The 112,670-nt window shown below is 69.8% G+C and carries 100 protein-coding genes, 3 tRNA genes, 3 pseudogenes and 3 riboswitches; of the genes and pseudogenes, 37 read left to right on the top strand and 69 right to left on the bottom strand.

Annotated elements, in window-relative coordinates:
* Positions 1 to 191 precede the first annotated feature (191 nt).
* Positions 192 to 1,034, top strand: coding sequence for a DUF2470 domain-containing protein (locus SALPAC3_RS0115370; RefSeq protein ID WP_018222104.1), 843 nt, complete (start codon positions 192 to 194; stop codon positions 1,032 to 1,034).
* A gap of 71 nt (positions 1,035 to 1,105) precedes the next feature.
* Here SALPAC3_RS0115370 and SALPAC3_RS0115365 read toward each other — a convergent pair whose 3' ends face one another.
* A complete protein-coding gene (locus SALPAC3_RS0115365; RefSeq protein ID WP_018222103.1) occupies positions 1,106 to 1,816 on the bottom strand; it encodes a DUF2470 domain-containing protein in 711 nt (236 codons plus the stop codon).
* Positions 1,817 to 1,864: 48 nt separating this feature from the next.
* Between SALPAC3_RS0115365 and rpsD the strand changes: the two genes are divergently transcribed.
* Positions 1,865 to 2,473, top strand: coding sequence for a 30S ribosomal protein S4 (rpsD, locus tag SALPAC3_RS0115360; RefSeq protein WP_018222102.1), 609 nt, complete (start codon positions 1,865 to 1,867; stop codon positions 2,471 to 2,473).
* Positions 2,474 to 2,773: 300 nt separating this feature from the next.
* Here the strand turns inward: rpsD and SALPAC3_RS0115350 are convergent, their stop codons facing one another.
* Positions 2,774 to 3,565 (bottom strand): class I SAM-dependent methyltransferase, encoded by a 792-nt coding sequence (locus SALPAC3_RS0115350; RefSeq protein ID WP_026185610.1) that lies wholly within the window; start codon positions 3,563 to 3,565, stop codon positions 2,774 to 2,776.
* A 326-nt stretch (positions 3,566 to 3,891) separates the two neighbouring features.
* On the bottom strand, positions 3,892 to 4,170 hold the full coding sequence (locus tag SALPAC3_RS29225; protein WP_018829409.1) for a hypothetical protein: 279 nt from the start codon (positions 4,168 to 4,170) through the stop codon (positions 3,892 to 3,894).
* Position 4,171: 1 nt separating this feature from the next.
* Here SALPAC3_RS29225 and SALPAC3_RS0115340 point away from each other — a divergent pair, with 1 nt between their 5' ends.
* The 4 genes and pseudogenes from SALPAC3_RS0115340 (at position 4,172) to SALPAC3_RS0115330 (ending at position 8,263) form a co-directional block, all read left to right on the top strand.
* Positions 4,172 to 4,480, top strand: coding sequence for a hypothetical protein (locus tag SALPAC3_RS0115340; RefSeq protein ID WP_026185609.1), 309 nt, complete (start codon positions 4,172 to 4,174; stop codon positions 4,478 to 4,480).
* A gap of 359 nt (positions 4,481 to 4,839) precedes the next feature.
* A pseudogene (locus tag SALPAC3_RS29220) lies at positions 4,840 to 5,099 on the top strand (DUF2975 domain-containing protein); the annotation flags it as partial.
* Positions 5,100 to 5,315: 216 nt separating this feature from the next.
* Positions 5,316 to 6,893, top strand: a complete 1,578-nt coding sequence (gene gadC, locus SALPAC3_RS0115335) for a glutamine/gamma-aminobutyrate antiporter GadC (protein WP_332308171.1) — start codon at positions 5,316 to 5,318, stop codon at positions 6,891 to 6,893.
* Positions 6,894 to 7,207: 314 nt separating this feature from the next.
* Positions 7,208 to 8,263 carry a S1 family peptidase gene (locus tag SALPAC3_RS0115330; RefSeq protein WP_018222097.1) on the top strand — a complete coding sequence of 352 codons (1,056 nt, stop codon included), beginning with the start codon at positions 7,208 to 7,210 and terminating at the stop codon, positions 8,261 to 8,263.
* Between the two features lie 45 nt (positions 8,264 to 8,308).
* Here SALPAC3_RS0115330 and SALPAC3_RS0115325 read toward each other — a convergent pair whose 3' ends face one another.
* Complete coding sequence (locus tag SALPAC3_RS0115325) at positions 8,309 to 9,004, bottom strand: pentapeptide repeat-containing protein (protein WP_018222096.1); 696 nt, start codon at positions 9,002 to 9,004, stop codon at positions 8,309 to 8,311.
* 102 nt (positions 9,005 to 9,106) lie between these two features.
* Here SALPAC3_RS0115325 and SALPAC3_RS0115320 point away from each other — a divergent pair, with 102 nt between their 5' ends.
* The gene (locus tag SALPAC3_RS0115320; protein WP_018222095.1) at positions 9,107 to 9,304 is read left to right on the top strand and encodes a hypothetical protein; all 198 of its coding nucleotides are present in this window, start codon (positions 9,107 to 9,109) and stop codon (positions 9,302 to 9,304) included.
* A 36-nt stretch (positions 9,305 to 9,340) separates the two neighbouring features.
* On the opposite strand, the gene SALPAC3_RS28805 is transcribed toward SALPAC3_RS0115320, so the two are convergent.
* Positions 9,341 to 9,679: a hypothetical protein gene (locus SALPAC3_RS28805; protein WP_026185607.1), complete on the bottom strand. Its 339-nt coding sequence runs from the start codon at positions 9,677 to 9,679 to the stop codon at positions 9,341 to 9,343.
* A gap of 490 nt (positions 9,680 to 10,169) precedes the next feature.
* On the opposite strand from SALPAC3_RS28805, the pseudogene SALPAC3_RS25835 reads away from it, so the two are divergent.
* Both SALPAC3_RS25835 and SALPAC3_RS27220 read left to right on the top strand, forming a co-directional pair.
* Positions 10,170 to 10,978, top strand: a pseudogene (locus SALPAC3_RS25835) (helix-turn-helix domain-containing protein).
* On the top strand, positions 10,975 to 11,157 hold the full coding sequence (locus SALPAC3_RS27220; RefSeq protein WP_026184770.1) for a DUF397 domain-containing protein: 183 nt from the start codon (positions 10,975 to 10,977) through the stop codon (positions 11,155 to 11,157). The pseudogene SALPAC3_RS25835 and the gene SALPAC3_RS27220 overlap by 4 nt, the downstream one beginning before the upstream one ends.
* Before the next feature lie 90 nt (positions 11,158 to 11,247).
* Here SALPAC3_RS27220 and SALPAC3_RS0115300 read toward each other — a convergent pair whose 3' ends face one another.
* From SALPAC3_RS0115300 to SALPAC3_RS27215, 11 genes and pseudogenes are all read right to left on the bottom strand, one after another.
* Positions 11,248 to 11,769 carry a hypothetical protein gene (locus tag SALPAC3_RS0115300; protein ID WP_026185606.1) on the bottom strand — a complete coding sequence of 174 codons (522 nt, stop codon included), beginning with the start codon at positions 11,767 to 11,769 and terminating at the stop codon, positions 11,248 to 11,250.
* Position 11,770: 1 nt separating this feature from the next.
* Positions 11,771 to 13,438 carry an alpha/beta hydrolase gene (locus SALPAC3_RS0115295; protein ID WP_018222093.1) on the bottom strand — a complete coding sequence of 556 codons (1,668 nt, stop codon included), beginning with the start codon at positions 13,436 to 13,438 and terminating at the stop codon, positions 11,771 to 11,773.
* Complete coding sequence (locus SALPAC3_RS0115290) at positions 13,435 to 13,749, bottom strand: type VII secretion target (protein ID WP_018222092.1); 315 nt, start codon at positions 13,747 to 13,749, stop codon at positions 13,435 to 13,437. Before SALPAC3_RS0115290 ends, SALPAC3_RS0115295 begins: the two co-directional genes overlap by 4 nt.
* Positions 13,750 to 13,862: 113 nt before the next feature.
* A complete protein-coding gene (locus SALPAC3_RS0115285; protein WP_018222091.1) occupies positions 13,863 to 14,633 on the bottom strand; it encodes a MerR family transcriptional regulator in 771 nt (256 codons plus the stop codon).
* Positions 14,634 to 14,658: 25 nt separating this feature from the next.
* Positions 14,659 to 15,420 carry an ABC transporter permease gene (locus SALPAC3_RS0115280; RefSeq protein WP_018222090.1) on the bottom strand — a complete coding sequence of 254 codons (762 nt, stop codon included), beginning with the start codon at positions 15,418 to 15,420 and terminating at the stop codon, positions 14,659 to 14,661.
* Positions 15,417 to 16,259 (bottom strand): ABC transporter ATP-binding protein, encoded by an 843-nt coding sequence (locus SALPAC3_RS0115275; RefSeq protein WP_018222089.1) that lies wholly within the window; start codon positions 16,257 to 16,259, stop codon positions 15,417 to 15,419. The genes SALPAC3_RS0115280 and SALPAC3_RS0115275 overlap by 4 nt, the downstream gene beginning before the upstream one ends.
* Before the next feature lie 223 nt (positions 16,260 to 16,482).
* Entirely contained in the window at positions 16,483 to 17,004 is a 522-nt protein-coding gene (locus tag SALPAC3_RS28000; RefSeq protein WP_157632327.1) for a hypothetical protein, read from the bottom strand.
* 345 nt (positions 17,005 to 17,349) lie between these two features.
* A complete protein-coding gene (locus SALPAC3_RS0115270) occupies positions 17,350 to 18,423 on the bottom strand; it encodes a ribonucleotide-diphosphate reductase subunit beta (protein WP_018222088.1) in 1,074 nt (357 codons plus the stop codon).
* Positions 18,420 to 20,852: a ribonucleoside-diphosphate reductase subunit alpha gene (locus SALPAC3_RS0115265; RefSeq protein WP_018222087.1), complete on the bottom strand. Its 2,433-nt coding sequence runs from the start codon at positions 20,850 to 20,852 to the stop codon at positions 18,420 to 18,422. The genes SALPAC3_RS0115270 and SALPAC3_RS0115265 overlap by 4 nt, the downstream gene beginning before the upstream one ends.
* A gap of 131 nt (positions 20,853 to 20,983) precedes the next feature.
* Positions 20,984 to 21,200, bottom strand: a riboswitch (cobalamin riboswitch).
* A 48-nt stretch (positions 21,201 to 21,248) separates the two neighbouring features.
* On the bottom strand, positions 21,249 to 22,046 hold the full coding sequence (locus SALPAC3_RS0115260) for an alpha/beta fold hydrolase (protein ID WP_026185605.1): 798 nt from the start codon (positions 22,044 to 22,046) through the stop codon (positions 21,249 to 21,251).
* Positions 22,047 to 22,135: 89 nt separating this feature from the next.
* Positions 22,136 to 22,394, bottom strand: a pseudogene (locus SALPAC3_RS27215) (inositol monophosphatase family protein); the annotation flags it as partial.
* A gap of 172 nt (positions 22,395 to 22,566) precedes the next feature.
* On the opposite strand from SALPAC3_RS27215, the gene SALPAC3_RS0115255 reads away from it, so the two are divergent.
* Positions 22,567 to 23,457, top strand: a complete 891-nt coding sequence (locus SALPAC3_RS0115255) for a polysaccharide deacetylase family protein (protein WP_026185604.1) — start codon at positions 22,567 to 22,569, stop codon at positions 23,455 to 23,457.
* 87 nt (positions 23,458 to 23,544) lie between these two features.
* Here the strand turns inward: SALPAC3_RS0115255 and SALPAC3_RS0115250 are convergent, their stop codons facing one another.
* Both SALPAC3_RS0115250 and SALPAC3_RS0115245 read right to left on the bottom strand, forming a co-directional pair.
* Positions 23,545 to 23,973 (bottom strand): GNAT family N-acetyltransferase, encoded by a 429-nt coding sequence (locus SALPAC3_RS0115250; protein WP_018222084.1) that lies wholly within the window; start codon positions 23,971 to 23,973, stop codon positions 23,545 to 23,547.
* A 283-nt stretch (positions 23,974 to 24,256) separates the two neighbouring features.
* Entirely contained in the window at positions 24,257 to 25,432 is a 1,176-nt protein-coding gene (locus SALPAC3_RS0115245) for a serine hydrolase domain-containing protein (RefSeq protein WP_026185603.1), read from the bottom strand.
* A 106-nt stretch (positions 25,433 to 25,538) separates the two neighbouring features.
* Between SALPAC3_RS0115245 and SALPAC3_RS0115240 the strand changes: the two genes are divergently transcribed.
* Positions 25,539 to 26,015 (top strand): hypothetical protein, encoded by a 477-nt coding sequence (locus SALPAC3_RS0115240; RefSeq protein WP_018222082.1) that lies wholly within the window; start codon positions 25,539 to 25,541, stop codon positions 26,013 to 26,015.
* A gap of 372 nt (positions 26,016 to 26,387) precedes the next feature.
* Here the strand turns inward: SALPAC3_RS0115240 and SALPAC3_RS0115235 are convergent, their stop codons facing one another.
* Positions 26,388 to 26,855 carry a hypothetical protein gene (locus SALPAC3_RS0115235; protein WP_232430507.1) on the bottom strand — a complete coding sequence of 156 codons (468 nt, stop codon included), beginning with the start codon at positions 26,853 to 26,855 and terminating at the stop codon, positions 26,388 to 26,390.
* Between the two features lie 936 nt (positions 26,856 to 27,791).
* Positions 27,792 to 28,184, bottom strand: coding sequence for an SCO5389 family protein (locus SALPAC3_RS0115230; RefSeq protein ID WP_018222080.1), 393 nt, complete (start codon positions 28,182 to 28,184; stop codon positions 27,792 to 27,794).
* Positions 28,185 to 28,398: 214 nt separating this feature from the next.
* Positions 28,399 to 28,478: riboswitch (cobalamin riboswitch) on the top strand.
* Between the two features lie 117 nt (positions 28,479 to 28,595).
* Here SALPAC3_RS0115230 and SALPAC3_RS0115225 point away from each other — a divergent pair.
* The 6 genes from SALPAC3_RS0115225 (at position 28,596) to SALPAC3_RS25830 (ending at position 35,492) form a co-directional block, all read left to right on the top strand.
* Positions 28,596 to 29,087 (top strand): hypothetical protein, encoded by a 492-nt coding sequence (locus SALPAC3_RS0115225; protein ID WP_018222079.1) that lies wholly within the window; start codon positions 28,596 to 28,598, stop codon positions 29,085 to 29,087.
* 132 nt (positions 29,088 to 29,219) lie between these two features.
* A riboswitch (cobalamin riboswitch) is annotated at positions 29,220 to 29,293 on the top strand.
* Positions 29,294 to 29,446: 153 nt separating this feature from the next.
* Entirely contained in the window at positions 29,447 to 30,892 is a 1,446-nt protein-coding gene (locus SALPAC3_RS0115220; protein WP_018222078.1) for a prenyltransferase/squalene oxidase repeat-containing protein, read from the top strand.
* On the top strand, positions 30,889 to 31,779 hold the full coding sequence (locus SALPAC3_RS0115215; protein WP_033774856.1) for a hypothetical protein: 891 nt from the start codon (positions 30,889 to 30,891) through the stop codon (positions 31,777 to 31,779). The genes SALPAC3_RS0115220 and SALPAC3_RS0115215 overlap by 4 nt, the downstream gene beginning before the upstream one ends.
* Positions 31,772 to 32,920 carry a CbiQ family ECF transporter T component gene (locus SALPAC3_RS0115210; RefSeq protein ID WP_026185602.1) on the top strand — a complete coding sequence of 383 codons (1,149 nt, stop codon included), beginning with the start codon at positions 31,772 to 31,774 and terminating at the stop codon, positions 32,918 to 32,920. Before SALPAC3_RS0115215 ends, SALPAC3_RS0115210 begins: the two co-directional genes overlap by 8 nt.
* Positions 32,917 to 34,548: an ABC transporter ATP-binding protein gene (locus SALPAC3_RS0115205; RefSeq protein WP_018222075.1), complete on the top strand. Its 1,632-nt coding sequence runs from the start codon at positions 32,917 to 32,919 to the stop codon at positions 34,546 to 34,548. The genes SALPAC3_RS0115210 and SALPAC3_RS0115205 overlap by 4 nt, the downstream gene beginning before the upstream one ends.
* Complete coding sequence (locus SALPAC3_RS25830; RefSeq protein ID WP_018222074.1) at positions 34,545 to 35,492, top strand: ECF transporter S component; 948 nt, start codon at positions 34,545 to 34,547, stop codon at positions 35,490 to 35,492. The genes SALPAC3_RS0115205 and SALPAC3_RS25830 overlap by 4 nt, the downstream gene beginning before the upstream one ends.
* A gap of 44 nt (positions 35,493 to 35,536) precedes the next feature.
* On the opposite strand, the gene SALPAC3_RS0115190 is transcribed toward SALPAC3_RS25830, so the two are convergent.
* Positions 35,537 to 36,259 carry an ABC transporter ATP-binding protein gene (locus SALPAC3_RS0115190; RefSeq protein WP_018222073.1) on the bottom strand — a complete coding sequence of 241 codons (723 nt, stop codon included), beginning with the start codon at positions 36,257 to 36,259 and terminating at the stop codon, positions 35,537 to 35,539.
* Positions 36,256 to 36,864: a PadR family transcriptional regulator gene (locus SALPAC3_RS0115185; RefSeq protein ID WP_018222072.1), complete on the bottom strand. Its 609-nt coding sequence runs from the start codon at positions 36,862 to 36,864 to the stop codon at positions 36,256 to 36,258. The genes SALPAC3_RS0115190 and SALPAC3_RS0115185 overlap by 4 nt, the downstream gene beginning before the upstream one ends.
* Before the next feature lie 178 nt (positions 36,865 to 37,042).
* On the opposite strand from SALPAC3_RS0115185, the gene SALPAC3_RS0115180 reads away from it, so the two are divergent.
* The gene (locus SALPAC3_RS0115180; protein WP_018222071.1) at positions 37,043 to 37,450 is read left to right on the top strand and encodes a RidA family protein; all 408 of its coding nucleotides are present in this window, start codon (positions 37,043 to 37,045) and stop codon (positions 37,448 to 37,450) included.
* On the opposite strand, the gene SALPAC3_RS0115175 is transcribed toward SALPAC3_RS0115180, so the two are convergent.
* Positions 37,451 to 37,843 (bottom strand): winged helix-turn-helix transcriptional regulator, encoded by a 393-nt coding sequence (locus SALPAC3_RS0115175; protein ID WP_026185599.1) that lies wholly within the window; start codon positions 37,841 to 37,843, stop codon positions 37,451 to 37,453.
* A 359-nt stretch (positions 37,844 to 38,202) separates the two neighbouring features.
* Here SALPAC3_RS0115175 and SALPAC3_RS0115170 point away from each other — a divergent pair, with 359 nt between their 5' ends.
* Both SALPAC3_RS0115170 and SALPAC3_RS0115165 read left to right on the top strand, forming a co-directional pair.
* The gene (locus SALPAC3_RS0115170) at positions 38,203 to 39,036 is read left to right on the top strand and encodes an alpha/beta fold hydrolase (protein ID WP_018222069.1); all 834 of its coding nucleotides are present in this window, start codon (positions 38,203 to 38,205) and stop codon (positions 39,034 to 39,036) included.
* 56 nt (positions 39,037 to 39,092) lie between these two features.
* Positions 39,093 to 39,563 carry a Dps family protein gene (locus tag SALPAC3_RS0115165; RefSeq protein ID WP_018222068.1) on the top strand — a complete coding sequence of 157 codons (471 nt, stop codon included), beginning with the start codon at positions 39,093 to 39,095 and terminating at the stop codon, positions 39,561 to 39,563.
* A gap of 15 nt (positions 39,564 to 39,578) precedes the next feature.
* Here the strand turns inward: SALPAC3_RS0115165 and SALPAC3_RS0115160 are convergent, their stop codons facing one another.
* Positions 39,579 to 40,724, bottom strand: a complete 1,146-nt coding sequence (locus SALPAC3_RS0115160) for an RNA polymerase sigma factor (protein WP_018222067.1) — start codon at positions 40,722 to 40,724, stop codon at positions 39,579 to 39,581.
* A complete protein-coding gene (locus SALPAC3_RS0115155) occupies positions 40,721 to 41,131 on the bottom strand; it encodes a YciI family protein (protein ID WP_018222066.1) in 411 nt (136 codons plus the stop codon). Before SALPAC3_RS0115155 ends, SALPAC3_RS0115160 begins: the two co-directional genes overlap by 4 nt.
* A 432-nt stretch (positions 41,132 to 41,563) precedes the next feature.
* Here SALPAC3_RS0115155 and SALPAC3_RS0115145 point away from each other — a divergent pair, with 432 nt between their 5' ends.
* The gene (locus SALPAC3_RS0115145; RefSeq protein WP_026185598.1) at positions 41,564 to 42,322 is read left to right on the top strand and encodes an SAM-dependent methyltransferase; all 759 of its coding nucleotides are present in this window, start codon (positions 41,564 to 41,566) and stop codon (positions 42,320 to 42,322) included.
* A 95-nt stretch (positions 42,323 to 42,417) separates the two neighbouring features.
* Positions 42,418 to 43,635 (top strand): cytochrome P450, encoded by a 1,218-nt coding sequence (locus SALPAC3_RS0115140; RefSeq protein WP_018222064.1) that lies wholly within the window; start codon positions 42,418 to 42,420, stop codon positions 43,633 to 43,635.
* A gap of 82 nt (positions 43,636 to 43,717) precedes the next feature.
* Here the strand turns inward: SALPAC3_RS0115140 and SALPAC3_RS0115135 are convergent, their stop codons facing one another.
* Positions 43,718 to 46,471 (bottom strand): penicillin acylase family protein, encoded by a 2,754-nt coding sequence (locus tag SALPAC3_RS0115135; RefSeq protein ID WP_026185597.1) that lies wholly within the window; start codon positions 46,469 to 46,471, stop codon positions 43,718 to 43,720.
* Positions 46,472 to 46,570: 99 nt separating this feature from the next.
* On the opposite strand from SALPAC3_RS0115135, the gene SALPAC3_RS0115130 reads away from it, so the two are divergent.
* The gene (locus SALPAC3_RS0115130; protein WP_018222062.1) at positions 46,571 to 47,236 is read left to right on the top strand and encodes a hypothetical protein; all 666 of its coding nucleotides are present in this window, start codon (positions 46,571 to 46,573) and stop codon (positions 47,234 to 47,236) included.
* A 21-nt stretch (positions 47,237 to 47,257) separates the two neighbouring features.
* Here the strand turns inward: SALPAC3_RS0115130 and SALPAC3_RS0115125 are convergent, their stop codons facing one another.
* A complete protein-coding gene (locus SALPAC3_RS0115125) occupies positions 47,258 to 49,297 on the bottom strand; it encodes an ATP-binding cassette domain-containing protein (RefSeq protein ID WP_018222061.1) in 2,040 nt (679 codons plus the stop codon).
* Positions 49,298 to 49,473: 176 nt separating this feature from the next.
* Here SALPAC3_RS0115125 and SALPAC3_RS0115120 point away from each other — a divergent pair, with 176 nt between their 5' ends.
* Positions 49,474 to 49,977, top strand: a complete 504-nt coding sequence (locus SALPAC3_RS0115120) for a helix-turn-helix domain-containing protein (RefSeq protein WP_026185595.1) — start codon at positions 49,474 to 49,476, stop codon at positions 49,975 to 49,977.
* Here SALPAC3_RS0115120 and SALPAC3_RS0115115 read toward each other — a convergent pair.
* From SALPAC3_RS0115115 to SALPAC3_RS0115075, 9 genes are all read right to left on the bottom strand, one after another.
* Positions 49,899 to 51,650: a galactose-binding domain-containing protein gene (locus SALPAC3_RS0115115; RefSeq protein ID WP_026185594.1), complete on the bottom strand. Its 1,752-nt coding sequence runs from the start codon at positions 51,648 to 51,650 to the stop codon at positions 49,899 to 49,901. The two genes, SALPAC3_RS0115120 and SALPAC3_RS0115115, sit on opposite strands and share 79 nt — an antisense overlap.
* A gap of 62 nt (positions 51,651 to 51,712) precedes the next feature.
* Complete coding sequence (locus tag SALPAC3_RS0115110; RefSeq protein ID WP_018222059.1) at positions 51,713 to 52,777, bottom strand: methyltransferase; 1,065 nt, start codon at positions 52,775 to 52,777, stop codon at positions 51,713 to 51,715.
* 12 nt (positions 52,778 to 52,789) lie between these two features.
* On the bottom strand, positions 52,790 to 54,196 hold the full coding sequence (locus SALPAC3_RS0115105) for an MFS transporter (RefSeq protein ID WP_018222058.1): 1,407 nt from the start codon (positions 54,194 to 54,196) through the stop codon (positions 52,790 to 52,792).
* Positions 54,189 to 58,724, bottom strand: a complete 4,536-nt coding sequence (locus tag SALPAC3_RS0115100; protein WP_018222057.1) for a non-ribosomal peptide synthetase — start codon at positions 58,722 to 58,724, stop codon at positions 54,189 to 54,191. The genes SALPAC3_RS0115105 and SALPAC3_RS0115100 overlap by 8 nt, the downstream gene beginning before the upstream one ends.
* Positions 58,721 to 62,035: a non-ribosomal peptide synthetase gene (locus SALPAC3_RS0115095; protein WP_018222056.1), complete on the bottom strand. Its 3,315-nt coding sequence runs from the start codon at positions 62,033 to 62,035 to the stop codon at positions 58,721 to 58,723. The genes SALPAC3_RS0115100 and SALPAC3_RS0115095 overlap by 4 nt, the downstream gene beginning before the upstream one ends.
* Positions 62,032 to 62,766 (bottom strand): DUF6875 domain-containing protein, encoded by a 735-nt coding sequence (locus SALPAC3_RS0115090; protein ID WP_018222055.1) that lies wholly within the window; start codon positions 62,764 to 62,766, stop codon positions 62,032 to 62,034. Before SALPAC3_RS0115090 ends, SALPAC3_RS0115095 begins: the two co-directional genes overlap by 4 nt.
* A gap of 5 nt (positions 62,767 to 62,771) precedes the next feature.
* Entirely contained in the window at positions 62,772 to 64,136 is a 1,365-nt protein-coding gene (locus tag SALPAC3_RS0115085; RefSeq protein ID WP_026185593.1) for an FAD-dependent oxidoreductase, read from the bottom strand.
* Positions 64,133 to 69,307 (bottom strand): non-ribosomal peptide synthetase, encoded by a 5,175-nt coding sequence (locus SALPAC3_RS0115080; protein ID WP_018222053.1) that lies wholly within the window; start codon positions 69,305 to 69,307, stop codon positions 64,133 to 64,135. The genes SALPAC3_RS0115085 and SALPAC3_RS0115080 overlap by 4 nt, the downstream gene beginning before the upstream one ends.
* Before the next feature lie 385 nt (positions 69,308 to 69,692).
* On the bottom strand, positions 69,693 to 69,902 hold the full coding sequence (locus tag SALPAC3_RS0115075; RefSeq protein WP_018222052.1) for an MbtH family protein: 210 nt from the start codon (positions 69,900 to 69,902) through the stop codon (positions 69,693 to 69,695).
* Between the two features lie 487 nt (positions 69,903 to 70,389).
* Here SALPAC3_RS0115075 and SALPAC3_RS0115070 point away from each other — a divergent pair, with 487 nt between their 5' ends.
* Complete coding sequence (locus SALPAC3_RS0115070; protein ID WP_018222051.1) at positions 70,390 to 71,631, top strand: phosphodiester glycosidase family protein; 1,242 nt, start codon at positions 70,390 to 70,392, stop codon at positions 71,629 to 71,631.
* Positions 71,632 to 71,849: 218 nt separating this feature from the next.
* On the opposite strand, the gene SALPAC3_RS0115065 is transcribed toward SALPAC3_RS0115070, so the two are convergent.
* Both SALPAC3_RS0115065 and SALPAC3_RS0115060 read right to left on the bottom strand, forming a co-directional pair.
* Positions 71,850 to 73,382 carry a DUF6297 family protein gene (locus tag SALPAC3_RS0115065; RefSeq protein ID WP_018222050.1) on the bottom strand — a complete coding sequence of 511 codons (1,533 nt, stop codon included), beginning with the start codon at positions 73,380 to 73,382 and terminating at the stop codon, positions 71,850 to 71,852.
* Positions 73,379 to 74,014 carry an ABC transporter ATP-binding protein gene (locus SALPAC3_RS0115060; RefSeq protein ID WP_018222049.1) on the bottom strand — a complete coding sequence of 212 codons (636 nt, stop codon included), beginning with the start codon at positions 74,012 to 74,014 and terminating at the stop codon, positions 73,379 to 73,381. The genes SALPAC3_RS0115065 and SALPAC3_RS0115060 overlap by 4 nt, the downstream gene beginning before the upstream one ends.
* A gap of 239 nt (positions 74,015 to 74,253) precedes the next feature.
* Between SALPAC3_RS0115060 and SALPAC3_RS29420 the strand changes: the two genes are divergently transcribed.
* Positions 74,254 to 76,395, top strand: coding sequence for a GH12 family glycosyl hydrolase domain-containing protein (locus SALPAC3_RS29420; RefSeq protein ID WP_026185592.1), 2,142 nt, complete (start codon positions 74,254 to 74,256; stop codon positions 76,393 to 76,395).
* A gap of 86 nt (positions 76,396 to 76,481) precedes the next feature.
* On the opposite strand, the gene SALPAC3_RS0115050 is transcribed toward SALPAC3_RS29420, so the two are convergent.
* The 6 genes from SALPAC3_RS0115050 to SALPAC3_RS0115025 form a co-directional block, all read right to left on the bottom strand.
* Positions 76,482 to 77,390, bottom strand: a complete 909-nt coding sequence (locus tag SALPAC3_RS0115050; RefSeq protein ID WP_026185591.1) for an alpha/beta fold hydrolase — start codon at positions 77,388 to 77,390, stop codon at positions 76,482 to 76,484.
* 444 nt (positions 77,391 to 77,834) lie between these two features.
* Positions 77,835 to 78,665 carry a helix-turn-helix domain-containing protein gene (locus SALPAC3_RS0115045; RefSeq protein WP_018222045.1) on the bottom strand — a complete coding sequence of 277 codons (831 nt, stop codon included), beginning with the start codon at positions 78,663 to 78,665 and terminating at the stop codon, positions 77,835 to 77,837.
* A 42-nt stretch (positions 78,666 to 78,707) separates the two neighbouring features.
* The gene (locus SALPAC3_RS0115040; RefSeq protein ID WP_018222044.1) at positions 78,708 to 79,856 is read right to left on the bottom strand and encodes a cytochrome P450 family protein; all 1,149 of its coding nucleotides are present in this window, start codon (positions 79,854 to 79,856) and stop codon (positions 78,708 to 78,710) included.
* Between the two features lie 158 nt (positions 79,857 to 80,014).
* On the bottom strand, positions 80,015 to 80,446 hold the full coding sequence (locus SALPAC3_RS0115035) for an RNHCP domain-containing protein (RefSeq protein WP_026185590.1): 432 nt from the start codon (positions 80,444 to 80,446) through the stop codon (positions 80,015 to 80,017).
* Positions 80,447 to 80,466: 20 nt separating this feature from the next.
* The gene (locus tag SALPAC3_RS0115030; protein ID WP_018222042.1) at positions 80,467 to 80,850 is read right to left on the bottom strand and encodes an RNHCP domain-containing protein; all 384 of its coding nucleotides are present in this window, start codon (positions 80,848 to 80,850) and stop codon (positions 80,467 to 80,469) included.
* A gap of 355 nt (positions 80,851 to 81,205) precedes the next feature.
* Positions 81,206 to 81,964 (bottom strand): DeoR/GlpR family DNA-binding transcription regulator, encoded by a 759-nt coding sequence (locus tag SALPAC3_RS0115025; RefSeq protein ID WP_018222041.1) that lies wholly within the window; start codon positions 81,962 to 81,964, stop codon positions 81,206 to 81,208.
* Between the two features lie 60 nt (positions 81,965 to 82,024).
* Here SALPAC3_RS0115025 and SALPAC3_RS0115020 point away from each other — a divergent pair, with 60 nt between their 5' ends.
* Both SALPAC3_RS0115020 and SALPAC3_RS0115015 read left to right on the top strand, forming a co-directional pair.
* A complete protein-coding gene (locus SALPAC3_RS0115020) occupies positions 82,025 to 83,275 on the top strand; it encodes an MFS transporter (protein WP_026185589.1) in 1,251 nt (416 codons plus the stop codon).
* Positions 83,276 to 83,421: 146 nt separating this feature from the next.
* Positions 83,422 to 83,880, top strand: coding sequence for an ArsI/CadI family heavy metal resistance metalloenzyme (locus tag SALPAC3_RS0115015; protein ID WP_018222039.1), 459 nt, complete (start codon positions 83,422 to 83,424; stop codon positions 83,878 to 83,880).
* 87 nt (positions 83,881 to 83,967) lie between these two features.
* Here the strand turns inward: SALPAC3_RS0115015 and SALPAC3_RS0115010 are convergent, their stop codons facing one another.
* Positions 83,968 to 84,513, bottom strand: a complete 546-nt coding sequence (locus tag SALPAC3_RS0115010) for a GNAT family N-acetyltransferase (protein ID WP_018222038.1) — start codon at positions 84,511 to 84,513, stop codon at positions 83,968 to 83,970.
* A gap of 254 nt (positions 84,514 to 84,767) precedes the next feature.
* Between SALPAC3_RS0115010 and SALPAC3_RS0115005 the strand changes: the two genes are divergently transcribed.
* On the top strand, positions 84,768 to 86,153 hold the full coding sequence (locus SALPAC3_RS0115005) for a right-handed parallel beta-helix repeat-containing protein (protein WP_026185587.1): 1,386 nt from the start codon (positions 84,768 to 84,770) through the stop codon (positions 86,151 to 86,153).
* Positions 86,154 to 86,662: 509 nt separating this feature from the next.
* Positions 86,663 to 87,454, top strand: coding sequence for a hypothetical protein (locus tag SALPAC3_RS27210; protein WP_232430506.1), 792 nt, complete (start codon positions 86,663 to 86,665; stop codon positions 87,452 to 87,454).
* Positions 87,455 to 87,654: 200 nt separating this feature from the next.
* On the opposite strand, the gene SALPAC3_RS0114995 is transcribed toward SALPAC3_RS27210, so the two are convergent.
* The 7 genes from SALPAC3_RS0114995 to SALPAC3_RS0114965 all read right to left on the bottom strand — a co-directional run bounded on the left by SALPAC3_RS0114995 (position 87,655) and on the right by SALPAC3_RS0114965 (position 92,413).
* A tRNA-Phe gene (locus tag SALPAC3_RS0114995) sits at positions 87,655 to 87,728 on the bottom strand.
* Positions 87,729 to 87,830: 102 nt separating this feature from the next.
* A tRNA-Asp gene (locus tag SALPAC3_RS0114990) sits at positions 87,831 to 87,904 on the bottom strand.
* A gap of 26 nt (positions 87,905 to 87,930) precedes the next feature.
* Positions 87,931 to 88,003, bottom strand: a tRNA-Glu gene (locus SALPAC3_RS0114985).
* A gap of 220 nt (positions 88,004 to 88,223) precedes the next feature.
* Positions 88,224 to 89,168, bottom strand: coding sequence for a MerR family transcriptional regulator (locus SALPAC3_RS0114980; protein WP_018222036.1), 945 nt, complete (start codon positions 89,166 to 89,168; stop codon positions 88,224 to 88,226).
* On the bottom strand, positions 89,158 to 89,757 hold the full coding sequence (gene idi, locus SALPAC3_RS0114975; RefSeq protein WP_018222035.1) for an isopentenyl-diphosphate Delta-isomerase: 600 nt from the start codon (positions 89,755 to 89,757) through the stop codon (positions 89,158 to 89,160). The genes SALPAC3_RS0114980 and idi overlap by 11 nt, the downstream gene beginning before the upstream one ends.
* On the bottom strand, positions 89,754 to 91,232 hold the full coding sequence (gene crtI, locus SALPAC3_RS0114970) for a phytoene desaturase family protein (RefSeq protein ID WP_018222034.1): 1,479 nt from the start codon (positions 91,230 to 91,232) through the stop codon (positions 89,754 to 89,756). The genes idi and crtI overlap by 4 nt, the downstream gene beginning before the upstream one ends.
* Before the next feature lie 29 nt (positions 91,233 to 91,261).
* Positions 91,262 to 92,413: a polyprenyl synthetase family protein gene (locus SALPAC3_RS0114965; protein ID WP_026185585.1), complete on the bottom strand. Its 1,152-nt coding sequence runs from the start codon at positions 92,411 to 92,413 to the stop codon at positions 91,262 to 91,264.
* Between the two features lie 64 nt (positions 92,414 to 92,477).
* Here SALPAC3_RS0114965 and SALPAC3_RS0114960 point away from each other — a divergent pair, with 64 nt between their 5' ends.
* The 3 genes from SALPAC3_RS0114960 to SALPAC3_RS0114950 are packed head-to-tail and all read left to right on the top strand — an operon-like array spanning position 92,478 to position 96,264.
* Positions 92,478 to 93,410: a phytoene/squalene synthase family protein gene (locus SALPAC3_RS0114960; RefSeq protein ID WP_018222032.1), complete on the top strand. Its 933-nt coding sequence runs from the start codon at positions 92,478 to 92,480 to the stop codon at positions 93,408 to 93,410.
* Positions 93,411 to 93,419: 9 nt separating this feature from the next.
* Positions 93,420 to 94,817, top strand: a complete 1,398-nt coding sequence (locus tag SALPAC3_RS0114955) for a dihydrolipoyl dehydrogenase family protein (protein WP_018222031.1) — start codon at positions 93,420 to 93,422, stop codon at positions 94,815 to 94,817.
* A 28-nt stretch (positions 94,818 to 94,845) separates the two neighbouring features.
* Entirely contained in the window at positions 94,846 to 96,264 is a 1,419-nt protein-coding gene (locus SALPAC3_RS0114950) for an MmgE/PrpD family protein (RefSeq protein ID WP_018222030.1), read from the top strand.
* Positions 96,265 to 96,269: 5 nt separating this feature from the next.
* Here SALPAC3_RS0114950 and SALPAC3_RS0114945 read toward each other — a convergent pair whose 3' ends face one another.
* A complete protein-coding gene (locus SALPAC3_RS0114945; protein ID WP_018222029.1) occupies positions 96,270 to 97,031 on the bottom strand; it encodes a crotonase/enoyl-CoA hydratase family protein in 762 nt (253 codons plus the stop codon).
* Positions 97,032 to 97,157: 126 nt separating this feature from the next.
* Here SALPAC3_RS0114945 and bluB point away from each other — a divergent pair, with 126 nt between their 5' ends.
* Entirely contained in the window at positions 97,158 to 97,787 is a 630-nt protein-coding gene (gene bluB, locus SALPAC3_RS0114940; RefSeq protein WP_018222028.1) for a 5,6-dimethylbenzimidazole synthase, read from the top strand.
* A gap of 8 nt (positions 97,788 to 97,795) precedes the next feature.
* Here bluB and SALPAC3_RS0114935 read toward each other — a convergent pair whose 3' ends face one another.
* The 12 genes from SALPAC3_RS0114935 to SALPAC3_RS0114880 are packed head-to-tail and all read right to left on the bottom strand — an operon-like array spanning position 97,796 to position 106,909.
* A complete protein-coding gene (locus SALPAC3_RS0114935) occupies positions 97,796 to 98,959 on the bottom strand; it encodes a LysM peptidoglycan-binding domain-containing protein (RefSeq protein ID WP_018222027.1) in 1,164 nt (387 codons plus the stop codon).
* Between the two features lie 14 nt (positions 98,960 to 98,973).
* Positions 98,974 to 99,453 (bottom strand): pilus assembly protein TadG-related protein, encoded by a 480-nt coding sequence (locus SALPAC3_RS0114930; RefSeq protein ID WP_018222026.1) that lies wholly within the window; start codon positions 99,451 to 99,453, stop codon positions 98,974 to 98,976.
* Positions 99,450 to 99,953, bottom strand: a complete 504-nt coding sequence (locus tag SALPAC3_RS0114925; RefSeq protein WP_018222025.1) for a TadE/TadG family type IV pilus assembly protein — start codon at positions 99,951 to 99,953, stop codon at positions 99,450 to 99,452. Before SALPAC3_RS0114925 ends, SALPAC3_RS0114930 begins: the two co-directional genes overlap by 4 nt.
* Positions 99,938 to 100,357, bottom strand: coding sequence for a TadE family protein (locus SALPAC3_RS0114920; RefSeq protein WP_018222024.1), 420 nt, complete (start codon positions 100,355 to 100,357; stop codon positions 99,938 to 99,940). The genes SALPAC3_RS0114925 and SALPAC3_RS0114920 overlap by 16 nt, the downstream gene beginning before the upstream one ends.
* Before the next feature lie 4 nt (positions 100,358 to 100,361).
* The gene (locus SALPAC3_RS0114915; protein ID WP_018222023.1) at positions 100,362 to 100,556 is read right to left on the bottom strand and encodes a hypothetical protein; all 195 of its coding nucleotides are present in this window, start codon (positions 100,554 to 100,556) and stop codon (positions 100,362 to 100,364) included.
* 24 nt (positions 100,557 to 100,580) lie between these two features.
* Positions 100,581 to 101,450 (bottom strand): type II secretion system F family protein, encoded by an 870-nt coding sequence (locus SALPAC3_RS0114910; protein ID WP_018222022.1) that lies wholly within the window; start codon positions 101,448 to 101,450, stop codon positions 100,581 to 100,583.
* Complete coding sequence (locus tag SALPAC3_RS0114905; protein ID WP_018222021.1) at positions 101,447 to 102,349, bottom strand: type II secretion system F family protein; 903 nt, start codon at positions 102,347 to 102,349, stop codon at positions 101,447 to 101,449. The genes SALPAC3_RS0114910 and SALPAC3_RS0114905 overlap by 4 nt, the downstream gene beginning before the upstream one ends.
* Entirely contained in the window at positions 102,346 to 103,872 is a 1,527-nt protein-coding gene (locus SALPAC3_RS0114900) for a TadA family conjugal transfer-associated ATPase (protein WP_018222020.1), read from the bottom strand. The genes SALPAC3_RS0114905 and SALPAC3_RS0114900 overlap by 4 nt, the downstream gene beginning before the upstream one ends.
* The gene (locus SALPAC3_RS0114895; protein WP_018222019.1) at positions 103,862 to 104,689 is read right to left on the bottom strand and encodes a CpaE/TadZ family protein; all 828 of its coding nucleotides are present in this window, start codon (positions 104,687 to 104,689) and stop codon (positions 103,862 to 103,864) included. Before SALPAC3_RS0114895 ends, SALPAC3_RS0114900 begins: the two co-directional genes overlap by 11 nt.
* Before the next feature lie 2 nt (positions 104,690 to 104,691).
* The gene (locus SALPAC3_RS0114890; protein WP_018222018.1) at positions 104,692 to 105,351 is read right to left on the bottom strand and encodes an SAF domain-containing protein; all 660 of its coding nucleotides are present in this window, start codon (positions 105,349 to 105,351) and stop codon (positions 104,692 to 104,694) included.
* On the bottom strand, positions 105,348 to 106,373 hold the full coding sequence (locus tag SALPAC3_RS0114885) for a hypothetical protein (RefSeq protein WP_018222017.1): 1,026 nt from the start codon (positions 106,371 to 106,373) through the stop codon (positions 105,348 to 105,350). Before SALPAC3_RS0114885 ends, SALPAC3_RS0114890 begins: the two co-directional genes overlap by 4 nt.
* Complete coding sequence (locus tag SALPAC3_RS0114880; protein ID WP_018222016.1) at positions 106,367 to 106,909, bottom strand: hypothetical protein; 543 nt, start codon at positions 106,907 to 106,909, stop codon at positions 106,367 to 106,369. The genes SALPAC3_RS0114885 and SALPAC3_RS0114880 overlap by 7 nt, the downstream gene beginning before the upstream one ends.
* 369 nt (positions 106,910 to 107,278) lie before the next feature.
* Between SALPAC3_RS0114880 and SALPAC3_RS0114875 the strand changes: the two genes are divergently transcribed.
* Complete coding sequence (locus SALPAC3_RS0114875; RefSeq protein WP_018222015.1) at positions 107,279 to 108,040, top strand: prepilin peptidase; 762 nt, start codon at positions 107,279 to 107,281, stop codon at positions 108,038 to 108,040.
* A gap of 110 nt (positions 108,041 to 108,150) precedes the next feature.
* Here the strand turns inward: SALPAC3_RS0114875 and SALPAC3_RS0114870 are convergent, their stop codons facing one another.
* Together SALPAC3_RS0114870 and SALPAC3_RS0114865 are read right to left on the bottom strand one after the other, a co-directional pair.
* Positions 108,151 to 108,342 (bottom strand): DUF397 domain-containing protein, encoded by a 192-nt coding sequence (locus SALPAC3_RS0114870; protein ID WP_018222014.1) that lies wholly within the window; start codon positions 108,340 to 108,342, stop codon positions 108,151 to 108,153.
* On the bottom strand, positions 108,329 to 109,126 hold the full coding sequence (locus SALPAC3_RS0114865; protein ID WP_018222013.1) for a helix-turn-helix domain-containing protein: 798 nt from the start codon (positions 109,124 to 109,126) through the stop codon (positions 108,329 to 108,331). Before SALPAC3_RS0114865 ends, SALPAC3_RS0114870 begins: the two co-directional genes overlap by 14 nt.
* A 653-nt stretch (positions 109,127 to 109,779) precedes the next feature.
* On the opposite strand from SALPAC3_RS0114865, the gene SALPAC3_RS28790 reads away from it, so the two are divergent.
* Complete coding sequence (locus SALPAC3_RS28790; RefSeq protein ID WP_033775023.1) at positions 109,780 to 110,118, top strand: hypothetical protein; 339 nt, start codon at positions 109,780 to 109,782, stop codon at positions 110,116 to 110,118.
* 56 nt (positions 110,119 to 110,174) lie between these two features.
* Here SALPAC3_RS28790 and SALPAC3_RS0114855 read toward each other — a convergent pair whose 3' ends face one another.
* Positions 110,175 to 110,621 carry an NUDIX domain-containing protein gene (locus tag SALPAC3_RS0114855; protein ID WP_018812863.1) on the bottom strand — a complete coding sequence of 149 codons (447 nt, stop codon included), beginning with the start codon at positions 110,619 to 110,621 and terminating at the stop codon, positions 110,175 to 110,177.
* Between the two features lie 586 nt (positions 110,622 to 111,207).
* On the opposite strand from SALPAC3_RS0114855, the gene SALPAC3_RS0114845 reads away from it, so the two are divergent.
* Positions 111,208 to 111,525, top strand: coding sequence for a hypothetical protein (locus tag SALPAC3_RS0114845; RefSeq protein ID WP_018222009.1), 318 nt, complete (start codon positions 111,208 to 111,210; stop codon positions 111,523 to 111,525).
* 301 nt (positions 111,526 to 111,826) lie between these two features.
* Here SALPAC3_RS0114845 and SALPAC3_RS0114840 read toward each other — a convergent pair whose 3' ends face one another.
* Positions 111,827 to 112,651, bottom strand: a complete 825-nt coding sequence (locus SALPAC3_RS0114840) for a MerR family transcriptional regulator (protein ID WP_018222008.1) — start codon at positions 112,649 to 112,651, stop codon at positions 111,827 to 111,829.
* Positions 112,652 to 112,670: the final 19 nt, after the last annotated feature.

Raw genomic sequence — 112,670 nt, 5'->3', positions numbered from 1 at the left:
CGGCCCACGGTGAACTGCCTCACCCGCGACATCGGCAGCCGAGCACTGCGCTTGGCAAGGTTAGGCTTACCTATTAGAGTCGAAGTCCGAGGCCGAGCTCACTTCACTTCCATGGCCGAGGGGACTACATGGCGTTCCATCCAGGCGACTGGCCAGCGAGTCTGACCAGTTCAGGGCCCGCTCGTGGGGCGATGTCGGAGACGGCGCTCGCGGGTACCCGCGTCCTGCCGACCGACCACCACGCGGTGGTCTCGCGCTCCGCCCTCTCCACCGCCACGTCCCTGCGGCTGTGTCTCGGCGACACCGCCATTGACCTGATCCAGTCGCACGCCGTGCTGCCCGACGGCACGGTGATCCTGGCGGTCGATGCGATGAGCCCGACCGGCGGTCTGCTGGTGGCGGCCCGTGGGCGACGCGGCGAGGTGCAACTCGACGTGACCCAGCTCGTCCCGGTCGCCGTCCGCTCCCGGGTGCGGGCCAGAGTGCGAGTAACGGGCACCGCGCACCGATTCGACCCGGCGAACCTGGAGTCCTGCGACGCCGACACGGTGATGTCCCTGCTCAACCTGCCCCCCGTCGCGCTCTGGACGGTCGAACCGGTCGAGGTCACCGTCAGCAGCGGCGACGATGAAGCCCTGGTGGGCGCCAGCACCTACCGGGCGACCTGCCCGGATCCGCTCGCCACTGTCGAAGCCACCCAGCTGCAGCATCTGATCCGGCACCATCGGGACGCGGTGGACCAGCTCACGACGCTGGTAAACCCGGAGCTGACGGCGAAGGCGACGCGAGTCGTGCCGGTTGCGGTTGACGCCGACGGCGTGGTGCTCCGCGCCGAGGCGCCAGACGGCGACCTCGATGTCCGGCTGCCGTTCACCCGCCGGGTCACCTCCAGCGCCGACCTCACGGCGGGGCTGCGGGACCTGCTGGCCAAGGCCGCACCGCACCGGTCCGGCGCCTCGCCCCACGGCACGGCCGCCGCGACTGCCAGCCCCTGCGGCCTGCCAGCGCCGGAGTGCGGGATTCCATCCGTCTGATCGTCAACTCAGCCTGGCCCGCCTGATCGCCAGCTCAGCAGCTTGGCGGGTGAGGTGACGGTGGCTGCCGATCACCAGGTCCGGGAACGCCGGCTGCAGGCGGCACCTCGCTCCACCAGCGTGGCCATCCGCTCGCGGAGCTCGTCCGGGTGGCGCAACGCCGGGGTGAACCCGAGCCGGACGTCGCGGTGGCCGCTCATCCGCTCCAGCCGGAGCACCAGTCCGTGCCGGTCCAGGCGAAGCGGAACGACCCGCCGTACGCCGTGCCGGTGCCGTGGTGCGACCAGCCGGCAGAGCGATTCGACCGTACGCGGGTGGTGGCGGTCGAGGTGGCAGAGGAGTTCCGCCTCTTCGGCGGCGAGCGGGTCCGGCTCGGCGGCGGCGAAGTCGGCCGGGTCCACCGCCGTGGTGGCGCCGTCGACGCTGAGCTCGACGGCGGCGAGGTCGAACTCGACGGTCAGGTCCTCATGGTCGCCGGTGGCGCCGGGGGTGACCGGGGTGAGCCAACCACTGAAGGTGCCACGGCCGCGGACGCGCTCCCGGACCGGCGTCGGGGCCACATCGGTGATCTCAACGACCGCCGTGACCTCGCGCTGGCGGGTGATGTCGGTGGCCAACCGGCTGTTGACCGGGAGGTCCAGCCGGATCCGGCCGCTCGAATCGAGCGTGTGCCGGTTGACCAGGTCGGCCCGATGCCCGGGTGTCCGCAGTTCCAGCGAGGTGGCCGCAGCGACGATCGTCCGCAGCCGCTGCGCGGAAGCCTCGGGGTCGGTGTTGCTCAACCTGGCACCTCCTATTAGGTTAGGCTTACCTTACTAGAGAGGTGCAGAATGAACCAGTCCCGCCCCAAGGTCAAGCGCTCCCGCGCCCTCGGCATCCCACTGACCCCGAAGTGCGTGCGCTACTTCGAGCGCCGTCCCTTCCCGCCCGGCCAGCACGGCCGAGCTCGCCGGAGCACCAGCGACTACAAGATCCGACTCCTGGAGAAGCAGCGACTGAAGGCGCAGTACCACGTCAACGAAGGGCAGCTACGGCAGGCATTCACAAGGGCCGCCCGGCTCGAAAGCAAGACCGGCGAGGCCCTCATCGTCGACCTGGAGACCAGACTGGACGCACTGGTCCTGCGCTCCGGGCTGGCGCGGACGATCTACCAGGCCCGACAGGCGGTCACCCACCGGCACATCACGGTGAACGGACGCCGGGTCGACCGCCCGTCGGCCCGGCTGCGCCCGGGTGACGTCATCGCGGTCGCGGCCGGCAGCCGCACCAAGACGCCCTTCGTCGTCGCGGCGGCCGGGGCGCACGCTACGGAAGAGTCCGCGCCCTACCTGGCGGCCAACCTCGCCGACCTGACCGTACGACTACTCCGGCTGCCGCTACGGTCCGAGGTGCCGGTGACCTGCCAGGAACAACTCGTCGTCGAGTACTACTCACGCTGAGCCTCCATACCGGCGCATTGCCGTGGAGGCCAGCCGGGCGTCAACCGCCACGGAAGAACTAACTTGATCTTTAGCCTGCGCGGCCTGACCTCGGGTTAGTCGAGGTCTTCGTTTTCTTCGTGCTGCCTTTCGGTCTTGTGCTGGTGGTGGCGGTGACGATGTGGACGTCGTGGCGGGTTACTGGATGGCGGTTGGGTAGTCCGGGCGGGCGTCCAACGGAGCGGTCCACGAGGTGCGCCCGGCCTGCAGGGCGGTGCCGAACGAGTACGGCCAGCCCGTCCGCCACGCCACATCGGAGCTTCAGGAACGGCAGACAATCTCGCCATGCAGAACGGCGAACCAGGCATCCGCTGCCGCAGCCCACTCCCGCCACCCGTCAGCGATACGGCGCAGGTCCCCAGCCGTGGCGGTGCCCGAGGTCAGCAGCTGTCGGGCCAGATCCGAACTCCGGATCCGCTCGGCCCACATCTCACCCCACCATCGCGTGTCCGCCGGCGTGGCGAAACACCACGTGCTCGCCGACGCTCGGACGTCAGTGAACCCGGCGGCCTGGGCCCAGGAAAGGAGGCGTCGGCCGGCGTCCGGCTGGCCCGCGTTGGCGCGGGCGGCCTGCTGGTACAGGCCAAGCCACTCATCCAGCGCAGGAACACGAGGAAACCAGGTGAACGCCGCATAGTCACTGTCCCGCACGGCGACGATTCCGCCGGGACGGGAAACCCGGCGCATCTCACGCAGCGCCCGGATCGGATCAGCGACATGCTGAAGCACCTGGTGGGCGTGGACGACGTCGAACGCATTGTCGGGGAAGTCGAGTGCGTGGACGTCGGACACCGCGAAGTCGATGTTGCGTTGACCCCGTGAGTCGGCCTCCGCGCGGGCGAGTTGGAGTGCAGCACCGCTGATCTCCACGGCGGTGACGTGTCCGGGTGCGACGCGGGTCGCCAGGTCGGCGGTGATGGTGCCCGGCCCGCAGCCGATGTCGAGCACCGACATACCCGGCACGAGATGCGGAAGTAGGTAGGCCGCCGAATTCTCGGCAGTACGCCACCGGTGCGAGCGCAGCACCGACTCGTGATGCCCGTGGGTGTACACGTTCGGTGCTGCTGGCATGCGCGAATCTCCTCGACCGGGTGCGCCCACCATAGCCACGCGGTCCCTCGGTCCGACGGCGAATCTTGCCATTCGAGCGGTTGTGGTGGGGACATGAGTTCGCCACCAGCAGCACTGTGGCTATGCAGCCGCCTACGGTAGCCAACGACACGATCCCGGGGCGCGGCCGAATGTCGGCAGTACCCCGGGGATCCTGTTTTTTGGATGTGCAGTGCAGGGCCAACACGTCGTCGGCAACGGTGGTGGCCGCGCCGTGAGGGCCGGTTACGGCGCGCTGGGGAGGGAGTCACTGTCGGCGGTCAGGACGGCTAGGGGCATGTCACCGATTTCGTCTCTATCGTCAGCTCATCGCGCCCGATGAGGCTGCTCCACATGGTCGTGAATTTGCCACAGGCGGTCGTCCAGGACGAGTTACCTGCCCGGAGATGGTCCAAGTGAACGAGTTCGTCGGTCGGCTCGCCGCCATCACCCTCGACGCCTGTGCTGTAAACCCACGTTCCGGTCAGGGCACGGGGCGAGTAGACGGACGTTTCCAGCTTGAACGGCCCCGACCCGATGATGCGCGAGCACAGCTTGACTTCTTGCACGGTGCTGCACTTCTGGGTCGAGCCGGCGCTGGGCTTGGCCGGCGATGACGGTGCCGACACGGTTCGGGTCGGCGCACTGGAGGGGGCGGGCGCATCGGTCGCGGCCACCCCTGCCGGCGCTTGGGGCGGAGATGCGGATTCGGACGGGGACGAAGAGGGGGACGGCACGAGTGCGGCGGTGGTCGGCGCGGATTCGGTGCCGGGGGGCGTAACGCCGGTAGGCGAAGGCTCCACCGCTGCGTCCGGTAGCACGCTAAACGCGACCGCGGACAACGTGACCGCCAAGGAAACCACAACGACCAGGTGTTGACGCCGCAGTCGGGTCGGGAGTAGCTGGATGGCGTGCTCACGCCACCCGGTGTGACGCTGGACCCGTACCGCGTGGACCGTCTGCCGGCCCCCGTCGCTTTCCGATGGCAACGAGGGGGCGCTGGCAGCGAGCCCCTCCGCAGCAGGGTCGCCGGACTTGGGCGAATCAGTCATGGGGCTCCGATCCCGGGTGTCGAGTGATCGCTGGCGGGCGACGCGAGATCGATTGTGGGTCGAAGGTGAGATCCGGTCAATTCGCCACTGTTCGCTGCTTTACGGGTTAACAGGCCATTGCCGAGCCGCTGTCGTGACTGAGCCCTGGAGGCTGGACCAGGGGAGCGGGAGGTTACGGGGAACGCGATGACGACGGCGAGGTACGCGCCTGCTGACCGGTCTACTCGGCGTGGCCGCCGCGGCCGTGCTGGCGTTGGGCAGGTGGCCGACCGCGGTCGGCCCGTCCGGCCTGGACCTGGGCTACATCTTGTCGTGGGTGGCTGGGCCGCAGCCGGTGCCGTCGGTGGAGGTACAGCCGGGAGTTGGGTTCCCTGGCCGGGCCACGGCTCGCCGCCCAGGGGCTGGCCTTGTGGGTGCTCTGGCTGCTGTGGCGCGTCGTGCGAACAAGGAGTGCGGCTACGAGCGGACCCGACGCGTTGGCGTCGAGGTCCGGGTAGCGGCGCGCGCTGTTGCCGAGCGCGGCAATCCTCGGCTACAGAGCTCACAGTTGGCGTTGCGGCGGCGGACGTGCCGCGACCGCGGCTTCGGCGAAACCTCGGTGTCGAATTACGGGAACCACGTAGGGTGATCCGGACGGAGCTTGGTTACCGCCGGGGGTCGTGATGGCTTCCTCAGACGTAATGCCATCTGCCAAAAGCCCGGCGAAAATCACTGTGGTCGGGCTGGCGATGCTCAACATCGTCGCGGTACTCAGCCTGGACGGCCCGCCGACCGAGGCCGAGTATGGACTCAGCGCAGCTTTCTTCTACTTTTTTGCGGCAGCCTTCTTCCTCATTCCGGTCTCGCTCGTCGCCGCCGAACTCACCACCGGATGGCCCGAGAAGGGCGGCGTGTTCAGGTGGGCCGGAGAGGCGTTCGGGGCCCGCTGGGGGTTCCTGGCCATATTCCTGCTTATCGCGCAGGTGACGATCTGGTTCCCTCTGGTCCTCACCTTTGCCGCGATCTCTCTGGCCTACACCGGCCCACAGGCCACCGTGGACGCGAAGCTCTCCGGCAACCAGCTCTACGTCCTGCTCTCCGTGCTTGCGGTCTACTGGCTGGCGACCGCCATCGCCGCCCGCGGGGTAGCCGCCTTCACCCGTATCGCGAAGTGGGGTGGAATTGTCGGAACGATCATCCCCGCCGCCGCCCTCGTCACCCTCGGCGTCGCCTACCTGATCTCCGGCGGTACGCCACAGATCCAACTGGACTGGGGTGCTGCGATTCCCGACCTGAGCAGCCTCAACAACCTGGCGCTCGCCGCCAGCATTTTCCTCTTCTACTCCGGCATGGAAATGAATGCGGTCCACGTCCAAGATGTGAAAAATCCCGATCGAGGCTACCCGGTGGCGATACTGATCGCGGCGGTGGGAACCGCGTCCATTCTCATCCTGGGAACACTCACGATTGCATTCGTCGTACCAAGAAGTGAGACCGGCAACACCCAATCCCTGCTCATCACATTTATCAACGCGTTCCACTGGCTGGACTTGTCCTGGGCGACGCCGATTCTCGCGCTCGCGCTCGCGATCGGTGTCCTGGCCGGCATCGTCACCTGGGTGGCCGGGCCATCCACCGCCCTACAGGCGGTGGCGAAAGCCGGCTACCTTCCCCCCTTCTATCAGTCCACCAACAAAAACGGGATGCCCATCCGAATCATGCTGGTTCAGGCAGCGGCGGTCAGCTCCGTGGCGGTGGTGTTCGTCTTCATGCCATCGATGGAGGCGGCCTTTCAGATCCTCAGCCAACTCGCCGGGCTCCTCTACCTGGTCGTCTACCTGATCATGTTCGCCTCGGCGATCTATCTCCGCTATCGCCAACCCGACCGACCACGGCCATACCGGGTGCCGGGCGGACTGGTCGGCATGTGGATCATCGGGGGAGCCGGCTTCGTCGCCTCGGCACTCGCCCTCGCCTCCAGCCTCGTGCCGCCGAGCCAGATCGGCATCGGCATCGGCAGCCCCACCCTCTACCTGGGTCTGCTGATCGGGCTGGCTGTCCTGATCATCACAACCCCACTGCTGCTGTACGCGCGTCGAAAGCCGCACTGGCGCGACCCAGCCAGCGAAGTCGCACCGTTTGCCGGTGCGCCCCGCGGCGACCGCCCCAGCGGAACTCCCACGCGGCGGCTTCGCCCCACCGCCACAGAAGCAGCAGCCGACACCGACGCAGAAGCAGCCGACGCCGACGCCGACGAGTGACCATGTCACGCAGCAGGTTCATGAGTCCCAGCACTGCGCCGACGAAACACGCGTGACCTGAAAACGGTTCTGAAACGACGCCTCATTCACGTTCAATGAACGCGATCAACACCCGGGAAAGTCGCAATCTCCAGGCGCGTCACACTCAAGGGCGTCCGTTGCCAGTCACCGAGATCGACCTTTACTCGCCCATCATCGACATTGTCAAGCATCGAAATCGCTGATAAATTATATCAACTAATCACTCAGGCCGGATAAGCCTCATGGGCCAGAGCTCGTGCGGATAACGGCCGCCGTCCCTCCGGGGAGGTTCAATGAAATCCACCCTGCCCTCGCTCCGTCGGGTTGGTGCTGTCGCCGTGGCCGGCACACTGGTCGCCAGCGGTCTTCTGGGAGCACCCACCCAAGCCACACCCGCCGCCTCCGCCTCCCCCGAAGCCGCCACCAGCCTCGCCGAACGCCTCGGCGACCGCACCGCCGGCGTCTACGCCGACCACAACGGCACGATGATCATCACCGTCACCGACGAAACCACCGCCCGCCAGATACGCACCGAAGGCGCCACCCCCAAACTCGTCACCCGCAGCGCCGCCCAACTCCGCGCCGCCACCGCCGAACTAGAACAGTCCGCAAAAATCCCCGGCACCGCCTGGTGGACCGACCCCGCCACCAACCAGGTCGTCCTCTCCATCGACAGCACCATCACCGGCGACAAACTCACCCAGGTCCAGAAAGCAGCCGCCCGCACCAACGGCGCCGTTCGCATCGAAGCCCGCGCCGGAGCTCTCAGCACCGACGTCATCGGCGGCGAAGGTATCTGGAACCACAGGTACCGTTGCAGCCTGGGCTTCAATGTGAAGACCTCCCCCAACAGCTACTACTTTCTCACCGCCGGGCACTGCATCACCGGGACCGAAAGCTGGTACGGGAACTCCAGCAGGACAGAACTGATCGGGCCCGCGCTCCACAAGAGCTTCCCGGGCGACGACTACGGCATCGTCTACTCCCAGAACGGAAAGCAGGATTACGGCCACGTCAAGGTCGGCAACAGCTGGCGGGACATCACCGCCAGCGGTGATGCCTATGTCGGTCAGGACGTCACTCGCACCGGCTCCACCACCGGCACGCAGAGCGGCACGGTGGTCGCCATCAACGCCACGGCCAACTACGCGGTGGGGCCGGTCTACGGGCTGGTCGTCACCACCATCTGCTCCGCCGGCGGTGACAGTGGCGGCCCGATCTTCGCCGGCAACACCGCACTCGCCATCCACTCCGGCAGCCAGGGCGGCGGCTGCCCCAATGACAACGCCCGCGGCTTCCACCAACCAGTCGGGGAAGCCCTGGCCGCGTACGGCGTCTACGCCTACTGACCGACAGCGCGACAGCGGGCTGCCACCGCTGCCGGCGGCCCGCCGTCAGCCCTCAACGCGGATCCCGGCCGCCTGGGCGAGGCCGTACGAGAGACTGATCAGATCCTCGTGGTCCACCACCGCGCCGCGCCAACTGGAGAAGTCACCGACACCAGCCAGGGTGCAGCCCCGAAACCGGGTGCCCTCCATCGACGCGTGGTGGAACACCGCCCCGGTCAGGTCGCAGCTCCGAAACGTCGCACCCCGCAGGTCCGCATTGGTGAAGTCGGCGCCCTGAAGGTTGCAGTCCTCGAACCACACCGCGTCGAAGGTCGTCATCCGCCACGCCGACAGGTCCACGCGGCACCCCGCCAGGGTGACATCCCGCAGTACGCCGTCCGCCACCGTCACGCCTGTCATCCTGCACTGCTCCAGCCGCACCCGGGCCAGCTCTCCGCCGTCGGCGCGCAGATTGGCCCAGCTGGAATCCGTCACCAGGCAGTCGGTCAACACCACATGATCCAGCCGGCACTCGGAGAGGTCCGCCCCACGGAACCGGCACTGCCGGAAGGTCACCGTGACGGCATCCTGGCCGGCCAACCGCACCCGGTAGAGCGCCTGGCGTTCCAGCGTTGACTCCGGCTCCAGCGCCGTCGCCTCGCAGAGGCTGACCTCGGCCGGCGGGACCGGGCTACGGGGTTCTCGCCGCTTCCGGGTGCCGGTGGCACGTCGCGGCGCAGAGGATCGGGCAGGCACACCCACACCCTAGGACCTGGCTGTGACCGTACGGCCGACGTGTCGCGCACCGGCGCGGGGCGCCGGCGCGACTAAACTCGGCGATCGAACAAACGTGCCAACCCGGGGGTGCAGGTGTCGAACAATCCCGTAAACCTGAACTGGGTCTTCCGGCCCGATCGCGCCGACCAGGACCGGATCGCCGAGCATGCCGGTAAGCCGATTCACGCCGTGCAGCGGCGCGCCGACGATGGGAGCCGAGTGGAGGTCGTCCTCATCGACGGCGCCCGGATACAGGCGTACCGACATGAGGTCGTGCTCGGCTGACCCACGATCAGGGCTCGCGGTCTGGCACCGCGGGCCTCACCCCGGGGCCGTTCCGGCCGACCGCCGGAACGGCCCCCAGGCGACGAAGCGTTCGAATAGGTCGCGGGGGTGTGGTGCGTCGTGGGGGTTGAGGTGGTAGAGGTCGTGCATGGCTTCGTAGCAGAGTCCGGCGAGGTAGATCGATAGGTTTGACTGTCGGGTGTCGTATTGGGCGGTGAGGAGGAGGCGGGCTTCGGCGCAGGGCCAGGGGTGGCCGCAGGCGCGGCAGGTCCAGGTGGGTCGTAGGGGTGTGTGGGGTGGTTGGTTTCTGGTGTGGTGGTGTGGGTGTTGGGGGTGGGGGCCGAGTCGTGGTTGGGGGAGGTGGTGGGGGTTCACCAGCGGCCTCCGTTGGCGCGCCATTGTTGGGCGGGGGTGAGCCGGCCGACGCGTCCGGGTTGGGGTTCGGCGAGGGTGGGTTGGGTCATCCACGCCGGCAGGTTGACCGGCAGATTCGCTGGCCGGGTTGGTGGCCGGTTCACTGGCCGGTTTGGTGGTGGTGCTGCGGGGCGGTACGGGGCGTTCGGTCGGTGCGCCCCGGTTGGCGGCTTGTTCCTCCGGTGCCGGCTGAACCAACGGATCTTCACTACTACCTCCTGGTGTCCTTGGACAGGGCCCCACCCACACCTGTCGGATGCGGGCGGGGCCCTGGGCAGGACCCATCCCAGCTACGCTCGGCGAAGAACAGGTCCGCATGAGTGACAGTCTCGATAGGACCGGCCTGGTTTCGATACCTGCTCACGCTGATCGAGCAGATCTTGGGCCTGATTGGGCAGCGTTGGGCAGTCGTGAGGAGACGCGCGGAAAACCGAGCAGAAAGTGGGCAGCGATGGGCAGTGTCATGGACTACGTGCTGATGGAGCTTCGCTTACTTCGCCAAACCCTGGCCCTCAGCCAGGAGGACTTCGGCCGCAGCATCGGCTACTCGGCGTCGCACGTGAGCGCCGTCGAGACCGGCGGGCGTCCACTCACGCCGGACTACGCGGTCGCGGTCGACCGGGCCCACGACCCCGCGTTCCGCGAGGGCCAGGACGGCCGATTCAGCCGGATGCTCCGAGAACTCGCCAAGGCCGACCCGGACTGGCTACGCGAGTGGATCGAGTGCGAGCAGGAGGCGACACTACTCCGCTGGTACGAGCCGGCCTGGGTACCCGGCTTGCTGCAGACGGAGGCATACGCGCGGGCAACTCTGTCGCACAACCTGCTCTACACCGATGACCTTGAGCAGCGGGTGTTTTCCCGACTCGGGCGGCAAGCGATTCTCTCCGGTGACCAGTCCGTCCAACTCGTGGCGGTCATCGACGTGATGGTGCTCCGCCGGCCGGTGGTCGGCCAGCCGGGCGTGATGGCCGAGCAGATCGCTCACCTGGTGAAGATGGGGGAGCTACCGCACGTGCAGATCCTCGTGGTGCCCGACGAGGCCGGGATCTACCCTGGTTTGCAGGGCGGCTTCATCCTGGCCACTCTCGGCGACGGCTCGATGGTGACCCACCTGGACCACCAAGTGCGCGCGCAGGTGGTGAACGGAGCCGATGACCTTGCTACCCTCCAGCGCACGTGGGAGGCGGTCCGGGGTGAGGCCCTCCCCCGCAGGCAGTCCCTCGACCTGATCAAAAGGCGGCGCAGACATGGACATGACTGGTGCCCGATGGCACAAATCAACGCGGTCCGGATCCAACGGCGGGTCGTGCGTCGAGGTGGCCGACAACCTGCCCAGCGTCGTGCTCGTGCGCGACACCAAGGACCGGGATGGCGGCACCCTCCAGTTCCACCCGACGGTGTGGCAGACCTTCGTCGACTTCGCCAAGCGACACTGACCAGCACCACGGAAGGCCCGGCTCCCCACGGAGACCGGGCCTTCTTCCTGCGGCTGCTGGCGAGCGTGCCCGCTGCCTAAGCCGCAGCCACTACTGCGGGTCAGGCGTCCCGAACTCCCATACACAGGGAGAGCTGACCGTAAGGTAGACGTCGTAGCGCTCACCTCGGTCAAAGGTTCTGAGTAAGAGCCGGTAGCCGTCAGCGGCCTGAACTCCGAAACGATACAAATCCCCGTTTCGATTGTCGTCGGTGATGACCTTGTAGTCATTCTGCAGCCAGAACTCGGAAAGAATCGGCAGTGCCTCGGTCACCGACCAGGCCCCAGAGGCGGGTGCGACAAGCTGGGCTCGCCGCTCTACGAATATTCGACCGGCAGGACCTCCGTCAGTCGGGGCGTCGCACGGGACAGAGTCCAGGGTGACGTCTCGCTCGGCGGCGACCCCGGAGGGCAATTGTGCGATCGCCTCATCCCAGAGTGCGTCAACGTGTTGGGCGGCTTGTGCGCTCGTCTCAGTGGGCTGCAACGCCTTGTCCTTTCCCAGACAGCCAGCCAGCGCCAGCATGAGAATAACGGCCATGGGCAGAACGACACCTACTCGCCGATACGCCATGTCACTGCACCTTCGAAAGTTGACCGGTGGCGATCAGCGCGATGTTCTCACGCGCGATGTTGTGAGCATCCCAGTAGGCAGAATGGGTGGCCGCTTCGTCGTCGGGGTCTCCGGGGTCGCTGGCGAAGACTCGCGCTCCGAAGTCGCGGTGGCTGGGGTCGTTGCCGTGCACGACATCCCAATCGGGGATCCGACGGATGATGTCGTGTTCCGCCGTGGTGGCCCAGACCTGATCGGGGCGCACGCCGGTCAGTTCGGAGGCATGGTTGACGTCAACGCCGGGCGAACCGACGAACACCAGAGCGTCGGCATTGAAGCTGCCGTCCTTAGCTGCATGGCCAATAACGGTCGAGCCATAACTGTGGCCGAGCACGGTGTTGCGCGATGGGCCCTCCCCATCGTAGGTGGCGCGCAGCCCGGTCTGGAACGTGCCGAGGACAGGCCCCCCACCCTCGGCATAGGAATCCCGGCCAGCATCAGGAATCGAGTCCGGCGCGTCGTAGCCATACCAGTAAACGACCGAGGTTCTCTTGTCTGGGGCGAAATCCGCAGCGTCCTGTGCCATCTCATCGACGCGATCGATGCCGCCACCGGCACTGGACAGTTGCTCGCCGGTGCCGGGTACGTAGGTGAGCACGTTGTCTGCGGTGTCCGGGTTGCCGACCGAGACGATCGCCCGGCCGTCCCCATCACTGGAGAACCCGACCAGGTATGCCGCCGGCAGGTCCGGGTCTTGCAGCCGGGTGGTAATCGCGTCGATGCCCCGCAGTTTGCCGGGTAACTCAGCACGCTCGGACGCAAGTCTCCTCAACTCGTCTTCCAGCGCAGCCCTCGGATCCTCGGCTTCCGGATAGACATCTAAAACCTGACCCTGTTGAAGAGCTTTCCACAGAAATTCTTCTCTGGCCTCAATCTCGCTCAACTGCCGCTGGAGCAGACCGCGTTCGCGCTCCAACACCGTACGGTTGGCCACATCCCGATCAGAGATCGGAATGCCGTCCATCCACCCGACCAGGTCCGGGAACTCCCGCAACGCCTGCTCCTGCTGCAACGGAGTCAACGACTCCCACCACGCATGAACCTCCGCCGGACTCCGCCCCGCCTGCGCCTCCAACACCCCACGAGAAACCCCACCAAGCTGGCCCGACCCGAACCCCACCCGCGGCGACGGCACATTAACCGCGATGGCATTAGCAGTCGCATCATCCTGCGCCCGCGCATACTCCACCACCGTCGGCAAATACCGAAGCACCGACTCGGTAGCCCGACTGGAACGATCCAAGCCACCAGCCATGTCCGCCGACGGCGGCGGCGCCGTCGCCCCAGTCACCATGTCCACCTGATAACCAGCTACCCGCGCCGCAGCGACAATCTCCTCCGCCTGCCGCCGCAACCCCACCATCGCGTATGCATGCTGCTCCAGCGCATCCGCGACCCGCCTCGCCGGGTTGTACGCGTTACTCACCTCAGCCCGCAACGTCTCGCCCTTGCCTACCGCAGCCGCCGAAGCCCGACCGTCCGGCCACACATGAACAAGATCCCGGCTCCCCCGGATCAGCTGCTCAGCGGCATCGTCGATCCCCTGCGCAAGCCGACCCCACACCTGCGCCGACTCATGCCACGGATCCGGCCGAAAATCGAGCACATCCCGCAACGTCAGACCACTCACCGCGGTAGCACCCCCATCCGCCGCAGCCCGTCAGCGTTCACCTCATCCGCGGCCCGATACTCCCGCGCCGAAGCGCTCAAATCCGCACCGAAGCCCTCCAACTCCTCCACCAACCGACGCAGCTCCACCAGCCACGCCTTCTCCGCACCCCGCGCCGCGACCACCGCAGCCGAACCCGGCGGCGACGACGGCGCCAACCCGGCACCAGCCACCCGCACCGACTCCCGCAACATCGCCGCCGTCGCCTCTACCTGCGCCCCCACACTCTCCAGGGCGTCCACATCAACCGCGAATCCCGGATGCATCAGCACCTCCCCCCTCGTGCGACCCGCACAATACCGAAGCTTCACCACCTTGGATGTAACAGCACACGTCGTGATGGATCATCCAGAGTGACCATGAGTGCAAGAGTTCGGCCCCCAGCTCAGGGCTTGCGCTTTTCCGCCCGGGTCCATCCGGTCCAGCCACGTTCGGCGAGCAGCTCCCCCAGCCGGGCGACGACGGGGTGGGCAGCAAAGGAGAACGCATCCAGCAACCGGACGAATGCCTGGTCCGGAATGACCTCGTCCTGCTGGTCCAGCACCCCGTTCGCCGCCGCCTCCTCGTACAAGTCGCTCAGCAGGTCGGCGATTGCGCGCAGCAGATCGTCGTCTTCCGGCTCCACCGTGAGCCGGCCGAGGAGCTGGTAGAGCCGGCGGATCCGCGGGTCGGCGAGCTGGGCCACCTTGTCGGCGATGATCGCCGAGATCGTCTCCGGGAAGCGCGCCGCCAGCAGGATCCACGCGTCCCGCTCCGCCTCGACGAGCATCCGCGGTACTCCGATGCCCCGGAGCCGCTCCAGGTAGTCGGCCACCTCCTCGGGGACCGCCAGCGACTCGACGGAGCCCAGCTGCGCGACCCGCCGCCGGTGCTCCTGGAGGGTGCGGATCCGCGCCCGCAGCTCCCGGTCGACCTCGATCGTCGCGGCGGCGAACGTCTCCGGGTCGGCGTCGAGCAGCTCCCGGACCCGGGCCAGCGGGACGCCGGCCTCGGCGAGGGTCCGGATCCGGATCAGGCGCAGCACCGCGGCGGCGTCGTAGCTCCGGTAGCCGGAGGCGTCGCGTTCCGGCTCCGACAGGAGCCCGATCTGGTGGTAGTGCCGCACCGCGCGGATGGAAACCCCAGCGTAGGAGGCCAGCCGCCCGATCGTCAGCATGGCTACCTCCACGCCGGGCACAACGTCACCTGACCTTGCGATGGTAGACGGACCTGGCTACGACGTACGCGACGGTGAGCAGCCCGACGCACCAGGCGAGAGCGATCCACAGGTCGGCGCCGACCTGCTGCTGCGCCAACAGACCGCGGACCGTGTCGACGATGGAGGTGGCCGGCTGGTTTTCGGCGAAGGCGCGTACCGGGCCGGGCATGCTCTCGGTGGGCACGAACGCCGAGCTGATGAACGGCAGGAAGATGAGCGGATAGGCGAAGGCGCTCGCCCCCTCCACGGACGTCGCGGTCAGCCCGGGGATGACGGCGAGCCAGGTCAGAGCCAGGGTGAAGAGCAGCATGATCCCAGCTACCGCCAACCAGGCCAGCACGCCCGCCCCGGAGCGGAATCCCATCGCGAGGGCGACCAACACCACCACCACCAGCGAGATCAGGTTGGCGACCAGCGAGGTCAGCACGTGCGCCCACAGTACGGCCGAGCGGGCGATCGGCATGGACTGGAACCGTTCGAAGATGCCGCCCTTCATGTCCAGGAAGAGCCGGTACGCGGTGTAGGAGATGCCCGACGCCACGGTGATCAGCAGGATGCCGGGAAGCAGGTAGTTCACATAGTTATCCGACCCGGCCTCGACCGCACCGCCGAAGACGTAGACGAAGAGCAGCATGAGGGCGATCGGCGTGATCGCGGTCGTGATGATGGTGTCCGGGCTGCGGCCGATGTGGCGCAGGGAACGCTGGGTCAGGGCGGTGGTGTCGCTGAGGAAGTTGCCGGTCATCGGGGGTCCTTAGCTGCTCGTACCGGTGCGGTGGATGCGGTCGGCACGGCGGTGTCCCCGCCGCCGACGATGGCCAGGAAGATGTCCTCCAGGGACGGCTGCTTCTCGACGTACTCCACGGTCGCGGGCGGGAACAGCCGCCGGAGCTCAGCGAGCGTGCCGTTGGCGATGATGCGCCCCTCGTGCAGGACCGCGATCCGGTCCGCGAGCTGCTCGGCCTCGTCCAGATACTGGGTGGTGAGCAGCACCGTCGTACCCTGGCCGGCGAGTTCCCGGACGGCCTGCCACACCTCCAGCCGCGCCTGCGGGTCCAGCCCGGTCGTCGGCTCGTCGAGGAAGATCACCGGTGGCTTCCCCACCAGACTCATCGCGAGGTCAAGGCGACGACGCATCCCACCCGAGTACGTCGCCACCCTACGGTTCGCCGCGTCGGTGAGGGCGAAGCGGGCCAGCAGGTCATCCGCGATCCGACCCGGCTCCCGCTGCCGCCGCAACCGGGCGACCAGCACCAGGTTTTCCCGCCCGCTGAGGACCTCGTCGACCGCGGCGAACTGCCCGGTCAGGCTGATCGACGCACGCACCTTTCCCGCCTGCGCGGCAACGTAGAAGCCGTTCACGGTGGCCGCGCCGGCATCCGAGCGCAGCAGCGTGGAGAGGATGCGTACCACCGTGGTCTTGCCCGCCCCGTTCGAGCCGAGCAGGGCGAAGACGCTGCCCGGTGCGACGTCGAAGTCGACGCCGCGTAGCACCTGCAGCTCCTGGAAGGACTTGTGCAGGCCGCGTACCTGGATCGCCGGCTCCCGACCTTGCCCCGGCGTCCGCTGAAGATCTATCGACATGACCCCAGCGTGCAGGGTTGACGCTGCGTCAAGGTCAAGCCCGAAACCGGCCGCGTTTCGCCACCCGCCGCACCACCTCGCCGATCAACTGAGCCTTCCAAGCTGATCTTGCAGTTCAGGAGGGGTGCGGTGGGCCCGGTAATCGATGGGTGCGAGGCTCCAGGTAGGACAGGCTGCCGGCCAAGACTCGACGCCCGACCGGGATTGTGTCGATGGATGGAGGCTAAGGAAGGCGAACCAAAGAAGGGATTATCAATGCAAACGTTACCCAGAAAGCCATGATAAAACTTATATGACGACGCCAGGGCACTACTGAATCCACATCAGGCCCCCCGCCACTGCTTACCCCCTTAGCACGAACCTTTTCTATCTTGCGCACGGCCCGACGGGCTCCGGGGTAGCCCAGAAATCGCCCAATCATTGAGGCTTGGAAAGCAAAACTAAATATTTTCTCCCCGTCGGTCAGTTCAACGAACAGACCGTGACCAGCGGAAAGCTCTCTGATATTACGCCAAGGAATACGGAAAATCTTATCGGGATTGGCTACGACCAGCCCGGACGAGGTGGCCCGAACATAAGGAAACAGGGTAAAAATTGAGGCCAGGTAACAGATAGGTGTAAAGAATGTCGCGATACCCAGCAACTCGCCCCAACTATTCGCTGAATTGAGGCTAAACATCACTACCATGAATCCAAACAGCAGGCAGGCCAAGAATCCACCAGTCCAAGTAATCCAGCCCCTCACACGAAATCACCTTCACCAGTTATCAGCGCCATTGGCGGCGCCCGCACATACCTGCGTTACTCCAGAGCCCTTGAGGGTAGCAAACGGGTCGAAGGCGTTGATCTCATCTTTCACGTCAATGCCGGTTTCGTCCGGAAGGACGGCAATACCCCCCAACTTTTCTCATTGGATACTTGTCCGATCTTCGCGCGCCGCACGAAATCATCGAATTCTAGACGTTTCATGCACTCGAAATCTCGATCAGGTTGTGCCAGAAGAACCCGGGATGCTCCCGCCAGCGCACCCCGGCCACGGCCGCATCTCCGCCCGTCCTCCCCGGCGCTCACGTCCGCGCCCAGCTTCGGATCAGAAGTCGTCGTCGAAGGTGACGCTCCCGCTGACGCCCATCTGGTACGCCGACACCCGCCGCTCGAAGAAGTTCGACAGCTCCTGTACGTCCTGCAACTCCATGAAGGCGAACGGGTTCTGGCTGCCGTACATCGGGGCGATTCCCAGCGTGACCAGCCGCCGGTCCGCGACGTGCTGGAGGTATTCCCGCATGTCGGTCAGGGAGAGCCCGGACACTCCCTGCTCAAGCAGGTCCGCGGCGAACTGGACCTCGCAGTCGACCGCCTCCGCCATCATCTCCCTGACCTGCTGCTCCAGGTCGGCGTCGAAGAGGTCCGGCTCCTCGGTGCGGGCGGTCTCCACCACGTCGAAGGCGAAGGCCATGTGCATGGACTCGTCGCGGAACACCCAGTTGGTGCCGGACGCGAGACCGTTGAGCAGACCCCGGGAGCGGAGGAAGTAGACGTAGGCGAAGGCGCCGTAGAAGAACAGGCCCTCGATGCAGGCGGCGAAGCAGATCAGATTGAGCAGAAACGCCCGCCGGTCCGCCCGGGTCCGCAGCTCCCGCAGCTCGAAGATCGAGTCGATCCACCGGAAGCAGAACTCGGCCTTGCGGGCGATCGAGGGGATGTTCTCCACCGCCGCGAACGCCGCGAACCGCTCCTTTTCCTCCGGCACGTAGGTGTCCAGCAGGTTCAGGTAGAACTGGACGTGCACCGCCTCCTCGAAGAGCTGCCGGGACAGGTAGAGCCGGCCCTCCGGAGAGTTGACGTGCTGGTAGAGGTTGAGCACCAGGTTGTTGGCGACGATCGTGTCGCCGGTGGCGAAGAACGCGACCAGCCGGGACACCAGGTGCCGCTCGGCCGGGGAGAGCTTCGCCAGGTCGGCGAGGTCGGAGTGCAGGTCCACCTCCTCAACCGTCCAGGTGTTCTTGATCGCCTCCTTGAACCGGTCGAAGAAGTGCGGGTACCGCATCGGGCGCAGGGTCAGGTCCATACCGGGGTCGAGCAGCAGCTGCCGCTCGCCAACGGTCCCGGCGGTCGCGGTACGGGTCTCGACGGTCGCGGTACGGGTCTCGGCATCGGTGGTCATTGGCAGGCCTCGCAGCTTTCGGGGTTTTCCAGGGAGCAAGCCAGCGCCTCGGCATCAGCCCCGGCGGAACTCGACGGGGTGACGGCGACGGTGGCCTGCTGGATCCGCGTCGCGGGACGGGACCGCAGGTAGTAGGTGGTCTTCAGCCCGGACTTCCAGGCGTACAGGTACATCGAGGAGAGCTTGCCGATCGTCGGCGCGGCCAGAAACAGGTTCAGCGACTGGGACTGGTCGATGTACGGGGCGCGGGCCGCGGCCAGGTCGATCAGTGCCCGCTGCGGCAGCTCCCACGCCGTACGGAACAGTTCCCGCACCTCGGCGGGGAGCTCGGCGATGCCCTGCACCGACCCCTCCGCCCGCTTGATCTCGTCCCGGATCGGGGCCGTCCACAACCCGCGCGCCTTCAGCTCACCAACCAGGTAGGTGTTGACCTGGAGGAACTCACCGGACATGGTTTCGCGCTTGAACAGGTTGGACACCTGCGGCTCGATGCACTCGTAGCAGCCGGCGATCGAGGCGATCGTCGCGGTCGGGGCGATCGCCACCAGCAGCGAGTTCCGCAGGCCGTGCTCCGCGACCCGCGCCTTCAGCTCGGCCCACCGCGTCGGCTGCGTCGGCTCGGCCCCCCACAGCTCCGGGTGCAGCTCGCCCCGGGCCGCGCGGGTCTCGGCGTACGCGGGATGTGGGCCAAACCGCTCGGCGAGCCCGGCGGAGGTCTCCAACGCGGTCAGGAAGATCTCCTCCTGCACCCGGGTGGACAGCTCCCGCGCCTCGGCCGAGTCGAACGGCAGCCGCAGCGTGAAGAAGGCGTCCTGCAGCCCCATCAGCCCGAGCCCGACCGGCCGCCAACGCGGGTTGGAGGCGGCCGCCTGCTCGGCCGGGTAGTAGTTGATGTCGATCACGCGGTCGAGGAAGACCATCGCGGTACGGACGGTCTCCCGCAGCTTCGCCCAGTCCACCCCGTCGGCGCTGACGTGGGCGCCCAGGTTGACCGAGCCCAGGTTGCACACCGCGGTCTCGGCGTCGTTGTTGACCTCAAGGATCTCGGTGCAGAGATTCGACAGGTGAATCGTGTTACCGGGCTCCCCGGTCTGGTTGGACAGCGCGTTCGCGCGGTCCTTGAAGGTCATCCACCCGTTGCCGGTCTGCGCCAGGGTGCGCATCATCCGCCCATACAGGTCCCGCGCCTTGACCGTACGGACCGCCCTCTTCTCCGCGACCCGGTAGGCGGCGTCGAACTCCGCGCCGTACAGGTCGGGCAGCTCCGGGGCGTCGGACGGGTCAACCAGCGACCAGTCCCCGTCCGCCTCGACCCGGCGCATGAACTCGTCCGGGAGCCAGTTGGCCAGGTTGAGGTTGTGCGTACGCCGGGCGTCCTCGCCGGTGTTGTCCCGCAGCTCCAGGAACTCCTCGATGTCGGGGTGCCAGGGCTCCAGGTAGACGCAGGCCGCGCCCTTACGCCGGCCGCCCTGGTTGACCGCGGCGACCCCGGCGTCGAGGGTCTTCAGGAACGGCACGATGCCGTTCGACCGGCCGTTCGTTCCCCGGATCAGCGCGCCCCGGCCCCGCACCCGCGACCAGGCGATGCCGATGCCGCCGGAGAACTTCGACAGCTTCGCGACCTGGTGGTACCGCTGGTAGATGGAGTCCAGTTCGTCGCGGGGCGAGTCGACCAGGAAACACGACGACATCTGGGTGTGCCGGGTGCCGGAGTTGAACAGCGTCGGCGAGCTGGGCAGGTACGCCAGCGACGACATCAGCCGGTAGAACCCGATCGCCTCGGCCGGCGTCCGCGACAGCCCGCAGGCCACCCGCAGCAGCCAGTACTGCGGGGTCTCCACCACCAGCCGCGACTGCGGGTGCCGCAGCAGGTAGCGGTCCGCGACCGTACGCAGCCCGAAGTACTCGAACCGCAGGTCTCCGGCGGGGTCCACCGCATCGTCCAGCTTGCGGGCGTTGCGGGACACGAAGGCGGCGGTGTCGTCGCTGATCAGCCCGAGGCCGTGGGCGTACCGGATGGACTGGCTGAAGCTCGCGACCTGCTGCCCCCGGACCTCCTTGTCCACGTACGCGGCCAGCAGCCGCGCCGCCAGCCTCGAATACTGCGGCTCCTCGCCGATCAGCTCCGCCGCCGTCTGGATCGACAGCCGGTCCAGCTCGGCCGTTGTCGCCCCGTCGTACAGGCCACTGATCGTCTTGGTCGCCACCCGCAGCGGGTCCACCTCGTTCAGGTCGCCGACCCACCGCTCCACCGCACGGACAATCTTGTTTACGTCCACCGGCTCGGTGTCGCCGTTGCGCTTACGGACCTCCATCACCTGCCGCCGCTGCTGCTGAGCCGCACCGCCCGGACCGTCCGTGGCGCCCTGCCGCGTCGCCGTCGTATGCCCGGCCGGACCGTCCGTGGCGCGTTCCCGCGTCGCCGTCATCTCCCCCTCCTCCGCCTGCCGACAAGGTCGCCGAACACGCGGAGGGACACCACAATCAGTCGCCCGGTGGGTAACCACACCGGGCGGCTGCGGGTGTCGGCCGTCCCGCGCGGCCGCCAACCGCCGCACGCGTCGCGTGCGGCGCGCTGGCAGGTCTTCGGACTCGCGGGCACGCCCGGGGTCCCGGTCGCCTACTGGCCGTCGCTTCCCAGGCTTCGATCAGCCCAGTGCGTGATGACGGCGGTCGTTCCCACTCACCGCTGCGGGGCAGCCCCGGACTTCCACCGGGTTCCCTCTTGCCTCGACCACTCCCGGTGGGAGCGCCGAACCAGCTGCGGGAGACACCATATATGCCTCCCCCATCCGGGATGCAACACCAGATGTCGTGGCGGCGTGTCAGCGGCTGAGAAACTGCCCCAGGGCACGCAGCCAGCCGTCCCGGTCTTCCAGGTGGACGTCGTGCCCAGCGCCGGCAACGACGACCCGCTCGACATCTGGACGTAGGGACACCATGCGCCGCACCTCGGCGACAGGGATGATCCCGTGCTCGCCAAACACCAGCAGGGTGGGGGCCTGCACCTGCTGCCACTCGTCCCAGCAGGCCCGGTCGGCCACGGCCGCGATGGTGTCCCGCATCACCGCCGGTTCGAATCGCGGCCAGAGCCCGTCCGGGCGCCGGTCCAGGTCTCGCAGCCAGGCCTGGGCCACCGGGGTGTCGCCCAGAAACTCGGCGGCCTGGCGAACATCGGCGAACGGCACCGGCCACGAGGCGAAGAAGGCACCCAACTCGGCCGGGTAGTCCCCCCGTTCCTCGCGGCCACCGACCCCGCCCTCCAGCAGCACCAGCCGACGCACCAACTCGGGATACGTCGCGGCGAAGAGCAGCGCGGTGTGCCCACCCATCGACTGACCCACGACCGTCACCGGTGCACCACCGGCGAGCTCCGCGACGACGGCGAGCACATCCTCGACGTACGCCCGGCGGGAGAGGTCCGGCGGCCATCGGGTCGAGTGGCCGTGCCCGCGCTGATCCACCACGATCACGCGGTGCTCCGGTAGCAGCGCCTCCGCCGTCGGCACCAACTCCGCCGCGCTGCCGGCCAGCCCGTGCAACAGTACGATCACATCGTCGCCGGAGCCGCCCACGAGGCAGGACAGCGCCACCCCGTCCCGATGGATCGTCACCCGCTGCACCGTACGAACTCCCTCACCCCTGGCGACCGGAAACCGCCGCAACCCTACTCAGGCCGGATTTTGGTTCTCAATCGACTTGAGCAGGGCGTGGTACGTCCGCTCCAGAACACCCCGTCACTGAACGGGTCAGCGGCGGCGGTAACGGTGGGCTGCGTGCCGCTCCGCAGCTCCACGTTGACCGCGACCAGGATGGTCCGCGCGGCGAAGCAAGGTCCCACGCAAGGGGTCAACCAGCCACATCCGCCCACTGTCGCCGGTGCCGGTCAGCGCCGACCCGTGGTGGGAGCGAACGACCATCGCTCCCACCACGCCGCACTCGATCGCCAACGCCTGATCTGCGATCGACAGATCTGACACTCTCGATCGGATAGCACGATCATCCCCGCGCCGGCCGCCAGTTCGCCGCCCACCCTACTCAGCAGACGTGCCGTCAAAGCTCCTACCAGCAGTCGAAGACTCGTGAAGAATCGAGCTCATCCTCGGCTGCCATCACCGAGGCAGACAGTAAGGGACCGATGGGATGTCGAAAGAAATTCTGTGCGCGTTTGGTGTCGACATGGACGCGGTCGCCGGCTGGTTGGGCTCGTACGGTGGCGAAAATTCGCCCGTCGATATTTCCCGTGGCATTTTCGCTGGCGAAGTCGGCACGCCGCGCCTTCTCAAGCTGTTCGAAAAATACGCTCTTCCGAGCACCTGGTTCGTTCCTGGACACTCCATCGAGACGTTCCCCGACCAGTTCCGGCAAATTGTGGATGCCGGTCATGAGGTAGGTCTCCACGGTTACAGCCACGAAAATCCGATCGCGATGAGTCAAACGCAGGAGGCCGCCGTCCTGGACCGGTGTATAGACCTGATCGAGTCGGTAACCAAACAATCCCCCAGGGGCTACGTCGCGCCATGGTGGGAATTCTCGCCGGTCACGCACAAGCTGCTACTCGAACGGGGTGTCCGATACGACCACTCGCTGATGCGCGACGACTTTACCGTACACCGGGTTCGCGTGGGTGACACCTGGACCAAAATTGACTATTCCGCTGATGCCGCGGACTGGATGAAGCCGTTGGTCCGCGGCGAGGAGACCGACCTCATCGAGATTCCGGCGAACTGGTACCTCGATGACCTGCCGCCGATGATGTTCATCAAGACCAGCGCGAGCAGCCACGGCTTCGTCAACCCGCGACAACTCGAGGAGATATGGCGTGACCAGTTCGACTGGGTCTACCGGGAGCTGGACTACGGCGTATTCCCCTTCACCATCCATCCGGATGTGTCGGGACGTCCGCAGGTTCTCCTGATGCTGGAGCGCATGATCGAACACATCAACCAGCATGAGGGAACAAGGTGGGCCACCTTCGACGACATCGCCATCGATTTTGCACTTCGCTACCCACGCGCTGGAGACGGCGCATAGCACGCGGGCCAGGGTCTGCGAAGACGTGGCCAGCAGCGGCGTCACCCGCCTCTGCGGTGCACGATTCAGGACCTGACACTCATCTCGCTAATCGAGCTGCATCCACCTGTCCGGCCCCCGGAGCGGAACGAAGCCCACCTTGGCGTAGACGCCGTGCGCGTGATCCGTTTCCAACAGAATATTGTGGATGCCGAGGTTCTGGAGGTGGCCCCGGACCTCGCGGGCGAGCCAGGTGCCCAAGCCACGACCGCGCTCGGCTCGGTCGACGTACACGTCGCAGACCCAGGCGCAGGTGGCCCGGTCGGTGACCGCCCGGGCGACCGCCACCTGGCGTCCGTCTCCGGGGCGATAGACACCGAAGCCGATGGAGTTCGCGAAGGCACGCTCCACCGTCGCCCGGTCCCATCCACGGGCCCAGTGCGTGTCGGTGGCAAGCCAGTGGTGCACCCGGTCGAGGTCGAGACGCTCACGCTCGGTGCTGACCAGGTATCCGTCGTGGTGCGTCCGGGTGAACACCCACGACAATTCCCGCCAATACCTCCGGGAAACCCGGTGGACTGATGACGTTACGTCACCGACCGCCGCACCGCTGCGACCTCGCCGTACAGCTCCGCCAGCGCCCACAACCTTCGGGCCACCGGTGCGGAGCCGGAACCCGCCGGTCGCGATGCGCATGCTCGCTGCGCCTTCCGGCCGAGCCGCTACGCGGGTTGGCGCCCTGCACTGTGGCCACGATGGGCTGCACCGATCACCCGGGCGATGGGTTTCCTACCCGGAAGCGGGGAAGCCGCCCTCGGAGTCAGACCGACTGGCGGGAGAGCACGGACCGGAGGGCCTCGATCAGGCCCGCCGTCCTGGCGTCCGGGGCCATGGTGACGCGCAGCCCGTTCGTCACGTATCCGAAGGCGATCCCGCTGGCCGGGTCGGCGTAGCCGAGTGAGCCGCCGTGCCCGGGGAAGCCGAAGGCGGTCGGTGACCACCAGGGCTGCTCCGGCAGGGGCAGGCCGAAGCCGAGCGCCGGCCGGGTCGGCACCCGCAGCACCTGGTCAACGCCGTTGGCCTGTTCCCGGGTGGCGGCGGCGAGGGTGGCCGGGTCGAGGATCCGGACGCCGTCAACCTCGCCGATGAGGCCCGCGTAGAAGCGGGCCAGGGACGAGGCGGTGCAGATGCCGTTCGCCGCGGGGATCTCCGCCGCCCAGGTACGGGGGTCGGCGAGGTCCAGCGGCGGGTCGGTCACCATCATCGACCGGACCGCCAGCGAGGTCGGATCGGTGTACGCGGCCAGCGCCTCCCGGAGCGTCGCCGGCAGCTTCTCGGGGGCGGCGGGCGGGGCGACCGGCTGCTCGGTGATCCGGGCGACCCGGTGCGCCTCGGTGGCGGGCAGGCCGATCCAGAAGTCCAGGCCGAGTGGGGTGGCGATCTCGTCGGCGAAGTAGGTGCCGAGGCTGCGGCCGGAGACGCGGCGTACCACCTCGCCAACCAGCCAGCCGTAGGTGAGCCCGTGGTAGCCGTGCGCCGTTCCCGGCGGCCAGGCAGGTGCCTGGGCGGCCAGCGCCGCGACGACCGGCTCCCCGGTGAGCGCCGCCGTCAGCGGGACCGGGCGGTCGAGCACCGGCAGCCCTGCCTGGTGGGACAGGAGCCAGCGGACCGGGATGCCGCCCTTGCCCGCCGCCGCGAACTCCGGCCAGTACGCGGCCACGGGGGCGGCCAGGTCGAGCTGCCCGCGCTGGGCCAGCAGGTGCGCGCAGGCGGCAGGTGCGCTCTTGGTAGCCGAGTAGACAAGTTGGAGGCTGTCCTCCCGCCACGCGCGCTCGGTGGCGGGATCGGCGACCCCACCCCAGAGTCGGACCACCTCCCGGCCGTGCCGGTAGATGCTGACGGCGGCGCCGATCTCGGAGCCGGCGTCGAAGCTCGCCTGGAAAGCCGCTCGAACCGGCTCGTATCCCGGCGCGACGGTGCCATGTGCCACGGGCATGGATTCCTCCGGGGTGCCGGCTCCGGGTGCCGACCACCCGAAGCAACTATGTCAAGTTAGCCTTACTGGCAACGTCAGGCAACCCTGACAGACATATGCTGGCCGGATGACGGAGGAGATGGTTCCGGGGCATGCTGAGCTCGTCGGATTCCGACTACCGGACGGGGCGCTGAAGACCGATGCCGCAGCGCCGGCCGACGCCGTCGGCTACCGGGCCGGATGTAGCTGCGGCTGGGGCGGCAGCCGGGACTATCCGGCCGCCGACGAGGGACGCTGGATGGCCACCGCCGAGTGGGGCGGGCACATCCGGCCACTCCTGGCTGCCACGCCGCCCGGCTGGCTGCGCAACCGCTCCGACACGCTGCGGGACGGCGTCGCCGAACTGACCACCACCTGGCCACTACAGGCGCTCGGCCTCCTCGCCCAGGTGGAGCGCTGGCAACGGCCCCTCATCGAACAGGCCGTGACCCAGGCGCGGGCGACCGGGCTCTCCTGGGCCGAGATCGGCAACGCGCTCGGCATCAGCCGTCAGTCCGCGCACGAGCGGTTCCGCAAGATCAGCCCGCCGAAGCCCCCCAGCTAGCCGATGTCTCCGCTACTACTGACGCATTCCAGGAAATCGCGGAGTAGATGACCACATGGTGTTGAGGTCATGTCGATGCCGTTGGAGTCAGTCCCGCTCACGGAGGTGCTGCACCCACTGAGAGAAACCGCCGAGCGACTACCCCACGCTCGCACGGTGCGGCTACGCGGAGGCCGAGCAGATGGCGGCGATCAGTCGCGCCTCCTCCACGTCCCGGTGCTACACCCTACGTTTCACCACAACGATGCGGCAATGAAATGGGACGAACTCTTCTTAATGTAAACGACGCAGGCCAATGCTGCGGTAACCCAAGGAGCGAAGATCACCGCAGCATTGCACTACCAGATGAAGGAAATACCTTCAGTGGGCCTTCTACGCCCAGCCAGGGACAGGATCCTCGCAATGCTCCTCAGAGTCATCCAGAACCTTACAGACCTTCACCAATACCGGAGTCTCCTCCGCCAAGTTTCCACCCTCCCACGGGCTACAGTAGGGGGATTTATGGCCGTGGGTCGTAGCAACCCGATCAGTCTCCCAGGTTCCGGTGGGATTGATGTCCATCCGAACCTCAACCCGCCAGCCGTCGGGGTAATAGTCGCACGCCTGGATCGAATCCCCCGGAATCGCGTCGACCGGATCTGCATTGAATTTACCGATGCCGATCAGGTTGGCGCCTTCCCAGTACTCCGTCCACACGTCCTGTGACTGAATGCTGGCGTCATCCTGATTTTGTTGGGCAACGACATCGGCTTGGGCAGCGCCCGGGAACCCCAGAGCGACAGCGAAAACCGAAGTGGCCGCCAACAGCATACGACCCGGCGATCTGGTCACGCTCTTCACGTGATCTTCCCCCAATCAGGGGCGACTCTGACACACTCACACCCCCGTCGTAGTTAGTGTCGGCATAGTTTCACACGATCAGCCCACATCTCAAGTCGCGATATCCATCCCCGTTTTGGAACGCACTCCGGAGGCAGAGCCAGCCTTCCCCATCGCGGCAACTAGCACCCAGACGAGGCTAATGCAACTAGCATCTTTGCCACCTATGGTCCAACTGGCACAACACTGGCGGTGACACCATTATGGCTCTCATTGATCAATACGGGTAAAGGGTAACTTTCGGGGTGCCTCTACGGTGCGCCAGCTCCTCGCCGCTACTGATTTGGAGGGGGGACGGCCAGCCACCCCCTGAGGTTGGCCATGCCCACCTTGTTAAACGGGTGGATGCCGCACCGAGGGTGCGCTCTTGCTAACCAAGCCTGCCGCTCCCCAGGTGCGGGCGAAGCCGACGGTGCGTGAGGATGCGGCCTTCACCGCGGTCGGCGACTTCATGACCAGTCACTACTCTCGCCGCGCGGACGAGTGCCGCACTCTGCCAGGCTACGGCGAAGATCCCGGGGTGAGGTGTTCTACGGGGTCATCGACGCGGCTGGCCCGACGAGGATAGCCGTCGCGCGGACCAAAGAAGCCGACACGACGAGAATATATTTCAATCGATACAAGTATGATTCTCCTGGCCAACACAGCTACCTCGTGGCGGACACCGCCGACGGACCAGCCGGGGACGGCATCGAGCACGGCCGCTGCACTACACCGGGCCGTGGTGTCGAGGCGCGGAGAGCGCCCGGCGAGTTAGCGGCACCGGGCCGCGGACGCAGCAAGGGCAGCCCGCTCGGCGCTCGACTTCGGCGGGCCAGGAGCGCGGCGGCTGATCGGGGGTGCCCGGCGGGCCAGCGGAAGCGAATCACTCAGCCGGCCCGCCGGGCGGTAGCCGGATCAACAGTTGCGCAGCTCGGGAGACTGGTTGAGCAGCTGACCCCGGACTGAGATGAAGCGGCGGTAGGTTTCCGAGTCCACTGCGGAGTGCCGGAACGCCGCCACCCGGTGGCAGTTCTGGAAGGCCAGCTTGACGCCGAAGTGGCGCTCAAGGCTGGCCCGGATGGCATCGCTGGCCAGCGCGCGCAGGAGCTGACCTCGCTCCTCCTCGGTCGGCGGCGGGATGACGTTGTCGGCGAACTCGGCGTCGGAGGACGCCAGCTCCGCCGCTACCCGGCTGACGGTCTGCCAGGCGTACGGCAGGGAGTCGCGGACGCAGGAGACGAAGGCGTCGTCGGCAACAGGGCCCGACTCGGCGGACCGCAGCAGGTCCGGTGGCACGGTGAGAGACATGATCCTCCTCAGCTGACAATGATCATGGTTTCCATTACCGTTGCGTGCTGAGCACACCACGCAACGTCCACCGCGTCAATGACACCGCGTGGCGGGGCTCGGTCGGATTCACCCGATGCGCGGTCTTCCAGACATGCGCCCGCCTCGGGGCATTTGACAGTGCTGCTCACGCCGGCCCAGACTGTCGCGACAACTCCACCACCGCGTCTGTGCGGGGGAAGTCCGGTCAAAATCCGGCGCTGGCCCGCAACGGTAGGCCGTCGAGGTGCATCCCGACGGCGAGCCCGAATACCCGCCACACTCGCGCACCGCTATCCACCCGTCGTGGCCCACGGGTCGGAGGCCCCGACCCGACGCTGACCAGTAGCGATCGGTGGGTTCTGACGACCGCAGGGCGGAAAGGCACTCCTGATGGTCGTGTCCCACCTCCGAACCACCGTCCGCACCCGCGTCGCCGGCCTGTTGGCCGCCGCCGTCGCCGGGATCGCCCTGGCCGCTGTCGAGCCCGCCCCCCAGGCCGCGCGCGCTGACGCCTGTGACGGCACCTCGGGCGTTACCGTGGTGATCGACTTCACCGCCTTCGGCGGCGACGTCGAGGTCGCCTGCGCCCCCGGCGACCCGGACACCGGGCTGGCCGCCATCCAGGACGCCGGCTTCGCCGTCGAGGGCACCCTCCGCTGGGGGCTGGCCTTCGTCTGCCGACTCGGCGGCCTGCCCACCCCGGACGTCGAGCCCTGCATCGACACCCCGCAGGCCAGCGGGTACTGGTCGTACTGGCACGCGCCCCGGGGCGGTGACTGGGAATACAGCGACAAGGGCGTACTCAACTACGACCCGGTCCCGGGCAGCGTCGAGGGTTGGTCCTACGGCGCCAGCGAGCCGCCGAGCATCCCCGCCCCCTGAGCCACCGCACCGACGGTGTGACCAGTGGCCGCATCCGGGTGCCCGTCTCGGGCTTTGGCGCCGTCGCACGCCCGGGCGAAACGGTGACGGGCGCTCGGTGCACACCGGGCACAACCACATAGGTCCCGCGTGGGGGAAACCGGTGCGATGCCGGCGCTGACCCGCAGCCGTAAGCGAGAGAAACCCTCTCGCGAGCCGGAATGCCCCGCCCGGGACGAGCGGCTCCACTGTCGAGGTTCACCGGGTGAAGTCCGGTCCGCCGAGGTCCGTCCACCCCGCTCACCGCAGCACGCGGAGCGGGGTTTTCGTACCCCGGGGTGCTTGCCGGAGCTCACCCTCCGCTACGAAAGGCACCCCTCATGGCCCTGTCCCGGCGCCTCGCCACCGGTCTCGGCGTGGCCGCGGCAACCACCCTCGCCGCGGTAGCTGCCGCTCCCCCAACCGTGGGGGCGGCACCCGACCCGGCCCACGCCGCCGCGGCCCGCGCGGCCGCGTCCTGGCTGGCCGACGAATTCACCGACGGCGTCCTGCCCAGCCCGTTCAACCCGGAGACGGAGGACTGGGGGCTGACCATCGACGGTCTCCTCGCCCTCTCCGCCACCGGGGTCGACCCGTCGACCCGGCAGGCGGCGACCGCCCAAATCGCGGCGAACGTGCGCGCCTACAACAGCTGGGACAACTGGAGCCCCAAGGACGTCACCGACGGCGGGGCGACCGCGAAGCTGCTCTACGCCGCCTCCGCCTCCAGCGCCGACCCCACCGACTTCGGCGGCTACGACCTGCGGGCCGAGACCCTGTCGATGATCGCCGGGGCGGACACCGACCACCAGCGGGGACGGCTCACCAACCGACCCGCCGCGCAGGCCGGCCTGGCCCCCAGTAACACCTTCGACCAGTCCTTCGCCGTGCTGGGCCTGACCCGCAGCGGTGGCGTACCGCAGGACGTGGTGGACTTCCTCATCCGGCAGCAGTGCGCGGCGGGCGGCTTCCGCCTCTACCCGGACACCGCGGACGGGCCCTCACCGTCCTGCGACGACCAACCCGACGCCACCCTCGACGTCGACTCGACCGCGATGGCCGTGCAGGCGCTGCTGAGCGCCGCCGAGAACGGTGCCGCCGGCGCCGCCGCCGCGGCCGCCGCCGGCGCGGACTGGCTGGTGTCCCAGCAGCACACCGACGGATCGTTCGGCGGCTCCGGACCGACCACCGGAAAGAACTCCAACAGCACCGGCCTGGCCGGACAGGCCCTCGCCGCCGCCGGCCGTGACCCGGAGGCCACCGAGGCGGCGGTGGCGCTGGCCGCGCTCCAGCTGACCGCCGCCAACGGCGGGGCGGCCACCGCGGAGGCGGGCGCCATCGCCTACGATGCCGACGGGCTCGCCGGCGCCGTCGAGAAAGGACTCGGCGACAACAGCCGGGACGAGTGGCGTCGGGCCACCGCCCAGGCCCTGCTCGGGCTCGCCCAGGTGCCGCTGGGTCGGATCGGCCTCGACCCGACGCCGACCGGGCAGCCCACCCCGACCGGCACCGCCTCCCCCACCGCCTCGCCGACCGCCACCGGATCGCCGACGCCGACCGGCACAGCCACCGCCAGCCCGACACCGAGCGCCACCGGGACCGCCCCGTCGGAGCCGCCCGCCGCGTCACCAACCGGCAGCGCTCCGGTGACTCCCACGCCGACCACCTCCAGCCCGGGTGGGCTGCCGACCACCGGCGCCGCGATCACCAGCTACGTACTGCTCGCGGTGCTGCTGCTCGGTGGCGGCGTCGGGCTGCTCATCCTCGGCCGCCGGCGGGCGAATTGAGCCGCCGGACGCTCCGCGGCTCGGTGGCCGTCGCCCTGGTCGCCGCCGGCTCGGTGATCGGGCCGGGGAGCCCGGCGGCGGCCGCCGGGTCCGCCGGCTACTGCCCGGACGCCTCCGGCGTCACCGTCGTGGTCGACTTCAACGAACTGGGGGGCGGGACCGTGGTCCGCTGCGCCCCGGGCAGCCAGGCCACCGGGCTGGCGGCGCTGAAGAGCGCCGGCTTCCAGATCACCGGCACGATGCGCTGGGGCGAGGGATTCATCTGCCGGATCGAGGGCAGACCATCGGCGGACGCGGAGAAGTGCGTCGACACGCCGCCGGGCAGCGCCTACTGGTCATACTGGCACGCCCCGAACGGGGGCAGCTGGACCTACAGCAACAAGGGGGTGCTGAACCGTACGCCCCCGGCGGGCAGCTTCGACGGCTGGTCGTTCTCCCTCAACCGTGACCCCGCCGACGCACCCCGCCCGGGAGTCACCCCGAGCCGCCCCGCACCGCCGCCGTCCGCCTCGCCACCGGCACTGCCGGCAGCACCGCCGGCGAGCGACGTACCGGTGGCACCGCCGCCGGCAGGCAGACCCGTCGCGCCGCCGCCCGCCGACGGTGGTCAGCCCGGGGCAACCGGTGGGCCGACCACCGTTGGCCCGTCGACCTCGGCCGCCGCCGCGCCGTCGGCCAGCGCGGCGGACCGCCCGTCCCCGGTGACTGCCACCGCCTTGACGCGGTCGGGCTCCGCCGACGAGCCCGTGCTGACCGACGCCGTCGCCGCCCGCGAGGAGGGGGGCGTGCCGCTGGGCACGCTGGCCGGGGTGCTGCTGCTGGCCGCACTCACCGCCGGGGGTCTGGTCGCCGCCCGACGACGGCGGGTCGCCGACCCAGATGACTGACGCCATGGCGGACCGCCCCGCGACCCTCGATCGATGGTCGGCCCGCTGGTCCGCCTGGCGCCTGCCCCGCGGGCTGCACCCGGGCGCCTGGTGGCTGTGGGCGCTCGGGCTGGCCACCGCGGCCAGCCACACCACCAACCCGCTGGGGCTCACCCTGCTGGTCGCGGTCGCCGCGTTGGTGGTCGTGCGGCGACGTGGGCACGCCCCCTGGGCGCTGGCATTCCGGATGTACGTCTGGCTCGGCGTGGTGATCGTCGCGATGCGGGTGGTGTTCCGGATCGTCTTCGGTGGCGGGCAAGGCGGACACGTGCTGGTCCGGTTGCCGGAAATCCCACTGCCGGAGTGGGCGGCGGGTATCCGCCTGCTCGGGCCGGTCGCCGCCGAGCAGGTCCTCGGTGGGTTCTACGACGGGCTCCGGTTGGCGACGATGCTGATCTGTTTGGGCGCGGCGAACGCTCTGGCGAACCCGAAGCGGCTCCTCAAGGCCGTACCGGGAGCGTTGTACGCGGTGGGGACGGCGGTGGTGGTCGCCCTGTCGGTCGCTCCGCAGCTGGTGGAGAGTGTGCTGCGGGTCCGGCGGGCCCGCCGGCTGCGGGGTGCGTCCGGGCGGGGGACGCGGGCGTTTCGGGGCGTCGCGCTGCCGGTGTTGGCCGACGCGTTGGACCGGTCGCTGGCCCTGGCCGCGGCGATGGACTCGCGTGGCTACGGCCGGACCGAAGCGGTCCCCGCCGGGCAGCGGGCGGTCACCGGCACGCTGGTGCTCGGCGGCCTGCTCGGCGTCTGCGCCGGCACCTACGGGCTGCTCGACACCGTCGGGCCCGGCTACCTGGGGCTGCCGCTGCTCCTCGCCGGGCTGGCCACCGCCGCGGGCGGCATGCTGCTGGCCGGCCGTCGGGTCCGCCGCAGCCGCTACCGGCCGGACCGCTGGCAGCTGGCCGAGCTGCTCGTCGCCGGTTGTGGGGTCGTCACGGCCGGCCTCATGATGCTGGCCGGCACGGCCGACCCGGAGCTGCTCTACCCGCCGGTCAGCCCGCCCACCTGGCCCGAGCTGACCCCACTGCTGCTGCTCGCCGTCGCCGTCGCGGCCGTACCGGCCTGGCTCGCCCCGCCGCCGACACCTGTCCCGAAAGATCACATATGATCACATTTGACCGGATGACCGTCCGCTACACCGAGGACGGGCCGCCACCGCTGCGGGACGTGACGCTGACCGTCGAGGAGGGCGAGCTGTGCCTGGTCGCCGGGCGTACCGGGGCCGGCAAGTCGACCCTGCTGCGGGCGATCAACGGGCTGGTGCCGCACTTCACCGGTGGCACCCTGTACGGCTCGGTCACCGTGGACGGCCGGGACACCCGCCGGCACCCACCCCGCGACCTCGCCGACGTGGTCGGCGTGGTCGGCCAGGACCCGCTCTCCGGGTTCGTCACCGACACCGTCGAGGAGGAGCTGGCATACGGGATGGAGCAGCTCTCCCTGCCGCCGGCGGCGATGCGCAAGCGGGTGGAGGAGACGCTGGACCTGCTCGGCATCGCCGAGCTACGCGACCGGCCACTCCGGACCCTCTCCGGTGGGCAACAGCAACGGGTGGCCATCGGTGCCGTCCTCACCAGCCACCCCCGGGTCCTGGTGCTCGACGAGCCCACCTCCGCGCTGGACCCCACGGCCGCCGAGGACGTCCTCGCCGCGGTCACCCGGCTGGTCCACGATCTCGGCGTCACCGTGGTGCTGGCCGAGCACCGCCTCGAACGGGTCATGCAGTACGCCGACCGCCTGCTCTACCTGCCCGGCGACGGACGGGTGGTCGACGGTCCGCCGGCGGTGGTACTGGCCGGCGTGGAGCTGGCCCCACCCCTGGTCGAGCTGGGTCGCCTGGCCGGCTGGGACCCGCTGCCGCTGTCGGTCCGCGACGCCCGCCGCCGCGCCGCCGAGCTGCGTGGGCGGCTCGGCGAGGGGGCGCCCCCCGCGCCGGCTCCCGCCCCGGAGTCGACGGCGGCGTTGAGCGCGCGGAAGATCGTCGTACGGTATCCGGGCACCGTGGCCGTGGCCGGCGTCGATCTCGACCTCCAGGTTGGCCAGGTCGTCGCCTTGATGGGGCGCAACGGTTCCGGAAAGTCCAGCCTGCTCTGGGCTGTGCAGGGCAGCGGCCCCCGGCACGGCGGCGCGGTGACCGTCACCGGCGCGGCGGGGGCCGTCGACCCGAAGAGCCTGCCGGCCCACCAGGCTCGCCGGCAGGTCGGGCTGGTTCCGCAGACCCCAGGCGACCTGCTCTACCTGGAGACGGTCGACGGTGAGTGCCACCAGGCCGACCAGGAGACCGGGGCCGCGGCCGGCACCTGTCGCGCCCTGCTGGACCAGCTCACCCCCGGTCTGCCCGGTGACCGGCACCCGCGGGACCTCTCCGAGGGGCAGCGGCTGGCGCTCGCGCTCGCGGTGCAGCTCACCGCCGCCCCGCCGGTGGTGCTGCTGGACGAGCCGACCCGCGGCCTGGACTACCTCGCCAAGCGGCAGTTCGTCGCGCTGGTGCGCGGGTTGGCCGCCGCCGGGCGCGGCGTGGTGGTGGCGACGCACGACGTGGAGCTGGTCGCGGCGCTGGCCGACCGGGTGATCGTGCTGGCCGACGGTGAAATCGTGGCCGACGGCAGCACCGCGGAGGTCATGCTCGCCTCGCCTGCCTTCGCCCCGCAGGTCGCCAAGGTGCTCGCCCCGGCGCCGTGGCTGACCGTGGATCAGGTCGCCGCGACGCTGGTGGCGGAGCGGAAGCCGGCGTGAGTGTGCTGCGGGTCGCTCCGCGCACCGCCGTGGTGCTGGTGCTCGCGTCGGTAGCCGCGCTGGCCACCTTCGCCTGGCCGCTCTTCGTCCCGGTGCAGCCGGAGAGCACCGCCCGCGCCGGCGAGGCGCCGCTGGTCTTCGTCGTCATGTTGCCGGTGCTGGTGGCGCTGGTGCTGGCGGAACTCACCTCGGGCGGGATCGACAGCAAGGCCCTGGCGCTGCTCGGGGTGCTCGCCGCGGTCAACGCCGCGCTGCGCCCGCTCGGTGCCGGTACCGCCGGGATCGAGACAGTGTTCTTCCTGCTCGTCCTCGCCGGCCGGGTCTTCGGACCGGGGTTCGGCTTCCTGCTCGGCGCCACGTCGCTGTTCGCCTCCGCGTTGCTCACCGCCGGCGTCGGCCCCTGGCTGCCGTTCCAGATGCTCGCCGCCTCCTGGGTGGGGCTCGGCGCCGGCCTGCTCCCCCGCCGGCCCCGCGGTCGCGCCGAGGTCGCTCTCCTGGTCGGGTACGGCGCGCTCGCCGCCTACGGCTACGGGCTGCTGATGAACCTCTGGTTCTGGCCGTTCAGCGCCGGCGCGGAGACCCAACTCTCCTACGTGGCCGGCGCGCCGGTCCTGGAGAACCTGCACCGCTTCGTCATCTTCACCGCGGTGACCTCCACCTTCGGCTGGGACACCGGACGGGCGATCACCACCGCCGTGATGATCGCCCTCGCCGGCCCGGCGGTGCTCGCCGCGCTGCGCCGCGCCGCCCGCAAGGCCGCCTTCGGCGCTCCGGTGACCTTCGCCGCCCCCGAGCCGGTACTGCCGGCGTCGCTACCGACTTCGCTCCTGCCTCCGCGGGCGGGGAAGCCCGCCGCGGGCCGACCCGCGGGCCGCGACGATCGCCAGCACGGGTGGGACCAGCACGACCGCCAGCAGGGCGGGCCAGCGCGGAGCGACGGGTGATGTGCGCAGCGCGACCCGCCACGAACCGAACCGGCCGGCGGCGCTCACGACGGCTCCGCCAGCAGCCGCCGGGCATCGTCGCGCTCCGGGGTGGCGTCCACCAGTCGCCCATCTCGGAGAAAGACCGTGCGGTCCGCCCAGCCGGCGTACCGCGCCTCGTGCGTGACCAGCACACCAGCCGCCCCGCCGTCGATCCGCGCCCGCAGGACCTGCAACACCGCGAGGCTGGTCTGCGAGTCGAGGGCACCGGTCGGCTCGTCCGCCAGCACCAACCGGCGCTCGCCGACCAGGGCGCGGGCGATCGCCACCCGCTGCTGCTGCCCACCGGAGAGCTGATCGGGAAACCGGTCGGCAACCTCAGGCAGGCCCACCTCGTCCAGCGCGGTGACAGCCGAGGCGCGGGCCGCCCGCGCACTGCTGCCGCCGAGTTCCAACGGCAGGGCGACGTTCTCCGCCGCGGTCAGGTCGGTCACCAGGTTGAAGTCCTGGAACACGCAGCCGATGCGGTCCCGGCGCAGGCGGGCCACCGCCGTCGAATCGAGCCCGCCGAGCCGAACCCCCGCCACCTCCACCAACCCGGAGGTGGGCACCTCCAGCCCACCGGCGATGGAGAGCAGGGTGGACTTCCCCGAACCGGACGGCCCCATCACCGCGACCAGTTCACCGGCCCGAACGGTCAGGCTGACCCCGGCCAACGCCCACACCGAGCCCTCGCCGGCCCGGTAGACCCGTTCCACCTCGGCCAGCCGCAACACCACATCGCTCACCGCCGGGCCCGCCCCGACTCAGCGATCTCGGCAGCCTCGGGCGGGGTCGGTGCGGGCGCGGGCGCGGGCGCGGGCCGGGCGTACCGCCGCCGCAGCACTGTCGCCTCCACATGGTCCAGCCACCGGAGCTCACCCTCCAGGGCGAAAATCAGGTGGTCGAGGAACAGCGACCAGGTGAGGTCAACATCCTCGTTGGCCTGTCGGCGCAGGTCGGTGTAGTCCCGCAGCTGCCGCATCGACTCGGTGCGCTGATGCTGCACCACGATCGTGATGTCCACACTCGGGTCCCGCGCGGCCATCGCCAACTTGATCGCCAACTCGTTGCGGGGGCGCTCCGTCTCGGTGACCGGGGTGAGGTACCACTCGGCGAGCGCCACCCGCCCGGGCTCGGTGAGCACGTACAGCTCTCGCCCCTCGGCGTCCGCACCTTCGGTGACGACGAGGCCGTCGCGGACCAGGCGGTCCAGGGTGGTGTAGATCTGACCGACGTTCACCGCCCAGCTGCCACCGGTACGTGTGTCGAGCTCCGTTCGGAGCTGGTACCCGTATTTCGGACCGTCCACGAAGAGGGCCAACAGCCCCCACCGCACCGCGTTTCGCTGCATGGCAGGGGAACTTACCAGGTAACTACTTACTTAGTAACTCCTTCCTGGAGCTGGACGCGGCCGAGCTAACTGGTTACCGAAAGGTTCCTGGGGTTCGAAAAAGTGCCTTCTTCCCTGCATACGACCGGTTTCCTATGGTGTTCTAGTAACCGAAAGAGAGCGAAAGGAGGCGGTCATCATGGCCGTAACCCTGGTCAACCCGAGCGGACTTCCCGTGGTCGACGTGTACCGGCAGGTGTCGGTGGCGACCGGTTCCAAGCTGATCCACGTCGCCGGGCAGGTCTCCTGGGACGCCGACGGTAAGACGATCGGCGAAGGCGACCTGGCCGCCCAGGTCGAGCAGTGCTACCTCAACGTCGGTACCGCACTGGCTGGCGTCGGGGCGTCCTTCGCCGATGTGGTGAAGTTGACGGTGCATGTCGTCGACTGGACCCCGGAGCGGATGCCGGAGTTGCTCGAGGGCATCGAGCGGGCGTCGGCCAAGCTGGGCACCACACCCATTGCTCCGGCCTCACTGTACGGAGCCGCGGCGTTGGATACTCCCGAACACCTGGTCGAGGTTGAGGCGACCGCCGTCCTCGACTGATCACACCTGCGAGGTATCGAAGCGGCGCCGCGACGACTCGATGTGGCTGAAGTGGCGTTGAGTCCAGCCGCACATGCCGTCGACGACGCTGCGTAGCGCCTCACCCGCCTCGGTGAGGGTGTACTCGACCCGGGGCGGGATGGTGGGATACACGGTTCGCTCGACCAGGCCGTTGCGTTCCAGCATCCGCAGGTTCTGGGTGAGCATCTTGTGGCTGATGCCGCCGACCTCGTCGCGTAGTTCACCGAAGCGCATGGTGCGTTGTCCGATGAACTCGATGATCAGGAATGCCCACTTGTTGGCCACGTCGGAGAAGATCTCCCGTGCCAGCGAATCGGCACGCGCCAGATCGGCTTCTGGCAGCAGCTCGCTCGCCTCGTGTCGGTTGCCCATCCGTTCACTCTCCATCAGATCCTCAGTAACCACAAGAGAGTACTGGCGAAACGGAGACAAGAGGCGTCTACGCAGGTGCCCCGGCCGCAACGACGACGGCACACCCACGGCGTGGACGCCACGGCTGCGGTAGAGCCGGCGGGCGTTCCGCAAGTGCCCGTGGACCACCTCGTCGGTCGGCGACGGCGGGGGTGGATCGACCTCGAGCCCTCGCCAGCAGGTAGGACTCCCGGTGGTTTGGTCGCATGACGCTCGTCACCGCGGGTATTTCAGCAAAAGCTGGCGCTGAGAACGTTCGTTCTCTAGAGTGACATCCAGAGCGGCTGCGAACGGTCGTTCTCCTTAACTGAGGGGTTACCGTGCCATTCATCACCGTGGGAACCGAGAACAGCACCAACATCGACGTGTACTACGAGGACCACGGTCAGGGACAGCCGGTGGTACTCATCCACGGCTACCCCCTGGACGGGCACTCGTGGGAGAAGCAGTCCGCGGCCCTACTCAAGGCCGGCTACCGGGTGATCACCTACGACCGGCGGGGCTTCGGCCAGTCCAGCCAACCCACCGTCGGCTACGACTACGACACCTTCGCCGCGGACCTGAACGCGGTCCTGGAGACCCTGGACCTCACCGACGTGGTCCTGGTCGGCTTCTCCATGGGCAGCGGCGAGGTCGCCCGCTACCTCGGCCGCTACGGCTCCACCCGCATCGCCAAGGCCGCGTTCCTGGCCTCACTGCAGCCGTTCCTGCTGCAGACCGACGACAACCCCACCGGCGTGCCCCAGGACGTCTTCGACGGCATCCTCGCCGCGGTCACCGCCGACCGCTACGCCTACTTCACCGACTTCTACCGCAACTTCTACAACACCGACGACACCCTCGGCACCCGCCTGTCCGAAGAAGCCCTACGCAACAGCTGGAACATCGCCGCCGGCGCGTCCTGGTACGCCTCCAGCGCCGCCGTGCCCACCTGGATCACCGACTTCCGCGCCGACATCCCCAAGATCGACGTACCCAGCCTGATCCTGCACGGCACCGCCGACAACATCCTGCCCATCGACGCCACCGCCCGCGAACTGCGCAAGCAGCTACCCAACGCCGACTACGTCGAAATCGACGGCGCACCCCACGGCCTGCTCTGGACCCACGCCGACGACGTCAACCAGGCCCTGCTGACCTTCCTCGCCAAGTAGCGCCACAGCCGAGGCCGGCTCCGGCCGCTCCCTACTCGCCTGAAAGAGATCCGCTGATGTCCACGGCCACCGCCCCCACCGTTGCGCCCACACCCACTCCCGGCAGCGTCGGCGGCATCCTGCAGCAGACCCTCATCGACCTACTCGACCTCGTCCTCCAGGCCAAACAAGCCCACTGGAACGTGACCGGGCCTCGGTTCCTGCCCCTACACCAGCAACTCGACGCCCTCGCCGACGCGGCACGTGAACACGCCGACACCATCGCCGAACGCGCCGCCGCCATCGGCACACCACCCGACGCACGCGCCACCACCATCACCGCCACCAGCCGGCTACCCCAGTTGGACAACGGCGTACTACCGGACGACACCGTGATCGACAAGATCGGCGAGCTCCTCACCACCACCGGCACCGGAATCCGCCAAGCAATCGAAGCCACCGCCGACGACCCCATCACCCAGGACCTACTCATCACCGCCGGCCACACCATCGAACACCAAGCCTGGCTCCTGCGCGCCCAGCGATAGCACGTCGACCGCTGCTCATCTCCGCGGTTGCGAGTTGAGTCGGGCAGCCTGCCGCGTGAGGTGGTCGCGCTCGGGGAGGCTCGGCGCCGAGCGGGCAGCCTCGGCGTAGAGCCGGGCCGCGGTTACCGGCTCGCCCGCCCGCTCGTGCAGGTACGCCGCGACGGCGGCGTACCGGGGCAGGGCGGGGTCAAGCCCTGCCAGGGCGGCCAGGCCGGTCCTCGGGCCGTCCGCCTCCCCGAGCGCGACCGCCCGATTGAGCCGGGCCACCGGGCTGTCGGTGAGGCGCACCAGCTCGTCGTACCACTCGACGATCTGCCGCCAGTCGGTCTCCTCGACCGTCCGGGCGTCGGCGTGCAGGGCGGCGATGGCGGCCTGAGCCTGGAACTCTCCCAGCCGGTCGCGGGCGAGGGCGTTCTGGAGCACCTCGATCCCCTCGGCGATCAGGTGGCGGTCCCACCGGCTGCGGTCCTGCTCGGCAAGGGGCACGAGCCGGCCGTCCGGGCTGGTGCGCACCGGACGCCGCGCGTGGTGCAGCAGCATCAGCGCCAGCAGGCCCGCGACCTCCTCGTGGTCAATCTGGGCGGCTAGTTGACGAGTGAGCCGGATCGCCTCGGTGGCCAGGTCGACATCCCCGGAATGGCCCTCGTTGAAGACGAGGTAGAGCACCCGCAACACGGTGGCGACATCACCGGGCTGGTTGAGGCGGACGCCCGAGACCTTCCGCTTGGCCCGGCTGATCCGCTGAGCCATGGTCGCCTCCGGCACGAGGTAGGCCCGCGCGATCTGGCGTGTGGTCAGACCACCGACCGCGCGCAGCGTGAGCGCGACGGACGAGGCCGGTGTCAGGCAGGGGTGCGCGCAGAGGAAATACAGCTGCAGCGTGTCGTCCACCGCCTCGACCGGCCCGGGTACGGGCTCACCCTCGACGCGTACCTCGCGCTGCCGCCGGGAGGTGTCGGCGCGGGCGGCGTCGAGGAACCTACGCCAGGCCACGGTGATCAACCAGCCCCGGGGGTCCCGCGGCGGACTCTCCGGCCACCCGCGCACCGCCTCGACCAGGGCGTCCTGCACGGCATCCTCGGCCGACGCGAAATCCGCACCACGCCGGACGAGAACCCCGATCACCGCTGGTACGAGGTCCCGCAGCAGTTCCCCGTTCACTCCGGCACAGCCGCCGGCACACCGTAGAACGGTCGGACCTCCAGCCACTCGTGGATCGGCCTACCGCCCGGCCCGGGGGCCGCCGACAGCTCCCCCGCCAGCTCCACCGCGCGGTCCCACGACTCCACGTCGACGATGTACCACCCGGCGACCAGGTCCTTGGTTTCGACGAACGGCCCGTCGGTCACCGGTGGCCGCCCCTCGCCGTCGTACCGCACGAACGCGCCTTCGGGCGACAGTGCTTGGGCGTCAACGAGTTCGCCCGTCTCCTCCAGCCGCGCCCCGAAGTCGTGCATGAACCGCAGGTGCGCGTCGACCTCGTCCGGTGTCCACTGGTCCATCGGTGCCCAGTCCACGGCGGGTGCCGGGCCACCCCGGTAGTGCTTGAGCAGCAGGTACTTGGCCATCAGCTCCTCCTGACGAGGCGACATCTCCGGCGGTCACTCCGCGCGGGAGCGGGCAGACTCCACACCCCCGCGCGGACCCTACTGCGAATCGATCGATCCGGCCTCCTGCCGCACGGGACCGGCAGCGGCTTCTTGCCCGCCAGCCGACGGCCCGTTCAGTCCGCCGGGCACCGCGCACCGGGCGCGGGCAGCGTCAGGTCGACGAGGTAGCGATCCACCACGGCCTTCGTGCAGTCGGTGTCCGCACGCAACTTCGAAGCATCGGGTGAATACCCGGATGTGAGTCAGCGAACGTCGGAAACCCGATAGCGACAAAGCCCACGAAATATGTCACGCACATTCACTTGTGGATGCGGGGTGCATCAAATATTCTCCTACCCACCAGGCCAAGCTGGTTGACTGGACAGGCTTTCCCATGACAGGAAGTTCGTCATGACAGATGCCATGGCGCAACAAGCGCAGGTCCCAGATACTGGACGCATCATCGATCATTGGCGCGGCGGAGCACAGCACCTTCCGGCGGACGCGGAGGCGGCCAAGGCATTCTGCGCCCCGGACCCAGGGCTGCCACACGTCCACCACACGTTACAGGAATTTGTCGGACGCGCCGTCCAGGTGGTCGCGGAACAGGGAGTCAACCAGTTCCTGCTTCTCGGTGCCGGCACTCCGACACCGGGCAACGTGCATGAGATCCTTCCTGGGGCTCGCGTTCTCTACACCGACATCGACGCCGCCAACATCGCCTCAGGCAGTGAGATTCTCGCCACCACGCCGGGGGTGGAATACACCTACTGTGATGCGACAGATCTTGCCACCCTCGACCAGGAAATGATGGATCGGGTCCTCGATCCCACCGCACCCATCGGCATAGTGCTGACCGGGGTAACCGTGTCACTCGACGATGATGCCGTTCACAGGACACTTTCCGGCATCTTCGACTGGGCATCTCGGGGTAGCTATCTGGTGGTGGATTTCGGCGGCGAGGCCCTGGCCTCCTTTCCGGCCAGCAAGGAGATGGTCCTTGACCAGGCCGGCAACCCGCTACACCCACGTGGTCCACATCAGATCTACCCGCTACTCGGGCGCTGGCAGGTGACCAGCGACGGAGTCGGACCGGTTGACACCTGGCGCAAGCCGGGACCGCAGCCAGACAAGGTGTTCATGTACGGCTGTGTGGCCTACAAACCATGAGGCAGTGATCCCCACGCCTCGTGCTCTCCGGGCGTGCCGGCACCGTCCTCCGTAGCGGAGTCCGAGGCTCGATATCCCCTGGGAGGTGCCGCGCGATGCAGGACACCGCACAAGCCAACCTGGCCGAAGCTCCCGAAGTGAGGATGCCGATTGAGCTGCGGCCAACCGACTGCCTGCCGGAACTCCTCGCCGCCGCCCGGGTGGCGCCAGTCGTGCGGACCCCCTACCTTGACCAGCATGCCTGGGTCGTGTGCGACCGCGAGTTGGTGAAGCAGGCGCTCACCCACCCCAAGCTGGGCAAGGACGTCGCCCTTGCCCCCGACTGGATGCGCCAGCCGGGCCAGATGGTGACGGCGATGCCACCCCCGGAGTACGCGCGCATGATGGTCATGAGCGACGGCGAGCACCACGCGCGCATCCGACGGATCCACGCGCCGGTGCTGAGCCCACGGAACACCGAGCGATGGAGCGAGCGGGTCGCCGCCCTGGTTGACGGATTCCTCGACAATCTCGACTCCGCGGACGGCACCGAAGTCAACCTGATCACGGACTACACGCACAAGATCCCGCTGGCCTTCACCGCCGAGATGCTCGGCCTGCCCCCGGGGGCCGAGCGGCGGCTGCACGACATCACCGAGGTCATGCTCTACTCAGCCGACTACGCGCTGCGCCAACAGGCGGTCGGAGAGCTGTTCGAGGCAGTTCAGGAGTGGGTACGGGACCCGGCCGGGCTGCGGGACGGGGTAATCACCGGACTGCTGGCCTCGGCCGACGGACCGGATGCCACAGTCACCAAGGGTGAGGCTATCGTCTGGACCCTCTCGCTGATCATCAACGGCTACGAGACCACCGGGAGCCTGATCTCCGCCGCGCTGTACGAGGCCCTGCGGCGCCCCGCGCGGGAGCGGCCACACACCGACGAGGCTGTCGCGGCATGGATCGAGGAAACCCTGCGCGTGCAGCCACCGGTACCACACACCACCTGGCGCTTCGCCCTTGCCGACCTCGACCTTGGCGGCTACCTGATCCCGAGGGGCGCTCCCGTACAGATCAGCCTCGCGGCGGCCAACCTGGACCCGGACGAGGACGCCGACAGCTTCGATGCGCAACGACGAGGGCGGGGGCACCTCTCCTTCGGACTCGGCGCGCACTACTGCATCGGCGCCCCGCTGGCCCGGGTGCAGACAAAGATCGCGCTACGCGGTTTCCTGCGACGATTTCCGCAGGCCCGGCTGAGCCTCGACACGGCCCCCCGGTGGGAGTCGGAGTGGATGATCCGCCGGATGAGCGTCCTCCCCGTACTTTTGGCCTGAGTGCCCCGGGCGCACCTTCGAGGCGGGGCCCGCCGCGGCCCACGCTCCGCGATCGGCCCCGGCCGCCCCGCCCCCAGGCCATTCACGGCTCCAGGGTGAGCGTCCGCGCCGCCTCGGCCTCGATCGTGGCTCGCTCCCAGCGCATCGGCAGCGTCTCACCGGTACGCCACAGCTCCAGCTGGTCGTCGTAGTTGCGGTGGAAGGCATGCCCGGAGTTGCCGGTCAGCTGAATCCACCGGGAGGCGTCCAGATCCGCCAGGTCAACGATCATCCGCATGGACGGGACGGCATTGACCTCGTACCCGTCGGCGGCGTCCCAGCCGGTGGCGTTGACGATCGCGCTGCCGCCGGAGACGCCGACCGGGTCCGTGTTGAAGAGCCACTCGACGATCCCCACACCCGAGGTGCCGAAGGACTGGTTTCGCACGGTCAACGTGTGCATCCGGCCCCAACGCCAGTCGGCCGGCTCGTCGCCCTGGTCGCGGGAGAGTTCACTCGCCGCCGCTTCGGCCGCCGCGCGCAGCAGGTCGTCGCGGCCCTCGACGGCCTCGGTCTCCGGCCGGTCCCACCACGGCGAGTCGGGCTGGCTGAGCAGACCCCGCACCACCTCGTACGACTGGTCGTTGCCGTCGAGCCGGTAGTCCGCGGGCAGCTCGTCGAAGGTCGCCAGGAGCAGGTGCCGCCAGACGGCGTTGTAGTACGCCGCCGCGGCGGAGCGGCGCCCGTCCTCGGTGCCCGGCTCCCCCTCCGCCGGCTGCTGGTAGTCCCACTCCGTCCACAGCTCGGTGGCGGACCGGACCAGATCCGAGGCATCGGCGGCGACGGCCGCCTGGACCGCCGGGACGAGCGTCGGCGCGAAGCCGTTGCGGTTGTCGAACTGCATGGCCTGCACGTCCGCGACGGTGATCTCCCCGGCCTCCCGGGCCGAGCTGATCAACTCGTGGATGCGCTGGCTGCGGTAGCCGTAGTGCCAGTCGGTGGTGAGCAGGTGCGGGTACGAGGGGCCGATGACGGCCTCGTTGGCGGTGACCAGGTAGCCGGCGGGCGGGTTGAGGACACTCGGTAACTCCGCGAAGGGAAGGAAACCCTGCCAGTCGTACGCCGAGTCCCACCCGGGCGCCATCCATCGCCCGTCTCCGGTGCCCCGCACCGGGATCCGGCCAGGGGCCTGGTAGCCGATGTTGCCGTCGGTGTCGGCGTAGACCAGGTTCTGCGCGGGCACCTCGAACAGCGCCGCCGCGGCGCGGAAGTCGGTCCAGTTCGTGGCGGTGTTCAGCTTGAAGATGGCGTCGGCGGTCCGGCCCGGCGCAAGCGCGGTCCAGCTCAGCGCGATGGCGTAGCCGTCGCGCTGCTCGTCGTCGGTGGGCGCCGGCTCGTCGGGGCGCAGCTGCGGGGTGGCGGCGACCGATGCCGGCGAACCAGCCGGGTCGACCGGCGGGGTAAGACCGATCTCACGTAGTTCGGCCGACGCGTCGGAGAGCAGAGGGCCATGCCCGGAGGCCCGTACGGTGATCGACACATCCTCGCCGCCGGCGACCTTGATGGTCTCGGCGCGGGTCGCCAACGGCTGCCACGCTCCGTCGACCTGCACCCGGTCGCCGTCCACCCGCTCCAGGTAGAGATCGGTGACGTCGGGGCTCAGGTTGGTGAAGCCCCAGGCGATGTGGGCGTTGTGCCCGATGACCACACCCGGTATGCCGGAAAAGCTGAAACCGGAGACATTGATGTCGCACGCACAGTGCAGGCCGTTCTGGTACCAGATGCCGGGCATGCTGGGACCGAGGTGCGGATCGTTGGCGAGGATCGGCTTCCCGGTGTTGGTCAGATCGCCGGCGACAACCCACGAGTTGGAGCCGATGCCCCGACCGGTGCCCACCATGGTCGGCAGCCGGGAAAGCCCGCTGGCCAGCGCGGTGGCCAGCTCCGTGGCAGCCGTACCAGCGGTGGGATCAGTCGGCGCCGCGGCAGCGGCTGGTTGGGCAGTTGCTGGTTCGACCGGGTCCACGGGGAGCACGCCCCCGCCCGTTCCAGCAGTCTCGGTCCCGGCGGGAGCCGAGCGGTCATCCGGATCCGGGGAGGCCGGGTCGGCTTCCTGGTCGAAGGCACCGTCCACGATGCCGCCCGCGACGACGATCGGCTGGTGCCGGTCGAAGGGGTACCCCGGATACAGCTCCTCGACCTGCTGGCGGGTCAGGCCCGCGGCGAGGAGCGCCGCACGGGCGAGCTCGTCTCTCATGTTGCCGCGCAGGTCCCACGCCATCGCCTTCAGCCAGGCGAGACTGTCCACCGGGTGCCACGCCTCGATCGCGTAGCCCGAGTTCTGCAGGCCGAGTACGGCGTACTCCAGACTCGCCCGGCTCCCGTCGTGCCCGTCAAGCCAGGCGTTCACCCCGTCGGCGTACACCTGCAGGTAACGCTTGGTTTCCGCCCCGAGGAGGTCCCACTCCTGCTCGGCGACCCGACGCCACCCCATCGTCCGGAGGTAGACGTCGGTCTCCACCTGGCTCTCGCCGAAGAGTTCGGCGAGCCGGCCCGCGGTGAGATGGCGGCGGAAGTCCATCTCCCAGAACCGATCCTGCGCGTGGAGGTAGCCCTGGGCACGAAACAGGTCCTCGGCGGTCTCCGCGTACACCTGCGGGATGCCGTGCTCGTCGCGATGCACGGTGACCGGTGCGGTGAGCCCGGGCAGCCGAAGCGCACCGTCGTGCTGCGGGAACGCTCGCCGCACCGTCCACACGGCGGTGAGGGTGAGCACGAGGGCCAGTGCGGTGAGGACCGCCACGGTCCAGAGCGCGATCTTACGTATCCGGGGCGAGAGAATACGTGCAGGATTCACGCCGAAATCCTAGAGGTTCGATGCGCCATTAGGTGATCTTGAAGCTCGGGTAACGTATTCCCGGCAGCAATTGACGCGTACGAGTGGCGGGAGCGGCTGATGAATCCGACGATCGCCCTCCTTCCCAGCGCGCTGCTCGGACCCGCCGTCTGGCAGCCGGTGCGGGAACGACTCCGCGCCGCCGGCCGGGAGGTCATCGTCGCCGGGGAGCCGGGGGCGAGTGGGACCTCCGTGGCCGACATCCTGCGGTGGTACCTGGACAGCCTGCCCACCGGCCGCGACTACGTGCTGGTGCCGCAGAGCAACGCCGGCCTCTACGTCCCGGCCATCACCGCGCAGCGCTCGGTGACCGGGCTTGTCTTCGTGGACGCGATCCTCCCGCCCGAGCAGGGCACCACCCCGGTGGCACCGCAGGGCCTCCGGGAAATGCTGCAGACCCGGGCCGGGCCGGACGGTGAACTGCCGGTCTGGACCTCCTGGTGGCCACCGGAGGAGGTCGCCGCCCTCTTCCCCTCCGAGCAGGTCAGGGCGGAGGTGTCCGCACAGCAACAGCGCTTTCCGCTCAGCTACTTCGCGCAGCGGGTAACCATCGCCCCCGGCTGGTCCGACCGTCCCGCCGGCTATCTCGCCTTCGGCGACGCGTACCGAGCCGAACGGGTCACGGCGGAGAGCTGGGGCTGGCGTTCGGCCCGGCTCGACGGTGGACACCTGCACATGCTGAACGCGCCGGGCGAGGTCGCCGCCGCGCTCGCCCGGCTGCTCTGACCAGCTCCGACGCCCACCACGTCACGGCGCGCTCCGGGCGGCGGCAGCGGTCTGGCGGGGTAGCGACACGGCGGTGTCGTAGCCGGCGGCTTGCAAAGTGAACAGCTCGGCGTACCGACCGCCGGCCGCGAGCAGGTCGTCGTGGGTGCCGGCCTCGACGAGCCGGCCGAGGTGCAGGACGTAGATGCGATCCGCGTGGCGGACGTTTGCCAGCCGGTGGGTGATGAGGATGGTGATCCCGTGGCCCTGCCGGTCGCGGATGGCCTGGAACAGGGCGTCCTCCGCGCGCGGGTCGAGTGCCGAGGAGGGCTCGTCCATGATGAGCAGGTCGGCGTCCCGCAGGAAGCCCCGGGCGGCCGTGATGCGTTGCCACTGCCCACCGGAGAGGTCCTGACCGCCGGCGAAGGTCCGGTCGAGCAGGGTCTCGTAGCCGTGCGGCAGTTCTTTGATCATGTGGTGGGCGACGGCACGATTGGCGGCGGCCTCGATGCGATCGGACCGCGGGGTGGTGGTGAGGTCACCGATGGCGATGTTCGTGGCGGCGGTGAACGGCCACTTGTGGTACTCCTGCGTCACCACCGCGATCCGGGCCCGTAGCGCGTCGGTGTCCCAGTCGTCGGTGGGCCGACCGTTGTAGCGGATGGTCCCGCCGGTGGGCGTCCGCAGGGTGGCGATCATTGTGGCGAGGGTCGACTTGCCGGAGCCGTTCTCCCCCACGAACGCCACCGTCTGCCCCGCCGCGATACTCAGGCTGACCTGGTCAACGGCGGCGGCGTCCCGGTCGGGGTAGCGCAGGCTGACCGCATCCACCGCGACCGCGCGCAACCGCTGCGGCACCAGGCGATCAGCGGCACCGGTACGGGGCTCGGGCAGGCGATCAGCGGCACCGGTACGGGGCTCGGGCAGGTAGTCGGCGGCGCGGGTCATGAAACCGGTGTAGTCGCGGAAGTGCTGGCCCTCGGTGTAGGCGCGGTCCATCTGGAAGGTGACCACCGCCAGGGATCGCTGTGCGGACTGCACGGCGATGACGCCGGTGGCCGCGGCGGCGAGGGGGATGTGCCCCTCGACCAGTAGGAAGCCGAGCAGGACGTAGACCACGGCGGTGGCGATCCCACCGATCATCGCGCCGACGGTGGTGGTCGTGGTGACCCGACGGGCCAGAGCGAGCTGGATCCCGGTCTCGACCCCCATCACCCGGTCGTACTGGTCGAGCAGGAAGGACCGCAGCCCGTAGGTGCGCAGCTCGGGGGCGGAGTCGCGTTCGGCCATCAACCGATGCAGCAGCCACAACCGACGCCGCCGCACCGACCCCGCCGCGTACGTCTGGTAGCGCAGGTGCCCGGCGCGCAGCGACGCCCACCCGTTCGGCACCGTGGCCACCAGCAGCGCGACCAGCAGCAGCGGGTGGATCACCACGACGGCGACCGCGACGGCGAGCACGCCGGTAAGGCCGGCGAGCAGGTTTATCGACGCCTGCACCAGGCCGGTGGTGGAGTCCGCGCCCCGGGAGGCCCGCTCCATATCGTCGGCGAAGGCGTCCGCGTCGAACGCCTCCAGCCGGACGGCCGTGGTCACCTCGAACAGGCCCCGTTCCACCTCCCGGTCGACCTTCGGGCTCAGACCGTTCTGGGCGTACCCCATCGCGGTGGCCATGCCGGCCCGCAACGCGGTCACCGCCGCCAGGGCGACCAGGGCGGGCAGCGCGGCGAGCACCTTGTCGGCGGTCGGGCCCCCGGCGAACAACTCCACCAGGACCCGCTGCGCGGCGAGGAGCCCGAAGGCGGCCAGCACTCCGGCGCCCACCGTGGTGCCCGCCACGATCGAGGTGCGGAGCCGGTCGGCCCGCCAGCTCACGGCCAGCGCCGCGCCCACCAGTCGGGGCAGCTCGGAGAAGACCGCGAAGAGACCGGCCTGCGCCCGCGCTCGCACCCCGGTCTCCCACCACATCTGGCGCAGCTCCGGTAAGGCCGAGTCCCGCGCACCCTCGGCATCGGGGCGCAGGTCTCGCTGGGTCGGCTTTGGCTGGTCGGACGGGCGATCGGGCAGGTTGGTTGTCGACATGCGGGAAACGTAGGACTGGCCCGGGGGACACGCCCGCAGCACCGCGCGCCGACAATGTCGGTAGCGGCGACACCGATTCCGACATCACCCGAACGCGTCGGCGACACCGGGCGGAAGTGTCACCAGCGACAGCTACGGTGTTCGCTCATCGTGACCGCGACCCGGGGGTGGCAGCGATGCGCGACACCGACGACACCAGGACCGCCCGCCGCGCCCTCGGCCGTCGCCTCGCCGAGCTGCGCCGGGCCGCCGGGCAGACCCAGCACAGCCTCGCTCGGCTCGTCCAGTACGGACGCAGCTCCGTGGCGAACACCGAGACCGGTCGCCAGCACCCGGAGCGGCCCTTCTGGGCCCGCTGCGACGAGGCGCTGCGCACCGGCGGGGTGCTCACCGCCGAATATGACCGCATCGCGTACCGGGAGCACCGCCACCGCGCGGTCCCGGCGCGCGGTGGCGGTGCCGCCCCGACCAGCGGCCCCCCAGCCACGTGGCGGGAGGCCGTGGACGACACCGAAGGCTGCTCACCGGCCGCTCTGGTGGACCGGCTCTGTCTCCTGCGCCACGATGTGGACCGCGCGATCGTCGCGCTGACCTGGCTCGGCTACCACCCCACCGCAACGATCAACCACTCCGGGTCGCCGGCGGAGATGAACGAGGACTGGTCCGCGACATCGTCGTAGGGGAAGCCGTAGGAGAGGCCGTCGATGGACTGCTCGTGCCAGAACTTCGCGTAGTAGTTCGCCGGTGCCTGCTGGTAGAAGAGGTGCGGGTCCTCCCACTGCGACCGGGGCAGGTGGGCGACGTGCCGGTTCAGCGCGGCACATCCGTCCGGGTTACTCGCCAGCGGCCCGGAGCACCCGAAGATCTGGGCGGTGGTGGCGGGGATCCCGACCGACGATGCGTACCCGCTCAGGTAGTCGGCGTACTGTCCGCCCGAGCGGAACTGGGGCGTGTTGCCGGGGGACGGCACACGATACGGCGCCTCGATTGTGGCGAGGTGCTTGAACTCGGCTGGCATCGCGTCCGAGAACCGCTGGAACGTCGTGTCACGACCCTCGGTGAAGATCGTCTCGGTCTCGCCGACGGCTCGGTCGTATCCGCCACCGGCGCGCAGCCGCATCGCCAGTGGGAGCCCGAACGCGTCCACTCGGGTGGTGTTGCCGTTGAAGCGGTCCGCGGCCACGGTGAACTCGACGAAGTCCCGGTATTGGCTGGTCGGTGAGCCGAGGTGGAAGTACATCCGGCCGGCCGAGTTCGCCGGCATGTCGAGGTACGGCTGTTCCGCGATGGAGCGGGTCTGGCCGCCGAAGCTCCAGTACACCTGGCTGTCGGGGTAACGGCCGTTGGTCCGGTTCAGGATCTTGACTGTGAGGACGTTCTGGGCGGGCGGGATCGTGCTGGTGTCACCCCAGAAGTCGTCGCTCGGCGGTGGTGGTTCCGACCCCGTCGTCCGCACCACGAACTCCCAGAGCGAGTAGCCGTACGGGGTGTTGCGGGCGGTGCCGTACATCCGCACGTACCGTCCCGCGCCGGAGACATCGAGCGTCTGCACACCGCCGGCGCCGGTCGTGGTGGCGTAGCGGGTGGTCCACGGTCCAGCCGGACTGTCGGCGGTCTGGAGCTCGAACGCCCGCGCGGCGGCCGCCTCCCACCTCAGGACGACCTGGCAGATGGTCCGGACCGCACCGAGGTCGACCCACAGCCACTGTGGGTCGGCGAAGGCGCTCGACCAGCGGGTGGCGGTGTTGCCGTCCACGGCCGCCGTGGCCGGGGTGGTGGCGGACTCGACCGAGGAGGCCGTCACGTCCCGACCGAGTGCGGCATTACCCGTGCAGGTGGAGCCGCTGGTGCCGTAGACCTCGAACTCCCACAGGGAGTAACCCCACGCGGTGCCCCGGGCGGTGCCGTAGAGCCGGATGTGGCGTCCGGTGCCGCTGACCGTGAGGTCCTGGGTGTCACCTGTCCCGGCGGCCGTCTGATAGATCGTCTGCCAGGGGCCGGCAGGGTTGGCCGAAACCTGGATCTGGAAGGCACTCCCGTAGGCGGCCTCCCACCGCAGGGTTACCTGACTGATCGTGGCGGTGCCGCCCAGGTCAACCTGGAGCCACTGCGGGTCGCTGAACTCGCTCGACCAGCGGGTGTCCGGGTCGCCGTCGGTGGCGGCGGTGGCCGGAGTGTCTCCGAGTTCGACTGAGGAGGCGGTGGTCGGCTTGCCCTGGGAGAGCAGGACGGCTGCGGCCTGGGCCCGCTGGGCGGGAAGCGTCAGGACGGTGGCGAGCAGGATGAGCGGGACCACGAACGCCAGCGCGCGGCGGTAACGCGGCCGGTGGGAGATCAGGCGAGCTGTCGGCATGATGGGCTCCCGGACGGGTGGTGGTGGCAGAGAGCGCTCTCAGCGTTATCGACAGCCTCGAATTAGTCAAGCGGCCTGAGCTGCGCGGTCACCAGATGGTCCGTCTCCGAACCGCCGAGCACCTGCTGCCGCACGTCGGTGAAGCCGGCCTCGCGCAGCAGCCCGACGAGTTCATCGTGGTCGTAGGCCCGGCCGCCCTGGGTGTGGAAGAGGTTCAGGCTGAACATCCGGACGAACGCCGTACCCAGCCCGGCAGTCGGCTGCTCCGGTGCCGTGGCGAGCGGTTCAAGCAGGGCCACCCGGCCGCCGGGACGGAGCGCGGCGGCGACCCGACGCAGCAGGGTCAGCGTCTCGGCCGCCTGATAACCGTGCACGACATTGAAGAGCAACACCAGATCGTGACCGGCACCAAAGTCGACCTCGAAGAGGTCACCCGCCCGGAGCGTGCACCGGTCGGTCAGGCCGGCGGCGGCGACGGTCTCCGCCCCCTGGGTCAGCGCACCAGCCAGGTCCACCACGGTGGCCCGCAGCTGCGGATGTGCGGTGAGGAAGGCAACCGGATAGCTGGCATGCCCGCCACCGACGTCAAGCAGGCTACGCGCGTCGGCCGGCACCGGCAGCAGTTCGACGATCTCCGCACTGAGCCCCTCGGCGAGTCGACGCAGCATGGTCTGGAAGTCCGCCAGGACCTCCGGTCGCTGCTCCAGCCAGGCGTAGAAGTCACCGGTCGGAGTGCCGGAGCAGATCGACGACTCCAGGTCGTGCCACCAACCGGTGAGCAGCGCCGACCAGAAGGCGAGCACCGGCGCGAAGCTGTCCGGGACGGCCCGCAGGAGCCAGCGGGTCGTGTTGGCGCTGTTGGCGTACCCACCCTCGGCGCGGATCAGGTAGCCGAAGCTGGTCAACGCGTCGAGCAGGATCCGCAGACCGAGCGGATCCGTGGCAGTACGGACGGCGAGCCGCTCGACCGGGAGCGGGCCGCCGGCCAACTCCTCGAAGACGCCCAGCCGGAGCGCGGCGCCGGCACTACGGAAGGAGACCGCGTCGAGCAGGTCGAGAAACGCGGCGGGGGCGGCGTCGGAGGCGTGGAACTGCCGCGCCTCCTCCGGGCTCAACGGCACCGGCATGGCAGGGCTCCTTCAGGTGGCGGGTTGACGGTCGGCGGATACAGCCCCGGGACCCGAGGCGTCGTCAGGGGGATCGTCAGGCCCTGGGGCGTCGGGGGGATCGTCAGGCCCCGGGGTGTCGTCGGGGAGCGCGTCGGGTAGATCGTCGGCGGCGCGCAGCACCGGCCGGGTCCAGGCGAGCGCGGCGAGGAGCACCATCGCCACCCCGGTGACCGCGAAGAGCAGCGCGATACCGCGGCCCTCCCCGGTGCCGATCACCTGGCCGACCGAATCGGCGAGCGCCCCCTCCGAGCGCAGCAGCGGCTCGAAGAGGCCATCGGCGATCGGCCCGGCCAGCACGTACGCCAGCGGCACGCTGGCGTCACCGATCACCCGGGCGGTGGCGAGCACGCGGCCCAACACGGAGGGCTCGGTCTTGGTCTGGATCAGGGTCATGGTGGAGCTGTTCACGATCGGCAGGGTGAAGAGGAAGAGCGGGGCCACCACCCCGATCAGCCAGGCGGACGGGGCCGCCGCGTGCAGCGCGAGAGCCACTCCCCCGAGCGCGAGTCCACCGCAGACAGCGGTGACCCGACGGGTCGGCCCGCCCCACACCCCCATCACCAGGCTGCCGGCGAAGAGACCGGCGCCGCCCGCGGACATCAGCAGGCCGAGGGTGTCCGCCGTGGCGAACGAGAGGATCAGTGGTTGTACCAGGACCCCGGCGATGCCGAAGAGAAAGTTGAAGGCGCCGAAGACCAGCATGAGCGCAAGCAGGCTCGGCCGTTGCCGCAGATAATGCCAGCCGGCGGCGGCTGTCCGCAGTACCGCCTCGGCAGGACCGGGTGCGGCCGGGTGGGTCACCTCGGCGGGCAGCCGGACCAACAGCAGGGTCGCGGCCGCGACCACGAACGTACCCAGGTCGATCGCCATCACCCCGCCGATCCCGACGGTCACCACCAGTATCCCGGCGATCAGTGGTGCGGCGATCTGTACCGCCCGGGAGACCTGCATGAGCCCGTTGAACCGGCCCAACTGTCGCTTACCGACCAACGCCGGGGTCATCGCCTGGTAGGCGACCTGATGCACGGTGGACGCGGTGGCGCTCACCGCGGTCCCCAGGTAGATGTGCCAGACCTGGAGGGCATCGGCGACGACCAGCGCGGCGAGTGCCGCCGTACCGGCGGCAGCCACGGTGTCGGCGACCAGCATCAGGCTACGGCGGTCCCGACGGTCGGCCAGCGACCCGGCGAACGGCGCGAACAGGACCGCCGGCAGGGTGGCGGCGAGAAAGATCAGCGAGAACTGGGTGACCGAACCGGTGCGCTGATAGACCCAGACCCCGAGGACGAACGCGGTGAGGCTAGACCCGATCAGGGAGACGAGCTGGCCGAGCCAGATCGCGACCCACCGGGCGGTGGGCGCCGTACGCTCAGCCATGGCCCCTCCCGGGCGGTGGGGCTAGGAAGCCGGCGGCCACGAACGCCGACAGGTAGGTGTGCAGCAGCCCCTCATCGGCCGGCGGGCAGGTGATCCCGGCCGCCGCGAGCGTCGCCTCGGTGCCGGTGCAGTCGAAGTCCGGCTGCGTCCGGACCGGGGTGTCCACCTCGAAGAGCGGGGCGAGCCGGGCCAGCGCGGCGTCCGGCCGGTCCAGCAGCGCCGCCCGCCAGCGGGGGTACGGCACCGAGGTCACCGGGTAGCCGAAGCTGGCCAGCGCGGCGGCGAGGGCCGCGTACGACATGGTCTGGTTGTTGTAGTAGTGGTGGTCCGTCGTCGCGCCCGCCCGGGTCAGGTGCCCGATGCCGGCCCCGACGTAGTTGACCGGCGCGAGGTCGGCGGGGTCGTCGATCTCCGGTACGGCGCCGAGCTGCACGCAGGTCTTCAGCAGCCGACTGAAGTAGTCGTCGGTGTTACCGAGGCCGCTGCCGGCGTCCCCGGTGATCCGGGCGGGCCGGTGCACGCTGACCGGCAGCCCCCGCTCCCGGGCGGCCCGGACCAACGCGTCGGCCACCCACTTGCTGGCGTTGTAGCCGTCGGCGAGCCCGTCGCAGTCGCCCGGAATGTCGCCCTCACGCACCAGGGTGCCGCGGTGTGCCGGGGTGACGAAGACCCCGAGGGTGGAGACGAGGTGGACTGCGCTCGGGCGGCCGGCGCTGGCCAGCCGGAGCACCTCCACCGTGCCGCCGACGTTGGCCGGGCGCAGCGTCGAGTACGGCGCGACGAAGTTGACCACGCCGCCGTTGTGCACGATCGCGTCCAGTCCCTCGCCCAGCTCGGCGAAGTAGGCGCCGCTCAGGCCGAGTCGGGGTGCACCGAGGTCGCCGGGGACGCCGATCAGCCGGGCGTCGTACTCCGGCCGCCAGAGGCCGTACCGGCGCAGGTTGCCGCGGACCCGGTCTAGCGCGGCGGTCGGGGTGTCCGCCCGGACCAGACAGTGCACGGTGGCGGAGCTGTGGGCGAGCCAGTCCGCGAGCAGGTACGCCCCGAGGAAGCCGGTCGCCCCGGTGCAGAGCACCGACCGTGCTGGCGCAGCCGACCTCCCGGACGGTACGGCCAGGTCGGCGGGGAGTCGGGCCTCGGCGCGGAGCAGGTCGACGTCACCGTCCCGGGTGGGCCCGACTCCGTCGAGAACGGCGGCGAGACCGGCGAGGTCGGCGGTGGAGAAGAGCGCCCGCAGGGGCAGCTCCACCCCGAGCGCGGCCCGGATCCGGGTCGCCAGACTCGCCGCGAGCAGCGAGTGTCCACCGAGGTCGAAGAAGTTGTCGTGCCGGCCCACCAGGTCGGTGTCGAGCAGCTCGGCCCAGATGCCGGCGAGCGTCAGCTCGGTCGGGGTGGTCGGTGGCTTGTGCGCCACCCGGTCGATCTCCTCCGGTCGGGGCAGGGCGGCCAGGTCGAGCTTGCCGTGCCGGTTGGTGGGCAGGTCGGGCACCCGGATCAAGGCGGCGGGGACGAGGTACTCCGGCAGCCGGCGGCGCAGCGTGATCCGGGCCTGGGGGTCAACCGGGGTCGCGTCGTCGGCGACCAGGTAGGCGACGAGCCGGGGGCCGGTCGGGGCGTGGTCAACGACCACGGCGGTACGGCGCACCCCGGGCAGGGCGGCGCAGGCCGCCTCGACCTCGCCGAGCTCAATCCGATGGCCCCGGATCTTGACCTGCTGGTCGCTCCGGCCGAGGAACTCGAGGCTGCCGTCGGCACGGTGCCGGCCGAGGTCGCCGGTGCGGTAGAGCCGCGACCCGGCGGGGCCGTACGGGTTCGGGACGAAGCGGTCCGCGGTCGCACCGGGATTGTCGAGGTATCCGCGGGCGGGGGCCGTGCCGCCGATCCAGACCTCACCGGCGAGGCCGATCGGCACCGGCCGCAGATCGGGATCGAGGACGTGCACCTGAACGTTAGGCACCGGGCGGCCGATCGGCAGCCGGGTCAGGCCGGGCAGGTCGGCCGCGTCCACGGTGGCGTGGGTGGTGGCGCAGACGGTCGCCTCGGTCGGGCCGTAGTGGTTGTGCAGCGTGACTCGGCCAGCGGTGAGTTCCGCCCAACGGCGCACCGTCGCCAGGTCCACGGGTTCCCCGCCGACCATCATGGCCCGCAACGCGCCGACGTCGAGCGCACCGGGCCGCGCGGCGAGGTCGGTGACCCAGCGGGCCCAGAGCGGCGCGGCGGTGTCGACCAGGGTGAGGCCGTGCACCCGGCACAGCTCGACCAGGCCCGTGCCGGTGATCGCGGCCGGCTGCCGGTGCACCACGATCGTGGCCCCGCTGACCAGGGCCGGGAAGAGATCACCGACGGCGGCGTCGAAGCTCAGTGGGGGCAGCATGAGCAGCCGGTCACCGGGACCGATGCGGTGCAGGTCGACGAAGGCCAGGGCCAGGTTGACGGCGGTGCGGTGGCTGACCATCACCCCCTTCGGCGTGCCGGTGGAGCCGGAGGTGTGGATGACGTAGGCGAGCTGGTCCGGGTGGACCGGCCGGGGAGCAGCAGGTGGCGGCTTGCCGGTCGGGCCCACGTCGGCCGGTTGACCATCAGGACCAACAGCGAGCACGGTGCCGACGTACGGCGGGTCGTCGTGCGTGTCCGGCCCGGCGGCCAGGGTGGCGGCGAGCTCGGCATCGGCCAGGCAGACCGGGGCGCCGGCGGCGGTGAGCAGGGCACGCAGCCGGGCTGGGGGGTGGCTGGGGTCCACCGGCAGGTACCCGGCGCCGGCCTTGAGGATCGCCAGGATGCCGGTGACGGCCGCTCGACCGGCGGCCAAGGCGAGCCCCACCGGCTGGTCGGGACGGACCCCACAGCGGCGTAGGTACGCGGCGAGCCGGTCCGCGTCGGCGTCCAGCCGGCCGTAGGTCAGGGCCGGCCGGTCCGGCTCGCCCGGGCTGATGTCCAGCAGGGCGGGCGCGTCCGGGTCGGTCGCCGCCCGTACGCTCACCAGCTCGTGTAGCCCCAGCCCATCCGGGTACGCCCGGTCGGTGTTGTTCCAGGAGGCCAGGTCACGTCGCTCGGCGGGGCCGACCAACTCCAGCGCGGAGAGTGGCAGTTGCGGCCTGGTGGCCAACGCCCACAGCACGGACCGGAACCGGTCGACGAACCGGGCGATGGTCACCTGGTCGAAGAGGTCGGTGTTGTAGTCGACCAGGGCGTTGAGGCCGGCCGGGGACTCGTACACCGCGACGGTGAGCTCCATCCGGGCGGTCTCCCGCAGCACCGGCACCGGACGGACGACGAGACCCGCCCGAGGACCGGCGGCACTGGCCTGGTTCAGCACCAGCATCACCTGGAACAGTGGGTTGCGGCTCGGGTCGCGGGGCAGCCGCACGGTCTCGATGATCCGCTCGAAGGGCAGCTCGGCGTGCGTCAGGGACTCCACACAGGTACGCCGGACCCGGGCCAGCGCCTCGGCCAGCGTCGGGTCCCCGGACAGGTCGGTGCGCAGCGGCAGGCTGTTGACGAGCAGGCCGACCAGCTGCTGCTGCTCGGGGTTGGCGCGCAACGTCACCGGGGCGGCGACGCAGACGTCGTCGGTGCCGGCGAGGCGGGCCAGCAGTACCTGCAGACCGGCGAGCAGGATCATGAAACGGGTGCAGCCGGTCCGCTGGGCCAGACCGTCGAGCGCCGCGATCAGATCATCGGTGAGGGCGAAGCCGTGGGTACTGCCGGCGAAGGTCAGCGTGGCCGGTCGCGGCCGGTCGGTGGGCAGGTCGAGCACGCCGGAGCAGCCGGCCAGCCGTTCGGTCCAGAACTCGCGCGCCCGGTCGGCGGCGGCGCTGGCCAACCAGTCCCGCTGCCAGAGCACGTGGTCGGGAAAGTGCGTGGCCGGCGGTGGGGTCGAGGCTGGTGCGGGTGGGGTTGCGTTGGACGTTGGGGCGGTGACCGCCCCGGTGCGCCGGCGGTGGTGGCCGTCGAGCAGCCCGGCGAGCACGATGTCGAGGGACTGCTCGTCGGCGATGATGTGGTGCAGGGCCACCACCAACAGGTGTTCGTCCCGGTCCAGCCGCCCCAACCGGACCCGCAGCAGGGGTGCCCGGCCCAGATCGAACGGCGTTTCACTCTCCCGGCTGGCGACGGCGGTCGCTGCGGCCTCACGGGCGTCGGGCGCCACCGTGGTCAGCTCCTCCACGACAAGCTGACACCGGGCTGCCGGGTCGGTGGCGGGCAGGACGACCTGCTCCACCGCCCCGTCCCGCTGCACGAACCTGGTCCGGAGGGCCTCGTGCGCGGCGACGACATCGTCGAGCGCGGACTGCAGCGCGACGAGGTCCAACCGGCCGGTGACCCACACTGCCTTGCTGAGCACGTACGCCGTGTTTCCGGGCTGAAGTTGGTCGAGGAACCACATGCCCTCCTGCATCGGGGAGAGCGGCACCCGGGCACCCGGGTCCCGAGGGGGAATCCCGACCGGTTGCGCCCGGCGGGTCAGTCCCCGGCGGGCCATCAGCTCCCGGATCAGCTGTTCGCGGTCGGGCCCGGAGGCGTTCATTCCGGGCCGTCCAGCAGGGCCCGTAGCTCCGCGTCGGAGAGGTCGGCCGCCTCCATCCGAAGGGCGGCGACGGCGTCGGTCTGGCCGGCTGTCTCCTCGGTGGAGCGCAGCGCGCGAGCCATCGCGTCGATCGTCGGCGCCTCGAAGAGGATCCGGATCGGCACCTCCGTCTCCAGCGCGGCGCCGATCCGACTCAACGCCTGCGCGCCGAGGAGGGAATGCCCACCGAGGCGGAAGAAGTCGTCGTGCACACCGACCCGCTCGACGTGCAGTACCTCCTGCCAGATCCCGGCGAGTAACTGCTCCAGGGGGTCGCGGGGGGCGACCCGCTCCACCCGCGAGTCGGTCCAGGTGGGGGTGGGCAGGGCCGTCCGGTCGACCTTGCCGTTGCCGTTGAGCGGCAATGCGGTCATCGGCACCAGGGCCGCGGGAAGCATGTACTCCGGCAGCCGGCCGGCCAGGTCGGCACGGACCTGGTCAGTCAGGGAGTCCGGGGCAACGCCGTACGCCGGCACGGCGTACGCCACCAGGCGGGTGTCGCCGTCCCCGCCGGCCCAGGTGCCGACCACCGCGTCCGCCACCAGGTCGTGGCCCCGGAGCAGGGACTCGATCTCGCCCAGCTCGATCCGAAACCCGCGCACCTTGACCTGATGGTCGGTGCGGCCAAGGAACTCCAGCCGGCCGTCGGCGCGCTGCCGGGCCAGGTCACCGGTGGCGTAGAGCCGGGCGCCGGGGTGGTCGGCGAACGGGTCGGGGACGAACCGGTCAGCGGTCAGGCCGGGTCGGCCGTGGTATCCGCGCACCACACCGGACCCGCCGATGTGGATCTGTCCCACCACGCCCACCGGCACCGGCTGGTACGCCTCGTCGAGCAGGTAGATCCGGGTGTTGGCGATCGGTGAACCGAGGTCCACCGCGGCCGGGGTCGGCCGCACGGGGGCGGCTGCGGACCAGACGGTGGTTTCGGTGGGCCCATAGCAGTTCCACAGGGTCCCGCCGTCGGCCTGCAGGGCGTCGGCAAGATCCCGGGACAGGGCCTCACCGCCACAGAGGCGCAGCCGCAGCGTCGGCGGTACCCCGCCGGACGCCTGCAGCAGTCGCCAGGTCGCCGGGGTGGCCTGCATGGCGGTGATCCCCGCTTCGGTGAGCCGACGACGCAGGGCCGGCCCATCGCCGACCTCGTCGGCGCCCACGACCAGCAGCGGGACGTCCAACAGCAGCGGCACCAGCAGTTCCAACACCGAGATGTCGAACGACAGGGTGGTGACCGCGGCGAACCGGTCCGCCGGCGTCAGGTCCAGGTCGTCGTGGAAGGAGGCAACGAGGTTGGTCACGCTGCGGTGCGGGACCGCCACCCCTTTCGGTCGACCGGTCGAACCCGAGGTGTAGATCAGGTATGCCAGTCCGTCCGGATGCGCCGGGACCGCCGGAAGTGGCTCAGCTGGGCCAGGCGTGTCGGTGGCATCGTCGAGCAGCACCGTCACCGAGCCCGCCAGCACCGGGTCGAGCCGCGCGACGACCGCCCGGTGGGTCAACACGACCCGGGTGCCGGAGTCGGCGAGCAGGTGGCGCAGCCGCTCCGGGGGCAGGGTGGGGTCGAGCGGCAGGTAACCAGCACCGGCCCGCCACACACCGAGCACCGCGGCGACCAGGTCGACCCCCCGATCCAGGCAGATGCCGACCGGAGTGTCCGGGGCGACGCCGGCGGCGAGCAGCCGCCGGGCGATCTGTCCGGCCCGCCGGTGCAGCCCGGCCCGGTCCACCTGCCCGTCCGGACCGATGACGGCAGGTGGAGCGCCGGACTCTGCGGGTTCGGTGGGGAGCAGGTCCAAAAGGGTGTCGACCGGCAGGGTGCCCCGATCGGTCTGATTCCACTCGACCACGGCACGCCAGCGCTCCACTCCGCGCAGCAGCGGAATCCGGGTCAGGGGACGATCCGGCTCGGCGACCGCCGCGTCCAACAGAGTGCACAGGTGCCGGGCCAGCCGGTCGACCGTGCTGGCATCGAACAGATCGGTGTCGTACTCGAAGGCCAACCGCAGGGCACCCTCGGCGGTCAGCTCACCAGCGAGGGTGAGGTCGAACTTCGCGGTGCCGCTGTCGACCCGCAGGGAGGTGGTCGTGCAACCGGCGAGCTGAAAGGCGTTCTGCGGCGCGTTCTGCAGGATCAGCTGGGCCTGGAAGATCGGCGCGTGGGCCAGGCTGCGTTCCGGCTGCAGCTCCTCAACCACCTTCTCGAACGGCACCTCGGCGTTGCCGAGACCGACGAGGGTGACCTCCCGTACCCGGTCGACGAGTTGCCGTAGCGAGGGGGAGCCCGCGGACGACACCCGCAGGGCAAGCGTGTTGACGAAGAAGCCGACCAGCCGCTCCAGGTCGGGATGCTCCCGACCGGCGACCGGGGCGCCGATCACGATGTCGTCCTGCCCACTGTGCCGGGACAACACCGCCTGGAACACGGCGAGCAGGGTCATGAACATGGTGACCCCCGCGCCCTGGTTGAACTCCTCTACCCGGTCAACGGCCGCCGCCGGGACCGTGACGTAGTGGCAGGCACCCCGATACGAGCGATTGGCCGGGCGGGGCCGGTCGGTGGGGAGGCTGAGCAGGGCCGGCGCCCCACGCAGGTGCGTAGTCCAGTGGTCGAGCTGTCGGCGCAGCGCGTCGCCGGCGAGCCGCTCCCGCTGCCAGACGGTGAAGTCGGCGTACTGGGTGGGCAGGTCGGGCAGGTTGGCCGGAGCACCTGCCAGCGCAGCCGCGTAGGCGGTCTCCAACTCCTGGAAGAGCACCCCGATCGACCAGGCGTCGAAGACGATGTGGTGCACGCAGAACGCCACATGGTGCCGATCCGGGCCGGTCCGGATCACCATCACCCGCAACAGCGGACCCGCGGCCAGGTCGAACGGTCGCCCGGAGTGCGCCCGGACGAGCGTGGTGGCCTCGACCTCACACTGCTCCGCCGGCAGCCCGGTCAGGTCCGTCTCGGTGAGATCCACCTCGGCGGTCGGCCGCACCACCTGCACTGGTTCGCCACCGGATTCACTGAATGTGGTACGCAGCGCCGGATGCCGGTTTACGAGCGTGGTCAGCGCGGTACGCAGCGCCGGGACGTCCAGTGGCCCGTCCACCTGGAAGGCGACCGGGATGTTGTAAACCGGGATGCCCCCGGTGAATCGGTCCAGGAACCACAGCCGCTGTTGGCCGAAGGAAACCGGGTAGCTGCGGGGCGCCTGGGCCCGCTCGGCGAGCAGGCGGGCCAGCAGGGCACGCTTGCCGCCGCTGTCGGGTGCGGTGGAGTCGGCGGTCGTCATCGAACCCCCTGGTTCGTGTTCGGGTGCGGGATGCCGACGTTGGTGCTGGGTTCGGGCATCGGCAGACCGTGCCGTTGGGCGGCCGCCCGGACCTGCCCACGCAGCGAGGCCGGGCCGCCGTGCCCGAAGTACCGCAGGTAGCTGGCGAGGGTCACCGGGTCGTCGGCGAGAAACGGCAGATCACTGGCGACCATGTACCGGACCACCAGCATCGGAACGGGGCTCCGCAACGGCCGGAAGTCCGGGTTCCACAGGCCGCCCTTGGCTGGCGGTCCGTCGTGGAACTCACCGAGCATCAGCCCCTGGTCGGTGTAGTGCGGTTTGAGCCGCAGCTGGGTCCGATCCACGACCTGCCGGGCAACGTCGCCGGGCAGATCCGGTAGCGTCAGCAGGATGGTCTTGAACTGGGCGGACGGCCCGGTGAGCGGGTCCAGCTGGTGGAACCAGTCCCGGTAGACCGCCAGCACCTCGTCCAGCTCCGCCTCATTGACGGTTGCCCCACGATGCACGGCCAGGTAGAAAACATCCCGGTCCAGGGAGCCCTGGGCGTACGGACAGACCGGGCCCTTACGGCCCAGCTCCGGATGGGGTGCACAGAGGTACTCCCGGGCCCAGGCGGCCACGGCCCGCACCTGGTCAACCGCTCCGGCCAACAGCGGGTGCAGCGCATCGGCATCCAGGTCAGCCTGGGTGAACAAAATCTGTTTGGGGTCGAACGGAGCCCTCAGCACCGCCCTCACCGCCGGTTCGCGCGGCGGCGACGGCCGGCGCGTCGGGCGGCGGCGGTTACGGCAAGACCGGTGGCCAGGGCGAGCCCGACGCCGGCGCGGTGCAGGATACGGTCCTGACGGTTGGCGCGGGCCAGCGCGTCGGCGTACGGGATGGTGGTGTGCGCGACCATCGTGTACAGCGGCACCCAGCGTTGCGGCAACAGCCGGGCGAGCAGTCGATCGGCGGCAGCGGCGGCGCTGTAGCCGAACCGGTGCACCCGATTGCGCAGGTCCTCGAAGTTGGCGGTGGACAGGTCCGCGAGCACGTCGGTGTGCGGCTTTCGGGCCGCCTCGTAGGCGGCCAGCGCGGTGGCCCGGTCGGGGTGTGCGGTGAGACATTCGTCGAGCACCACGCAGTCCTCGAAAGCCGAGTTCATGCCCTGGCCGTAGAACGGGTAGACAGCATGTGCGGCATCACCGATCAGCACCACCCGGTCCGCGTACCGCCAGGGCGCGGTCCGGACGGTGACCAGGTGCCCGACCGGGTGCTCGGTGATCTCCCGGACCAGGTCGGGCATCAGCTCCTCCGCGTCGGGAAAGCGCTGGCGGAAGAAGTCCCGCACCGCCGCTGGGGTGTCGAGAGCGGCGAAGCTCACCGGGCCCTCGTACGCCATGAAGAGCGTGCAGGTCAGCGAGGCGTCCCGGTTGGGGTGAGCGACCATCATCGCCTCGTGGCCGGGCCAGACGTGCAGCGCCTCCAGTCGAACCCGGGGCTGACCGTCGGCGCCGACCGGGATGGTCAGCTCCTTGTATCCCCAGGGCAGGAACTCCTGGGCGTGGTTGGCACGCGACCCGTGCTGCAGCTGCTGCCGGACGGTGGAAAAGGCCCCGTCGGCACCGACAATCAGGTCCGCGGTGACTGTTCTCGGCTCGCCACCGGTGGTGGGGGCGACGTGCACGGTGCCGGTCTCCCGGTCGAGGCTGGCCAGGAGGTGATCGAAGTGGAACCGTACCTCCGGTTCGGCTTCGGCGGCGGTCACCACCAGTGAGATCAGCTCCTCCCGGAGTACCGAATGGAGGATCTCGTGCTCGCGCACCCCGTACGGCTGGGCGCGCACCCCACCGTCCGGCGAATGCACCACCCGTTCGCGCATCGGCACACTGTGCTTGAGCACGTCGGCGAGGAGACCTACCCCGTCCAGCGCCCGCATGCCCCGGGCGGAGAGCCCCAGGTTGATCGACCGACCCTCCGGACGGGCCAGCGCGGAACGGGGGTCCGGTCGTCGCTCGAAGACGTCCACCTCGTAGCCCTGCCGGGCGAGGTACAGCGCGGCGAGCGAACCGGCCAGGCCGGCCCCGACGACGACCACACGTTCTCTGCGCCTGTTCATACGCCCTCCTCGGCGATCAGACTTTCCAGCAGCTCGTCCACCTCGCGGTCGGAGAGATCGTCGAGCGAGGCGAGCAGGTGCTTCCGGCTGGTGTCGGCCGGACCGATCCGGTGCGGTTCGCCGGGGGCGCCCGCGGCGGCGAGCTGGACCGCGAGTTCGGCGACGGTGGGCGCGGCGAAGAGACTCCGCAGCGCCAGCTCGACGCCGAAGCTGGTACGGATGCGGGCGATCAGCCGAGTCGCGGTGAGCGAGTGGCCACCCAGAGCGAAGAAGTTGTCGTGCACGCCGACCTCCGGGCGGCCGAGCACGTCCTGCCAGAGCGTGGTGAGCTGTGCCTCGACCGGGGTACGGGGGGCGGTCGGGCCGCTACCGGCGGTCTCCCGCCAGGTCGGCTCGGGCAGCGCCCGCCGGTCCAGTTTGCCGCTCGCGGTGCGGGGTAGCGCTTCGAGCAGGACCAGAGTGGCCGGCACCATGTGCGCCGGCAGCCGCCGGGTCAGACCGGCGCGGAGCACCGGCCAGACCACCGCCGGGTCAACGGCGGCGGTCTCGGTGACCGCGTACGCGGCGAGCCGGACGTCGTCGTCCACCCCCCAGGTGGTCACCACGGCGTCCCGGATGCCGGGCTGGTCCCGCAACGCTGACTCGATCTCGCCGAGTTCGATCCGGAATCCCCGCACCTTTACCTGCTGGTCGGCGCGGCCGTGGTAGACGAGACGCCCGTTCGGGAGCCGGCGGGCCAGGTCGCCGGTGGCGTAGAGCCGCGCGCCGGGGCTCGGGCTGAACGGGTCGGGGCGAAACCGGGCCGCGGTACGACCCGGATCACCGTGGTAACCGCGCGCCACTCCGGTGCCGCCGATATGGATTTCTCCGACCACACCGTCCGGGACTGGCTGACCGGCGGGGTCGAGCAGCTGGATCCGGGTGTTGGCGAGAGGACGCCCCAGGTCGACCGGGCCGGTTTCCCCCACCAACCCCGCCGCGGAGTAGACGGTCGTCTCCGACGGTCCGTACCCGTTGATGACCCGGGCACCGTCGGCGCGCAACGCGTCGGCCAGGTCGCGGGCCAGCGCCTCGCCCCCGCTGATCCGCAACCGCACCCCAGCGGGTACGCCGGCGGCGGTGACCAGCATCCGCCAGGTCGCTGGGGTGGCCTGGACGACGGTGACACCTCGCTGCCCGCAGGCCGCCCGTAACAAGGTGGCGTCCTGCGCGGTCGCCGCGTCGAGAATCTCGACCCGCGCCCCGGCCAACAGCGGCAGCACCAGCTCCACCAGGGAGATGTCGAAGGCCGGGGTGGTGATCGCCGCGACTCGGTCGTCGGCGGTGAGCCCGAGCAGGCGGTGGCAGCCGACCAGGTGGTTGATCACCGAACGGTGGGTGACCGCGACACCCTTCGGCGCACCGGTGGAGCCGGAGGTGTAGAGCAGGTAGGCGAGGCCGTCCAGGTGACCGACGACCGGTGGCGGGTCGGTCGGCAGGTCCGAGTCGAGCTGGTCGACCCGGAGCACCACCGGGGTGGTGCCGGCAGCGGCGATGGCGTCGCCGATCAGGGGCGCCCCGGCGGGGTCGGTGAGCAGCACCGGCGGGGCCGCGTCGGCCAGCATGGTGGCCAGCCGGCCGACGGGCAGTGCCGGGTCGAGCGGCAGGTACCCACCCCCGGCCCGCCAGACAGCGAGCAGCGCGGCCACCAGGTCGGTGTGCCGGCCGAGACAGAGCCCGACCGGGACGTCCGGCCCGACGCCGTGGGCGCGAAGCAGATGGGCGAGGCGATTGACGCGAGTGGCGAGGTCCCGGTGGCGCAGGGCGCCATCTGGGCCGGTAACCGCGACCGCGCCCGGGTCGGCCGGCGCGAACCGGTCGAGTAGTTCACCGACACTGGCCACGTCGGGCAGGGGCAGTTCGGTGTCGTTGCCCGCCCGCAGGAGCTGTGCCCGTTCGACCGGGTCGAGCAGGGGTAGCTCGCGGACGGGCGTGTCGGGCCGGTCGAGGGCCGCGGCGAGCAGGGTGAGGTACCGCTGCGCGATGCCGCGGATCCGGTTCGCCTCGTAGCGATCGGTGCGGTAGGTGAGGCGACCGCGCAGCCCGTCGGGGCGGTCCTCCATGGTCAGGGTGAGGTCGAACTTGACCGTGCCGTTCTCCCAGAGCCGGGGGGCGATTCGCAGCCCCGCCGCCGTGGTTTCCGGCGGTGGCTCGTCGAGGGCGAACATCACCTGCACCAGCGGGCTGTGGGCGAGGCTGCGGGTCGGGACGAGTCGGTCCACGATCCGATCGAAGGGCACGTCCTGCCGCGTCTGTGCGGCGATGCTCGCGGCGCGGGCCTGGGCGAGGAGGTCGGTGAAGTCGGACCGATCGGTGAAGCGGGCCCGCAGGGCGAGGGTGTTGGCGAAGAAGCCCACCACGTTCCGGGTCTCCGGTCGGGTGCGCCCGGCCACCGGGACCGCTACCAGCAGGTCGTCGGCCCCGGTGAGCCGATGCAGGAGGGTCTGGAAGCCGGCCAGGAGCCGGGTGAACAGGGTGCCGTCCCGGCTCGCCCGCAAACGGGCGGTCAACTCGTCGGGGACGTCGAAGACCACCTCGCCGCCGGTATCGGTCTGCTCAGCCGGACCGGACGATGAGGATGGTGATGCCCGCGTTGTCGGCCATACCGGTGCGGTGGTGCGGTCGGCGGGGAGGTCGAGCAGGGTCGGGGCGCCGGCCAGCTCCGCGTGCCAGAAGTCGATGTCGGCCGCGAAGGCGCCACGGTCGGCCTGCTCCCGCTGCCAGACCGCGAAGTCCGCGTACCGCACCTGTGGGGCGGGCAGGTCGGCCTGGGCACCGGCGACCGCCGCCGCGTACCCGGCCGCCAGCTCGCGGAAGAGGATGTCGAACGACCAACCATCGGCGAGACCGTGGTGCACCACGATGGTGAGAACGTGCGTTTCCCGGCTGCGTCGGACGAGCCCGAACCGGGCTAACGGGCCGGTCGCCAGGTCGAAGGGTTCCCGGGCTGACGCGTTCACCAACTCCCGCCCGGCCGCTTCGGATGTGGCGTCCACCACCGACAGTCGGACCGGCGCGGCGGGCACGACCAGCTGTGCTGGCTCTCCGTCCACCGAGGTGAAGTGCGTCCGGAGGGTTTCGTGCCGGTCCACCAGCCAGCTCAGCGTCGACTCCAACGCGGCCACGTCGAGCGGGCCGGTCAGCTCGACCGCCCAGGCGATGTGGTACGTCGCCGCCCCCGGTGTCAGCTGATCGAGCATCCACAATCGACGCTGGCCGAGCGACGCCGGCAGGAGGTGGGACTCGGTGCTCGGTTCCGCACCGGGCCGCGTCGCCGTCGGTCCATCCGCCAGTCGATGGACTCCGGTGTTGGCCGACCGCGCCGGAAGCTGCCCGCCAAGGATGCCGGCCAGCCGGGCGAGGGTCGGGTTCTCGTAGACGAGACGTACCGGCAGGTGCACCCCGAACTGGTCGGCGACGACGAAGGTCAGCCGGGTGGCGAGCAGCGAGTTTCCGCCCAGCGCAAAGAAGTCGTCGTCAGCGGCGGAGGGGCCGCTGCCGAGGAGTTCCGCCCACAGGGCCGCCAGGCGTACCTGGACCGGATCGGTCACCTCGCGTCCGAGCCGAGCCGCGGGCGGCTCCGGTCGGGGCAGCGCCCGCCGGTCAATCTTGCCGCTGCGGGTCAGGGGCAGCGCGGGAAGGACCAGGTAGGCCCCCGGTCGGAGGTGGGCCGGGAGCCGGTCGGCCGCGTACTCGGCCAGTTCCTGGGAGGTCGGGGCCGGCTTGCCGGGGCGCAGCGTCAGATACGCCAGCAACCGGCGCCGCTCCCCCTCCCCGTCCACCAGAACAGCGGCGTCCCCCACGGCGGGGTGAGCCCGCAACGCCGCCGCTACCTCGCCCGGCTCCACCCGGAACCCGCGGATCTTCACCTGCTCGTCGATTCGGCCGAGAAAGTCGAGGGTGCCGTCCGGCCGCCAGCGGACCCGGTCCCCGGTGCGGTACATCCGGGCCCCCGGGCGAGGGTCGAACGGGTCGGGTAGGAATGCCGCCGCCGTGGCTCCCGGGCGACCGAGGTATCCCCGGGCGACGCCAGCACCGCCGGTGTACAGCTCTCCGGGAACACCGACAGGCACCTGCCGCCCGGCCGGATCGAGAACGTACACGGTGCTCCCGGGCACCGGCCGGCCAATCGGCACCGGGTCCGGTACGGCCTCCGGATCGGTCATCGCGTGCACGCAGGTGAAGGTGGTGTTCTCCGTTGGCCCGTACCCATTGATCAGGACTGCCCCGTCGCGCGCTCGCAGTGCCCGGCGGACCGCCTCCGGAGCGAGCACGTCCCCGCCCGCGAGGAGCTGCCCGACCCCGGCGAGGCAGTCCGGGTCGAACTCCACCAGTTGATGAAAGAGCCCGGCGGTCAGCCAGAGGACTGTGATCCGTTCCCGGCGCAGCAGCTGCGCCAACTCGGCGAGTTCTAGCGCACCGGGTGGGGCCAGCACCAGCCGGGCCCCACTGGAAAGCGCACCCCAGATCTCCAGGGTCGCCGCGTCGAACGCGACCGGAGCGAGTTGAAGGACTGCCTCGGTGGGCCCCAGGCGCAGGTAGCCAGGCTGGTGGACCAGGCGAACCACGGCGGAGTGGGTAACGGCGACCCCCTTCGGCGAGCCCGTGGAGCCGGAGGTGAAGTTGACGTAGGCGAGGCTGGCGGGGTGAAGTCGCCGCGGTGCGGTGCCGGTTGACGCGGCCGGGTCGGTTGACGCGGCGGGGCCGGGCTGGTCCAGGCGGAACAGCCGACTGGAACCCGGCACCTCGGTGCTGGCCAGCACCGGCGGCTCCCCGGCAACGGTGAGCAACTGCCGGATCCGCGCCGGTGGGTCGGCCGGGTCAAGCGGCAGATACGCACCGCCGGCCTTGAGGACGGCGAGCAGGGTGACGACGAGCTCCACCGAGCGGGGGAGGACCACCGCCACCGGCTCATCCGGACAGACGCCCCCGGCGACGAGCCGGTGGGCCAGGGCATCGGACCGCTCAGTCAGCTCACGGTAGGTGAGCGTCTCCCCATCGCCACCGACCACCGCGACTGCGTCCGGCTGCCGCCGCGCCACGGCGGCCACGAGGTCCGGCACGGTGCCGCCGACCGCGGCGGTGGGTGTCGGGTCCGGGTCGTTAGCGGCGTGGCGGGGCCCTGCCCACACTGTGCACTCCTTCGCGTCGCAACACCGAAAGACAGCTACAGAACAGCGGAACGGAGAACTGCAAATTTCGCCGGCCCCGCGTCGAGGGCGCTCGTGGAACCGGAGATGAAAAGAAACTACGAGCAATATTCAGGACCTGTCAACCAACCAACAAGCCTGATCTGAGCCGCTCAACGGCTAGCCGACAACCGGCGAACGATCCGGCTATTTTCGGGACAATGTCAACCATCTCCCAGCCCGTCACTTGGGAGTAGTCACCGGTGAAGAAAGTGACTGCGGGGCGAAGAAAGTGACCGCAGGCGAAGATAATCGCCACGGGCCGAAAAATGGCCGCGGGCGCCCCGGTTGCCCGGTGCGCCCGCGGCGGTAGCCCGTGCGGCGCGGGTCAGCCCTGGGCCTTCAGCCACTCCCGCAGCCCGCGCGGGCGCAGGTCGGTCCAGACCTCGTCGATGTGCGCCAGACAGCTGGCGCGATCGCCACTGAAGCCCACCCGGCGCCATCCGGCCGGAAGCTCCGACCCGTCCGGCCAGATCGAGTACTGCTCTTCGTCGTTCATCACGACGTGGTAGGGGCGCGGATCCTCGGATTCTTCCATCGACACTCTCCACGGGAGACAGCCACAAGTTAGCCGGAAACTATACCGCCCAATTCGGTTGGACCGGGTTGACCGATCGTCGCCTATTCGGTCATCCGATCGCCCACGGAAATCAGGCCGAGAATGCGAATGCGATCGATTAGGCGGCAAGATTCGGAAACGTAGCCATACGCCCACTTCAGGTAATTCGAGCGATTTACCAGTCAGTAGCAATTTGTCAGGCCAAGTGGGTGACGCGGGCGAAGCGTCACCGCCGACAGCTACGCGTGTGCGCTCACCGTGACCGCACCCCTGGGTGGCAGCGCCGCGCGACGCCGACGGCACCGGAACGGCCCTGCTGGGCCCCGCTCACCCACCACCCACCGCTGACCAAGTATTAGCGCACCCTTCGTACCAATGTTCTGGTGAGTTCCTCGGAGCTGTACAGCATGTAGTGATGGCACAGATGAGAAACAGTTCTCCGCACCCACGCCGCAATGCGGCCACTGTGGCCACAGCCCTGCTTGGGGCGGCCCTGCTCGGCCTCACCGCCACCCCCACGCCGGTCTCGGCGAACGAGGCCACTCTGCCCCTCGGCGACTCCGACCTGGTGGAGAGTCGCAGCAGCGAGACGCTCGCCCGGGGCGTAACGCTGACCCGGATCGTCCGTGGCACCGAGCCGGCACCGATCGACCAGATCGGCGACACCCCCCGGGGCCCGTGGGTGGTCAATGTCCTGACAGTCGACCCCCGGCAGAGCCGGGGGCACCTCGCCGCCACCTACGGATCCGACCTGGCCGGAGTCGAGAAGACCACCGACCTCGTCCGCGGGTCGGACGCGCTGGCCGGAGTCAACGCCTCCTTCTTCACCTTCACCGCCAGCGCCGAGTACCCCGGCGACCCCGTTGGCCTCGGGGTGTACGGCGGGCAACTGCTCAGCGAGCCAACCGGTGACGCCGCGGAGGTGGCACTGGTCCTGGACGCCAAGAACCACGAGGTGCTCATGGGCCAGCTGCGGTGGACCGGTAGCGTCCGCAACGCCCAGACCAAGGTCAGCCTGCCGCTGGAGTACGTCAACCAACCGCCGGTTGTCCCGGACGCCTGCACCGAGCTGCCAGACCCAACCCAGTGTGCCTACTCCGGCGACACGGTGCGATTCACGCCGGAGTTCGCCGCCAGCACGCCGTCCGGACCGGGCGTCGAGGTCGTCCTCGACAGCAGGGGCTGCGTGGTCCGGACCACGACCACCCGCGGCACGACTCTCACCCCGGACCAGACCTCCCTCCAGGCGACCGGGCGGGAAACGGCGGATCTGCTCGCCGTGGCGCAGGGCTGCGTGAAACACTCCAGTACCCTGCAGGACGAGGCCGGCAAGAAGATTCCGCTGCGCCCCGGGACGTTCGCGGTCAACGGCCGCTACCGGCTGATGAGAGACGGGCAGGTCGTCGCGCCCACCGACTCGGACGGCTTTTTCGCACGACACCCGCGCACCATCGCCGGAACCGCCCTCGACGGCAAAATCATGCTCGTGACCATCGATGGTCGACAGACCACCAGCGTGGGCACCACCATGACCGAGACCGCCACAGTCGCCGCCGCGCTCGGCATGCACAACGCGGTCAACCTGGATGGTGGCGGATCAACCACGATGTCCGTCGAGGGCACTTTGGTCAATCAGCCAAGCGGAGGCGCGGAGCGCCCCGTCGGCGACGCGCTCGTCTACCTCGACCACAGGTTCAGCCACCGCTGACCGGCCAGGGGTCCGGCTGATCGCATCAGGAGTAACCCCATCGGCCGGACTCCGCCGCTCCAGCCCGTCCCAGTCAGGCGCTCGGTCGGGTCGGCGCGGCGGCACCGACCGTCCGGGAGTGATCGGCACGGTCAGAGCGAGCCCGTGGCACGGTCCCCGGACCCGTGGCACGGTCAAGGCGGACCCGTGGCACGGTCAAGGCGAGCCCGTGGCACGGGTCAGAGTGCGCCGGTGGTGCGGGCGGATAGCCGCACCAGCAGCACGCACCCCAGCACCGAGCTGGCCGCCTGCGCGAGCAGCCACGGCCAACCGAGCACCTCCGGCACCGGCAGCAGCACCAGGCCGACCGAGACCGGCAGGGTCAGTACGGCGAGAACATCGACCCCGTTGATCAGCCAGAGCAGCATTCCGGCCGGAAACGCCCCGAGCGGCGTGTCGATCAGGATGGTGCCGAGCGAGGCGGCACTCGCCTTCGCCCGCTGGTAGGCACCCGCCGCCACGGCCGGCCCCGCCAGCAGACCGAGCGCCCACCACGGCCCGGTGAGCGCCCCGAGGCCCTGCAACACGGCCAGGGTGATCGCGAGCCAGCCACCACCGATGGCGGCGGGCACCACGAGTCGCGCGGCGGTCACGCGACGGCCCGTGACCCCGAGCAGCCGCAGTAGCGCCGGGTTCGCGGCGTCACTGTGCGTGGACTCCCCGGTAAAGCCGGCGGCGCCCAGCGCGCCGATCAGGACCACGCCGATCAGCAGCCAGACCGGACCTTCGGCGAGGTAGACCGGGACGGCTACCGCGCCAACCGGCCACCAGAGCCGCGGCGCCTTCCGACGCAGAATGATCAGATCCTGGGCGATGAGCGGAGAGAGCCAGCGGGTCGGCAGCAGCCGCATCGTCCGGACCCGGGTCCGGCTGCGCCAGAACCGGCGGGCACTCATCTCGGCCAGGTAGGAGGGTTCAACCGCGTAGGCGACATCGGCGTACGCGCCCGCGTTGATCGACGCCTCGGCGATCGGCGCGGCGGGCCAACCCTCCACCGTCCGCAACGTCAAAACGACCAGGAACACCCCCGTGACCAGGGCGGCGACACCGGTGGCGAGCACCACCACCGGTGGTATCGGCAAGGCGGGCAGGCGGTAACCGCCGGTGGCGCTCAACGCGGCGGCCACGACGAGGCTACCCGCGCCGACCGCGACGCCCCCGCCGTCCGCGAGGCGGGCCGCGGCGGGCCGGGGCTGGCCGGCGATGGCGAGCAACGCCACGAAGACCGCGGCAGCCGCGCCGGTGGTGGCACCGGCCCACAGCGCCAGGGGCTCGGCCGGGCGGGCGACGACGCGCCCGGTCACCGCGATTCCCATGGCAGCGCCGACGACGAGCGCGGCGACGGTGGTGAGGGCGAGCGCCGGCGCGAGCAGCGTACGCCGGGGTATCGGCGCGAGCAGCAGCCAGGTGGCGTCGCCGCGGCTGACCGAGAGCGGGCCGAGTTGGCGCAGCACGACGAAGAAGGCGGCGAGGACCGCCACCGCTGCGACGAACGGGGACACCGCCGGGGCACCGAGCGGATCCGGTGGCCAGACCACCCGCACCACCGGCTGCCCGACCAGCGCGAGGGCCATCAGCACCGTGAGGGTGACGACGTAGACAGCGCCGAGGTCGACGCGGCCCTCGGCGGCGATCCGGCGGCGGCGTACCCAGCGGCGGGCATTAATCGGGGCCGGGGCCGCCGGCCGGGCCGGGGCCGCGACCGGGGTCACTCCGCCTCCGGCCGGATGAGTACGACCTCGCCGGCGCCGACGCCGACCCGGAACCCGTCGTCGTGGCTGGCCATGACGAGCGTGCCGCCGGCCGCCACGTACGAGCGCAGGTGGGCGGCGACCGCACCCTTGATCCGGGTGTCGAGGCGTTGCTCGGGCTCGTCCAGGACGAGGAGTCGGCTGGGCCGCACGAGGGTCGCGGCGAGCAGGAAGCGCTGCCGCTGCCCGGAGGAGAGGGTGCTGGGCAGGCTGTCGGAGAGCCCGGCCAGACCGAGGGTGACGCAGAGCTCGGCGATGTGTCCATCGTCGGGGTCGCCGCCGTTGACCACCCGGACCAGGTCGAGATGTTCCCGCACGGTCAGGCCCTGGTACCAGCTCGGCGACTCCACTGTGGTGGCTACCTGTCGCCAGAACTCCGCACCGCGGCCCGGCACCGCCGCGAAGACGGAGATCTCACCGGCGGTTGGCTCCTGCAGGCCGGTGACGCACCGCAGCAAAGTGGACTTTCCGGCGCCGTTCTCGCCGACCAGTGCGACGGCGCCGCCCTCGGGGACCTGGAGGTCGATCCGGTCCAGAACCAGCGTCGAGCCGTATCGGACCGTAACCTGCCGAACGTCAACCACCATGGTCATCGGCGCGATCTCACCGTCATGCCTCCACCCCCGTCGCGCGAGTTCGCGCGCTTCGCCCGGACATCATGGCAGAAGTCCGGTGACCGGAACAGATCAGCGGTGATGACGGCCAGATCCGCGCGACGCCTGCCTGAAACAGGCTTTCATCACCTCTTCTCGATCCCGAAGCGACATGGTTACATCGGTACATGCCATTGCTTGGAGCGCTCCCAGGGCACCCCGAGACAAGGAGGTACGACATGAGACGCCTGTTCCAGGCCCTGACCGTGCTCGCGGTCGCGGCCACCGCCGCGCTGGTCGCCGCAACGCCGGCGCAAGCAGCGACGATCTGCGAGCAGTACGGCACCACCACCATCCAGGACAAGTACATCGTCCAGAACAACCGCTGGGGCAGCGCCGCCGAGCAGTGCATCGAAACCACCAACAATGGCTTCCGGATCACCTCGCAGCAGGGATCCACCTCCACCTCCGGGCGGCCGCTCTCCTACCCGTCGGTGGTGCTCGGCTGCCACTACCAGAACTGCTCACCCGGGACCAACCTGCCGGCGCAGCTCAGCCAGGTCAGCAGCGTCCCGTCCGCGATCAGCTACGGATACGCGGGCGGCGCCTACAACGCCACCTACGACATCTGGATGGATCCGACTCCGAAGACCGACGGAGTGAGCCAGATGGAGATCATGATCTGGTTCCACCGACAGGGTTCGATCCAGCCGATCGGCGGTCCGGTCGGCAACACCTCGGTGGGGGGACGTAACTGGGAGGTCTGGCGAGGTAACAACGGCGGCAACGACGTCGTCTCCTACCTCGCACCGGCGACCATCAACAGCTGGTCGTTCAACGTCAAGGACTTCATCGACGACGTTGTCGCGCGGACCCAGGTCACCAACGACTGGTACCTGACCAGCCTGCAGGCGGGCTTCGAACCGTGGAACGGCGGGGTCGGGCTGGCCGTCAACAACTTCTCCGCCGATGTGAACATCGGAACGAGTCCCCCACCCCCACCGCCGCCGGGTGACGGCGGCACCATCGTCGGCCAGGCCAGCGGACGATGCCTGGACCTCCTGGACCTCGGCACCGCCGACAGCACCCCGATCCAGCTCTGGGACTGCACCGCAAACTGGAACCAGCTCTGGAGCCGTTCCGGCAACACCTTCGTCAACCCACAGACCGGCAAATGCCTGGACGTCTCCGGCGGGTCCACCGCCAACGGCGCCCGGGTGCAGCTCTACGCCTGCAACGGCACCGGAGCCCAGAGTTGGCAGGTCAACGGCGACGGCACCATCACCAACCCGCAGTCCGGCAAGTGCCTTGACGCGGTGGAGCAGGGCACCGGCAACGGCACCCGACTCCAAATCTGGGACTGTTTCGGCGGCGGCGGCACCCAGCCCAACCAGGTCTGGATGGTCGGCGGCGGCAGCACGCCCCCACCCCCGGGCGACGACCAGACCCCGTTGGCGATCAACGGCCAGTTGTACGTCTGCGGGGTGAACCTGTGCAACCAGTACCACCAGCCGATCCAGCTGCGCGGCATGAGCACCCACGGCCTGCAGTGGTTCAACAACTGCTACAACGACGCCTCGCTCAACGTACTGGCCGACGAGTGGCGGGCCGACCTGTTCCGGATCGCGATGTACGTGCAGGAGGGGGGCTACGAGACCAACCCGCCGTGGTTCACCAACCGGGTCAACGAGCTCGTGGACGAGGCCGAGGAACGCGGCCTCTACGCGATGATCGACTTCCACACGCTGACACCGGGCGACCCGATGTACAACCTCGATCGGGCGAAGACCTTCTTCGCCGCCGTCGCTTCTCGCAACGCCGACAAGAAGAACGTCATCTACGAGATCGCCAACGAGCCCAACGGGGTCGGCTGGGGCACCATCAAAAGCTATGCCGAGCAGGTTATCCCGGTGATCCGGGCCAACGATCCGGATGCCGTGATCATCGTTGGCACCCGTGGCTGGTCCTCGCTCGGCGTCTCCGAGGGAGCCAACGCCGACGAGGTCATCAACAATCCGGTCAACGCCAGCAACATCATGTACGCGTTCCACTTCTACGCCGCGTCGCACCAGGACCTCTACCGGGCCGAGGTGCAGCGCGCGGCGGCGGCACTCCCGCTGTTCGTCACCGAGTTCGGCACCGTCGACTACACCGGTGACGGTGGGGTCGACGTGGGCAGCACCAACGCCTGGATCAACCTGCTCGACCAGCTGAAGATCGGCTACGCGAACTGGACCTACTCCGACGCCAACGAGGGCAGCGGAGCGTTCAACCCCGGAACCTGCAACAGCGGCAACTTCTCCGGGACATCGAACCTGACCGCCTCCGGCAATCTCCTCCGCAGCCGGATCAGCACCCCCGACAACTTCCCGACGAGTTGACCTCGGCCAGGCTCCGGTTGACTCGTGGCCGGCGGCGGGAGCTCTCCCCCAGCCTCACCCGCCGCCGGCCACGTCGGCGCCGCTGGCTACCCGCGATGGGCCCGGATCGGGGGGCGGGGCGCGGCCAGCGTGGGCGTCAGCGCGGCAGCGACTTCTTCGGCGAACTCCTCGTGGACGAAGAGCTTGCCGCGCCGCACTTCGTGCAGGCGAACGTCACCCCGGAACCCGGACATCATCGTGCGGGTCCAGGCCACCGGGAAGTAGGGGTCGTCGGCACCCCAAACCAGCTGGACGGGAACGGTGATGCGGGAGTGCAGGCCAGCCAGAGCTTCGAAAGCCGAGAAGTCGAAGTTCCGGGGGAACTGGCCGAATGCCCAACGCAGATCGGCGCTCTCCTTGAGGGGCCGCAGGAAGAACTCCGCGAAATCTCCGTCCAGCAGTTTTCGGTCCTGGAAGGCGTCGCCGAGAACGAACCGGTTTCGCCGCAGTAGCCGATTGTTCAACGCGAACGTGAGCAGACGCTCGAATCCGGGTAGGTGGCGGGTGGCGAACAGCAGCGAGAGGCGCCAGTGGGCCCCCTGCGGCTGCTCGGTGTCGATCAGACCCCAGGAGCGGACGCGAGGATCCCCGGCCAGGGCACATCGCGCGATGAGCCCACCGCTGTCATGGCCCACCACCGCCACATCCTTCAGGGCAAGGTTGTCCAGGACGTGCCGTACCGCCGCCGCGTGCGTGGCGACATCAATGCGAACGGCCCGGTCGAAGCGGCTGTCGCCGGCCCCAACGAGATCAATAACGTGGCATCGAAAGCGCGGAACGAAAAAGGGCAACAGGCTACGGAACGTTGCCCCGCTGACCGGCCAGCCATGCACGAAGAGCACGTCTGGCCCTTCGCCAATACTGCGGACCGCAACCTGACCTTGACCCACATCGACAAGGCGGTCCGGCCGGGCACGGAAGAGATCGGCGGCCTGCGCGACGGTAAAATCAGGCATCGATTCACTCCTTTCGACATCACGTGGCACGTGGAGCCACCGGAGGAGGGCACGCCCCGCCACTACCACCGGCAGCACGCTCTTCATGACTCGACAGTGACAGCCCAATAACACCGTGTCGATTACCTATCAGGTAGCGAACCCCGCCCCGCCGCACACCATTGCCGGGCCACACCATTGCCAAGCCACACCATTGCCGCGCCACACTGTCGAGCTGCCCACCCATCAGACCGTTTCCGGGGCGACCCCAAAGATGCCCGACACCAGTTCCCGCCAATCGGTCCAATCCTCACCCACTTTTCCGACCGACCCAACACCCCGCGACACCACCGACACCGCCGACACCATCGGCACCACCGTTCCGCCCGTTTCACGCCCCATTCATCAGGGCAGCTCGACAGCACGCCGACCACCGGGCCAGCCTTCAGCCGGAAGCCGAGCGGTTCACCTGGAAGCCGAGCGCCGGCTTCTCAGCTCTCGCGCGGTCTCCTCGTCGGCGGGATAGAACGACTCGATCGACAACTCGGAGAGGGTTACGTCCAAGGGCGTACCGAAGGTTGCCACCGTGGTGAAGAGGTTGAGCACCCGGCCGTCTCGGCGCAGTCGCACCGGTACCACGATGTCGTTGGTCATCGGGCCGACGGCATGGGCCGCACCGCCGGGGTAGCCCCGCAGCTCCTCCTCAAGGTCAGCCAGATCGGGGTCACCACTGAACTCCACCTGCCGGCCCAGCCGATGCAACAGGTGCCACCGCCACTCACCCAGGTTCACGATGTGTGGGGCCAACCCTGCCGGGTGCAGACTCGCCCGGAGGACATTCGCCGGCGGCATGAGCAGCTCGGGTGCCACCAGATCGGTGAGCACCGACAGGCTCTCGTTGGCCGCCACCAGGTTCCAACCCCGGTCAACGACGACGGCGGGGTACGGTTCGTGCCCGTCGAGCACCTGTCGAATAGCAGCGCGGATGACGGTCATGGGCGGAGCGTCCAGCGCGTTCTCTGGATAGACCGGCGCGAACCCAGCGGCCAACAGCAGCCGGTTCCGCTCCCGCAACGCCAGGTCCAGCCGATCCGCCAGCTGCAACACCATCTCCCGGCTCGGCGACGAGCGACCAGTCTCCAGGAAGCTGAGGTGTCGGGTGGAGATGTCGGCCCGGATAGAGAGCTCCAGCTGGCTGAGTCGGCGCCGACGGCGCCAGTCCCGCAGCATCACCCCAACGGCGGGTCTCGTGACGGTCATCCCAGCATCGTCCGTCGCCGACGTCTCGCTGTCCATTACCTGCGAGGTAGGGCCGGCGCCGGGCCAGCCCACGGCCGGCTACCAGGCAACCAGGAGTTCGGCGGGGCCGTGCGTGCGGAACGTCGGCCGCCACCGGACCGGCGCCCCGGGTACGGCGAGTGCCAGGCCTGGCAGCCGCCGGGCCAGCACGGTGATCGCCTCCTCGGCCTCGACCCGGGCCAGGGCCGCACCGAGGCAGTAGTGGGGGCCGTTGCCGAAGGCGAGCCGCGCGGGGTTTCCATCCGCCCCCCGGGTGGCGGCGGCGATGCTCAGCAGCACCGTGTCGCCGGCCGGAATCGTGGCGCCCCCGATGGTCATCTCCTCGGTGGGGAAGCGACGGATCGCGGCGGGTGCAGGCGGTTCGAGGCGCAGCGTCTCCTCGATCGCCTCGGAAACCCGCACCCCACGGAGGCTGCCATGGTCAAGTAGGCGCAGCACGGTCGAGGCGATCAGGTTGGCGGTGTTCTCGTACCCGGCGAACAGGATCAGGAAGGCCAGTGAGGTCAGTTCGTCCCGGGTAAGCCGGTCCCCCTCCTGCTCGGTGGCGACCAAGGCGCTGAGCAGGTCGTCGCCGGGTCGCTGTTGCTTCGCCTCGATCAGGTTGACGACGTAGCCGTGTAGTTCGACGACCGCCTGCCGGATAGCATCCCGATCCGGCGGGTAGCTGGTGAGCATCGTGTCGGTCCAGGCCCGCAGATCGGTACGCCCAGCGTCCGGTACGCCCAGCAGGTCGGCGATCACCTGGACGGAGAGCGGCGTGCAATAGCCGGTGACCAGGTCGACGGGGCTACCCGTGGCGACCATCGTCTCCGCCAGCTCTTCGGCGGTTCGTTGGATCCGGGGACGCAGTGCGGCGACCCGCTGTGGGCTGAAGGCCGGGCCGACCAGGCGGCGCAGTCGGGTGTGATCGGGTGCGTCCAGGTTGAGTAGGTTCGCGTCGAGGGCCGGCGGCAGCGCGAATCCGGACCAGCCGCCCCGGCTGTGCTTTCGGTTGAGGGCCAGGCGGGGGTCGGCCAGCGCCCGGGAGACCAGGTCCGGGCTGGTGACCAGCCAGGCCATAGAGGTATCCGGCAGCAGCACCTGATGCACGTCGCCGGTCTTTCGAAGCTGGTCGTACTCCGGCCCGATGCGCGCGCCGGAACGGGGAATCGGGGCCAACTCCGCCCGCGTCGGTTGGTCTTGGGACATCACGCCAGGGTAGCGGCGATCCGCCGACAGTCCGAAGTGGCAGAAAGTCGGCCGGCGAGTCGACGTGGTGGTGGGCAGCTCGGCGAGCCGAACTGGTCAGGATCAGCTCGCCGAGCCCTCCGCCCACCGACCTCAGCGGTCAGGTGTCGATCGGTCGATCACGGTACGAGAAACATGCGCCGGGCGATGCCGGGATCCCGTAACGGCTTGACCGCCAACCGTACGAGGATCAGTGCGTTGTCGTCGCCGGCGATCCGGTTGGCGCTGAGCTCGCCGCAGGAGCGGCACTGGTGGATGATCATCCATTCACCGTCGGGCCGCACCGACATGCTCAACGCCTCCATCCGGCCGCGGCAGGTCGCGGCTCGGTCGCCGGGGATTCGCCGGTCCACGTGCAGGCTGGCCAGGCAGTTCGGGCAGTGATTGCGGTGCGTGGTGCCGGGCGCCTCGGACGACACGTCCAGCCGGCAGCCCACGCATCGGAAGTCGTTCGCCCGATGCCCACCCTGCCGGTGGAGAACGTCCTTGTGTCGCTGTGGCCGCCGGTTGGCTCGCGCCCGCTCGTACGCGCTTCCGCTACGCCTTGGCATCGTCGATACCTCCAGTCGATTCAGAGGTCGCCGAACGTTTCGAGCGGAAACGGGGGCTGCGCCAGTGGGCGCACGGCGATACGCATCAAGATGAGCTGGTTGTCGTCGGCGCAGATGGGGTTGGCGGTCAGCTCATCGCAGCGTACGCAGCGGTGGATGACCATCCAGTCGCCAGTGCGGAGCACGGCGATGGCGATCGGCGACATCCGGCTCCGACAGTCGCTGGGACCGCCCTCGACGTGATCGTGAACGTGCTGGGAGTGCAGACAGGACGGGCAGTGATTGCGCCGGACACCGTCTCCGGCGGCGGCGGACACGGTGAGGCCGCACCGGATACAGGAGAACGTGTCGATCTTCAGGATGTTCTGCGACGTACGCGAGAGAGTCTTCTTGGTGTTGGACACCCGGGGTGCTCCTTGCTGAAATGCTGGTAGGGACAGCAAGAGCAGGCCGAGCAAGCCTCGCCTCGACCCGTCGTGGCATACGCACGCCGGGCATGGGTGGCGGAGTCAGGCACCGGAAGATAACGTCCGGTCACTTACCGCTCGGAAGGAGCGGCATCGAGAAGCGGACTACTGAACGGTGCAGCGAGGCGCACTCGGCGCGGGCTGGATCATAAAATCTCTCTCCCAGGGCAGCGGCCCAGAGCAGGGTACGGAACCTCCGTCAGGGTAGGCAGCCCACACCGCCGCTGTCACCCGGATTATCGAGCACCAGCCCACCCCCACGAGCTGGGCCCGCAGGTGAGCGGCTCACGGATCACACCTGACGTACGGCGACGCCGAGGGCTTTCAGGGCGTCCACCTCCTCGTCGGGGGCGTCAGCGGTGGTTACGACAGCGTGCAGCGCAGCGGCGGGAGCGACCAGGGCGAGGGCAGTACGGGAGAGTTTGGCCGCCTCAGCTACCACGATGACGCGGTGGGCCGATGCAATCGCGGCGCGCTTGATCGCGGCGTCAGCCAGGTCGTACGCGGTCAGCCCGTTTGTGGCGGTCAGGCCGCAGCAGCCGATGACCGCGGTGTCGAAGCGCAGCGTGGCGAGGGACGCCTCCGCCAGGGGGCCGGTCAGCGCCAGCTCGCCGGGGCGGGGCTCCCCACCAGGCAGGAGCAGCCTCAGTTGGGGTGCGCCGACGAGGGCGTTGGTCGCGTGCAGGGACAGCGGCATGACGGTTAGGCGGCGACGCGCCAGTGCGCGGGCCACCACAAGGCAGGTGGTGCCAGCGTCGATGACGATCGCCTCGCCGTCCGCGATCATCTCGGCTACCGCCGCGGCGATTCGTTGTTTAACCTCCGCACCCTCGCTCGCCCGAAGCGCGAACGGGGGTTCGTCGCCGCGCAGCAGCACGCTTCTGGCCCCACCCCGGTAGCGCTCAAGCAGGCCCTGCTCGGCCAGGAGCTCCAGGTCTCGGCGGACGGTCATCTCCGAGGTGCCGGTTCGCTCCGCCAGCTCCGCGACGCTGAGCCGCCCGGCCCGGCGTACGGCATCGGTGATCTGTCGGTGTCGGTCCACGCTCGCCATCCCCCTATTGAACACCAGTTGCGTTCAAATTTCGAGATTAGAACAAAAAACATGTTTGCTATGTTCGCTTGCATGTTTGAATCGCTACGGGCGGCTCGGCTGGCCACCTTCGCCTACTTCACCCTCAACGGCTTCATCCTGGGGATCTGGGTCGTCCATATCCCTGTCATCGAGCACCGGGCCGCCATCAGCCACGCCACACTCGGCTGGCTCCTGCTCCTCCTCGGTGCCGGCGCTTTCGTCGGGATGCAGGTCGTGGGACCCCTCACCGACCGCTTCGGCGCGCGTCGGGTCGTCCCGCTGAGCGCGGCCCTGTGCAGCGCGACGCTGATCCCGCCCGCCTTCGCTGGGAACGCCGGGACACTGGGCCTGGCCCTACTGGTGCTGGGCATCGGCAACGGCTGCCTGGACGTCAGCATGAACGCCCACGCGGTGCAGGTCGAGGCTGGATACAAGCGCCCGATCATGTCCGCGTTCCATGCCATGTTCTCCGTCGGCGGCGTCCTCGCCGCACTGGCCGGCGCGCGGACCCTCAGCTGGGGCTGGGGCCCCACAACCACGCTGACCACGGTCAGCCTCCTCGGCCTGGCAGCCACCGCGGCCGCCGCGCCCGCACTGCTGTCGTTGCCGGCGAACACCGGCGCGCGGACCCCAGCCAGCACCACCAGGAGCCGCCGGACCAAAGCTCCGCTGCGCATCTGGGCGCTCGCCGGGCTCGCACTGATCCTGATGCTCACCGAAGGCGTCGCCAACGACTGGAGCACGTTGTCCATGCGCGACGCGTTCGACACACCCGCCGCCACCGCCGCGCTCGCCTACGGAGCCTTCGCCGCCGCCATGACGATTGGACGCTTCCTCACCGACACCATCGTCGCCCGTTTCGGCCCGGTGGCCATCGTCCGGTACGGCTGCGCGCTGGCCGCGCTCGCCCTCACCACCATCGCGCTCGCGCCGTCGATCCCACTCGCTCTCGCCGGGTGGACGCTGCTCGGAATCGGTCTCTCCGGCGCCGTCCCGCAGCTCTTCAGCGCGGCCGGTCACACCGACCCGGATGCTGCCGGCACCAACGTCTCCCGCGTCGCGGGCCTCGGCTACCTCGGCATGCTTGGCGGACCCGCCGTCATCGGGCCGCTCACCCAGCTGATGCCCCTGAACTACACGTTCGTCCTGCCCGCGATCCTCTGCCTGGTCGCCGCGCTCGTGGCCCACGTCCTTCACCCCCAGGAGGAGGAGGCCCGGCTCGACGTCGAGGCTCCGCAGCCGGCCACCGCCCGATCAACAGCAAACGGGCCCGGGGCGCAGCGGAGCTGAAGAGCTGTTTAGATAACTCTCTAGGTTGACAGTCTTCAAATCAGGGAGCAGACTGGAGTTTGCTTCGAGAAACATCGAGACAGCGAAGCCGGCGTCGCTCCATCCACGCCGACAACCAGATGATCGAACCCAGCAGGAGGAAAGCCATGTCCCGGGTACAGCTCGCGCTCCGCGTCTCCGACCTCGAAGGCTCAATCGCCTTCTACTCGAAGCTGTTCAACACCGAGCCAGCCAAGCGCCGCCCCGGCTACGCCAACTTCGCCGTGACGAACCCGCCGCTGAAGCTCGTACTCCTGGAAGGTGAGCCGGACCAGACCACCGCGCTGGACCACCTGGGGGTCGAGGTGCCCAGCACCGACGAGGTAGACGCCGCGACCAGGCGACTCGCCGACTCCGGTCTTACCACCCTGGAGGAGCAGAACACCGAGTGCTGCTACGCGCTCCAAGACAAGGTCTGGGTGCACGGCCCCGGCAAGGAGCCGTGGGAGGTCTACACCGTCAAGGCCGACTCCGACCAACTCCAGAAGGCGACCGAGAGCGCGTGCTGCACCCCGACCGGGGCGAAGGAAACGGCGGGCAGCGGCAACCAGGCGAGCTGCTGCTGACCGCCCGTACGCATCGAGGCAGTGACCGCCGGCGCCTCACTCAACGACTGCGCCGGCGGTCCTGCCGAGGTGCGTTGGGGCCGGAACTCAGTGCGTCGACTGCCGCATGATCCAGGTGGGCAGGGGCTCCTCGAAGGTGCTCGCCACCTCCCAGCCAGCCCGTCGGTACACCTCGACGTTGTCGGGGTTGCTGGTTTCCAGGACCGCCGGAAGACCCGCTGCGGCGGCGTGTCGCAGCCCCATTGCCATGACCGCGTGGCCCCATCGACGACCCATACTCTCAGGATGGGTGCCCAGGACGCTGAGGTACCAGAACGGCTCTGTGGGCAGCGCCGCGTCCATCGCCCGATGGAAGGCATCGAAGCGACTCAGCGCCTCGGCGGGGAGGTGAGTGGCGAGAACGCCGTCCAGCTCCTCGCCTTCCACCCCAGGCGCCTGCCAGATCGCGACGGACGCTCCGCGCTCGATCGTCCAGATCGTTTGTTGCTGCACCTGCTTGTCGAAAAGGTACCCAAAGAAGACAGTGGCGTACTCAGGGTAGGTCGCCTGGTCGGGGAAATAACATCGCAGCAGGGGGTCCTTCTCGAAGGCGGCGACAAGTGAGCCGACGACGCGCTCACGGTCTCCCGGCATGGCAACGGTGATCTCAGGTGCTGTCACGGGATGCAAAACTACCGCAGCTCAACGCGACTACCCGATACGTGTAAGCAGGCTCGCATCTCATTTGGGGGCTTTTGTTCACATATCGCCCTCTACATACCCTATGCCGGATTTTACTCGTGTTGGTTGCCTCCTACCTGGTAGCCCGAGGAGCGCCACACCGCACCGCTCTGGGTGGCTCCTCGTCCGTAAACGGGGAAGGACAGCGGAGCGCGATGGACCACGCGATGGACCACCAGCACCACAAACACGAACCGAGCCGGCTGCGCCAACGCCGCCCAAAGCCACGATGGTGGGCGGTCGGACTGGCCGGGATGACGGGCTTGGCCCTCACCACCGTCGGGGTTGCCGCCGCCGCGGACGCCGCCCGGCCTTTCCCGACCAGCGCCGAGGACCGCCCTGGCAAGACCGCGGACCATCCCGGGACGCCGGACAAGCCCGCCACCGGTGGCCACCGCGGCGAATCCGACGAGCAGGGCAAGGGCAAGAAGGAGCCCAAGGGCACCCCCGTACCCTGCGACGCCGACGCCCTGATCGCCGCGATCACCCTCGCCAACGCCCGCGGCGGCGCCACCCTCAACCTCGCCAAAGACTGCACCTACCTGCTCACCACCAACCTCGACGGCGCCGGCCTGCCCACCATCACCACCCCCATCACCCTCAACGGCAACAAACACACCACCATCGAACGCGCCGCCGCCGCCGACCAGTTCCGCATCCTCACCATCAACGTCGGCGGCGACCTCACCCTCAACAACCTGAAAATCACCGGCGGACAGACCATCGGCGACGGTGGCGCAATACTCGTCAACACCGGCGGCAGACTCACCGCCAACGACAGCGCTATCACCCGCAACATCGCCGACGGCAACGGCGGGGGCATCGCCAACAACGGCATTACCCACATAAACCACTCGTCCGTTGATGACAATAGCGCTGCCGTTTTTGGTGGCGGCGTCCTCAGCTTTGGCGTACTCAAGATCCGCAAGACCAATGTGCGTACCAACACCACTGGTTTCGTCGGGGCTGGGGTCTTCGGCGCGGGCGAGGTCCAGATCGACAGCAGTACGATCAACGCCAATCACGCCTCATTCGGCGCCGGCGGCCTTGTCATGTTTATTGGAATCGGCGCCGTGACGGATACCGCCATCACGAACAACACCGCGATGGAGGTCGGCGGCATCCTCGTGAACCTCGACACACAACTCACCTTCAAATCTGTCACCGTGGCCGAAAATGCCGCCACCGCAAGCCTCGTTGGCGGGCTGGGCATGAACCCGGGCTCCTCCGTCGTCGTCGAGAACAGCAACATCACAAACAATACGGCGGACACCGATGCCGGCGGCATCTACAACACCGGCTCGCTGGTGTTGCGACGAACAAAGGTCACCGGAAACCAGGCAGGTGACGAGGGCGGCGGCATACACAACACGTTCGGGGGCGCCGCCCGTCTCTTCGGCACAAAGGTGGTAGAGAATATCGCCGCCACCGATGGCGGGGGTATCTTCAACGATTTCAATGCAACAGTTGAGTTGAACACCGCCACCGGCACCATCGTGGTCAAGAATCGGCCGAACAACTGCTCCGGCGACGTGCCTGGTTGCGCCGGTTAGCGATCCGTGCGGTTCGCGAGGGAGGCTGCGGGCCCAACGGGCGGCGGCCTCCCTGCGCGCGGGCCAGGGCGGAGACAACCGACCCGTGCACCTGGCCTGGCCGGGTGGCCATCGACGCACGGAGGCCATCCAACAAGATCCTCACCTACGTCTCCGCTGGCGGGGACCGTTACGTCCTGGTATGACGATCTTTAGTTTCCCCTTGGCTGGGTCACAGGGATCAGACGCTGATGCCTACCAACTTCGCCGATTCAAAACCGTGACTGCCAGTCAAACAAGAACAAATATGATCAAAACACCCAGTGAGAACCACCGCCGCAAGCCGAGACACTACACGCCATTCTGATACATACATTTCTGTCGAATTCACGACAGCGGCGACAGCCTCCGAATATTGAGCCTCAGGAGTACGGTATCCAGTGCTGGCGGTGGCTTGAAATTGTCGATGCCGTCAATTTCGAAATCGCCGAATATTTGGCAGTAACTCGTGGGGAGAGGATGGGTAAACGATGAGACTCGTCGACCTCGACAGAAATGCTGTGACCGAGTGGCAGATCCGGGAAACGGACGACTACACGGTAATGTGCCAACGCAATGACCCAGACCGTGTCCTCACAGCTTGCATTCTCTTCCTTCGCGGTGACTTCGAATCACTCAATGACGCTATCGTGCAGGCGGAACTGCAGAGGGAAGTCGCCCATACCGCCGAGCAAAGATTAGTGGATCGCGCGATGATGAGGTGGGTTCCATCAGGGCCCGTGGGTGAATCACCTACGAACAACAGCTTCGTCAACCTCATCACCGGCGAGGGTGAGGTGAATTTCTCCAACAGAAGCGCCGAAATGAACTGCTGGGAAGCGGTAATCGTCGCAGCAATACTGAACGGAGACATCGTGAATACCGATACGCTGAGGCACCTCTACACCAACGGCGAACCGAGAAATTTCACACCAACACTCGTTCACCACCTGGCAATGGAAAGGCACGTCTACAACGGCGCAGGGCCTCTACTGTCTCGCCCCGTCAGGGGTGACGTCGTCATGTTCTCCGGCCTGGATCATGTCGTGCTGGCAACCGGCAGACGGGTAGAGGCACCAGCAGCACGAGAAGGCCATCCGGAACAGTCCGGAGGTAGGCAGGTGATTAGCTTCTGGCCCGCGCCGTTTATCAAGAACTTTGGGCCAGGTACCGCGGCCACCGTGTCCCTAACCACGGTGGAAGGCATCCACCAGTGGATACGCGAAGACGGCGGGAACGCGGATGTTACCTTCGGCTGCCCCAATTGGCGAGCTCTCAGGTGAGACTAGGTTAGTACGTACAAACCTAGGTGCCTACGGACTTACCTACCGTCGAGTTTGTGATCGACTTCGACCCGGAGCGGACACGGCGGCAGGTGGCCTCAACCACGGCCATCCTCAGAGCTCCCAGGCAACGCCGGATACAAAAGATCCCCACCTACGTTGCCGCTGGTGGGGACCGTATAGCCCGGCGAAAGGCTATGTGGCCAGGGGCGGGGTCGAACCGCCGACCTTCCGATTTTCAGTCGGACGCTCGTACCAACTGAGCTACCTGGCCGTGCTTCGGGTCATGCTACCTGCCCGCCGAGGTCGCCGACGGGCCGGGTCACCTACCCGATATGTTGAAGGCCGCGCGTGCTAGCGCGGCCTTCAACGTTTGCGGTCCTGACGGGACTTGAACCCGCGACCTCCGCCTTGACAGGGCGGCGAGCACTCCAACTGCTCCACAGGACCTAGCTCATCCGACCGAGGTCGGACCGTGCCCCCAACGGGATTCGAACCCGTGCTACCGCCTTGAAAGGGCGGCGTCCTGGGCCGCTAGACGATGAGGGCGGCCCCGCCATCATTGCACACTCACAAGTTCTGACGGTCTTGCTCCCATCCGGCCCCGCCGGAGGCTTCGAAAGCATACGTGATGGCACGCCGCTCAGCCAAACCGACCCCGAGTATTCCCCACCAGAGCGGAACCCGCAGGTGAAGCCCGGAATCCGGCCAGGGTCGCCCCTCGCGGACAACTCGGCCCCGCAACCGGGCCCAGGCTCGCGGGCAGCCCCTACCCCGCGGCTGACTGGTCCAACGAGTCGCGTACGGCTGCCGCGAGCGAGAGCGCCTCGGCGAGGTCCACCGGGCGCACCACCCCGGCGGGGAGGCTGTCTGCCCGCCAGCCCGGCCCGGCCGCGAACACCAGCAGCGGCCGATAGGGGCCCGTGAGCAGGGCGGTGAGCTGGGTGGGATCGGCGGTGCTCCGGGTCTGCGACCACAGCACGACCGCAGCCGGCCCGGTACGGTTGACCGCCTCCAGCAGCGCCCGCACCGGCACTCGGGCCCCGAGCAGCCGGTGGGCGATCCCGACTTCGGCCAGCGCCGCCCCGAGCGCCTCCAGCGGCAGACTGTGCTGCTCCTCGTCGGCGCAGGAGAGCAGGATGCGAGGTGGCCCATTGGGCGCGTGAGCGCGGACCACCGCGGCGAACGCCTCCGACACGCAGCGGGACACCAGGTGCTCGACCTCGATCAGCGCCGCGGTGGCGACGTGCCGTTCACCGATCCCGGCGAGCACTGGTCGCAGCAGCGTGTCCCAGGTCGTGACCACGCCGTCGATGCGGATGGCCCGGTCGATCACCTCGTTGATGGCGTTGGAGTCAAGTCGCATGGCGGCCCGGGCCAGACCCCGAGCGGTCGGGCCGGACCGGCCCACCGGGATTGTCGCGCCACCGCCGTCGCGCACCCCCCGTCTCTCGGTCCGGGGAGTGGGGCCGGGAAGCGCGGCGTCGGGGGCCTGAACTGCCCAACGGGCGGCCTCGGCCGGGGCGACCCCGTTGGCGGTGAGCCGCCGCATGGTCTCCAGGCGGGCAAGGTCGGCCGGGGTGTAGCGGCGGTGGTGCCCGGGGAGGTGCTCGCTGGGCCCGAGCCCGTAGCGCTGATGCCAGGTGCGCAGGGTCGTCACCGCGACCCCCAGCCGGCGGGCGACGGCGCCAGCGCTCAGTGCCTCATCCGCCACCTGGCCGCTCCGGAGCGTCCTCGGCCGCCAGCATGGGCTGACGCAGGGTCGGCTCGCCCGGGTGTAGCAACCGGTTGAGCACCCCGCCCAACCACGGGGCGTACGCGGGTGGGTCGGCGTCGAGCTCCGCTGCCAGCACGGCCGGGGGCACCCAGCGCAGTTCGGCGACCTCCTCCGGATCCGGGCGCAGCGGGGCGTGGGCCGGCAGGTCGCCCCGGAGGACGTGGTCGTACTCGAACTCGACCCTGCCGGTGGTCGGGTCCTCGGCCCGGTAGACGTAGACGCCGACCTCGGTCAGCTCGACCGGGGCGGCGCCCAGCTCCTCGCCGAGCCGGCGGTTGGCGGCCATCGTCAGCGGCTCGCCGGGCAACGGGTGGCCGCAGCAGGCATTGGCCCAGCGCAGCGGGAAGCGGGTCTTCACCGCGGCCCGGCGCTGGAGCAGGACCCGACCGTCGGGGTCGACGAGCAGTACCGAGAAGGCACGGTGTAGCCGCCCCGGCGGCTGGTGCGCGGCGCGCACGGTGGTCTGCCCGGTCACCACGCCGGCCTCATCCACCAGCTCGACCTGGTGGGCTTCTCGACCGGTCACGAAGCGACCCCCGTCACCCGCGCGGCGGCGAGCTTGCCGGAGATCAGCACCATCGGCACCCCAACTCCGGGCTGGGTGCCCGAGCCGACGAAGACCACGTTCGCGAGTCCGCGGTGCAGGGTGGGCGGTCGAAACGGCCCGGTCTGGAAGAGGCTGTGCGCGGAGGCGAACGGCGTGCCGGCGGCCATGCCCTGCTCCGCCCACTCGGCGGGGGTGACCGTCCGCAGCACCTCGATGCCGTCTCCGAAGCCCACGTAGCCCCGCTCCTCCAGCGTTCGCACCAGCCGGTCGGCGTAGCGGTCGGCCAAGCCGCCCCGCCAGTCGAACGGGGCCCGGTCGAGGTTCGGCACCGGCGCCAGCACGTAGTAGGCGTGCCGGTCGGCGGGGGCTACCGACGGGTCGGTCCGACTCGGGTTGGTGACCAGCAGCGACGGGTCGCTCATCAACTCGCCCCGACGGATGACCTCGTCAAAGGTGCCGCGCCACGCCCGCCCGAAGTGGATGTTGTGGTGAGCGATCTTCGCATAGCCCTGTGTCGACCCGACGTGCAGGACCACGCAGGAGGGGGAGTAGGTCAACCGGCGGTGCCGGGTCTGGAGCAGTTCCCGGTGCGCCACCGGCAGGTCCGGGTTGAGCACCACCACGTCGGCGGGGACGAACTCCCCGCTGGCGGTCCGGACACCGGTCGCCCGGTCGGCGGCCGTCTCCACCTGGGTCACGGTGGTGTCGTACCGGAGCTGCACCCCGTGTTTCTCGGCGGCGCCGGCCATGGCCCGCGAGACGGCGTGGATGCCGCCGCGCGGAAAGTGCACCCCGGCGACGGAGTCGAGGTACGCGATAACCGCGTAGATGGCGAGTGCGTCGTGCGGCGCGAGCCCGGCGTACATCGCCTGGAAGGAGAAGACGCGCTGGGTACGCGGGTCTCGGAAGAACTGGTTGATCTTCGTCTGAAGCCGCCGGAAGGCACCGCCGGCGAGTAGCTTCAGCAGGTTCCCGGTGAGCAGGTCGGTGGGGGCGTCCAGGTTGCGTTCGATGAAGTCAGCCCGCTCGAGGCGCCACAGCTCACGGGCGTATTCGACGAAGCGGAGGTAGCCGTCGGCCTCCCGGGGACCGCAGACCCTGGCGATCTCGGCGGCCATCCGGGGCGTGTCGGTGATCACGTCCAGGGTGGAGCCGTCCGGATAGTACGCCCGGTAGGCGGGGTCTAGTGGGGTCAGTTCGAGCCAGTCGTCGAGCTCCTCACCGACGGCGTGCAGCGCCTCGGCGATCAGATCCTGCATGGTGAGCACTGTGGGACCGGTGTCGAAGTCGTACCCGTCGACGCTGAGTCGACCGGCCCGACCACCCGGCACCGGCTCGCGTTCCAGCACTGTCACCTGGCGACCGCTGCCCGCCAGGTGCAGCGCGCAGGCCAGCCCGCCGAGCCCGGCACCGACGATCACCACCCGGTCCGTACGACCGCGTACCGTGCGCACCTGACCACCTCCTCGGGAAGACGCGCCCATCATGCTCGCCGGTGGGTGGCGACGGTCGCGAGACCGGCGAGCGCGGTCCGCGCGGTGTCATCGATGGCTGGAGCAGTGAGGGCGTCGAGCGCCTCGGCGACCCGGTCGGAGATCATCTGCTCGACCTGGGCGACGGCACCGGTCTCCGCGACCACCTCCGCCAGTCGGGTGACCTCCCGGTCGTCCGCGCCCGCGCCGATCTGGTCGAGGGCCCGGCGCTGGGTGTGGTCGGCCCGGCTGCGGGCCAGCATGAGCAGCGCGGTCGGCTTGCCGGTACGCAGATCACCGGCGGGTTTACCGGTGGTGGCCGGGTCGCCGTAGACGCCGAGCAGGTCGTCGCAGAGTTGGAACGCCTCGCCGACGGCCTGGCCGTAGCGGGTGTACGCCGCGATCAGCGGGGAGTCGGCGCCGACGCCGGCCAGGCCGGCGCCGAAGAGCAGCGGCCACCGCACCGTGTAGCTGGCGGTCTTGTAGCGGGCGACCTGCAGGGCCCGCTCCACCGACCAGTTCGTCGGGTCGCTCTCGCCGAGGACGTCGAGGTATTGCCCGGCGACGGTCTCCACCCGCATCTGGTCGTAGCAGCGCCGGACCGCCAGCAGCCGGGCCGGCGGCAGGACGGCCTGCGCGAGGAGCCGGTCGGCCCAGACCAGGCAGAGGTCGCCGACGAGGATGGCGACGTTCTCGCCGAACTTGCCGGAGTCGCCGCGCCACCCGGCCGCGACGTGCTGGGCGGCGACCGCGACGTGTGCGGTGGGCCGGCCACGCCGGGTGGCGGAGGAGTCCATCACGTCGTCGTGGGTGAGGGCGAAGGCGTGCAGCACCTCCAGTGCGGCGAGCGCCGGCAGCACGGGGGGCAGCGGCTCCGCGCCGCCGACCACGCCCCGCCACCCCCAGTACGCGAAGGTCGGGCGGAGCCGCTTTCCGCCGGCCAACACGCTGTCGCGGGCGATGGTGGCGAACTCACCGGCACTCGGGTCGATCGCGGCCAGCGCATCGGTCTCGGTGTCGAGGAAGGCGACGAGGGTGTCGTCAACCGCGGCGACGACCTCCTCGGTGTAGGCGGCCAAGCGGGCGCGCACCGGGTCGGTGTCGCCACCACGGCGGACCGGGATGACCCGGGGGGCTTTACCCACAACTGCGTCGTTGGCCATGCGCGCGAGCATATCCTAGGGTTACGAGTTGCGTCGATTCATGCGTCGATTTGAGGGAGGGTCGGTGGACACGGATCTCACCGCCGCCTACGACCGATGCCGTGAGCTACACCGTCACCACGGCCGCACCTACTATCTCGCCACCCGGCTGCTTCCCGCCTGGAAACGGCGACATGTACATGCTCTATACGGTTTCACCCGCTATGCGGATGAGATTGTTGACCGAACCGAGGAGTTGCCCGCGGCGCAGCGGGCCGCCCAACTGGACGACTGGGCCCAAAGGTTCCTCGCCGGCCTGCACGGTGGGTTGGTCACCGACCCACTGCTCCCCGCCGTGCTACACACCATCGCCGTCTTCGACCTGAACCGAGACGACTTCGCGTCGTTTCTGCGCAGCATGGCGATGGACCTGACCATCAGCTCCTACCCCACCTATACCGACCTGCTCCTCTACATGGAGGGCTCCGCCGCCGTCATCGGCACGATGATGCTGCCGATCCTCGGCAGCGCCGACCCGGTCGCCGCCCGCGAGCCCGCCCGCCAACTCGGCTTCGCATTCCAACTGACGAACTTCATCCGGGATGTTGCCGAAGACCTCGACCGTGGCCGGACGTACCTACCGGACGCGGACCTGGCCCGCTTCAGCGTCACCCGCGACGACCTCCTGGCCGCCCGCGCCGCCGGCCGGACCAGCGAACCGATTCGGGAACTGATCCGCTACGAGGTGGCCCGGGCCCAGGCGCACTACGCTGCCGCCGCACCCGGAGTCACCCTGCTCGACCCCGCCTCGCAGGCCTGCATCCGCACCGCGTACACGCTCTACGGGGGCATCCTCGACGAGGTCGCGGCGCAGGACTTCGATGTCTTCGCCCGACGGGCTCGGGTGCCGCAGCACCACCGGTTGACGGAGACCGCCCGTGCCCTTTTCACCCGAACCGGCACGCCCGTCCGGGTGCCCGGCCCACCCTTGACGGCACTCACCCGGCCCCTTCCCTAGGCTGACAGGATGGAGCCAGAACTGGTGGATGTGGTCGTTGTCGGGCTCGGAGTCGGCGGCGAGGAGGTGGCCGGCCGGCTCGCCGAGGCCGGGCTCAGCGTCGTCGGCATCGAGCGGGACCTGGTCGGTGGCGAGTGCCCGTACTGGGGGTGTGTGCCAAGCAAAATGATGATCCGAGCGGCGAACACCCTCGCCGAGGCACACCGGGTGCACGAATTCGCCGGGTCGACGCGGGTGTCGCCCGACTGGGCACCCGTAGCGGAACGGATCCGCGCGGAGGCCACCGACAACTGGGACGACCGGGTCGCGGTGGAACGGTTCAGCAACCAGGGCGGGCGCTTCATCCGGGGCAGCGGACGACTCGAAGGACCGGGTCGGGTCCGCGTCAACGACCAGGTCTTCCAGGCCCGACACGGAATCGTGCTGAGCACCGGCACCCGCCCCTCCGCACCGCCCATCGACGGGCTGGCCGAGACGCCGTACTGGACGAACCACCAGGCGATCGAGGTGGCTCGGCTACCGGAATCGCTACTGGTACTCGGCGGCGGCGCGATCGGGCTGGAGCTGACGCAGGTCTTCGCGCGATTCGGCGTCCAGGTCACCGTGGTCGAGGCGTTGGACCGGGTGCTGGCGACCGAGGAGCCGGAGTCGTCCGAGGTGGTCACCGCCGCACTCCGTGCCGACGGCGTCAATATCCACACCGGAGTGTTGGCGGACCGGGTCGACCACGACGGGCAGAAATTCACCCTACGGGCGAACGACGCGCGGTACACCGCCGAACAGCTGCTGGTGGTGACCGGCCGCCAGGCGCACCTGGACGAACTGGGCTTGGACACTGTCGGCATCCGCGCCGACCAGCGCTTCCTACCGGTTGACGACCGACTGCGCGTCACCGACGGAATCTGGGCGGTCGGCGACGTGACCGGTGCCGGCGCCTTCACCCACGTCGCGACCTACCAGGCGGGCATCGTCGTCGCCGACCTACTCGACCGCGTCCGTCGATCGGACACGGGAGCGGGGGCGGACCCGAACGGCACAGTCGTCCCCCGAGCCGACTACCAAGCGTTGCCCCGGGTCACCTTCACCGACCCGGAGGTCGGGGCGGTCGGGCTCACCGAGTCCCAGGCCCGTCAGCGGGGAATCAACGTCCAGGTCGGCTCCGTGTCGCTGGGCTCCTCGGCCCGCGGGTGGATCCACCGCGCTGACGGCCTGATCAAACTCGTCGCCGACGCCGACCGGGGAGTGCTGGTCGGTGGAACGTCCGTCGGGCCAGCCGGCGGCGAGGTGCTCTCCGGGCTGGCGGTCGCCGTGCACGCGGCGGTACCGCTGGCGGAACTCCGCAGCATGATCTACGCGTACCCGACCTTCTACCGGGCCATCTCCGACGCCCTGCGGGACCTGGGCTGATCCGGCGGGTCCAGGAACGGAGGCGAGAATGGCCGGTGCGACCCCGACCGGCCCGGCCGGGCCGACCGACCCGGACGGGCCGACGGGTCGGCTCGTCACCTGGCTGGCGGAGACCTCAATCGACGCCATCCCCGCCGACGTCACCACCCGGGCCCGGCACCTGATCCTGGACGGCGTCGGCTGCCTCTTGGTCGGCGCCCGACTACCCTGGTCCCAGATCGCCGTGCGGAGCCTGACCGTCGAGCCCGGCTCCAGCGTGGTCGCCGGGTGGGACCGCACCACCGACGCGTCCACGGCGGCGCTGCTGAACAGCAGCTTCATCCAGGGCTTCGAGCTCGACGACGTGTCGTACCGGATTCCCTGGCACGCCAACGCGGTGTTGCTGCCGGTGCTGCTGGCCGTGGCCGGCCGGCGGGCGACGGTCACCGGGACCGACCTCCTCCGAGCCGAGGTGTTGGGCTTCGAGACCGGCGTCCGGGTCGGCCGCGCGCTGGGCGGACCGGAGCTACTTACCCGAGGCTGGCACTCCGGCGCGGTCTTCGGCGGGCTGGGGGCAGCAGCGGCCGGCGGGGTGCTGTACGACCTGAGCCCCGCCCGGTTCGAAGACGCTCTGGGCATCGCCGCGACCCAGTCGGGCGGGTTGATGGCCGCGCAGTACGAATCGATGGTCAAGCGCATGCAGCACGGCTTCGCGGCCCGCAACGGCCTGGTCGCGGCGACCCTGGCAGCCGGCGACTACATCGGGATCAAGCGGGTCTTCGAACGCGGCTACGGCGGGTACCTGGCGGCCTTCACCGCGCGGCACGACACCGATCCGTCGGCGATCGGCGACGCGCTGGGCGAACACTGGTACCTGCCGGAACAGACGATCAAACCGTACGCGGCGATGGCGTACACCCACCCGTCGATCGACGCCGCGCTGGCGCTGCGGGCGACGGACGGTTTCGACCCCGCCACCATCGAACGGATCGAAATCGAGGTCGCCGAGCCCGTCTTCGACCACGCGGTCTTCCCGCTCCACCGGCCGATCGAGAGCGTCGCCGCGCAGATGTCCGTCTGCTACACGACGGCGGCGGCGCTCCTCGACGGCGCGGTCTCGGTGGAGCAGTTCCGACCGGACCGGCTGGACCAGGACGACGTGTGGCGGCTGATCGACCGGATGACCGTGACCCGGGGGTCCGGACCGGCCACTGCGGGGCGGGTGCGCCTGACCACCGATGCTGGTCAGACCCACGAGCGGCGCATCGAAACGCCGCTCGGCTCGGTGCAGCGTCCACTCGGTAACACCGACATCGTGGACAAGTATCGGGATCTGACCGGGCGCGTCCTGGATCGGCACCGCCAGCAGGCGATCGAGGACCTGGTGCTGCACCTGGACGAGCGCCGGGACGCCCCGGCGGCGCTCCTCGCGCTGCTCGCCCCGGAGGTCGGCGGCGCGCTGGACTGACCCGTTCAGGCCCCGGCGCCGTGCCGACCGGCACCCGCGGCGAACCGGGCCGCCCCGGCCACCGCGTCGGCGGCCAACGACTCCATCCCGTAGGTCAGCTCGGTCGCCAGCGCCGCCGGCTCGGACAGCGCCGCCGTGGCCAGCATCGCGGCTCGATCGTTGCGCAGGCAGGTCTGCGGATGCCCGGCGAGCTCCGCGGCCAGCTGCTCGGCTGCGGTCCGAGCCGTACCGGGGGCGACCAGCCGGTTCACCAGACCCATCGCGTACGCCTCGGACGCCGGCACCGGACGGCCGGTGAGGATCAGGTCCATCGCCCGACTCTCGCCGATCAGCCGGGACAGCCGAAACGTCCCACCGTCGATCAGCGGTACGCCCCAACGCCGGCAGAAGACGCCGAGCACCGCGTCGTCCTCGGCAACCCGTAGGTCGCACCAGAGCGCCAGCTCCAGCCCGCCCGCCACCGCGTACCCGGAGATCGCCGCGATCACCGGCTTGGACAGCGTCATCCGGGTCGGACCCATCGGGCCGTCCCCATCCGGTGCGACCCGATTGCCGGTCGGGGTGTCGATCGCCTTCAGGTCGGCACCGGAGCAGAACGTTCCGCCCGCACCGCAGAGCACCGCCACCGCCGCGTCCGGGTCGGCCTCGAAGGCGCGGAAGGCATCGGCCAGCGCCCGCGCGGTCGGGCCGTCCACGGCGTTCCGCGCCGGCGGCCGATCCAGGATCACTGTGGTCACCATCGCGGACCGTTCGACGCGTACGCCCATTGGGACAGCATGACCCCGGCGGTGTCCGGCGCGCCAGCGCCGGAGCCCGATCTCGGCGTGCTGGGCTGGCGCCGTCCCTGGAGATCGGATTAGATTGCTCGGCGATGTGATCATGTGAGGTGCCCGATGGATCTGTACGACGTCATCCACCGCCGCCGGGACGTGCGAGCGCAGTTCACCGGGGCGCCGGTGCCCACCGAGACCCTGGACCGGGTGCTCGCCGCCGCCCACGCGGCCCCGAGCGTCGGATACTCGCAGCCGTGGGACTTCATCCTGGTCCGCGACCCGGAGCTGCGCCGCGCCTTTCACGAGCACGTCAGCGCCGAGCGGGAGGTCTTCGCCGCGGCCCTGACCGGGGAGGCGGCCGAGAGGTTCGCCCGCATCAAGATCGACGGGGTGTTGGAGTCCAGCCTGTCGATCGTCGTCACCTACGACCCGGCCCGGGGCGGACCGGCGGTCCTCGGCCGGCACGCCATCGCCGACACCGGGCTCTACTCAGCCTGCCTGGCCATCCAGAACCTCTGGCTCGCCGCGACCGCCGAGCAGCTCGGCGTCGGCTGGGTGTCGTTCTACCGGGAGCAGTGGCTCGCCGAGCTACTCCGGATCCCGGCCGGGATCCGTCCGGTGGCCTGGCTCTGCCTCGGCCCGGTCACCCACTTCGAGGCGGTACCCGACCTGGCCCGGCACGGCTGGCGGAGCAAGCGCCCGCTGGCCGAGGCCGTGCACACCGACGGCTGGGGCGACCCGCCGGCGTAGGGACGGGATCAGTCCCGCCGGTGCCGGCCAGCCGGCAGTTCCCACTGCCGTTGACCGTTAGGCAGCGCGCGACGGCCGGTCCCGGTGCGAGCGGTCGCCGGGCGTCGGCGCAGGCCGAGCGCCGCGCCGATCTGCGCGCCGACGATACTCGACACGGCGAGGACCGCCGAGACGGCGAGCGGCCGGTTCACCCGGTTCGGATCGCCGGGACCAGCCGCACCGACGGCCACGACCGGCACCTCCGCCGCCGGATCCGAAGCGGTCTGGTCCGAAGCTGCCGGATCCGTCGAGGACGCGTCCGAAACCGCCGTCCCCGAAACAGCCGAGTCCGAACCAGCCGACTCCGCAGGTGACGGCCCCGTTGCCTGCTCGGCCGGCGCCGGTGGCCGGGGTGGGGTCGGTCGGGCGACCAGCCGTCCGGTGGCGTGCGGGCCGGGGCCACGGTCGTGGGCCTCGGCGGGCAGCCGCAGGAGCTGACCCGGGTGGATCCGGTCCGGGTCGGCCAGCCGGTTCAGCGTGGCCAGACTCTGGTAATCCTCGAACCCGTCCAGGTACCGCGCGGCGATCGATCCGAGGTAGTCGCCCCGGGCCACCCGATAGACCGGTGCCCGCTCCGGCTCGGGGGTTGCCGCGGCGGCTGCCAGGGGCGCCGCCGGGCCCGCCACCACCGTGGATGTTGCCGGGCCCGCCACCACCGTGGATGTTGCCGGGCCCGGCACCACCGTGCGTGCTGTCGGGCCCACCGCCGCCACCGCCGTGGACGCTGTCGGGGCCGCCGCTACCGCCGCTGCGCTGGCCGCCACGGGACTCGCCACCAGAATCAATGCGACTGAACCGACCAGTGCGGCGGCGGCCCGCTGCTGCCGGCCCATCCCCGGCAACCGGGGGACGGGGCGACGGACGGCGAGGGCTCCCAACTCGACCAGCACCGAGAAGGCGAACGTGGCCCAGCCCACCCAGCCGGCCACCGCCAGTACCCGGATGAAGAGCTGGCCGTCGTCGCGGCTGGTCAGCACCGTGCCGATCTCACCGAGGGTCGGCATCTGCGCCGGCAGGGGGTTACCGGCGAACGCGAGTAGCGCCACCGGAGCGCCGACCAGCAGCACACCGAGCAGGGCGAGGGCACCGAACCCGGTGAGCACCCGGCCAAGGAGACGAGCCGATGTGGACATGGCAGCCTTCCTTCCTACAGTCCACCGGTCAGCGCCCGTGCGGTCGCCTCCCCGGTGACGTTGACGGTGTCGTCGAAGCCGACGAGGCCGAGCAGCGACCTCCCGTAGGTGACGGTGACCCGCACCCGAACCACGGTCTCCCCGTCAACTCCCGGAAAGCTGACGGTGTGTGCGCTGGCACCGGCGGCGGCGAGATAATCGGCCACCGCCCGCCGCGCCTGCGGCTCGTCGATCCGCTTCGTCCCACCCTCGATCGCGGTGGCCAGATCGATCGACTGCCCCCCGGCGCGGGCGGCTTCGCTGGCGAGGTTGTCAGCTCGCTGCAGCGCGCGTAGCTGCCCGGCCCCATCGAAGGCGAGCGCCACAACGGTGAGAATGCCCAGGGCGGCGATGGCCAAGAAGACACTGACCCGGCCTGAATCGTCCCGGCCCGAGGCGCTGCGGCCCAGGCCGGTACGACTCAACTCGGTGCGGCGGATCGGCTCGGCGGTCATCCTCTGCTCCGGTAACGGTCCAGCGGCGAGGTGAAGCTGGCCGACACCCGACGGCTGCCCGGCACCCCCGGGATGGTGTCCAGCCGCAGGTCGGACAGGTCGACGGTGCAGGAGAGGCGAACGGTCACCGCGGCCGGCTGGCCGATCGGGCTCCGGAACGCGGCGGCGAAGCTGGTCGCCTGGCCGTTGACGGTGCCGCTGAGGTCAACCGTCGGCGTACTCGTGCAGTTGAGACCGCGCCAGTCGAGCTGCCGGACGGCCGCCGCCCGGGCCCGCTCACCGGCGGTGTCCGCGTCGCGGGAGATGGAGGCGGCGCGGGCGGCATCGTGCGCCGCCGCCTCCACGGCCTCGGCCGCGACCGCGGTACGCCCGGCGACTCCGGCGAGGACCATCAGCGCGATGAAGGCCGGCGCGAGGATCGCCGCCTCGACGGAGACCGAACCACGGTCGCGCTGCGGGTCGCCGCGTCGGCCACGGTCGCGGATCACGGCTCCGTCCACCGTTCCACCGTCCCGTGTGCGCTCTCGCTGATCGGGAAGTCGACGCCGGGTACGACGGAGAGCGAACGGCCCCGGACGGTACAGGTCACCTCGGCCGTGTCGGTCTGGCAGCCCGGCCCCGGGGAGTCCCAGTCGACCAGCCAGCCGCCGGCCGCGGTGAGGAAGCGTCGCGCCCGGTCCGCGCCCGCGTCCGGCGGGGCGTTGAGCACCCGCTGCGCGTTGACCCCGCTCTGCGCCGCGTGCATCGCCGTGGACCGGGCGATGAACACGGCGGCCACCTGGATCGCCCCGAAGAGCAGCACGAAGATCACCGGCATCACCACCGCCAGCTCCACCGGGTTCGCGCCCCGGTCCGTGCCGCCGAGCCGTCGGCGCAGCGCGAGGCAGGCCCGTCGCACGCGCATCGGATCAGGGCGCGGTCGGAATGGCGTTCATCCAGTCCTCCGCCCGGCTGGCGACGAGCGCCGTGACGGTGATCGCGGCAGCCACCAGACCAAAGATGATCACAGCGGTGGGGACGGGACTGTCCCCCCGCTCGCGGTCGGAACGCAGCTCGGCCAGGCGCGCGGCCAGCGCGACCTGGAGGCGAACGAAGAGGGACATGGCGGGCTCCTTGTCGGACGGTCGTCAGAGACGGGCGAGGAACGGGTAGGTGGCGAAACCAAGCAGTACGAAGACGAGCAGGGCACCCGGGATGTCCAACCGGCCGGTAATCCCCTCCGCCCGCGCCAGGTTGTCGGTGCGGATCTGGTCGCGCAGCGAGTCGGCCCGGCTGCGCAGGGTCTCGTGCACCTGCGCGCCCTCGCTGCCCGAGGAGCGCATGATCGCGCCCACGTCCCCGAGCTCGGGAATACCGATCCGGTCGGCGAGGTCCCGCAGTTCGTCCCAGGGTGAGTGCATCTGGAGCTGGGCGAGCCGCAGCGACTCCCGGATCCGGTCGAAGACCCAGCCGTCGCAGACCTCCGCCGCCCGCTCCAGCGACTGCACCGGCCCGTGCGCGGCGGAGAGCTGCAACGCCACCAGATCCAGGTAGGTGCAGACGGCGGCCCGGAACTCGCCGCGGGCCGCCTCCGCCTTGGTCAGCACCGCGCGGTGCGCGAGCCACGCGCAGATCAGCGCCAGGCCGAGACTGCCCAGCACCGGTACGGCCACCGGCAGCCCGACGCCCGTGGCGGCGAAGGTGACGCTGAGCAGGGTCGGCGAGGCGAGTCCGATCAACGCGGAGAGCAGCAGCGACAGGGCGTACTGCTCGGGGGTACGGCCGAGCAGGGCGAGCTGTTGGTGCGGGGGACGCAGCCACCGGGTGAGCCCGGTCAGCCACTCCAGCCGCTGGCCGGCGGCTCCAGCCGGGTGGGCCGCTCCCGGCGGCTGGTGCAGCCGCCGCAGCGCGGGGCCGAGCGCGGGGGTCGCCGGCAGGAGCTCCTGAACCACCAGGAAAACCCCGAGCCCGACCAGCGCCCCGGCGGTCACCGCGACGGTCAACAGCCAGTTCGTCACGTCAGCACCTCCTGCGGCTCCGGCGCGGGCAGGAAACGGGCCGGCCGCTGCGGCTGGCTCATCGCGCGAACCCAGGCCAGCAGGACGATGAAGGACACCCCGAGTACCGCCATCACGAGCTGCCCGGTCGGGGTGCCGTACGGACGGATGTAGTCGGTGTTCAGCAGCCCGTACGCGAGCACCGCCAGGGTCATGCCGGTGAGGAAGCGGACCGCGAACCGGGGCTGGGTACGTTTGGCCTCGATCTCCCGCCGGGTGGCGACCTCGGCGCTGGCGGCTGCGGCGATCGAGCCGAGTACGTCGCCCAGGCGCTCCCCCCGATCGGTCAGGTGCAGAATCAACGCCGCCACCACCTGGTCGCACACCGGGTCGGCGATCTCGTCGGCGAAGGCCAGCAGGGCCGGACGGGCCAGCCAGCCGGTCTGGAGGCGGGCGGCGAGCAGCCGTACCTCCTCCTGGATCTCCTCCGGCGCGGTGGCGACGGTGCCGGTGATCGCGGCCTGCAGGCCCTGCCCGGTGGCCGAGATGTCCTTGAGTCGTCGGGTCCACTCACCGACCGCCTCGATCCGGGCGATGGCCTGTTGCTCAGCCCGGCCCACCGAGAAGAGCCAGGGCGTGCCGGGGACCGCGACGGCGACCAGCAGGCCGACCACCGGGAGCCCGGTCAGCAGGAAGCCGAACGCGCCGGCGAACACCGCGCCGACGAGGAGCAGTTGGTGGAAGCGGCGTTCCCGCGCCGTGGTGCCGAAGCCGAGCCGGCTGAGCCCGCGCCGGGCTCCGGGGCCCGGCCCGGGTGGGCGGCGGGTGCCGACGATCGCGACGATGGCCAACAGCAGCCCGGCCACGCAGGCGGCGCCGGAGAGCACCGCGACGAGTTCGATGTCGACCGCGGCGTTCATCGTTGGGCCAGCCGCGTCTGCCGGGGGCGTCGCCAGGCGCCGCTGCCCGCCTCGATCCACCGGCTCAGCAGTCGGGTGTCGTAGCCGACCCGCAGGAGCTGCGCGCGGATCCGCTCCGGTAGGTGCCGGGGCACCGCCCGTCCGTCCGGGCCGGGCCCGAAGACCGTGGTGGTGGTGATCCGATCGCTGTCGCCGACGCCAATCACCTCCTCGACGTGGGAGACGAAGCGGTGCTTGCGGCCGCCGATCGCGGTCTCGTCCTCGATGGTGACGTAGACGATCAGGTCGAGGGCGTTTCCGGCCATCCGGCGGGCCTGGTCCACGGTCACCTCCCGGCCGTGCGCCAGGGCCAGCTCGATGATCCGATCGCCGACGCCGGCCGGGGTACGGGCGTGGATCGTGCACATCGAGCCGCGGCTGGTGGTCATCGCTTGGAGCATCGGCACGATCTCCCGGGAGCGGACCTCGCCGACGATGATCCGCAGGACGCCCATCCGCAGCGACACCGGGATGAGGTCGGCGATGCTGACCTCACCGGCCGGGCGGCCGTCCGGCCCGCGTTCACCGTGCCCCTCGCGGGCTTCGAAGCTCATCACCGCCCGGTGCCGGTCGCCGCGGCGGGCCGGTAGCAGCTCCCGGCTCTCCTCCAGCAGCACATACGGCTCATCAGCCGGGATCTCGTTCATCAGGGCCCGGATGACGGTCGTCTTACCCGCCCCGGCCAGGCCGGCGACCATGATGTTCAGGCCGGCGCGCAGGGCGGCGCGGAGGAAGTCGCGCAGCAGCGGGTCGAGCATCTCGTCCAGGTCGTTCCGGCCGCCGGCGAGGTCGTCCAGCCCCACATCGAGCGTGTTGTGCTTGCGGATCACCGCGTAGGGGCGGTGGCTGACCAGGAACACCGCAGCGAGCCGGCTGCCGTCGGGCAGTTGCAGGTCGAGGGTGGGCTTGGAGGTGGAGAGCGAGCGTTCGGTGGCGCCCGCCCGCCGGGCCGCCGCCTGCAGGATCTCCACCAACTCCTCGTCGCTGTCGGCGATCGGCTCGATCCAGTCGACCCCGCCGCCGCGCCGGGTGACCCGCACCTGGTCGCAGCCGAGAATGTGCACCTCTTCGATGCTCTCGTCCACCAGGAGTGTCTGGAGCCGGCCGAGCCCGGCCAGCTCGGCGGTCACCTGGTCGAGCAGGAGCCGTTCCTCCTCGGCGGTGAGCGGGGTGCCGGCCCGACGGACCGCGTCGGCGTACGCGGAGACGACCGCGACCGCCAGCCGGGCACGCTCGGTGTCTTCGGCGTCGGGGTCGAACTCGCGGCCGCGCTGCCAGTGGGTGAGCCGTTCGCTGAGCTCTCGGCGCAGCTCGCGGACGACCTGGAAGTCGACCCGGGGGCGGGGCGGTGGCTCCGGCCGGGCAGCGGCGGGCCCCGGCTGCCGGCCGTTCGGCGGGGCCAGCGGCGGCGCGGTCGAGGTGGCGGCCGGGGCGGCGGTCGGGGGGTGCCGCCGGGGGTCGGCGGAGACGGGTTCAAATCGCATTCGACGCCTCCTGCGGCGCAGCGCCGGCGCCCTCGTGGCCCGCCGCCGGCCAGGCCAGGCGGGCCCGCCTGCGGTCCAGCAGCGTCCCGATCGGCACCTCCAGCTCGCTGGCGGCGCGCAGCAACGGCCGACCGATCCGCACGGTCCCACCGAGCGTCAACACCTCGGCGGTACGCGGGTCGTGCGGCAGCCGCGCGACGACCGGCACCTGCAACGCCTTGCTGATCTCGCCACGCCCGTGCCCGTCGCCGACCAGCAGCAGCCGCAGCGTGCCCGGGGCGACTCGGTGCTCGGTGAAGTCCCGCTGGATCGCCCGGACCAGCGCGCGGGTGGCCGAGACCTCGGGCAGCCGCGCCCGGGTGACCACCAGCACCACGGAGGCGGCGCGCAGCAGCGGCCAGGGCGGGCCGGGTACGTGCAGGCGGCCGCAGTCGACGAGGACGTCGTACGGCGGGTCACCGTGGTCGAGTTCGGTGAAGAAGTCGGCGAACCGCTGCCAGAGCGGGGTGACGCTGCCGGCCTGGGCGGGGTCGACCACGCCGGGCAGCAGCAGCCGTTCCCGTTTCGGCGCGTCCAGGTCGACCAGCTGCGACCAGAACGCCGCCTCCAGGTTGCCGTCCCGCAGCTCCCCGACGGCCAACTCGCCGATGCCCCGGGGCCCGTCGAGCGTGCCACCGAGGTAGCCGGCGAGCAGGGATCCGCCCGCCGGGTCGCACTCGGCGAGCACCAGCCGCCGGTGCCAGGTCAGGGCGCAGGCGAGCGCCGAGGTGGTGACTCCCGGCGAGCCCTTCGCGGCGACCAGCGCGATGATCGCCATGCTCAGGCCGCCTCGGTGAGCACGATGGCGATCCGGTCCTGGGCCACCAGCGCCGCCACCGCCGGCACGTCCCGTACGGCGAGCGCCAGGTAGACCACCATCTCGTCGTCGTTTCCGACGATGTTGGCGTCGATCACGGTGGCCTCGAATCGGGTCGCCGTGGTGACCGGCCGGTCATCGTTGCCGGCCGGGGTGCTGACCAGGGACACCTTGTCCCCGGGGTGCAGTTGGCGGGCCGGCGCCTGGGCCAGGTCCAGGCCCACCGAGAGCTGCTGCTGGCCGGGGGTGAGCAGCGGTTTGTCGGTGAGCTGCTCCATGGTGAGCAGCGTTCCGGGGACGAGCGACACCTTCGCCCGTTTCCCGACCACGTCGCCCTGCCGCCCGGCCGGCACCGGGGAGAGCCCCGCCCCACCGGCGACCTGCACGGTCACCAGGTCGTCGGCGCTGACCACCCGGCCGACCTCGACCGGTCGGGCCACCGCCAGGTAGCTGCCGGTGGCGCGGACCGCGTTGACGGCGAAGGCCGAACCGAGCCCGCCGAGGGCGATCAGGAGGACGGCGAGGCCGAGCAGGCCGGGGCGCATCCGGCGCTGCCGGAGCACCTTCGGCGGGGTGATCGGGGCGTCGGCTGTCGCCGCTGCGTTGCTGGTCGCGAGGCTCACTGGGTTACCACCTGAAGCTCATCGATCTCGATCGTCACGGTGCCGCTGGTCCGGGTGACCTCGAAGCTTCCGCTCTCGCCGCCGCCGCTCCAGCTCACCGTCCAGTGCGTGGTCGCCTGGATCTGGTACGTGCCGGGCTCCGGGTAGCCGCTGTGGTAGCCGCAGTCCGGGGAGCGCTTTCCGGCCAGTGAGCTATCCGACTCGTACGCCGTTCCGGGGCCGGAGCAGGTCACCTTGGTGCCGTTGCCCATGTCCCAGCGCACCCGGGTGACTTCCGCCGCGATCTGAACGGTCAACCCACGGTCGCTGGCGGAGGCCTGCTGCGGGCCGAAGTAGTGGCGGGGCTGGCCGGAACCGGCCGTGCTGGCCCACATCCACACCGGCAGGCCGACCAACCCGGAGCCGATGCGCCGGCGGGGGGCGACGGCCACCCGCGGTGGGAGCAGGTCGATCGAGGCGAGCGCCGCCCGGGCCAGTTCCGCCGGGTCGGGCGGGGTGCCGAAGCCGGGCGGCGGGGCGTCGAGCAGCTCCGTCCGCTGCGAGCCGAGGTCGCCCCCGTTGCAGGTCAGCACATACCAGTCGAAGCCGTCCGGGGTGCCCTCGGGCCGGGGCTCGATCAGCTTGTAGTAGCAGCCGTCACCGTTGTGAAACCAGCCGAGCACCTCGTCGTAGCAGGGGACGACCTCGCCGTCCCACTGGCACGTCGCACTGCCACCGCCACCGCCGTCACCGGGGCCACCATCTCCCGGGCCACCGCCGTGCCCGGGCTCGTCGTCCCAGACCTCGCAGGTGGTCTGCGAGGGTGGGCAGATCACATCCGGCGGATCAGCAGCCGACGCGGCGGCGACGGGCGGCATAGCGACAACAGCCGGTGCGGCGGCGGCCGGTGCGGCGAGAACGGGTGGCGCGGCGGCGACTGGTGCGGCGGCAGCGGCCAGGCCGGTGGTGATCAACGCTGCCAGCCCCCCGGTGACCAGCGCCGGCAGCGGGGTGCGGCGCAATCGGGCGGCCCAGGTCAGCATGGCTGGTCCTCATGGGCGGCCCCGGTGTTGACCAGCCAGCGGCCATCCGGGTATCGGGCCACGGTCACGGTGGCCAGATGTCGGGTGCTCTGGCCACCGGGGACGACCCGCTCGTCTTCCGCGTAGACCAGCCGCCAGCCGGTTGCGTCGAGGCAGTCCTGGATCTCGACGATGGCCGGGACACTCACGAGGTCCACTGCGGTCACGACGGGGTCCGAACGGAGGGTGCCGATGCGGATGGCGCCGTGCTCTTTGGCGGTGCGGATGGTGAACCGAACTCGGGTCAACAACGGGTCGGCCAGGTAGGTGGTGAGTTCCGGGTGGTGTGGGTCGCTGTCGCCACTCGCTTCCTGGGCCACCGCGAGATATCCGGAATAGGCGGCGAGCGCGGCTCTCCGAGCATTTCGCTCGTCCACTTCCCCCGACGCCGGGGCAGGTTGATCAACCACGCCCACCGTCTCGACCGGTGCTTCCCGGCCGGCTCCGCAGCCGGCCACAGCAGCCAACACCGCGCCCACCACCAGGTACGCCGACACGCCCCTGCGCTGCCTTCCTCGCACTGTCCCGACCCTCCTCGTCGACCTCCACCGGGCGGTCGCTACCCGGTGAATCCGGACATGCGGAAGCGCGGCCGGATGCTGTCATCCGGGCCCCATACAAGGCATCCGCATTTACCGTTACCGACTTGTAAGAAAGATGACTCCCACCCCGCCCGCAGTTTCTTGATCGAATGGTTGCAGGGTCGCATTGCACTCAATGGGCGAGCATAGGCTGACGACAGCCGATGCAACAGGGGCAATTCAGGTGAACACGCTCAGTAATGAGAGGTGGTGGGACGTGGAGCCCTCGGGTCAGGTCAGTCGAGACCAAAGAGCCGCCCAGCAATTACTGTCCGTATTCAGCCGATGGAGTTCGCCGTGACGGTGACCGGTTCCCGCCATGCGGCACCCCGCTCACTGCTGGCCGCGCTCACGATCACCCCGGTGCTCCGGCTCGCCGCCGTACGGCACTCCGTACCGGTGGGGGTGACGGCCCGGCTCGGATGCGACGCCTGCGGCGCCCCGATCAGCCTGACCCAACCGGGGCCGGCGATCGGGCCGCGCGCCCGGTGCGGCGGGTGCGGCGCGAGGGTCGGCCCCCCACCTGGCACGGTGGAGGTCGCCGCGCTCGCCGCCGGCCTGATGCTGCTGCTGGCCGGCGGGCCCATCATCGAGCTGGCCGCCATGGCCTGGTGGCTCGGCTGGGCGGTGCCGCTCGCCTTCGTTGACGCCGCGGTGCACCGGCTACCGGACCGACTCACCGGCCCCGCCACACTCGGCACCTGGCTGCTGCTCGGACTGGCCGCGACCCTCGACACCGGGTACGCCCCCTGGCTGCGCGCCACCGCCGCCGGGCTCGGCCTTGGCCTGCTCTTCGCCACCAGCACCCTCCTGCTCGGCCGGCGGGGCTTCGGGCTCGGCGACGCGAAGCTCGCGGTCGGGGTGGGTCTGCTCCTGGGCTGGCACGGCTGGCCCTTTCTGGTGCTCGGGCTGCTACTCGCATTCGCCCTCGCCGCTGTGACCGCCCTGGCGCTGCTCGCCACCGGGCGGGCCCGCTGGTCCAGCCACCTGCCCTTCGGCCCGTTCCTCCTGCTCGCCACCCCGACCACGCTCCTGCTCACCGGGTGACGGGAGAGTGGACGACGAAGCGCCCGTCCCCCTGAAAATCTGCCAGGTGGGGGACGGGCGCAGGTCGGGTCGACACCCGGATCGGGATGACCTCGCTGGTGCCGCGGTGGTCAGTCGCGGCCGGGCAACTGGGCGACGAACGCCCGCCACGCCCCCGGCCCGAACACCAGCGCCGGCCCGGTCGGGTCCTTGGAATCCCGCACCCCGACGATGCCCGGAAGGTTGCCGGCGACCTCGACGCACTCACCGCCGCTCGTGCCGCTGCGAGTGGACTTCTTCCAGCGAGCGTTACTGAGGTTCATGCAGGTACTCCGCTTCTTTGATCAGCGCGACCGATGAGGCTTGCGGGAGGGCAACGCCTCGCACGCACTCCCACCTGGTCTGAAGGGTAACTATCTCTTCCTCGGCATTGACAGGGTCGCCGGCAAGCTGGTTTTCCAGATAGCCGACCCAGCCTCCATCCAGGATCATCGCTAGGGCGAGCGGACCGGAGAGTCCCACGTGCAGGCCCGCGGCCATGGGAATCACGTGAATGTGGAGGTACGGCAGCTCCGCCATCCGGAGCAGATGCGCGAGCTGCTCGGCCATGATGGCGTCCCCGAGCCGCAGCGCTCCCTCGTTGATGACGGCCACGACCTGCGGCGGTCGGTCGCGGGTCAGGATCTTCTGCCGCTCCAGCCGAGCCGAGACCTGCTGCTCCACCTCGAACTCGGGCCGGGTGTCGTCGAACCGCAGGACCGTGCGGGCATAGTTCTCGGTCTGGAGCAGGCCCGGAATCAGATTCGGGTGAAAGTAGCGGAGTTGCCGCGCGACCGCCTCGGCCTCCAGCCAGGGCTTGAACCAGGCCGGCTGCTCGTCCCGGTGCGCCAACCGCAGCAGCGACTCGAAGAGGCCGCCGGTCTCCAGGATCTCGTCCGCCCGACACGCGTACGGCAGGTCAGTCATCCGGGTGCCGGTCTCCACCGCCGACACGGTCGATGCCGAGTAGTTCGTTCGACGCCCGAACTCCTCCTGGCTCATGCCGGCGAGCGCCCGTTGTCGACGGAGCTGCACCCGGATGAGATCAGCGGCACGTTCAGATTCCATCGGCCCTCCAGAGATTCTTCTAGATCGCCACACCACGCCAGCCCATCAAGCAAGATCGCCAAGCGCCGCCAGTCGGGTTGCCAAGATCGCCAAGCGCCGCCAGAAAATGAGCAAGATCGCCAGACGTCGCCAGCCCTACCAGCAAGATCGCCAAGCTTCGCCAGGAAAAGAGCACGATCGCCAGACCCTCGCCAGGATCAGCATGAAGCCCTTCCGCCGCCAGGTGGTTAACACCCAGAGTGAATTGAGACGGCGTGAGCCGGTGGAGGACTTTCCCGCCGGAGGCGCCTGTCGGACCGCCCCCACCCCCCGCGCTGTCAGTGGGGGCGGTCCTCCACCAACATCAAGGAGGTCCAAATGCGAATCCGCTGGTTTGGTTGGCGTCGGAGGAACGCCGCACCGCCCCGCCCGCACGGCACGAATGCGCCGTACCGCGCAGGCGGGGTGCACCGAGCAGGCGGAGCACACCGGGCAGGCAGATCACCGCGCAGCAATGCGCCGTACCGGGCAAGCGGGCCACACCGGGGAAGCGGGCCTGGCCGCCCAGCGAACCTGCCGACGTGGATGACCCAACCCACCCTCGCCGAACCCCAACCCGGACGCGTCGGCCGGCTCACCCCCGCCCAACAATGGCGCGCCAACGGAGGCCGCTGGTGAACCCCCACCACCTCCCCCAACCACGACTCGGCCCCCACCCCCAACACCCACACCACCACACCAGAAACCAACCACCCCACACACCCCTACGACCCACCTGGACCTGCCGCGCCTGCGGCCACCCCTGGCCCTGCGCCGAAGCCCGCCTCCTCCTCACCNCCCAATACNACACCCGACANTCAANCCTNTCGATCTACCTCGCCGGACTCTGCTACGAAGCCATGCACGACCTCTACCACCTCAACCCCCACGACGCACCACACCCCCGCGACCTATTCGAACGCTTCGTCGCCTGGGGGCCGTTCCGGCGGTCGGCACGGAAGCTCCCGGATTGATGCTCCGACGCCGGGCGAGTCGTAGGGACCGTGGTCGGCGCTGCCAGCAGCAGCGATCAACCGGCCCGGACCAGCTGTCGGTACTCCGTGGAGCCCAGGAAGCGCGGCACGATCGCCGCGTAAGCCCGCCCGAACTCCAGGGTGAGCACGTCGGCCCGGTCGACGAATCGCATCGCCGCCCCCTCCCCACACACCACATCCGCATCGCTGGCGTTGGTCGGCGCGTAGAAGATTGAAAACTCACCGACCGTGCCGGGGAATCGCCCTGCCGGAGCCAGGCCCCGCCAGAACAGGCGCAGCTCATCGACTTTGAGACCAGTCTCCTCGTGGAGCTCTCGATGGGCAGCCACCAGCGGATCCTCACCCGGATCCAGGTGACCACCAGGTAGCGACCATCGATGCGGATCCACTTTGGTGTTCCCGTCCCGAAGCTGCAGCAACAACCGACCCTGAGGATCAGTCAAGATCACGCCCGCGATTCGTACGTCCACTCGCGCCACCATCCGTGCAGCCTAATCGAGCTGGGCTATCTGCATGACCACCGTGATCAGCCCTCCGAACGGAATGAACCCTCGTCACACCCGGCGCCTACCGCGAGGCGCACCTCAACCTGTCGTCCCTCGGTCCAGATCATCAGCGGTACGCACTCCGGACTCGCCACCCAGGTGCGGCCGGTGAACACTGACCATTCTGCCGAAGTGCTCGTAGCGGGGCAGGCGTCCACCTGCACGCTAGTCACCGGTGTGGCGGCGTTGTCCCAGCCGATGCGGACGCGGTCCTCCCATCCCGGTGCCACCTGCACCACCACGGCCGCCCCGGCCCGCACGTACCGGCCCCACCTGGCGAAGAGACGAGTCGACCGCCCTTCCATACGAGGACTGCCGATCCAACCCTTCACCACGGTCGGAGCGAAAGCTGATGTCCGAACACGACACAAGGCTTGAGGAGACGCGAATATCTTCCTACGTTTACATCCGCGCCAAACACGACGGTGACTGTCTTGAATGCACCGCGCGGCAAGGCCGTCGTCGGCTCCAGGACAGATGGGGAGGCAGAGCACATGCGGAGGTCTAACTACGCGGTGATGAGGTGAGTCGCCTCCTCCCGTTCATCGTGGGCGGCGCACTGCTCGGTGCCGTCGCCGGACTCTCCTTCGGGCTGGGTAACTACACGGCCACCTGGATCGTCTGGCTCCTGTACCTCGGCGTGGTCGAAGTGACGGCGGTGCTCAACAGTCGCGACGGTGACACCCTGTCCGAGCACGTCTGGTTGTGGTTCGGCATGCAGCGCCGCAAGCCCGGTGAGCCTGCCCGAAAGGTCACGGGCTGGGTGTGGCTGCGGCGCTTCGCACTGCTGGCGTTCGTGACCTGGCTCGCCCTTCACTTCCTCACCGGGGGCCTCGTCTGACCGCCTGATTCCGCCAAGTCCAGGATCCCGACGGAAGCACCCTCGCACTGGAAGCCGACAACTGACGGCTAATCCAAGATCCAGCTCCGCAGGTCCGAAAACACCTCGGCACTGCCGAGAACAGCGATGACAGCAGACACGCAGAGCGCCACGAAACGCCGTGAATGCCTCGCTGAGTCCGCTCGCACTCGCCGAGCGGAAGAGGTCGGCGTACGGGTCGCTGCCGTGCCAGGGGTAGCCGTGCCGCCGGAACGCGGTGGCGACCGGTCTCGGGGGTGGCGGGGAGTTGCTGGCCGCCCGATCAGCGCGGCGTCTTGTCGATGGGGAACTGGACTTCGGTGAGCAGCTCAGCGGGCCTGACCGTTTGCGGGTCGTTGAGGTAGACCTCGCGCGGTGGGCCCGCTGGATGAATACCCTCCTGCTCGATCCAGCCGGTGACGACGTGGTAAGCGGGGCTGATCTCCTGGTATGGCCCTCGGTGGACGGTGGTGGCGACCGGGCCGCCGGGGAGCTCACGGTAGCGGACCGGGTCGCCGGGTAGGACGGTGCCGGCCGGGACCGGGATGCAGATCTCGATGTCGCCGTTGGTCTGTTCGTCGATGACGTCGTGGTAGATGACGAACGGCTTCCCGTTGGACTCGGCGCCGGCGTTGCCGATGGCGTCGACGACCGTGCCGAAGCCACGGCCCATATCGGCACCGATCGCATTGAGGCTGGTGTGCAGGGTGAGGCTGGCCACCGGAATGGTGGCGGCTTCCTTCACGATGACGTCATAGGGCATGACACGTCCTCCTCGATCGATGAGTGCTTGGAGGAAGCGCAGCATCTGCTCCTGCTCGGCGAGCCGGGCCCGCAACCGCTCCCGATGCGCGACGAGGCGTTTGCCGGTCAGTTCCGGGTCGTCGTCGGCGAGTAGGTCACGGATGTCCGCGATCGGCATGTCGATTGCGCGTAGCATCCGGATCGCCTCGGCCCGCTCGGCCTGGGCCCGCCGGTAGTAGCGGTAGCCCGAGGACGGGTCGACCCAAGCGGGTGCGAGCAGGCCCTGCTCGTTGTAGAAGCGCAGGGCCTTGACTGACAGCCGGCTCATCCGGGAGAAACGCCCAATCGGGATCAGGTCGTCCATGCTCGGTTCCTCCGTTCCG

It is taken from the genome of Salinispora pacifica DSM 45544, from assembly GCF_000378845.1.
In the GTDB taxonomy this organism is placed as follows: domain Bacteria; phylum Actinomycetota; class Actinomycetes; order Mycobacteriales; family Micromonosporaceae; genus Micromonospora; species Micromonospora pacifica.
The sequence above is the reverse complement of the archived record's forward strand: the minus strand, read 5'-3'. Positions and strand labels throughout refer to the sequence as shown.

What these genes read in the sequence shown, in the direction of transcription:
- SALPAC3_RS0115370 (WP_018222104.1), top strand. Translation starts at nt 192, where the DNA reads ATGTCGGAGACGGCGCTCGCGGGTACCCGCGTCCTGCCGACCGACCAC.
- rpsD (WP_018222102.1), top strand. Translation starts at nt 1,865, where the DNA reads ATGAACCAGTCCCGCCCCAAGGTCAAGCGCTCCCGCGCCCTCGGCATC.
- gadC (WP_332308171.1), top strand. Translation starts at nt 5,316, where the DNA reads ATGGCTTCCTCAGACGTAATGCCATCTGCCAAAAGCCCGGCGAAAATC.
- SALPAC3_RS0115330 (WP_018222097.1), top strand. Translation starts at nt 7,208, where the DNA reads ATGAAATCCACCCTGCCCTCGCTCCGTCGGGTTGGTGCTGTCGCCGTG.
- SALPAC3_RS27220 (WP_026184770.1), top strand. Translation starts at nt 10,975, where the DNA reads ATGACTGGTGCCCGATGGCACAAATCAACGCGGTCCGGATCCAACGGC.
- SALPAC3_RS0115300 (WP_026185606.1), bottom strand. Translation starts at nt 11,769, where the DNA reads ATGGCGTATCGGCGAGTAGGTGTCGTTCTGCCCATGGCCGTTATTCTC.
- SALPAC3_RS0115285 (WP_018222091.1), bottom strand. Translation starts at nt 14,633, where the DNA reads ATGCTGACGATCGGGCGGCTGGCCTCCTACGCTGGGGTTTCCATCCGC.
- SALPAC3_RS0115280 (WP_018222090.1), bottom strand. Translation starts at nt 15,420, where the DNA reads ATGACCGGCAACTTCCTCAGCGACACCACCGCCCTGACCCAGCGTTCC.
- SALPAC3_RS0115275 (WP_018222089.1), bottom strand. Translation starts at nt 16,259, where the DNA reads ATGTCGATAGATCTTCAGCGGACGCCGGGGCAAGGTCGGGAGCCGGCG.
- SALPAC3_RS0115270 (WP_018222088.1), bottom strand. Translation starts at nt 18,423, where the DNA reads ATGACCACCGATGCCGAGACCCGTACCGCGACCGTCGAGACCCGTACC.
- SALPAC3_RS0115265 (WP_018222087.1), bottom strand. Translation starts at nt 20,852, where the DNA reads ATGACGGCGACGCGGGAACGCGCCACGGACGGTCCGGCCGGGCATACG.
- SALPAC3_RS0115255 (WP_026185604.1), top strand. Translation starts at nt 22,567, where the DNA reads ATGTCGAAAGAAATTCTGTGCGCGTTTGGTGTCGACATGGACGCGGTC.
- SALPAC3_RS0115245 (WP_026185603.1), bottom strand. Translation starts at nt 25,432, where the DNA reads ATGCCCGTGGCACATGGCACCGTCGCGCCGGGATACGAGCCGGTTCGA.
- SALPAC3_RS0115240 (WP_018222082.1), top strand. Translation starts at nt 25,539, where the DNA reads ATGACGGAGGAGATGGTTCCGGGGCATGCTGAGCTCGTCGGATTCCGA.
- SALPAC3_RS0115230 (WP_018222080.1), bottom strand. Translation starts at nt 28,184, where the DNA reads ATGTCTCTCACCGTGCCACCGGACCTGCTGCGGTCCGCCGAGTCGGGC.
- SALPAC3_RS0115225 (WP_018222079.1), top strand. Translation starts at nt 28,596, where the DNA reads ATGGTCGTGTCCCACCTCCGAACCACCGTCCGCACCCGCGTCGCCGGC.
- SALPAC3_RS0115220 (WP_018222078.1), top strand. Translation starts at nt 29,447, where the DNA reads ATGGCCCTGTCCCGGCGCCTCGCCACCGGTCTCGGCGTGGCCGCGGCA.
- SALPAC3_RS0115210 (WP_026185602.1), top strand. Translation starts at nt 31,772, where the DNA reads ATGACTGACGCCATGGCGGACCGCCCCGCGACCCTCGATCGATGGTCG.
- SALPAC3_RS0115205 (WP_018222075.1), top strand. Translation starts at nt 32,917, where the DNA reads ATGATCACATTTGACCGGATGACCGTCCGCTACACCGAGGACGGGCCG.
- SALPAC3_RS0115185 (WP_018222072.1), bottom strand. Translation starts at nt 36,864, where the DNA reads ATGCAGCGAAACGCGGTGCGGTGGGGGCTGTTGGCCCTCTTCGTGGAC.
- SALPAC3_RS0115180 (WP_018222071.1), top strand. Translation starts at nt 37,043, where the DNA reads ATGGCCGTAACCCTGGTCAACCCGAGCGGACTTCCCGTGGTCGACGTG.
- SALPAC3_RS0115175 (WP_026185599.1), bottom strand. Translation starts at nt 37,843, where the DNA reads ATGGGCAACCGACACGAGGCGAGCGAGCTGCTGCCAGAAGCCGATCTG.
- SALPAC3_RS0115165 (WP_018222068.1), top strand. Translation starts at nt 39,093, where the DNA reads ATGTCCACGGCCACCGCCCCCACCGTTGCGCCCACACCCACTCCCGGC.
- SALPAC3_RS0115155 (WP_018222066.1), bottom strand. Translation starts at nt 41,131, where the DNA reads ATGGCCAAGTACCTGCTGCTCAAGCACTACCGGGGTGGCCCGGCACCC.
- SALPAC3_RS0115145 (WP_026185598.1), top strand. Translation starts at nt 41,564, where the DNA reads ATGACAGATGCCATGGCGCAACAAGCGCAGGTCCCAGATACTGGACGC.
- SALPAC3_RS0115140 (WP_018222064.1), top strand. Translation starts at nt 42,418, where the DNA reads ATGCAGGACACCGCACAAGCCAACCTGGCCGAAGCTCCCGAAGTGAGG.
- SALPAC3_RS0115130 (WP_018222062.1), top strand. Translation starts at nt 46,571, where the DNA reads ATGAATCCGACGATCGCCCTCCTTCCCAGCGCGCTGCTCGGACCCGCC.
- SALPAC3_RS0115125 (WP_018222061.1), bottom strand. Translation starts at nt 49,297, where the DNA reads ATGTCGACAACCAACCTGCCCGATCGCCCGTCCGACCAGCCAAAGCCG.
- SALPAC3_RS0115120 (WP_026185595.1), top strand. Translation starts at nt 49,474, where the DNA reads ATGCGCGACACCGACGACACCAGGACCGCCCGCCGCGCCCTCGGCCGT.
- SALPAC3_RS0115115 (WP_026185594.1), bottom strand. Translation starts at nt 51,650, where the DNA reads ATGCCGACAGCTCGCCTGATCTCCCACCGGCCGCGTTACCGCCGCGCG.
- SALPAC3_RS0115110 (WP_018222059.1), bottom strand. Translation starts at nt 52,777, where the DNA reads ATGCCGGTGCCGTTGAGCCCGGAGGAGGCGCGGCAGTTCCACGCCTCC.
- SALPAC3_RS0115105 (WP_018222058.1), bottom strand. Translation starts at nt 54,196, where the DNA reads ATGGCTGAGCGTACGGCGCCCACCGCCCGGTGGGTCGCGATCTGGCTC.
- SALPAC3_RS0115100 (WP_018222057.1), bottom strand. Translation starts at nt 58,724, where the DNA reads ATGAACGCCTCCGGGCCCGACCGCGAACAGCTGATCCGGGAGCTGATG.
- SALPAC3_RS0115095 (WP_018222056.1), bottom strand. Translation starts at nt 62,035, where the DNA reads ATGACGACCGCCGACTCCACCGCACCCGACAGCGGCGGCAAGCGTGCC.
- SALPAC3_RS0115085 (WP_026185593.1), bottom strand. Translation starts at nt 64,136, where the DNA reads ATGAACAGGCGCAGAGAACGTGTGGTCGTCGTCGGGGCCGGCCTGGCC.
- SALPAC3_RS0115075 (WP_018222052.1), bottom strand. Translation starts at nt 69,902, where the DNA reads ATGGAAGAATCCGAGGATCCGCGCCCCTACCACGTCGTGATGAACGAC.
- SALPAC3_RS0115060 (WP_018222049.1), bottom strand. Translation starts at nt 74,014, where the DNA reads ATGACCATGGTGGTTGACGTTCGGCAGGTTACGGTCCGATACGGCTCG.
- SALPAC3_RS29420 (WP_026185592.1), top strand. Translation starts at nt 74,254, where the DNA reads ATGAGACGCCTGTTCCAGGCCCTGACCGTGCTCGCGGTCGCGGCCACC.
- SALPAC3_RS0115050 (WP_026185591.1), bottom strand. Translation starts at nt 77,390, where the DNA reads ATGCCTGATTTTACCGTCGCGCAGGCCGCCGATCTCTTCCGTGCCCGG.
- SALPAC3_RS0115045 (WP_018222045.1), bottom strand. Translation starts at nt 78,665, where the DNA reads ATGGACAGCGAGACGTCGGCGACGGACGATGCTGGGATGACCGTCACG.
- SALPAC3_RS0115040 (WP_018222044.1), bottom strand. Translation starts at nt 79,856, where the DNA reads ATGTCCCAAGACCAACCGACGCGGGCGGAGTTGGCCCCGATTCCCCGT.
- SALPAC3_RS0115035 (WP_026185590.1), bottom strand. Translation starts at nt 80,446, where the DNA reads ATGCCAAGGCGTAGCGGAAGCGCGTACGAGCGGGCGCGAGCCAACCGG.
- SALPAC3_RS0115025 (WP_018222041.1), bottom strand. Translation starts at nt 81,964, where the DNA reads ATGGCGAGCGTGGACCGACACCGACAGATCACCGATGCCGTACGCCGG.
- SALPAC3_RS0115020 (WP_026185589.1), top strand. Translation starts at nt 82,025, where the DNA reads ATGTTCGCTTGCATGTTTGAATCGCTACGGGCGGCTCGGCTGGCCACC.
- SALPAC3_RS0115015 (WP_018222039.1), top strand. Translation starts at nt 83,422, where the DNA reads ATGTCCCGGGTACAGCTCGCGCTCCGCGTCTCCGACCTCGAAGGCTCA.
- SALPAC3_RS0115010 (WP_018222038.1), bottom strand. Translation starts at nt 84,513, where the DNA reads ATGCCGGGAGACCGTGAGCGCGTCGTCGGCTCACTTGTCGCCGCCTTC.
- SALPAC3_RS0115005 (WP_026185587.1), top strand. Translation starts at nt 84,768, where the DNA reads ATGGACCACCAGCACCACAAACACGAACCGAGCCGGCTGCGCCAACGC.
- SALPAC3_RS27210 (WP_232430506.1), top strand. Translation starts at nt 86,663, where the DNA reads ATGAGACTCGTCGACCTCGACAGAAATGCTGTGACCGAGTGGCAGATC.
- SALPAC3_RS0114965 (WP_026185585.1), bottom strand. Translation starts at nt 92,413, where the DNA reads ATGGCCAACGACGCAGTTGTGGGTAAAGCCCCCCGGGTCATCCCGGTC.
- SALPAC3_RS0114955 (WP_018222031.1), top strand. Translation starts at nt 93,420, where the DNA reads ATGGAGCCAGAACTGGTGGATGTGGTCGTTGTCGGGCTCGGAGTCGGC.
- SALPAC3_RS0114950 (WP_018222030.1), top strand. Translation starts at nt 94,846, where the DNA reads ATGGCCGGTGCGACCCCGACCGGCCCGGCCGGGCCGACCGACCCGGAC.
- SALPAC3_RS0114945 (WP_018222029.1), bottom strand. Translation starts at nt 97,031, where the DNA reads ATGGGCGTACGCGTCGAACGGTCCGCGATGGTGACCACAGTGATCCTG.
- bluB (WP_018222028.1), top strand. Translation starts at nt 97,158, where the DNA reads ATGGATCTGTACGACGTCATCCACCGCCGCCGGGACGTGCGAGCGCAG.
- SALPAC3_RS0114935 (WP_018222027.1), bottom strand. Translation starts at nt 98,959, where the DNA reads ATGTCCACATCGGCTCGTCTCCTTGGCCGGGTGCTCACCGGGTTCGGT.
- SALPAC3_RS0114930 (WP_018222026.1), bottom strand. Translation starts at nt 99,453, where the DNA reads ATGACCGCCGAGCCGATCCGCCGCACCGAGTTGAGTCGTACCGGCCTG.
- SALPAC3_RS0114920 (WP_018222024.1), bottom strand. Translation starts at nt 100,357, where the DNA reads ATGCGCGTGCGACGGGCCTGCCTCGCGCTGCGCCGACGGCTCGGCGGC.
- SALPAC3_RS0114915 (WP_018222023.1), bottom strand. Translation starts at nt 100,556, where the DNA reads ATGTCCCTCTTCGTTCGCCTCCAGGTCGCGCTGGCCGCGCGCCTGGCC.
- SALPAC3_RS0114905 (WP_018222021.1), bottom strand. Translation starts at nt 102,349, where the DNA reads ATGAACGCCGCGGTCGACATCGAACTCGTCGCGGTGCTCTCCGGCGCC.
- SALPAC3_RS0114900 (WP_018222020.1), bottom strand. Translation starts at nt 103,872, where the DNA reads ATGCGATTTGAACCCGTCTCCGCCGACCCCCGGCGGCACCCCCCGACC.
- SALPAC3_RS0114895 (WP_018222019.1), bottom strand. Translation starts at nt 104,689, where the DNA reads ATGGCGATCATCGCGCTGGTCGCCGCGAAGGGCTCGCCGGGAGTCACC.
- SALPAC3_RS0114885 (WP_018222017.1), bottom strand. Translation starts at nt 106,373, where the DNA reads ATGCTGACCTGGGCCGCCCGATTGCGCCGCACCCCGCTGCCGGCGCTG.
- SALPAC3_RS0114875 (WP_018222015.1), top strand. Translation starts at nt 107,279, where the DNA reads ATGGAGTTCGCCGTGACGGTGACCGGTTCCCGCCATGCGGCACCCCGC.
- SALPAC3_RS0114870 (WP_018222014.1), bottom strand. Translation starts at nt 108,342, where the DNA reads ATGAACCTCAGTAACGCTCGCTGGAAGAAGTCCACTCGCAGCGGCACG.
- SALPAC3_RS0114865 (WP_018222013.1), bottom strand. Translation starts at nt 109,126, where the DNA reads ATGGAATCTGAACGTGCCGCTGATCTCATCCGGGTGCAGCTCCGTCGA.
- SALPAC3_RS0114855 (WP_018812863.1), bottom strand. Translation starts at nt 110,621, where the DNA reads ATGGTGGCGCGAGTGGACGTACGAATCGCGGGCGTGATCTTGACTGAT.
- SALPAC3_RS0114840 (WP_018222008.1), bottom strand. Translation starts at nt 112,651, where the DNA reads ATGGACGACCTGATCCCGATTGGGCGTTTCTCCCGGATGAGCCGGCTG.